At 69.8% G+C, this 112,472-nt stretch carries 107 protein-coding genes and 1 CRISPR repeat array (2 of these 108 only partly in view); of the genes, 48 read left to right on the plus strand and 59 right to left on the minus strand.

Going from position 1 to position 112,472, the window contains the following annotated elements; translation table 11 throughout:
* Positions 1–460 carry the 5' portion of an ABC transporter ATP-binding protein gene (locus tag ACWGKS_RS08800; RefSeq protein ID WP_358506149.1) on the minus strand. Its footprint begins 470 nt before the window's first position, so the window shows 460 of its 930 coding nt (coding positions 1–460); it begins with the start codon at positions 458–460; its stop codon lies beyond the left edge, outside the window.
* 95 nt (positions 461–555) lie between these two features.
* Here ACWGKS_RS08800 and ACWGKS_RS08805 point away from each other — a divergent pair, with 95 nt between their 5' ends.
* Positions 556–1,188, plus strand: a complete 633-nt coding sequence (locus ACWGKS_RS08805) for a trimeric intracellular cation channel family protein (protein ID WP_358506151.1) — start codon at positions 556–558, stop codon at positions 1,186–1,188.
* Positions 1,189–1,193: 5 nt separating this feature from the next.
* Here ACWGKS_RS08805 and ACWGKS_RS08810 read toward each other — a convergent pair whose 3' ends face one another.
* Both ACWGKS_RS08810 and ACWGKS_RS08815 read right to left on the minus strand, forming a co-directional pair.
* Positions 1,194–1,610: a VOC family protein gene (locus ACWGKS_RS08810; protein ID WP_358506154.1), complete on the minus strand. Its 417-nt coding sequence runs from the start codon at positions 1,608–1,610 to the stop codon at positions 1,194–1,196.
* Between the two features lie 63 nt (positions 1,611–1,673).
* On the minus strand, positions 1,674–2,615 hold the full coding sequence (locus ACWGKS_RS08815) for a LysR family transcriptional regulator (RefSeq protein WP_358506157.1): 942 nt from the start codon (positions 2,613–2,615) through the stop codon (positions 1,674–1,676).
* Positions 2,616–2,718: 103 nt separating this feature from the next.
* Here ACWGKS_RS08815 and ACWGKS_RS08820 point away from each other — a divergent pair, with 103 nt between their 5' ends.
* Together ACWGKS_RS08820 and ACWGKS_RS08825 are read left to right on the plus strand one after the other, a co-directional pair.
* A complete protein-coding gene (locus ACWGKS_RS08820; RefSeq protein WP_358506160.1) occupies positions 2,719–3,642 on the plus strand; it encodes a threonine/serine dehydratase in 924 nt (307 codons plus the stop codon).
* 134 nt (positions 3,643–3,776) lie between these two features.
* A complete protein-coding gene (locus tag ACWGKS_RS08825; RefSeq protein WP_358506163.1) occupies positions 3,777–4,448 on the plus strand; it encodes a lysophospholipid acyltransferase family protein in 672 nt (223 codons plus the stop codon).
* Here ACWGKS_RS08825 and ACWGKS_RS08830 read toward each other — a convergent pair.
* On the minus strand, positions 4,445–5,341 hold the full coding sequence (locus ACWGKS_RS08830) for an N-acetylglucosamine kinase (protein WP_452522224.1): 897 nt from the start codon (positions 5,339–5,341) through the stop codon (positions 4,445–4,447). The two genes, ACWGKS_RS08825 and ACWGKS_RS08830, sit on opposite strands and share 4 nt — an antisense overlap.
* Before the next feature lie 38 nt (positions 5,342–5,379).
* Entirely contained in the window at positions 5,380–7,557 is a 2,178-nt protein-coding gene (locus tag ACWGKS_RS08835; protein ID WP_358506169.1) for an alpha-N-acetylglucosaminidase, read from the minus strand.
* 90 nt (positions 7,558–7,647) lie between these two features.
* On the opposite strand from ACWGKS_RS08835, the gene ACWGKS_RS08840 reads away from it, so the two are divergent.
* The 5 genes from ACWGKS_RS08840 to ACWGKS_RS08860 are packed head-to-tail and all read left to right on the plus strand — an operon-like array spanning position 7,648 to position 12,872.
* Positions 7,648–8,886 (plus strand): ROK family transcriptional regulator, encoded by a 1,239-nt coding sequence (locus ACWGKS_RS08840; RefSeq protein ID WP_358506171.1) that lies wholly within the window; start codon positions 7,648–7,650, stop codon positions 8,884–8,886.
* 41 nt (positions 8,887–8,927) lie between these two features.
* Complete coding sequence (locus tag ACWGKS_RS08845; protein ID WP_358506174.1) at positions 8,928–10,286, plus strand: ABC transporter substrate-binding protein; 1,359 nt, start codon at positions 8,928–8,930, stop codon at positions 10,284–10,286.
* Entirely contained in the window at positions 10,279–11,193 is a 915-nt protein-coding gene (locus ACWGKS_RS08850) for a carbohydrate ABC transporter permease (RefSeq protein WP_358506177.1), read from the plus strand. Before ACWGKS_RS08845 ends, ACWGKS_RS08850 begins: the two co-directional genes overlap by 8 nt.
* 11 nt (positions 11,194–11,204) lie before the next feature.
* The gene (locus ACWGKS_RS08855; protein WP_452456727.1) at positions 11,205–12,014 is read left to right on the plus strand and encodes a carbohydrate ABC transporter permease; all 810 of its coding nucleotides are present in this window, start codon (positions 11,205–11,207) and stop codon (positions 12,012–12,014) included.
* 24 nt (positions 12,015–12,038) lie between these two features.
* Positions 12,039–12,872 (plus strand): urea carboxylase-associated family protein, encoded by an 834-nt coding sequence (locus ACWGKS_RS08860; protein ID WP_358506181.1) that lies wholly within the window; start codon positions 12,039–12,041, stop codon positions 12,870–12,872.
* 21 nt (positions 12,873–12,893) lie between these two features.
* Here ACWGKS_RS08860 and aztA read toward each other — a convergent pair whose 3' ends face one another.
* Positions 12,894–13,517, minus strand: a complete 624-nt coding sequence (gene aztA, locus ACWGKS_RS08865; RefSeq protein ID WP_358506184.1) for a zinc ABC transporter ATP-binding protein AztA — start codon at positions 13,515–13,517, stop codon at positions 12,894–12,896.
* A 73-nt stretch (positions 13,518–13,590) separates the two neighbouring features.
* Here aztA and aztB point away from each other — a divergent pair, with 73 nt between their 5' ends.
* From aztB to aztD, 4 genes are all read left to right on the plus strand, one after another.
* Positions 13,591–14,487 carry a zinc ABC transporter permease AztB gene (gene aztB / locus ACWGKS_RS08870; RefSeq protein ID WP_358506186.1) on the plus strand — a complete coding sequence of 299 codons (897 nt, stop codon included), beginning with the start codon at positions 13,591–13,593 and terminating at the stop codon, positions 14,485–14,487.
* Positions 14,484–15,668 carry an ABC transporter gene (locus ACWGKS_RS08875; RefSeq protein WP_358506188.1) on the plus strand — a complete coding sequence of 395 codons (1,185 nt, stop codon included), beginning with the start codon at positions 14,484–14,486 and terminating at the stop codon, positions 15,666–15,668. The genes aztB and ACWGKS_RS08875 overlap by 4 nt, the downstream gene beginning before the upstream one ends.
* A 59-nt stretch (positions 15,669–15,727) precedes the next feature.
* Entirely contained in the window at positions 15,728–16,591 is an 864-nt protein-coding gene (gene aztC / locus ACWGKS_RS08880; RefSeq protein WP_452522309.1) for a zinc ABC transporter substrate-binding protein AztC, read from the plus strand.
* Between the two features lie 75 nt (positions 16,592–16,666).
* On the plus strand, positions 16,667–17,854 hold the full coding sequence (gene aztD / locus ACWGKS_RS08885; RefSeq protein WP_358506191.1) for a zinc metallochaperone AztD: 1,188 nt from the start codon (positions 16,667–16,669) through the stop codon (positions 17,852–17,854).
* A gap of 12 nt (positions 17,855–17,866) precedes the next feature.
* Here the strand turns inward: aztD and ACWGKS_RS08890 are convergent, their stop codons facing one another.
* From ACWGKS_RS08890 to ACWGKS_RS08915, 6 genes are all read right to left on the minus strand, one after another.
* Positions 17,867–18,499, minus strand: coding sequence for a GNAT family N-acetyltransferase (locus ACWGKS_RS08890; RefSeq protein WP_358506194.1), 633 nt, complete (start codon positions 18,497–18,499; stop codon positions 17,867–17,869).
* Positions 18,500–18,571: 72 nt separating this feature from the next.
* Positions 18,572–19,507: an aldo/keto reductase gene (locus ACWGKS_RS08895; RefSeq protein ID WP_358506197.1), complete on the minus strand. Its 936-nt coding sequence runs from the start codon at positions 19,505–19,507 to the stop codon at positions 18,572–18,574.
* A 55-nt stretch (positions 19,508–19,562) separates the two neighbouring features.
* Positions 19,563–20,435, minus strand: a complete 873-nt coding sequence (locus ACWGKS_RS08900) for a carbohydrate ABC transporter permease (RefSeq protein WP_452456722.1) — start codon at positions 20,433–20,435, stop codon at positions 19,563–19,565.
* On the minus strand, positions 20,432–21,391 hold the full coding sequence (locus ACWGKS_RS08905) for a carbohydrate ABC transporter permease (protein ID WP_087103428.1): 960 nt from the start codon (positions 21,389–21,391) through the stop codon (positions 20,432–20,434). Before ACWGKS_RS08905 ends, ACWGKS_RS08900 begins: the two co-directional genes overlap by 4 nt.
* On the minus strand, positions 21,388–22,749 hold the full coding sequence (locus ACWGKS_RS08910) for an ABC transporter substrate-binding protein (protein ID WP_358506201.1): 1,362 nt from the start codon (positions 22,747–22,749) through the stop codon (positions 21,388–21,390). Before ACWGKS_RS08910 ends, ACWGKS_RS08905 begins: the two co-directional genes overlap by 4 nt.
* A gap of 17 nt (positions 22,750–22,766) precedes the next feature.
* Positions 22,767–23,780: a zinc-dependent alcohol dehydrogenase family protein gene (locus ACWGKS_RS08915; protein ID WP_087103424.1), complete on the minus strand. Its 1,014-nt coding sequence runs from the start codon at positions 23,778–23,780 to the stop codon at positions 22,767–22,769.
* Between the two features lie 172 nt (positions 23,781–23,952).
* Between ACWGKS_RS08915 and ACWGKS_RS08920 the strand changes: the two genes are divergently transcribed.
* From ACWGKS_RS08920 to ACWGKS_RS08935, 4 genes are all read left to right on the plus strand, one after another.
* Entirely contained in the window at positions 23,953–24,876 is a 924-nt protein-coding gene (locus tag ACWGKS_RS08920; RefSeq protein ID WP_358506231.1) for a sugar-binding transcriptional regulator, read from the plus strand.
* Between the two features lie 114 nt (positions 24,877–24,990).
* Positions 24,991–26,991: a serine hydrolase gene (locus tag ACWGKS_RS08925; RefSeq protein ID WP_358506233.1), complete on the plus strand. Its 2,001-nt coding sequence runs from the start codon at positions 24,991–24,993 to the stop codon at positions 26,989–26,991.
* Between the two features lie 17 nt (positions 26,992–27,008).
* Entirely contained in the window at positions 27,009–28,307 is a 1,299-nt protein-coding gene (locus ACWGKS_RS08930; protein WP_358506204.1) for a sensor histidine kinase, read from the plus strand.
* The gene (locus ACWGKS_RS08935) at positions 28,304–28,960 is read left to right on the plus strand and encodes a response regulator transcription factor (RefSeq protein ID WP_087103417.1); all 657 of its coding nucleotides are present in this window, start codon (positions 28,304–28,306) and stop codon (positions 28,958–28,960) included. The genes ACWGKS_RS08930 and ACWGKS_RS08935 overlap by 4 nt, the downstream gene beginning before the upstream one ends.
* Positions 28,961–28,973: 13 nt before the next feature.
* Here ACWGKS_RS08935 and ACWGKS_RS08940 read toward each other — a convergent pair whose 3' ends face one another.
* From ACWGKS_RS08940 to ACWGKS_RS08950, 3 genes are all read right to left on the minus strand, one after another.
* Positions 28,974–29,564 carry a CueP family metal-binding protein gene (locus ACWGKS_RS08940; RefSeq protein ID WP_087103415.1) on the minus strand — a complete coding sequence of 197 codons (591 nt, stop codon included), beginning with the start codon at positions 29,562–29,564 and terminating at the stop codon, positions 28,974–28,976.
* Between the two features lie 112 nt (positions 29,565–29,676).
* Entirely contained in the window at positions 29,677–31,065 is a 1,389-nt protein-coding gene (locus ACWGKS_RS08945; protein ID WP_452522232.1) for an LCP family protein, read from the minus strand.
* A 143-nt stretch (positions 31,066–31,208) separates the two neighbouring features.
* Positions 31,209–31,895, minus strand: a complete 687-nt coding sequence (locus tag ACWGKS_RS08950) for a PepSY domain-containing protein (RefSeq protein ID WP_087103411.1) — start codon at positions 31,893–31,895, stop codon at positions 31,209–31,211.
* A gap of 162 nt (positions 31,896–32,057) precedes the next feature.
* Between ACWGKS_RS08950 and ACWGKS_RS08955 the strand changes: the two genes are divergently transcribed.
* The 4 genes from ACWGKS_RS08955 to ACWGKS_RS08970 all read left to right on the plus strand — a co-directional run bounded on the left by ACWGKS_RS08955 (position 32,058) and on the right by ACWGKS_RS08970 (position 35,726).
* Positions 32,058–32,723 carry a response regulator transcription factor gene (locus tag ACWGKS_RS08955; protein WP_358516090.1) on the plus strand — a complete coding sequence of 222 codons (666 nt, stop codon included), beginning with the start codon at positions 32,058–32,060 and terminating at the stop codon, positions 32,721–32,723.
* Entirely contained in the window at positions 32,720–34,093 is a 1,374-nt protein-coding gene (locus ACWGKS_RS08960) for a sensor histidine kinase (protein ID WP_358516086.1), read from the plus strand. Before ACWGKS_RS08955 ends, ACWGKS_RS08960 begins: the two co-directional genes overlap by 4 nt.
* Before the next feature lie 172 nt (positions 34,094–34,265).
* The gene (locus ACWGKS_RS08965) at positions 34,266–35,090 is read left to right on the plus strand and encodes a glycoside hydrolase family 16 protein (RefSeq protein WP_358516083.1); all 825 of its coding nucleotides are present in this window, start codon (positions 34,266–34,268) and stop codon (positions 35,088–35,090) included.
* Positions 35,091–35,189: 99 nt separating this feature from the next.
* The gene (locus ACWGKS_RS08970; RefSeq protein WP_358516081.1) at positions 35,190–35,726 is read left to right on the plus strand and encodes an NUDIX hydrolase; all 537 of its coding nucleotides are present in this window, start codon (positions 35,190–35,192) and stop codon (positions 35,724–35,726) included.
* Positions 35,727–36,022: 296 nt separating this feature from the next.
* On the opposite strand, the gene ACWGKS_RS08975 is transcribed toward ACWGKS_RS08970, so the two are convergent.
* The 6 genes from ACWGKS_RS08975 to ACWGKS_RS09000 all read right to left on the minus strand — a co-directional run bounded on the left by ACWGKS_RS08975 (position 36,023) and on the right by ACWGKS_RS09000 (position 40,503).
* Positions 36,023–36,448 carry a DinB family protein gene (locus ACWGKS_RS08975; protein WP_358516079.1) on the minus strand — a complete coding sequence of 142 codons (426 nt, stop codon included), beginning with the start codon at positions 36,446–36,448 and terminating at the stop codon, positions 36,023–36,025.
* An 86-nt stretch (positions 36,449–36,534) separates the two neighbouring features.
* Positions 36,535–37,254, minus strand: a complete 720-nt coding sequence (locus tag ACWGKS_RS08980; protein WP_358516076.1) for an SAM-dependent methyltransferase — start codon at positions 37,252–37,254, stop codon at positions 36,535–36,537.
* 95 nt (positions 37,255–37,349) lie between these two features.
* Complete coding sequence (locus ACWGKS_RS08985; RefSeq protein WP_358516073.1) at positions 37,350–38,003, minus strand: helix-turn-helix domain-containing protein; 654 nt, start codon at positions 38,001–38,003, stop codon at positions 37,350–37,352.
* A 153-nt stretch (positions 38,004–38,156) separates the two neighbouring features.
* Positions 38,157–38,348 carry a hypothetical protein gene (locus ACWGKS_RS08990; protein ID WP_358516071.1) on the minus strand — a complete coding sequence of 64 codons (192 nt, stop codon included), beginning with the start codon at positions 38,346–38,348 and terminating at the stop codon, positions 38,157–38,159.
* Positions 38,349–38,823: 475 nt separating this feature from the next.
* On the minus strand, positions 38,824–39,255 hold the full coding sequence (locus tag ACWGKS_RS08995) for an HIT family protein (RefSeq protein WP_358516069.1): 432 nt from the start codon (positions 39,253–39,255) through the stop codon (positions 38,824–38,826).
* A gap of 60 nt (positions 39,256–39,315) precedes the next feature.
* The gene (locus ACWGKS_RS09000; RefSeq protein ID WP_452522236.1) at positions 39,316–40,503 is read right to left on the minus strand and encodes a hypothetical protein; all 1,188 of its coding nucleotides are present in this window, start codon (positions 40,501–40,503) and stop codon (positions 39,316–39,318) included.
* Between the two features lie 151 nt (positions 40,504–40,654).
* Here ACWGKS_RS09000 and ACWGKS_RS09005 point away from each other — a divergent pair, with 151 nt between their 5' ends.
* A complete protein-coding gene (locus tag ACWGKS_RS09005; protein WP_358515758.1) occupies positions 40,655–40,960 on the plus strand; it encodes a hypothetical protein in 306 nt (101 codons plus the stop codon).
* Positions 40,961–41,087: 127 nt separating this feature from the next.
* A complete protein-coding gene (locus tag ACWGKS_RS09010; protein WP_358515761.1) occupies positions 41,088–41,753 on the plus strand; it encodes a poly-gamma-glutamate hydrolase family protein in 666 nt (221 codons plus the stop codon).
* A gap of 71 nt (positions 41,754–41,824) precedes the next feature.
* Positions 41,825–43,866: direct repeats of the CRISPR family, unit length 29 nt; unit sequence CGGTCCATCCCCACGTGCGTGGGGCTCAC.
* Between the two features lie 158 nt (positions 43,867–44,024).
* Here ACWGKS_RS09010 and ACWGKS_RS09015 read toward each other — a convergent pair.
* Both ACWGKS_RS09015 and ACWGKS_RS09020 read right to left on the minus strand, forming a co-directional pair.
* The gene (locus ACWGKS_RS09015; protein ID WP_358515764.1) at positions 44,025–44,174 is read right to left on the minus strand and encodes a hypothetical protein; all 150 of its coding nucleotides are present in this window, start codon (positions 44,172–44,174) and stop codon (positions 44,025–44,027) included.
* A 314-nt stretch (positions 44,175–44,488) separates the two neighbouring features.
* The gene (locus ACWGKS_RS09020; protein ID WP_358515784.1) at positions 44,489–44,974 is read right to left on the minus strand and encodes an ATP-binding protein; all 486 of its coding nucleotides are present in this window, start codon (positions 44,972–44,974) and stop codon (positions 44,489–44,491) included.
* Positions 44,975–45,153: 179 nt separating this feature from the next.
* Between ACWGKS_RS09020 and ACWGKS_RS09025 the strand changes: the two genes are divergently transcribed.
* Together ACWGKS_RS09025 and ACWGKS_RS09030 are read left to right on the plus strand one after the other, a co-directional pair.
* Positions 45,154–45,981 carry a helix-turn-helix domain-containing protein gene (locus ACWGKS_RS09025; protein WP_358515767.1) on the plus strand — a complete coding sequence of 276 codons (828 nt, stop codon included), beginning with the start codon at positions 45,154–45,156 and terminating at the stop codon, positions 45,979–45,981.
* Positions 45,974–46,150, plus strand: a complete 177-nt coding sequence (locus ACWGKS_RS09030) for a DUF397 domain-containing protein (protein WP_358515770.1) — start codon at positions 45,974–45,976, stop codon at positions 46,148–46,150. The genes ACWGKS_RS09025 and ACWGKS_RS09030 overlap by 8 nt, the downstream gene beginning before the upstream one ends.
* Before the next feature lie 42 nt (positions 46,151–46,192).
* On the opposite strand, the gene ACWGKS_RS09035 is transcribed toward ACWGKS_RS09030, so the two are convergent.
* The 5 genes from ACWGKS_RS09035 to ACWGKS_RS09055 are packed head-to-tail and all read right to left on the minus strand — an operon-like array spanning position 46,193 to position 54,026.
* Positions 46,193–47,380 carry an MFS transporter gene (locus ACWGKS_RS09035; protein ID WP_358515773.1) on the minus strand — a complete coding sequence of 396 codons (1,188 nt, stop codon included), beginning with the start codon at positions 47,378–47,380 and terminating at the stop codon, positions 46,193–46,195.
* Positions 47,377–48,123 carry a respiratory nitrate reductase subunit gamma gene (gene narI, locus ACWGKS_RS09040; protein WP_087100522.1) on the minus strand — a complete coding sequence of 249 codons (747 nt, stop codon included), beginning with the start codon at positions 48,121–48,123 and terminating at the stop codon, positions 47,377–47,379. The genes ACWGKS_RS09035 and narI overlap by 4 nt, the downstream gene beginning before the upstream one ends.
* Positions 48,120–48,776 (minus strand): nitrate reductase molybdenum cofactor assembly chaperone, encoded by a 657-nt coding sequence (gene narJ, locus ACWGKS_RS09045; protein WP_358515777.1) that lies wholly within the window; start codon positions 48,774–48,776, stop codon positions 48,120–48,122. Before narJ ends, narI begins: the two co-directional genes overlap by 4 nt.
* Entirely contained in the window at positions 48,773–50,335 is a 1,563-nt protein-coding gene (narH, locus tag ACWGKS_RS09050; protein WP_358515780.1) for a nitrate reductase subunit beta, read from the minus strand. The genes narJ and narH overlap by 4 nt, the downstream gene beginning before the upstream one ends.
* Positions 50,336–50,366: 31 nt before the next feature.
* The gene (locus ACWGKS_RS09055) at positions 50,367–54,026 is read right to left on the minus strand and encodes a nitrate reductase subunit alpha (protein WP_452522312.1); all 3,660 of its coding nucleotides are present in this window, start codon (positions 54,024–54,026) and stop codon (positions 50,367–50,369) included.
* Between the two features lie 288 nt (positions 54,027–54,314).
* Here ACWGKS_RS09055 and ACWGKS_RS09060 point away from each other — a divergent pair, with 288 nt between their 5' ends.
* The 3 genes from ACWGKS_RS09060 (at position 54,315) to ACWGKS_RS09070 (ending at position 58,169) form a co-directional block, all read left to right on the plus strand.
* Positions 54,315–55,031, plus strand: coding sequence for a helix-turn-helix transcriptional regulator (locus ACWGKS_RS09060; protein ID WP_358514059.1), 717 nt, complete (start codon positions 54,315–54,317; stop codon positions 55,029–55,031).
* A gap of 154 nt (positions 55,032–55,185) precedes the next feature.
* Positions 55,186–57,729 (plus strand): multicopper oxidase domain-containing protein, encoded by a 2,544-nt coding sequence (locus tag ACWGKS_RS09065; protein ID WP_358514061.1) that lies wholly within the window; start codon positions 55,186–55,188, stop codon positions 57,727–57,729.
* A complete protein-coding gene (locus tag ACWGKS_RS09070) occupies positions 57,729–58,169 on the plus strand; it encodes a hypothetical protein (protein WP_358514063.1) in 441 nt (146 codons plus the stop codon). Before ACWGKS_RS09065 ends, ACWGKS_RS09070 begins: the two co-directional genes overlap by 1 nt.
* Positions 58,170–58,272: 103 nt before the next feature.
* Here the strand turns inward: ACWGKS_RS09070 and ACWGKS_RS09075 are convergent, their stop codons facing one another.
* Together ACWGKS_RS09075 and ACWGKS_RS09080 are read right to left on the minus strand one after the other, a co-directional pair.
* Positions 58,273–58,437 carry a hypothetical protein gene (locus tag ACWGKS_RS09075; protein ID WP_160049361.1) on the minus strand — a complete coding sequence of 55 codons (165 nt, stop codon included), beginning with the start codon at positions 58,435–58,437 and terminating at the stop codon, positions 58,273–58,275.
* Between the two features lie 135 nt (positions 58,438–58,572).
* The gene (locus ACWGKS_RS09080; protein WP_358514065.1) at positions 58,573–59,328 is read right to left on the minus strand and encodes a helix-turn-helix domain-containing protein; all 756 of its coding nucleotides are present in this window, start codon (positions 59,326–59,328) and stop codon (positions 58,573–58,575) included.
* 141 nt (positions 59,329–59,469) lie between these two features.
* Here ACWGKS_RS09080 and ACWGKS_RS09085 point away from each other — a divergent pair, with 141 nt between their 5' ends.
* Genes ACWGKS_RS09085 through ACWGKS_RS09095 form a run of 3 tightly spaced genes read left to right on the plus strand, consistent with a single transcriptional unit; the run spans position 59,470 to position 62,587 of the window.
* On the plus strand, positions 59,470–60,468 hold the full coding sequence (locus ACWGKS_RS09085) for an ABC transporter substrate-binding protein (protein WP_358514067.1): 999 nt from the start codon (positions 59,470–59,472) through the stop codon (positions 60,466–60,468).
* Positions 60,469–60,482: 14 nt separating this feature from the next.
* Positions 60,483–61,559: an iron chelate uptake ABC transporter family permease subunit gene (locus ACWGKS_RS09090; RefSeq protein WP_358514069.1), complete on the plus strand. Its 1,077-nt coding sequence runs from the start codon at positions 60,483–60,485 to the stop codon at positions 61,557–61,559.
* Entirely contained in the window at positions 61,556–62,587 is a 1,032-nt protein-coding gene (locus ACWGKS_RS09095) for a FecCD family ABC transporter permease (RefSeq protein WP_358514071.1), read from the plus strand. Before ACWGKS_RS09090 ends, ACWGKS_RS09095 begins: the two co-directional genes overlap by 4 nt.
* 81 nt (positions 62,588–62,668) lie before the next feature.
* Here the strand turns inward: ACWGKS_RS09095 and ACWGKS_RS09100 are convergent, their stop codons facing one another.
* Positions 62,669–63,493: a DeoR/GlpR family DNA-binding transcription regulator gene (locus tag ACWGKS_RS09100; RefSeq protein WP_087100530.1), complete on the minus strand. Its 825-nt coding sequence runs from the start codon at positions 63,491–63,493 to the stop codon at positions 62,669–62,671.
* 167 nt (positions 63,494–63,660) lie between these two features.
* Between ACWGKS_RS09100 and ACWGKS_RS09105 the strand changes: the two genes are divergently transcribed.
* From ACWGKS_RS09105 to ACWGKS_RS09120, 4 genes are all read left to right on the plus strand, one after another.
* Complete coding sequence (locus tag ACWGKS_RS09105) at positions 63,661–65,046, plus strand: homoserine dehydrogenase (protein WP_358514073.1); 1,386 nt, start codon at positions 63,661–63,663, stop codon at positions 65,044–65,046.
* Position 65,047: 1 nt separating this feature from the next.
* Positions 65,048–66,424 (plus strand): GntP family permease, encoded by a 1,377-nt coding sequence (locus ACWGKS_RS09110; RefSeq protein ID WP_358514075.1) that lies wholly within the window; start codon positions 65,048–65,050, stop codon positions 66,422–66,424.
* A 97-nt stretch (positions 66,425–66,521) separates the two neighbouring features.
* Complete coding sequence (gene otnK, locus ACWGKS_RS09115) at positions 66,522–67,763, plus strand: 3-oxo-tetronate kinase (protein ID WP_452522244.1); 1,242 nt, start codon at positions 66,522–66,524, stop codon at positions 67,761–67,763.
* Complete coding sequence (locus tag ACWGKS_RS09120) at positions 67,760–68,410, plus strand: class II aldolase/adducin family protein (RefSeq protein WP_358514079.1); 651 nt, start codon at positions 67,760–67,762, stop codon at positions 68,408–68,410. Before otnK ends, ACWGKS_RS09120 begins: the two co-directional genes overlap by 4 nt.
* A 97-nt stretch (positions 68,411–68,507) precedes the next feature.
* Here the strand turns inward: ACWGKS_RS09120 and ACWGKS_RS09125 are convergent, their stop codons facing one another.
* Together ACWGKS_RS09125 and ACWGKS_RS09130 are read right to left on the minus strand one after the other, a co-directional pair.
* On the minus strand, positions 68,508–69,254 hold the full coding sequence (locus tag ACWGKS_RS09125; protein WP_358514081.1) for a class I SAM-dependent DNA methyltransferase: 747 nt from the start codon (positions 69,252–69,254) through the stop codon (positions 68,508–68,510).
* A gap of 62 nt (positions 69,255–69,316) precedes the next feature.
* Entirely contained in the window at positions 69,317–71,305 is a 1,989-nt protein-coding gene (locus tag ACWGKS_RS09130; RefSeq protein ID WP_358514083.1) for a S9 family peptidase, read from the minus strand.
* A 96-nt stretch (positions 71,306–71,401) separates the two neighbouring features.
* Here ACWGKS_RS09130 and ACWGKS_RS09135 point away from each other — a divergent pair, with 96 nt between their 5' ends.
* Complete coding sequence (locus ACWGKS_RS09135) at positions 71,402–71,881, plus strand: hypothetical protein (protein WP_358514085.1); 480 nt, start codon at positions 71,402–71,404, stop codon at positions 71,879–71,881.
* A gap of 303 nt (positions 71,882–72,184) precedes the next feature.
* A complete protein-coding gene (locus ACWGKS_RS09140) occupies positions 72,185–72,724 on the plus strand; it encodes a M23 family metallopeptidase (protein WP_358514087.1) in 540 nt (179 codons plus the stop codon).
* A 48-nt stretch (positions 72,725–72,772) separates the two neighbouring features.
* On the opposite strand, the gene ACWGKS_RS09145 is transcribed toward ACWGKS_RS09140, so the two are convergent.
* From ACWGKS_RS09145 to ACWGKS_RS09190, 10 genes are all read right to left on the minus strand, one after another.
* Entirely contained in the window at positions 72,773–73,612 is an 840-nt protein-coding gene (locus tag ACWGKS_RS09145; protein WP_358514089.1) for an HpcH/HpaI aldolase/citrate lyase family protein, read from the minus strand.
* Complete coding sequence (locus ACWGKS_RS09150) at positions 73,609–74,817, minus strand: CaiB/BaiF CoA transferase family protein (RefSeq protein ID WP_358514091.1); 1,209 nt, start codon at positions 74,815–74,817, stop codon at positions 73,609–73,611. The genes ACWGKS_RS09145 and ACWGKS_RS09150 overlap by 4 nt, the downstream gene beginning before the upstream one ends.
* The gene (locus ACWGKS_RS09155) at positions 74,814–76,865 is read right to left on the minus strand and encodes an SUMF1/EgtB/PvdO family nonheme iron enzyme (protein ID WP_358514093.1); all 2,052 of its coding nucleotides are present in this window, start codon (positions 76,863–76,865) and stop codon (positions 74,814–74,816) included. Before ACWGKS_RS09155 ends, ACWGKS_RS09150 begins: the two co-directional genes overlap by 4 nt.
* Positions 76,862–78,223: an ADP-ribosylglycohydrolase family protein gene (locus tag ACWGKS_RS09160; RefSeq protein WP_452522249.1), complete on the minus strand. Its 1,362-nt coding sequence runs from the start codon at positions 78,221–78,223 to the stop codon at positions 76,862–76,864. The genes ACWGKS_RS09155 and ACWGKS_RS09160 overlap by 4 nt, the downstream gene beginning before the upstream one ends.
* A complete protein-coding gene (locus tag ACWGKS_RS09165) occupies positions 78,220–79,392 on the minus strand; it encodes an ADP-ribosylglycohydrolase family protein (protein ID WP_358514098.1) in 1,173 nt (390 codons plus the stop codon). The genes ACWGKS_RS09160 and ACWGKS_RS09165 overlap by 4 nt, the downstream gene beginning before the upstream one ends.
* A gap of 48 nt (positions 79,393–79,440) precedes the next feature.
* Entirely contained in the window at positions 79,441–80,712 is a 1,272-nt protein-coding gene (locus ACWGKS_RS09170) for an ABC transporter substrate-binding protein (protein ID WP_358514100.1), read from the minus strand.
* A 64-nt stretch (positions 80,713–80,776) separates the two neighbouring features.
* A complete protein-coding gene (locus ACWGKS_RS09175) occupies positions 80,777–81,604 on the minus strand; it encodes a carbohydrate ABC transporter permease (protein WP_358514102.1) in 828 nt (275 codons plus the stop codon).
* A 3-nt stretch (positions 81,605–81,607) separates the two neighbouring features.
* Positions 81,608–82,606, minus strand: coding sequence for a carbohydrate ABC transporter permease (locus ACWGKS_RS09180; protein ID WP_358514104.1), 999 nt, complete (start codon positions 82,604–82,606; stop codon positions 81,608–81,610).
* Complete coding sequence (locus ACWGKS_RS09185; RefSeq protein ID WP_358514106.1) at positions 82,603–83,646, minus strand: LacI family DNA-binding transcriptional regulator; 1,044 nt, start codon at positions 83,644–83,646, stop codon at positions 82,603–82,605. The genes ACWGKS_RS09180 and ACWGKS_RS09185 overlap by 4 nt, the downstream gene beginning before the upstream one ends.
* A 216-nt stretch (positions 83,647–83,862) precedes the next feature.
* The gene (locus ACWGKS_RS09190; protein ID WP_358514108.1) at positions 83,863–84,234 is read right to left on the minus strand and encodes a VOC family protein; all 372 of its coding nucleotides are present in this window, start codon (positions 84,232–84,234) and stop codon (positions 83,863–83,865) included.
* A gap of 360 nt (positions 84,235–84,594) precedes the next feature.
* On the opposite strand from ACWGKS_RS09190, the gene ACWGKS_RS09195 reads away from it, so the two are divergent.
* Positions 84,595–86,031 (plus strand): MmgE/PrpD family protein, encoded by a 1,437-nt coding sequence (locus ACWGKS_RS09195; RefSeq protein ID WP_452456953.1) that lies wholly within the window; start codon positions 84,595–84,597, stop codon positions 86,029–86,031.
* Positions 86,024–86,860 carry a phosphosulfolactate synthase gene (locus ACWGKS_RS09200; protein WP_358514114.1) on the plus strand — a complete coding sequence of 279 codons (837 nt, stop codon included), beginning with the start codon at positions 86,024–86,026 and terminating at the stop codon, positions 86,858–86,860. Before ACWGKS_RS09195 ends, ACWGKS_RS09200 begins: the two co-directional genes overlap by 8 nt.
* A 240-nt stretch (positions 86,861–87,100) precedes the next feature.
* Here ACWGKS_RS09200 and ACWGKS_RS09205 read toward each other — a convergent pair whose 3' ends face one another.
* The gene (locus ACWGKS_RS09205; protein ID WP_358514116.1) at positions 87,101–87,976 is read right to left on the minus strand and encodes an MFS transporter; all 876 of its coding nucleotides are present in this window, start codon (positions 87,974–87,976) and stop codon (positions 87,101–87,103) included.
* A gap of 93 nt (positions 87,977–88,069) precedes the next feature.
* Here ACWGKS_RS09205 and ACWGKS_RS09210 point away from each other — a divergent pair, with 93 nt between their 5' ends.
* Complete coding sequence (locus ACWGKS_RS09210; RefSeq protein WP_358514119.1) at positions 88,070–88,414, plus strand: hypothetical protein; 345 nt, start codon at positions 88,070–88,072, stop codon at positions 88,412–88,414.
* Between the two features lie 51 nt (positions 88,415–88,465).
* On the opposite strand, the gene ACWGKS_RS09215 is transcribed toward ACWGKS_RS09210, so the two are convergent.
* Positions 88,466–89,818 carry a carboxylesterase family protein gene (locus tag ACWGKS_RS09215; RefSeq protein ID WP_358514121.1) on the minus strand — a complete coding sequence of 451 codons (1,353 nt, stop codon included), beginning with the start codon at positions 89,816–89,818 and terminating at the stop codon, positions 88,466–88,468.
* Positions 89,819–90,309: 491 nt separating this feature from the next.
* Between ACWGKS_RS09215 and ACWGKS_RS09220 the strand changes: the two genes are divergently transcribed.
* Complete coding sequence (locus ACWGKS_RS09220) at positions 90,310–91,890, plus strand: BCCT family transporter (RefSeq protein ID WP_358514123.1); 1,581 nt, start codon at positions 90,310–90,312, stop codon at positions 91,888–91,890.
* Between the two features lie 37 nt (positions 91,891–91,927).
* On the opposite strand, the gene ACWGKS_RS09225 is transcribed toward ACWGKS_RS09220, so the two are convergent.
* Together ACWGKS_RS09225 and ACWGKS_RS09230 are read right to left on the minus strand one after the other, a co-directional pair.
* Positions 91,928–92,359 carry an SRPBCC domain-containing protein gene (locus ACWGKS_RS09225; RefSeq protein WP_358514125.1) on the minus strand — a complete coding sequence of 144 codons (432 nt, stop codon included), beginning with the start codon at positions 92,357–92,359 and terminating at the stop codon, positions 91,928–91,930.
* Positions 92,356–92,697, minus strand: coding sequence for an ArsR/SmtB family transcription factor (locus tag ACWGKS_RS09230; protein ID WP_358514127.1), 342 nt, complete (start codon positions 92,695–92,697; stop codon positions 92,356–92,358). The genes ACWGKS_RS09225 and ACWGKS_RS09230 overlap by 4 nt, the downstream gene beginning before the upstream one ends.
* Here ACWGKS_RS09230 and ACWGKS_RS09235 point away from each other — a divergent pair.
* Complete coding sequence (locus ACWGKS_RS09235; protein WP_452522255.1) at positions 92,691–92,966, plus strand: helix-turn-helix domain-containing protein; 276 nt, start codon at positions 92,691–92,693, stop codon at positions 92,964–92,966. The genes ACWGKS_RS09230 and ACWGKS_RS09235 overlap by 7 nt on opposite strands.
* Here the strand turns inward: ACWGKS_RS09235 and ACWGKS_RS09240 are convergent.
* Positions 92,947–93,513 (minus strand): TIGR03086 family metal-binding protein, encoded by a 567-nt coding sequence (locus ACWGKS_RS09240; RefSeq protein ID WP_358514129.1) that lies wholly within the window; start codon positions 93,511–93,513, stop codon positions 92,947–92,949. The two genes, ACWGKS_RS09235 and ACWGKS_RS09240, sit on opposite strands and share 20 nt — an antisense overlap.
* 147 nt (positions 93,514–93,660) lie before the next feature.
* Here ACWGKS_RS09240 and ACWGKS_RS09245 point away from each other — a divergent pair, with 147 nt between their 5' ends.
* The gene (locus ACWGKS_RS09245; RefSeq protein WP_358514131.1) at positions 93,661–94,839 is read left to right on the plus strand and encodes a saccharopine dehydrogenase family protein; all 1,179 of its coding nucleotides are present in this window, start codon (positions 93,661–93,663) and stop codon (positions 94,837–94,839) included.
* A 63-nt stretch (positions 94,840–94,902) separates the two neighbouring features.
* Here ACWGKS_RS09245 and ACWGKS_RS09250 read toward each other — a convergent pair whose 3' ends face one another.
* The 4 genes from ACWGKS_RS09250 to ACWGKS_RS09265 all read right to left on the minus strand — a co-directional run bounded on the left by ACWGKS_RS09250 (position 94,903) and on the right by ACWGKS_RS09265 (position 98,808).
* Positions 94,903–95,346, minus strand: coding sequence for a hypothetical protein (locus ACWGKS_RS09250; protein ID WP_358514133.1), 444 nt, complete (start codon positions 95,344–95,346; stop codon positions 94,903–94,905).
* A 355-nt stretch (positions 95,347–95,701) separates the two neighbouring features.
* Positions 95,702–96,934: an RNA-guided endonuclease InsQ/TnpB family protein gene (locus ACWGKS_RS09255; protein ID WP_358514135.1), complete on the minus strand. Its 1,233-nt coding sequence runs from the start codon at positions 96,932–96,934 to the stop codon at positions 95,702–95,704.
* A gap of 3 nt (positions 96,935–96,937) precedes the next feature.
* Positions 96,938–97,195: a hypothetical protein gene (locus tag ACWGKS_RS09260; RefSeq protein WP_358514137.1), complete on the minus strand. Its 258-nt coding sequence runs from the start codon at positions 97,193–97,195 to the stop codon at positions 96,938–96,940.
* Complete coding sequence (locus ACWGKS_RS09265) at positions 97,192–98,808, minus strand: class I adenylate-forming enzyme family protein (RefSeq protein WP_358514139.1); 1,617 nt, start codon at positions 98,806–98,808, stop codon at positions 97,192–97,194. Before ACWGKS_RS09265 ends, ACWGKS_RS09260 begins: the two co-directional genes overlap by 4 nt.
* A 193-nt stretch (positions 98,809–99,001) precedes the next feature.
* Between ACWGKS_RS09265 and ACWGKS_RS09270 the strand changes: the two genes are divergently transcribed.
* The 3 genes from ACWGKS_RS09270 (at position 99,002) to ACWGKS_RS09280 (ending at position 101,961) form a co-directional block, all read left to right on the plus strand.
* Positions 99,002–99,619, plus strand: a complete 618-nt coding sequence (locus ACWGKS_RS09270; RefSeq protein ID WP_358514141.1) for a TetR/AcrR family transcriptional regulator — start codon at positions 99,002–99,004, stop codon at positions 99,617–99,619.
* Between the two features lie 108 nt (positions 99,620–99,727).
* Positions 99,728–100,942: an acyl-CoA dehydrogenase family protein gene (locus ACWGKS_RS09275; RefSeq protein ID WP_358514143.1), complete on the plus strand. Its 1,215-nt coding sequence runs from the start codon at positions 99,728–99,730 to the stop codon at positions 100,940–100,942.
* Positions 100,939–101,961, plus strand: a complete 1,023-nt coding sequence (locus ACWGKS_RS09280) for a phosphotransferase family protein (RefSeq protein WP_358514145.1) — start codon at positions 100,939–100,941, stop codon at positions 101,959–101,961. Before ACWGKS_RS09275 ends, ACWGKS_RS09280 begins: the two co-directional genes overlap by 4 nt.
* Positions 101,962–102,012: 51 nt before the next feature.
* On the opposite strand, the gene ACWGKS_RS09285 is transcribed toward ACWGKS_RS09280, so the two are convergent.
* The gene (locus tag ACWGKS_RS09285) at positions 102,013–103,014 is read right to left on the minus strand and encodes a hypothetical protein (RefSeq protein WP_358514147.1); all 1,002 of its coding nucleotides are present in this window, start codon (positions 103,012–103,014) and stop codon (positions 102,013–102,015) included.
* A 286-nt stretch (positions 103,015–103,300) separates the two neighbouring features.
* Here ACWGKS_RS09285 and ACWGKS_RS09290 point away from each other — a divergent pair, with 286 nt between their 5' ends.
* A complete protein-coding gene (locus ACWGKS_RS09290) occupies positions 103,301–103,747 on the plus strand; it encodes a GNAT family N-acetyltransferase (protein ID WP_358514149.1) in 447 nt (148 codons plus the stop codon).
* A 118-nt stretch (positions 103,748–103,865) separates the two neighbouring features.
* Here ACWGKS_RS09290 and ACWGKS_RS09295 read toward each other — a convergent pair whose 3' ends face one another.
* On the minus strand, positions 103,866–105,359 hold the full coding sequence (locus tag ACWGKS_RS09295; protein WP_358514151.1) for an aminopeptidase P family protein: 1,494 nt from the start codon (positions 105,357–105,359) through the stop codon (positions 103,866–103,868).
* A gap of 160 nt (positions 105,360–105,519) precedes the next feature.
* Entirely contained in the window at positions 105,520–106,056 is a 537-nt protein-coding gene (locus ACWGKS_RS09300; RefSeq protein WP_358514153.1) for a GNAT family N-acetyltransferase, read from the minus strand.
* Positions 106,057–106,223: 167 nt separating this feature from the next.
* Between ACWGKS_RS09300 and ACWGKS_RS09305 the strand changes: the two genes are divergently transcribed.
* On the plus strand, positions 106,224–107,330 hold the full coding sequence (locus tag ACWGKS_RS09305) for a pyridoxal-phosphate-dependent aminotransferase family protein (protein ID WP_358514155.1): 1,107 nt from the start codon (positions 106,224–106,226) through the stop codon (positions 107,328–107,330).
* 138 nt (positions 107,331–107,468) lie between these two features.
* On the opposite strand, the gene ACWGKS_RS09310 is transcribed toward ACWGKS_RS09305, so the two are convergent.
* The 4 genes from ACWGKS_RS09310 to ACWGKS_RS09325 all read right to left on the minus strand — a co-directional run bounded on the left by ACWGKS_RS09310 (position 107,469) and on the right by ACWGKS_RS09325 (position 110,916).
* Complete coding sequence (locus tag ACWGKS_RS09310) at positions 107,469–107,687, minus strand: DUF3099 domain-containing protein (RefSeq protein WP_452522314.1); 219 nt, start codon at positions 107,685–107,687, stop codon at positions 107,469–107,471.
* 44 nt (positions 107,688–107,731) lie between these two features.
* Positions 107,732–108,694 (minus strand): oxygenase MpaB family protein, encoded by a 963-nt coding sequence (locus ACWGKS_RS09315; RefSeq protein ID WP_358514159.1) that lies wholly within the window; start codon positions 108,692–108,694, stop codon positions 107,732–107,734.
* Between the two features lie 198 nt (positions 108,695–108,892).
* On the minus strand, positions 108,893–109,582 hold the full coding sequence (locus ACWGKS_RS09320; RefSeq protein ID WP_358514161.1) for a response regulator transcription factor: 690 nt from the start codon (positions 109,580–109,582) through the stop codon (positions 108,893–108,895).
* Positions 109,549–110,916 (minus strand): sensor histidine kinase, encoded by a 1,368-nt coding sequence (locus tag ACWGKS_RS09325; protein WP_358514163.1) that lies wholly within the window; start codon positions 110,914–110,916, stop codon positions 109,549–109,551. The genes ACWGKS_RS09320 and ACWGKS_RS09325 overlap by 34 nt, the downstream gene beginning before the upstream one ends.
* A 133-nt stretch (positions 110,917–111,049) precedes the next feature.
* On the opposite strand from ACWGKS_RS09325, the gene purB reads away from it, so the two are divergent.
* Positions 111,050–112,472: the 5' portion of an adenylosuccinate lyase gene (gene purB / locus ACWGKS_RS09330; protein ID WP_358514165.1), read on the plus strand. It continues 8 nt past the right edge of the window; only the first 1,423 of its 1,431 coding nucleotides appear in the window; its start codon is at positions 111,050–111,052; its stop codon lies beyond the right edge, outside the window.

Genomic DNA, 112,472 nt, shown 5'->3' on the forward strand with positions numbered 1-112,472 from the left:
GGTGGGCGAGCCCGAGCAGGTCGATCAGGTGTTCGGCCCGGTCGGCCTCTTCGGTATCGGGTGTCCATCGGGGCGGCCACGCGGTGGTGTTGGACAGGCCCGTCAGCACGACCTCGCGCAGCGCCAGCGGCCCGTCGGGGGTGTGCCTCGGATTGACGTGGCCGATGTGGGAGCGCAGTTCGCGCAGGTCCACCCGACCCAGGCGGTGGCCGAGCACCTCCACGGTGCCGCGGGTGGGGTGGGAGAGCGCGCCCAGCAGACCGAGCAGGGTGCTCTTGCCGGCGCCGTTGGCACCCAGCAGCGCCCAGTGCTCCCCGGCCCGGACGGTCAGGGAGATCCCGCGCAGGATCGGGTTCCCGCCGCGTACGAAGTCCACGTCGACGGCGCGTACGACCGGGGGCGCGTGGTCGTCGGCGGTGTCTTCGTGGCGGGTGAGGAGCAAGGATTCGGGCTGCGACATGTGCCGCACCCTAGAGCACGGCGGATTAGGGTGGGGAATCGCGGTCGGCAACTCGGTTCGCGTCCGGAAGGGAACCGCCTCTCAGGCGCACGCTCATGACCTCGTTCGATGTTCTGCTCGTCCTCGACCTCCTCGGGGTCTTCGCGTTCGCCCTCGACGGCGCCCTGACGGCGATCCGTTCCGCCCGGGTCGACATCGTGGGGGTGATGGTCCTGGGGGTGGTGACCGCCATCGGCGGCGGCATCATCCGCGACGTCCTGTTGGGCGACACCCCCGCGACCTTCCAGGACTGGCGTTACCTGGTGGTCGCGTTGACGGGGGCGACGTTGGCGTTCTTCCTCAACCGCCAGCTCACCCACCTGAGCAAGCCCATCCTGTTGTTCGACGCGGCGGGGCTGAGCCTGTTCGCGGTGATCGGATCGACCAAGGCCCTGGAGTACGGGTTCGGGCCGATGCAGGCGGTGATCCTGGGGGTGATCACCGGGGTGGGCGGCGGTACCCTGCGCGACGTGATGCTCAATCGGGTGCCGACGGTGCTCAGCGCCAACTCGCGCCTGTACGCGATCCCGGCGATGCTCGGCGCGGGGATCGTGGTCGTCGGGAACCTGTTCGGCTTCGCGGCCTGGTGGGTGGCCGTGGTGGGCGCCCTGATGTGTTTCGGTATGCGGATGATGTCGCTGCGCTACCGCTGGAACGCGCCCAGGCCGCCCGGATCCCCGCCCTTGTAGCCTCCTCAGCCGGTGGGTTCGACGATGATCTGCCACAGGTGGCCGTCCAGGTCGGCGCAGACCGCCGAGTGACCCCACGGGTGGTGTTGGGGCGGGGTGACGACCTCACCCCCCGCCTCGGTGACCCGGTCCACGACCTGTGCGACGTGGTCCTCGGTGGGGACCGCCATGCTCAGCAGACACTCGCTGGTTCCGGGTCGGGCGATCTCACGGCCGTCCCCGACGACCCAGCCGAACCCTCCGGTGGGGACCAACATCAGCAGCGCCTGGTCGTTGAGTCGGAACTGTAGGGGCTCGGGCACCCCGTCCTCGGCGGGTTCGCCGACGAGCTCGAAACCGAAGGCGTCGCGGTAGAACACCATCGCGCTCATCCGGTCGGCGATGGGAAGGCTGAGGACGAGCAGACCCGCGGGTGTGGTCACGATGGCTCCTGGTCGTTCGGGGATTACATGGTCACCCGTACCGACCCCCGCGCGGCGTGGAACTCATCGCGTGTCGAGGTCGGTTTCGGGTGCGGTTCCTCGGGTGGGCGGTGTGCGGGCCGCGACGCGGCGCAGGGTGGCGAGCATGGCCGGGACCGGTTCGGGCGGGCGGCGGCGGTGCACGGTGTAGATCTCGCGGGCCAGGTCCACGCCGCGCAGGGGTCGGCTCACCCACCCGCCGCCGCGGGCGGCGCCCAGGATGCTCCCGGGGATGAGCGCGATGCCCACACCGGCCTCGATCAGGGCCAGGGCCACCTCGTAGTCGCGGGTCTCGTAGGCCACGGTGAGGTGGACCCCGGCGGCGGCCGCCGCGATGTCCAGACTCACCCGGTTGTGGATGCCCGGGGCGCCGCAGATCCACTCCTCCTCGGCCAACTCGGACAGGCTCATCTCGGTGTCGGCCACGGTGTGTCCGACGGGGGCCACCACCATGAGCGGGTCCACCAGGAGGCGTTCGCGTCGCAGGCCACCGGCGCGGGGCAGCGGCACCCCGGGGTAGCGGTGGGTGATGAGCAGGTCCAGGTCCCCGGAGGCGACCAGGTCGTGGCCGCCGGGTGGTTCGATGTCGGACAGCGACAGTCGCACGTGGGGATGTTCGTGGCCGAACACCGCCAGTGTCTCGGGCAGCAGGACCTTGCCGGCGCTGGCGAAGGCGCCGAGGGAGAGCCGGTCGGGGCGTTGTCCGGCGGCCTCGCGCACTGCCGCCTCGGCGTCGCGCAACTCCCCCAGGACGCGCTCGCCGTGTTCGAGCAGGACCTGTCCGGCCCGGGTGAGGGTGGCGCCGGTGCGGCCCCGTTCGACCAGGCGGCAGCCGAGTTCGCGTTCGAGTTTGGTGAGCTGTTGGGACAGGGCGGGCGGGGTGAAGGAGAGCCGTTGGGCGGCGGCCGTGATCGATCCGGCGTGCGCGATCTCCACCAGGATCCGCACCCGGTTGGCGTCCAGCATCCGGCCCTCCTCGCGCTCAGACAAAAGTTGACACAAAGTTGTGCTTAATGATCTTTAGCAGACCCAACTTTAAGTTAACCGCCGGTAGCGACAGAGTGGGAACATGAGCACCATGACCGCGCCCGCAGTACCCACGGCCACCGACGTCCGTGCAGCCGCCGAACGCATCGCCCCGCACGCCCGGCGCACTCCGGTGATGCGCACCGAACTGGACGGACGTCCCCTCACCCTCAAGTTGGAGCACCTCCAGCGCACCGGGGCCTTCAAGCTCCGCGGGGCGCTCAACGCGCTTCTGGGCGGCGAACCCACCGACCGGGTCATCACCGCCTCTGGCGGCAACCACGGTCTGGGGGTGGCCACCGCCGCGAGCATCCTGGGCGTGCGGGCCACGGTGTACGTGCCCGAGACGATCCCCGAGGCCAAGGCCGCACCGCTGGAGGCCACCGGCGCCGAGATCGTCCGGCTCGGCGAGCACTACGCGGTGGCCGCCGAGGCCGCCCGCGAGCGGGCCGACTCCGAGGGGGCACGCTACCTGCACGCCTTCGACGACGCCCTGGTGGTGGCCGGACAGGGCACCATCGGTCTGGAGGTGGTCGACGACGTGCCCGACTGCGACTCGATCGTGGTGGCCGTGGGCGGAGGCGGATTGGCCGCGGGGGTGCGCCTGGGCGCGGGCGGCCGTCGTGTGGTGGGCGTGGAGCCGCAGGGCTGCCAGAGCATGCACGCGGCGTTGGCCGCCGGGGAGCCGGTGAGCACCCCGGTGGAGTCGGTGGCCTCCTCCGCCCTGGGCGCCTCCACCCTGGGGCGGGTGCCCTTCGAGGTGTTGCGCGCCGAACCCATCACCCCGGCGTTGGTCTCCGACGCCGAGATCATCAGCGCGCAGACCCGCCTGTGGGAGGAATTCCGCATCGCCACCGAACCGGCCGCCGCGGTGCCCTTCGCCGCCTGGCTGGCCGGACGGGTCCCGGGCGAGAACCCGTGCCTGGTGGTGTGCGGGGCCAACGCCGACTGGCGACCGATCGGCTGAACACCACGATGGCCGGTGGGTGACCTGGAGCACTCTTTCGAGCGCGCGCGTTTCATTACCCATCGGTCACCCTTACATTGGGTTCGGCCGTCCCTCGCTCACGGCGTCCGACCCCATGACTAGGGAGAACACACGTGCTCTACGGTGCGTTGCGGCAGACCGCTGCGGTCCTCGCCCGGACCCTGTGCCGCCCGACCATCGAGGGCCGTGACAACGTCCCCGCCACCGGGCCGGTGATCCTGGCCGGCAACCACCTGTCGTTCGTGGACAGCGTCGTCATACCGTTGTCGGTCACCCAGCGTCGGGTCCGGTTCCTGGCCAAGTCGGACTACTTCGAGACCCCCGGGGTCAAGGGTCGTCTCACCAAGACGATGTTCGGCGCGCTGGGCGCCATGCCGGTCCGCCGAGGCAACGCACGCGACGCCATGATGTCGCTGGAGATGATGTTGGGCCGGCTCAACGACGGGGAGGCCTGCGTGGTCTACCCCGAGGGCACCCGCTCGCGGGACGGGCGTCTGTACCGGGGCCGCACCGGAGTGGCGCACCTGGCGTTGGAGTCCAAGGCCGTGGTCGTGCCGGTCGGGCTCAGCGGTACCCAGGAGGTGCAGCCGATCGGTGCGAACATGCCGCGCCCGCGCCGGTTCACCGTGCGGTTCGGCGAGCCGTTGGACTTCTCCACCGGGTTCGATCACCTGGCCCCGGGCAAGGCCCGTCGGGTCATCACCGACCGGATCATGGACTCCATCGGCGACCTCACCGGCCAGGAGCGCGCCGGCACCTACAACGAACACGACGCCGGCGACTAGGCACCCGCCGGCCCATCGAAGACGTACAGGTGGGGCGGGTGCGGGATCGGCGGGGTGAGCGCCAGGGTGAGCGCGCCCTCGACCGACCCTCCCTCGGGGGTCGCGAACTCGGTCTCGGGCATGCGACGCAGCACCTCGGCGCGCATCGGCCCCAACACGGTCTCGCCCACCGAGAAGAGCCCGCCGCCCCAGGATAGGCGCCGAGCCAGCCCGGGTGCGGCGGCCGCCACGGCGGCCCGGCCCAGGTGCGTGCCCGCCTCCTGCCAGATCCTTCGGGCCACGACGTCCCCGCTTCGCGCGGCGGCGGCCACGTCGGGGGCGAAGCCGGCCAGGACGGTGGCGGCGTCCGCCGCCGAGGCCGCGTAGACCCGGTGTTCCAGCGCGCTCACGCTGCCAAAGCGTGCGGTGAGGTGGCTCGACAAAGTCGACGAACCACCGCGTCGGCCGTCGTGGGCACGCAACGCGGCCTGGAGTCCCTCCCGTCCCACCCAGGCTCCCCCACCATGGTCGCCGAGCAGGATCCCCCACCCGTCGGCGCGGCTCCAGGTGCGTTCCAGGTCCGTGCCGAGCGCGACCGCGCCGGTGCCGGCCGCGACCACCACGCCGGGCCGGCCGCCCAGGGCTCCGACATGGGTGGTCACCGAGTCCCCGGCGAGCACCACGGTGCCCACCGGTACTCGCCCCCGCAGGCCTCGGACCAACTCACCGGGGTCGGGGACCAGATCGGGCAGGCCGGTCATGCCGATGGCCACCCGGTCGAACACCGGGGCGGCCCGGGTCAGGAGCGTGGACAGGCGTGCGGCCAACCTGTCCAGGTCCAGCCCCCTCTCCCCTCGGGGCGCCGGAACGTCCTCTCCGGAGCGGACCTTGCGGTCGCCGTCGTGGACGAGCACACGGATCCCTCTGCCGCCCACGTCGATACCGGCGCATCTCACCCGACCCGTCCCCCGATCGAACCGCCGCCGTCGCGGTCGGCGCCGTAGTGGTCCAGGAGTCGACGGGAGAGGGCGAGGGTGCCCTCGGTGGGCGCGGGCCGGGCCGGGGGTCCGTGCCGCAGGAACCGGTCGGCGTGGTCGCTGAGGCGATCGGTCAGGCGGGCGGCGGCCCGCTCGGGTTCGGTCAGGGCCTGGGGCAGGAGCCCTCCCCACAGCTCCCAGCGCACGCGGTAGTGGCCGCCGACCAGGCCCGACCACAGGCGCGCGGCGTAGTCGTCCAGCCGCAGGTTGTCCAGGTTGATCCAGACGGTGAGGACGCGGCGGGCGTTGTCGGCCAGCACACGATGATCCTCGGTACTGGTGGCCCAGGAGGTGGCCTTGGCCTCCCAGGTGGCGAAACGGTACTCGGGCCGGGTGTCCAGCAGAGCGTCCAGGTCGTCGAACACCCGTAGGAACCGGCCGAGCAGATCCTCGGGGACCTCCCGGTACCGGGCCGCGTGTTCGACCAGCTCCAGGTGGTGGCGGTCGGCGGTCCGGGAGAGCACCGCCATGGCCACGTCGACCAGGTCGTGCGCCAAGGGCCCCTCGGCCAGGGCCCGGTCGGTCTCGGCCGCGCCGACCAGGTCCGCCCAGGCCCGCGACAGGCGTGGCCAGGGGTACCAGACCAGGCCTTCGACCTCGGCTCGATGCCGTTCGGGTGCGGCCAGGTCGGCGAAGTCGGGGCGCCGGGTGAGGACCCCGTTGAACTGTTCGGGGAAGATCCGCGCCCCCGAGGCGCCCAGGACGGTCTCCGCCAGCCCCCGCCAGCCGGACAGCAGGGCGGGGTCGTCGGAGCCGTAGCGTTGCCGTACGAAGTCGGGCAGCCAGTCGGTGGCCACGTCCTCGGTCCGCCACCAGATCTGGTCGGCGACCAGTTCGAAGAACGCCGGGTTGTTGCGGGTGCCCTCCATGGACAGGCCGATGCCGGTCGGCGGGTACTCGGCCCGTTTGGCCTCGCCGACGCGGTCCACGGCGCCCTGCAGGTCGGCGATGGGTTCGCTGCGTCCACCGAAGTTGAGCAGGGCGCACCAGGTCCAGGGGGTGCCGCCGAAGGCGTCGAAGCGGCTCCACTGGGGGTCGTGTTCGGCCCACAGGTCGAGCAGGTGCAGGCGTTCGTCCGGGATGGCCTCAAGGAAGGCGGTGACGCGTTCGGAGCTCCAGAACCGGCTCTGGTAGGAGAACGGCCAGGTCTGTAGCGCCCACACGGCGTGGGGGTCGGCGCTGGTGAGCCCGTCCAGGGTGGCGCGGGCCAGCCGCGCCGGGAATCCGGGGTCCGCGTCGACCGGGACCATCTCGATGAACGGGTCGATGGCGTAGAGGTGGTCGGTGCCGAACAGTTCCCGTTGGACGCGCACGATGTCGGCGGCGAGCTCGGGGTAGCGGGGGTCGGCGGGGTCCAGGACGTGGGTGGTCAGGCCGTGCCAGGTGCGGGCGCGGGTCCGGTCGGGGGCCAGTTCGGCCGGCACGTGTCCGGTGAACCCGGGCAGCACCGGGGTCATGCCCAGGGCGCGTTGGCGCCGCAGGATGCGCAGTCCCAGGTCCCGATGGCCGTCGATCCATGAGGCGGGCAGGGGGCCGGCGAAGCCGTCCAGGTTGCCCATGTACTGCCAGGGCAGGTAGCCGGGGCCGCCCAGGAAGGCCCGCACCCGATCCGGTTCCAGGCCACGGCGGGTGTAGGTCTCGAACAGGACGGCCTCGTGGCCCACGACGGTCAGCGGCATGGTGACGCCGTGCAGCGCCATCCAGTCGATCTCGCGTTCCCAGTCGTCCCAGTCCCAGTAGGCACTGGTGTACCCGGTGGTGCAGAAGTTCAGGTAGTAGCCCTGGTCGACCTCGGCGGTGCCGTGTACGGGTCGTACCCGTTCGGGGTGGTCGACCCGCAGCGGCAGCGGGGTGTCCCAGGTGACCGAGCGTCCGCACTCACGGCGCAGGTAGGTGTGCAGGGCCACGGCGGCGGCCACCGCGTCGGTCGCCTCGATCGTGAGCGCTCCCCCCTCGACGTGGTAGGTGAAGGAACGCTTCGCACCGGGGCGCTCACGAAAGTCGATCGGACGGTGTGATCGGCCCAGGACCCGGTGGGCCAGCGCGTCCACGGATTCGCCCCAAATGGGCGGGTCCTTCGGAGTGTCGGCCATCGGATCGCCCCTCTTGCCGGGATGCTCGGGAGTTACGTACGGTACATACCTAATTCACCGACGGGCAAGGGTGGAAAGGGGCGGGGGCACGTGGACGTGCCGGTCGCAGCGGGCACGCGGTACATGCGCGAGGTCAACACGACCGCCGTGCTCACCCTGCTGCGCACGGTCGAGCACACCAGTGCCCCCGAGCTGGCCCGACGGACGGGGCTGTCCCGGCAGGCGGTGTCGCGTTCGTTGTCCGACCTGAGCGAGGCCGGCCTGGTGGAGTTCCTGGCCCCGATGCGCTCGGGGGCCGGTTCGGGCCGGCCCGCCCAGCGGGTGCGGTTCCGCGCCGAGGCCGCACACGTGGTGGGCGCGTCGGTCTCCCCCGAGGGGATCCGGGTGGGTCTGGCCGACCTGTCGGGCGCGATCGTGGCCGCCCACCACACATCACCGCCCGGGTTCGAGGAGGTCGACTCCGAGGTCGTGGCGCGGGCGCTGACCGAGGCCACGCACCGGGTCCTGGCCGAGGCACGGATCGAGGCCGGCGGGGTGTGGCACGCCTCGATCGGTGTGCCCGGCATAGTCGACCCCGCCACCGCACGGGTGCGATTCGCGCCCAGCATGCCCGGTGTCACCGGCGACGCGCTGATCCGGGCGCTGGGTGAGGCGGCCGGTTGCGAGGTCTACCTGGACAACGACGTCAAGCTCGCCACCGTGGGCGAACTCTGGCACGGCGCCGGACACCGCTCCATGGTGTTGATCCACTGGGGCGAGCGGGTGGGCGCGGGCATCGTCGTGGCGGGTGCGCTGCATCGTGGCGCCGCCAACGACGCCGGGGACCTGGGCTACCTCGACCTGTTCACCGACGCGCCCGAGCCCGCCCGGGGAGAAGGCGACACCCTTCTGGGCGCGTTCGAGGCCTGGGCCGGTACCGGCGCGTTCGCCGGCCTGGTCCGCGAGGCCGCTCGTGAGCGCGGCGACCACGCCCTGCTCGCCCGACTGGCGCGACCGCAGGCGCGGACCGCCACCGTCGTCGCCGCGGTGGTCGATGGAGCGCCCGCGGCCCTGACGGCGCTGGAGGAGATCGCCCGTCGCTTCGCCCAGGGCGTCGGCGCGGTCCGCGCCCTGCTCGACCCCGACGTGGTCGTCGTCGGCGGCCCCATGGCGCGGTGCGGTCCCGCGCTGTTGGCGGCCCTGCGCGCCCACCTGCGCCGCCAACGCCTGGGCCCTCCCCCGTTGGAGTTGTCCCGGCTGGGCGAGGACGCCGTGGTCCAGGGCGCCCTGCGCCACTCGCTCGACCAGGTCGAACACACCCGTCTGAGACCCCCTTCGACGACCGGCTGAACCGGTCCGGCCCGGCAGACCCGACAACCACGGAGGACACCATGTCCACCAGGTCCACCGATCCACTGTCCATCCGTTCACGAATCGACCGACCTCTGATCCGGGTCGCGGCCGGTGCCACGGCCGTCCTGCTCCTCACCTCGTGCGCGACCCTGTCCAGCGGGAACGGCGAACGCGACAACGTGCCCGAGGACGTGTCCACCACCATCACCGACGAGCCGGTCGAACTGACCTTGGCCTACACCGACGACCCGCCCTCCACCGAGCTGGTCGAGGGGTTCACCGAGCAGCACCCCAACGTCTCCATCGAGCTGCAGCAGACCCCGTTCACCGACTACGTCAAGACCGTCACGTTGTCGATGTCCTCCGATGAGGCGCCCGACCTCGCCCAGTACAACCCGGGGGCGATGCGCTCGCTCATCCCGAGCGGGCACGTGATGGACCTGGAACCGTACGTGGAGGCCTACGGGTGGGAGGAGTCCTTCCCCGAGGCGAGCCTGGAGCCGTTGCGCGCCGACGAGGACGCCACCCGGTTCGGCACCGGAAGTCTCTACGCCGTCCCGGGGGCGCTGTCCATGCTGGGGGTGTTCTACAACCGTGAACTGTTGGCGGAGGCGGGGGTGGAGGAGCCGCCCGCGACCTTCGACGAGTTCGAGGACGCCCTGGCGGCGGTGGACGAGGAGGGCATCGCCCCGTTCAGCGTGGGCGGGTTGGAGGTGGGCGGCTTCCAGGTCTGGAACACGCTGCTCAACGCCTTCGGCGACCACGAGGCCTACCGCGACTGGGTGCACGGGGCTCCCGACTCCACCATCGAGACCGACGGGGCCATGAAGGCGACCGAGACCCTCACTCGGTGGGTGGACGCCGGATACATACCCGAGAGCGCCAACGCCACCTCCGACGACGACGCAAAGGCCGCCTTCGGCAACGGTGAGAGCGCCTTCCTGATGATCGGCAACTGGGCGGCGTTCGAGATGGAGGAGGCCCTGGGCGAGGACGTGGGTTTCTTCCTCCTGCCGGGTGAGGACCCGGAGCAGGCACCGATGACCTCCGGTTCCAGCGTCTCCTACACGGTCTCCTCGGGCACCGAACACCCGGACGTGGCAGCGGCGTTCTTGGACTACCTGTCCTCGCCGGAGGCCGCGCGGATCCAGTTGGACACCGGGTTCATGCCGGTGGACACCGACGCCTCCACCGGGGAGGGCGGCGTGCTGGAGGAGATCAACGGCGTCTACGGGACGGCCGCCGAGCAGGACGGCATCGTGCCCTTCCCCGATTTCGCCACGCCCGGCATGATCGACCAGCTCACCCCTGGGGTGCAGGGGTTGATCGCCGGGAGAACCGACGAGGAGACGTTCCTGTCCGATCTGCAGACCGAGTGGGACCGCGTCCATGGCTAGTGGCGCGCTGCTGCGCGGGAACGCGACCGCCGGGGCCCGGCGCCCCGGGCGGTCGCGCCTGCGCGCCTGGCTGTACCTGTTGCCCGCGCTGGCCGTCTACGCCGGTTTCGCGATCTACTCCGCGGCCAGCACCGTGTGGTTCTCCTTCCTGGACTGGGACGGGGTGGCACCACCCACCTGGGCGGGCCTGGCCAACTACACCCGGGTACTCACCGAACCACTGCTGGCCCAGGCCATCCTCAACGGCCTGATCCTCATCGTGTTCTTCTCACTCATCCCCATCGCGATCGGGCTACTTCTCACCGGACTACTGCTGGGCCGGGTACGCACCGGGATGACGTTCTTCCGCACCGTGTTCTTCCTGCCCCAGGTCCTGCCACTGGTCGCGGTCGGCATCACCTGGCGCTGGCTCTACAGCGACGAAGGCATGATCAACCGGGCCCTGGAAACCATCGGGCTGGGCGCCATCACCCGCGCCTGGCTGGGCGACTACCACTTCGCGCTCATCGCCCTGGGCCTGATCGGCACCTGGTGCATGAGCGGACTGTGCATGGTCCTGTTCATGAGCGGGGCCCAACGCATCGACCCCTCCCTGAACGAGGCCGCCGCCATCGACGGCGCCGGCCCCTTGCGCCGGTTCGTCTACGTCACCCTGCCCGGGCTGCGCCGCGAGGTCGGCATCGCCGCGGTCATCACCACCATCGCCGCCCTGGCCTCCTTCGACCTGGTGTTCGTCACCACCAACGGCGGACCGGCCGGACAGACCAACGTGCCGGCCCTTTTGGTGTACCGGTTGGCGTTCAACGAGGGCACCATCGGCGGGGCGAGCGCGCTGGCGGTGGTGCTGACGCTGCTGGTCATCGTGCTGGTGAGCGTGATCCGTCTACTCACCCGGGAGGCGAAGTGAACCGTTCGGCGATGACGACCGCGCTGCGGTACGGGCTGCTGAGCACCCTGGCGGTGTTGGTGCTGGCGCCCTTCGTCGGGATCGCGCTGGCCTCGGTGCACCCGGCCGGTGGGCAGGTCGGCGCGTTCTCCCTGCCGAGTGAGTGGTCCTGGTCCAACTTCGCGCTCGCCTGGCAGAGCGGCGACTTCGGCCGACTGATGTGGTCCAGCTTCGTCATCGCCGTCTTCGTGGTGCCCTTGACGGTGTGTTTCGCGACGCTGGCCGGGTACGCGCTGTCCATCCTGGGTGTGTGGGGTGGCAAGGGTATCTCCCTGGCCTTCGTGCTGGGCCTGACCCTGCCGGTGGAACTGCTGGTCATCGCCCTGTACTTCAACATGCGTGAGGTGGGGCTGACCAACTCCTACACCGGGGTGATCCTGGCCGAGATCGCCCTGTTCCTACCCTTCGGCGTGTACTGGATGCAGTCGCACTTCGCCTCGGTGCCCCGGGAGCTGGTGGAGGCCGCCCGGGTGGACGGGGCGCGCGACCACACCGTGCTGGCCCGGGTACTGCTGCCGATCTCGTGGCCGGCCATCACCACCCTGGCGGTGCTGGTGTTCATGTGGTCGTGGAACCAGTTCCTGTTGGTGTTGGTGATGATGCAGGACCCGGACCTGCGCACCGCGCCCACCGGGCTGGGGTTGTTCGTGGGCCAGTACGGCACCGACATTCCCTTGTTGTCCGCGGCGAGCCTGATCGTGATCGCCCCCATCGTCGTGGTCTACCTCCTCTTCCAGCGCAGCTTCGTCAACGGCCTCACCCAAGGAGCGGTCAAGGCCTGAAGGAACACCAACGAACGGAGTCCCATGGGTTCACCGGAAGCCGCCTACCGAGCCGTTGCGGGCGGCGCCCTCGACGTCGACACCGCCTTCTACGACCGATTGGCCACGCACACCGACGGCCGTGTCCCGGTGGAGCGGTTCACGATCCCGATCCGTTCGGGCCGGGCCTGGCGGGTGCCCGCCGGTCACCTGTTCCGGATCCTGACCCCCGAGGGCCCGCAGGTGGGCGACCTGAACGTGTGGAACACGCACAATCCCCGGGAGCGCCTGTGGGCCTCGCGCACCCGGCAATTGCAGAGCGCCCATGTGTCCACCCACGACCGGCTCTGGTCCACGCTGCCCTACCTGCGGCCGCTGGTCACCATCACCGCCGACAGCCTGGCGTGGTACGGCACCGACGCCGACGGCGGGCGCGTGCACGACCTGTTGGGCACCCGCTGCGATCCGTACGTCAACCGGATGCTCACCGGCGAGGACTTCGACCTGCACTGCCACTCGAACCTGACCCGGGCGGTACTGCCGCACGGGTTGACCGAGTTCGACGTGCACGACGTGCTCAACGTCTTCCAGTGCACCGGGCTCAACGACGAGGACCGTTACTTCATGAAGGCCTCGCCCGCCCGTCCCGGTGACTTCCTGGAGTTCTTCGCCGAACAGGACCTGTTGTGCGCGCTGTCGACGTGTCCGGGCGGGGACCTGTCGGTGCCGTTGTGGGGTCCGGACGCGCGGGACCCGATCGACGTGTGCCGCCCCTTGGCCGTGGAGGTGTACCGGCTCGCTCCAGAGTTGTTGGAGGGCTGGAGCGAGCCGGAGCCGGCCGCCTACCGGGGCGCGCACGGGTTGCGCTTCCAGGGCTGAGGGGACCGGGGCCCGGTCCGCCTACGCCACCCGGCCCTCGTCCAGGGTGAGACGGTGGTCGGCGCCCGCGGCCTCGTCCGGGAAGTGGGTGGCGTGCACGATGGTGGTCTCGCCCCGCAGCGAGGCGATCACCCGCGCGATCCGTTCCCTGGCCCCACGGTCCAGGCCGGCGGAGGGCTCGTCCAACAGCAGTAGGTCCGCCTCCTGGGCCAGTCCTTGGGCGATGAGGGCGCGCTGGCGCTGGCCCCCGGAGATCTCTCCCAGTTGGCGACCGGACAGGTCGGCGATACCGACCCGCTCCATCGCCCCTTCCACCACCGCGCGGTCGTGTCGGGTCGGTGGCCGCCACAGGCCTTGATGGGCCCAGCGCCCCATGGCGACGGCGTCGCGCACCGTGAGCGGCAACGTGTCGGACACCGCACTGCGCTGGACCACGAAGGCGGGACGGGCACGCGTGGCCCGGACGATCTCACCGCCGCGCGGCCTGAGGATGCCCGCCAAAACCGCGAGCAAGGTGGACTTGCCCGCGCCGTTGGCCCCCACCAGCGCGGTGACCCGGCCTTGGGGGATGTGCGCGTCGACCCCCTTCAGCACGTCCTCACGCCCGTACCCCGCGTGAACGTTCCGCAACTCGGTGTGGTTCATCCGCTTCCTCCGCCTTCCCCTCATTCGACCCGATGTTAAAACGATAATGGTTATCGTTGTAGAGTGTCCCATCATGGAAGCACTGATCGATCCGTTCGGGGTCACCTTCGTCCAGCGGGCGCTGTGGGGCGGCGCCCTCGTCTCCCTCATCTGCGCGATCGCGGGAACGTGGGTCGTCCTGCGGGGAATGGCCTTCCTCGGGGACGCGATGTCGCACGGCATGCTTCCCGGGGTGGCCCTGGCCGCCCTGCTCGGTCAGAGCCTGTTCCTGGGCGCCGCCCTGGCGGCCGGGGCCATGGCCGCGGGGGTCACCCTGTTGAACCGCTCCCCGCGGCTGTCGCAGGACACGAGCATCGGACTGTTGTTCGTCGGCATGCTCTCCCTCGGCGTCATCCTGGTCTCCCACTCGGCCACGTTCGCCGTCGACCTCACCGGGCTCCTCTTCGGTGACGTACTGGCGGTACGCGAACGCGACCTGTGGCACCTGGGGATCTGTCTGCTGGTGGCGCTGGTGGTGGCGATCGTGGGGCACCGGGCGTTCATGGCCCTGGCGTTCGACCCCCGCAAGGCGCACACCCTGGGGCTGGCCCCGCGCGCGGCCCACGCCGCGATGCTCGCCCTGGTCACCCTGGCCGTGGTCGCCTCCTTCCACGTGGTCGGCACCCTGTTGGTGTTCGGCCTCCTGATCGCGCCGCCCGCGGCGGCCGTGCTGTGGGCCAGGAGCGTGCCGACGATCATGTGCGCCGCCGCCCTGATCGGCGTCGCCTCGACCTTCGTCGGGCTGTTGGCCTCCTGGCATTGGGAGACCGCGGCCGGGGCGAGCATCGCGGCGACCGCCGTGGCGTTCTTCTTCGTCTCGGTGGCGCTCTCGGCCCTGCGTTCTCGACTCACGCGACGAGAGCGCCCCACGACCCCCTCCGCCACGTCCCCTTCCCACCCTCGACTCGAAGAGAGGTCGATGACCCCGTGAGACCCCTGACCACAGCGAAGGCCGCAGCCGTGGGGCTGTGCGCCCTGCTCCTGGCCGGCTGCGCCGGAGAACCGCCCCGGGACGAGGCGCCCGAGGCCGAGGAAACACCCCACGGCTACGTCGAAGGGGCCGAGGAGGCCGCCGAACCGCAGTCCCGGCTGGTCCTGGCCGACGCCGACAGCGGCGAGGTGCGGCTGGTGGACCTGATCACCGAGGAGACCAGCGAACTCGGCACCGTCCCCGGAGCGGACGGCATCGCCGGGGATGGCCGATTCGCCTACCTCAACTCATCCGGTGATGGGATGACAGAGGTGTTCGACAGCGGGGTATGGACGGTCGACCACGGCGATCACAACCACTACTACCGGACCGGCACCGGGCCGGTCGGCGCCCTGGACGGGGTCACCACCTCCTCGGTCGTCACCGACACCGTGCTCACCTCGGTCATCGATGAGGCGGGTACCTCCCTGGTCCTGGAACGGGAGGGGTTGGAGGACGGAACGGTCTCCGCCGTCGACCCGACCTCCGAGGAAACGTCGCTCGCCCTGCCGTTCGGCGGTGGCCTGGTCGCCGTGGACGACGACGGCGCGGTCCGGTCCCTGGACAGGGACGGAGGGTCCGCCCAGACGTTGGACGAGACCTGCGCCGACCCCCGAGGGGCGGCCGTCACCCGCCGCGGCCTGGTCGTGGGCTGCGCCGAGGGCGCCCTGCACCTGACCGAGGAGGACGACGCCCTCGAAGCGTCCCTCCTGTCCTACCCGGGGACCGGGCGCGTCGACTCCTTCCATCACCGCCCCGGATCGGCGGTCCTGGCCGCGCTGTCCACCGATGGCGACCCGTGGGTCCTGGACCTGGCCGCGGCCCAGTGGCGCGCCCTCGACCTCGACGACACGATCGCCGTCACCGCGGTCGGCGAGGGGATGCCCGTTCTGGCCCTGGACGGTGAGGGCGCCCTGCACTCCCTCGACCCCGAGACCGGGGAGGAGATCGCCCGAACATCGCTGGTGGCGACCGTCGACGCCGAACATCCACCCACGCTCCAGGTGGACACCTCCCGCGCCTACGTCAACGACGCCGAGGCCGGTCTGGTCCACGAGATCGACTACAACGACGACCTTCGCACGGCCCGCACCTTCGAGGTGGACATCGCGCCGCACCTCATGGTCGAGACGGGACGGTGATCGACGTGCGTCCCCGCAAGGCTTTGGCCGCGCTCACCGTCACCGGACTCGTCGTCGCGCTGGGCGCCTGCTCCGCCGACGACGGCGGTGAGGGAATCGTGGTGACCACCAACATCCTCGGCGACATCACCCGGGAGATCGTCGGCGACCAGGCCGAGGTGACCGTACTGATGAAACCCAACGCCGACCCGCACTCGTTCGGAATCTCCGCCCAGGAGGCCGCGAGGCTGGAGAACGCCGACCTGGTCGTGCACAACGGTCTCGGTCTGGAGGAGGGGATCGCGCGCAACGTCGCCGCCGCGGAGGAGGCGGGCGTGCCCGCCCTGGAGGTCGGCGCGAACGTCGACCCCCTCCCCTACACCTCCGACGAGAGCGAGGGCGAGCCCGACCCGCACTTTTGGACCGACCCGGCCCGTGTGCTCATGGCGGTGGACCTGATCACCGAACACGTGGTCGAGGAGGTCGACGGGGCCGACGCCGACACCGTGCGCGCCAACGCCGAGGCCTACACCGCCCGGGTCCGGGAACTCGACGCGTGGATGGGCGAGGAGTTCGCCGCCCTGCCGGACGAGGACCGCCGGCTCGTGACCAACCACCACGTCTTCGGCTACCTCGCCGACCGCTACGACTTCGAGGTCATCGGCGCGGTCATCCCCAGCGGCACGACCCTGGCCTCGCCCAGCACCTCCGACCTCAAGGACCTCTCCGACGCCGTCGCCGAAGCAGGTGTCTCGGCCGTCTTCGCCGACTCCTCCCAACCCGACCGGCTGGCCACCGTCATGGCCGAGGAGGCGGGGGTGGAGATCGAGGTCGTCCCGCTCTACTCCGAATCCCTCACCGAGGAGGGCGGGGGCGCCGCCACCTACCTGGAGATGATGCGCGCCAACACCGAAGCCATCGCCGCCGGACTCGGCGGCGACTGACCCGAACTCCGGGTCCCCTCGTCGTGGTCTCCCGCCACGGCCGTTTTCTCCCACACCGAGAACCGAAAGAGAACCATGCGCACACCACACCACCGACGCCGGGTCGCACTACCCGTCCTGCTCTGCGCGGGGCTGTTGCTGACCGCCTGCGGCACCGACGACGACGCCGCCTCCGAGGCCGGAGCGGAGACCTCCGACGAGACCGGCGTCTCGGTGAACGAACCGATCGTCACCACCTACGACGGTGGCCTCTACGTCCTGGACGGCCAAACCCTGGAGGTCATCGAGGACATCGAACTGGAGGGGTTCAACCGCCTCAACCCCGCCGGGGACGAGCAGCACGTGTTCGTCTCCACCTCCGAGGGCTTCCAGGTCCTGGACGCCGTCGGCGCGCGGCTGACCGACACGGTCTTCGCCGCGGACACCCCCGGGCACGTGGTCCGGCACGCGGGCCGCACCGTGCTGTTCGCCGACGGAACCGGTGAGGTGACCGCCTTCGACACCGACGCGCTCGGCGAGGGAACGCCCGCCGACCTCGACACCTACACCACCGAGGAGGCCCACCACGGCGTGGCCGTGGAACTGGGGAACGGGGAGCTGCTCGTCACCCTCGGCGACGAGGAGGAACGTGTCGGCGCCATCGTCCTGGACGAGAACCACGAAGAGGTCGCCCGAAGCGAGGAGTGCCCCGGCGTGCACGGGGAGACCACGGCCGAGGGTGAGGCCGTGGTCATCGGTTGCGAGGACGGTGTCCTGACCTACCAGGACGGCGAGTTCACCAAGGTGGACAGCGAGGACGACTACGGGCGCATCGGCAACCAGGCCGGCTCCGAGGACTCCCCTATCGTCCTGGGCGACTACAAGACCGACCCGGACGCCGAGCTGGAACGCCCCGAGCAGGTCGCCCTCGTCGACACCGCCGACTCCTCCATGGATCTGGTCGACCTGCCCTCCAGCTACACCTTCCGTTCCCTGGGCCGTGGCCCGGACGGTGAGGCCCTGGTCCTGGGCACCGACGGCACGTTGCACGTGATCGACCCCGAATCGGCCGAGATCACCGACGGCATCGACCTGATGGACGCCTGGGAGGAGCCGCTGGAGTGGCAGGAGCCCCGTCCCGCCCTGTTCGTGCGCGGTGGCACCGCCTACGTGACCGACACCGCCACCGACCAGGTGCACGCCGTGGACCTGGCCGATGGTGAGGTCACCGCCTCGGTGACGCTGGAGCAGACCCCCAACGAGCTCAGCGGGGTCGATCACTGATCGACTGATCGGTCAGTGATCGTCGGCCTGGGCCGGGTCGCGCAGCATGGTGTGCAGGGTCGGCCCGTCGGGCATGGGGACCTCGGTCAGGACTCGGAACCCGAAGCGTTCGTAGAACGGCAGGTTCTCCGTGTTGCTCGACTCCAGGAAGACCGGCGCACCGTGCAGGTCGGCCCGTTCCAGCCCATGACGCAGCAGGCCCACACCGGCCCCGACGCCACGAACGTCGGGGTCGGTGCCCAGTTCCGCGAGGTACCAGTGCGGCGTGCGGGGTGTGTGTTCGGAAAGGCTGGTGAGGCCCCGGAGCACGGTGGGCAGCCGATCCGCCCCGAAGAGCGCGGCCAGGTGCGGAAGGGAGCGCAGGGCGCCCGGGCCCGTGGAGACGTCGGGTCTGCCCCACAGGGCAGCGCCTACGACCCGGTCGTCGAGCACGGCTACGTCCATCAGCCCGTACGGCAGGTACTCGAACCCGGCCTCGATCGCGTAGAGCCGGCGTGCCCGCCGCCCGAGGTCCTCGGGGAACATCCACGCCACGAACGGGTCCTTCTCGAAGGCCCGTGCCAGCACCCGGGACACGGCCGTCACGTCCCGACGGCCGGCCGCCCGTATCGAGAGCCCGCCCCCTCTTTCCTCCGCGCTTCCCATGCCTCTCCTTTCATGAACCGTCCAGACGGTACAGTACCGGAGATCGGCCCGACGAGGGACCCCTTCGCGGGGTCAGGGAACGCGGTGACCTGCGGCGCGGGTCAGTTCGTACCACTCGGGGCGGGTCAGGTTCAGCTCCGAACCCTGGGCGGCGCCGGTGACCCGCTCGGGGGTGGTGGTGCCCAGTACGACCTGCATCCGCGCGGGGTGGCGGGTGATCCAGGCGGTGGCCACCGCGATGGGCGGCACGCCGTACTTCTCCGCGAGACGGTCGATGACCGCGTTGAGTTCGGCGTGTTCGTCCGAGCCCAGGAACACCCCGTCGAAGAACCCGGCCTGGAAGGGCGACCAGGCCTGCACGGTGATGTCGTGCAGGCGGGCGTGGTCCAGGACACCGCCGCCGTCGAGGGTGGCCGACTGGGGCTCGCCCAGCATGTTCGACGCCAGGCCCTGGGTGATGATCGGGGCGTGGGTGATGGACAGCTGGAGCTGGTTGGCCACGATCGGCTGCCGCACGTACCTGCGCAGCAGGTCGACCTGGCGGGGTGTGTGGTTGGAGACCCCGAAGGCGCGCACCTTCCCGGCCGCTTCGAGTTCGTCGAAGGCGCGGGCGACCTCCTCGGGTTCGACGAGCGCGTCGGGTCGGTGCAGCAGCAGGATGTCGACGTGGTCGGTGTCCAGGGCCCGCAGGGAACCCTCGACGGAGGCCACGATGTGCTCGTAGGAGTGGTCGAAGTAGGGCCCGTCGGGGACGATACCGGCCTTGGTCTGGATGGTCAGGGACTCGCGCTCGGAGGGGGTCAGGCGCATCGCCTCGGCGAAGCGACGTTCACAGGCGTGGGTGGTGGGCCCGTAGATGTCGGCGTGGTCGATGAAGTCGATCCCCGCCTCGCGTGCGGCGCCGACCAGGGCGCGGATCTCCTCGTCGGTCTTGCGGGCGATGCGCATCAGCCCGAGCACGACATTGGGAACGGTGATGCCCGTTCCGGGCAGGGTGAACGTCTTCAACGGGGGTCCTTTCCGATCGGGCGCCCACATTACGGGCACCCGATCGAAGAATCCACTACTTAACGGCGCCCATGGACAGGCCGCGGACGAGTTGACGCTGGGCGGTCCAGCCGATCACCACGATGGGCAGCGACGCCATGACCACGGCCGCCGACAGCTGCGCCACGAACAGTCCCTCGCTGGTGATGAAGCCGGTGAGGAAGACCGGGACGGTGGCGGCCTGGGCGGCGGTCAGGTTGACCGCGAAGAAGAACTCGTTCCACGCGAAGATCATGCAGATCAGGGCGGTGGCCGCGATGCCCGGTGCCATGATCGGCAGCATCACCGACCACAGCACCCGGCCCAGACCCGCCCCCTCCACCCGGGCGGCCTCCACGATCGCCTTGGGCACCTCCAGGAAGAACGAGCGCAGCATCCACACCGCGATGGGCAGGTTCATCGCCGTGTACAGCACCACCAGGGTCCAGATGTTGTCGAGCATGGACAGGTGCGCGGCCGCGACGTAGATCGGCACGACCACCGCCACCACCGGCAGCATCTTCGTGGAGATGAAGAAGAACAGCACGTCGTTGGTGCGCTTGACCGGGGCGATGGACAGCGCGTACGCCGCGGGTATGCCCAGGGCCAGCACCAGGAGCGTGGAGGCCAGGGTGGCGATCACGGAGTTGCCCAGGTAGGGCATGAAGTCCGCGCCCAGCACCGCGGCGAACCGGTCCAGGGTGGGTTGGAAGAAGAGCGTGGGCGGGTCGGTGGCGGCCTGGTTCTCCTGCTTGAACGCGGTCAGCACCAGCCACAGGACGGGGGCGACGAACACCAGGCCCACGAGCCAGGTGAACACGCTCAGGGCGATCGCGCCGATCGGCCGGCGCGGCCGGTGCGGGACGCGGGTGTCGGCGGAGGCCGAGGGTGCGGTGGCCTGGGCGGTCACGATGTGGCCTCCTGTGCGTTCATGAACGTGCGGAAGATCAGTCGCAGCGCCAGCATCGCCACGAGGATGGTGCCGACCACCACCACGACGCCCATCGCCGCCGACTGACCGATGTCGAAGCCGAGGAAGGTGCGCTGGTAGATGTAGAAGGGCAGGTTGGAGCTGGCCGTGCCCGGGCCGCCCTGGGTCATCATGTAGATCGTGTCGAAGGTGTTGACCACGTAGATCGACCCCAGCAGGACGCCCAGTTCGATGTAGCGGCGCAGGTGCGGCAGGGTGATCCACACGAAGCTCTGCCACCTGGAGGCGCCGTCGACCTGTCCGGCCTCCAGGGCGTCGGTGTCCTGGCTCTGGAGACCGGCAAGGACCAGCAACGTCATGAACGGGGTCCACTGCCACACCAGGGCGATGACCACGGACACGATCGGTGTCTGGGAGACCCAGTCGTAGGTTTCCACGCCCAGTGGGGAGAGCACGAAGTTGATCAGGCCGAACACCGGCTCGAACATGATGTGCTTCCACAGCAGCGCGGTGGCCACCGGCAGGATGAGGAACGGGGTGATGATGAGGGTGCGCACCACGCCCCTCCCCCAGAATTTCCGGTCCAACAGCAGGGCCAGGCCGACGCCCAACAGCATCGCCACCACCACGCAGGCGGCGGTGATGAGCACCGTGTTGGCCGTCGCGGCGAGGAACTGCCGGTCGGTGAAGACCGCCAGGTAGTTGGTGAGCCCCACCCACGCCTGGGAGTCGGGGCGCACCAGGTTCCAGGACCTGAGCGAGTAGACGATGGTGGCCAGGAACGGCAGCTGGGTGACGACCAGCATGAACACCAGCGCGGGCAGCAGGGGTGCCCGGCGCACCCACCCGGCGGCGCGTGGGCCGCGACCGGTGCGGGCCGCGGGTGCGGTCGGTTTCCCGGACGTCTTCTCGGCGGGTGCCGTCGCCGTGCTCATCGCCCGTCCTCCTTGTAGGTGTCGCCGACCGTCTCGGCGTACTCCTGGCTCTGCGCGAGCGCCTCTTCGACGGTGATCCGTCCGGCGATGGTGGCGCTGAGCTGTTGACTGACCCGGGTGCCCAGGTCCTGGAACTCGGGGATGGCCAGGAATCCGATGCCGTCGTAGGGGACGGGTCGGGTGCCCGGGTCCTGCGGGTCGGCCTCCTCGATGCCCTGGAGCATGGGTTCGGCGTAGGCCCCCGCGACCTCCTGGTACGCGGGCTCCTCGAAGGTGGACAGTCGGTTGCCGGGCGGGACCCGCTGCCAGCCGTACTCCTCGGCGACCGTGCGCACGTAGTCCCGGTCGGTCATCCATTCCAGGAAGGTCCAGGCCTCCTCCTTGTGCTCGGAGGTGGAGGGGATGCCCAGGGCCCAGGCGTAGAGCCAGCCGCCGTAGTCGCTCTCGGCCACCGGGGCGGGCGCGTAGCCGTTGAGTCCGGCCACGGTCGCGGTGTTCTCGTCCTCGATGGTGCTGACCATGGAGGTGGAGTCGTAGAACATGGCCGCGCGGCCCTGGGAGTAGTGGTTCAGGCAGTCACCGAAGCCGCTGTTGGCGGCGCCGGGCTGTCCGTGTTCGCGGACCAGGTCCACGTAGAATTCGGCGGCCTCCTGGAACTGCGGGGAGTCGAGTTCGGCGTTCCACTCCTCGTCGTACCAGCGGCCGCCGAAGGTGTTGAGGACGCTGTTGAACGGGCTGAGGACCTCACCCCACCCGGCCAGGCCGCGCATGCAGATCCCGGCCACGCCCGGCTCCACCCCGTCGAGTTCGGCCGCGAGATCGGCGACCTCGTCCCAGGTGGGGTTCTCGGGCATCTCCAGGCCGGCCTGTTCGAACAGGTCGGTGCGGTAGGTCAGGAAGGACGACTCCCCGTAGAAGGGCACCGAGTACATGTCGCCGTCCACGGACAGGTCCTCGCGCAGGGAGGGGATGAAGTCCTCGTGGTCGTAGCCCTCGGATTCGTCGATGAGGGGTTGCAGGTTCTCCAGCCAGCCGTACTCGGCCCACTGACGGGTCTCGTAGTTGCTGATCATGACGGCGTCGAACTCGCCCCCGCCGGTGGCCACGGACGTGGTGATCTTGGCGCGGGCCTCGTTCTCGGGCAGGGACACGAAGTCGACCTCGATGCCGGGGTTCTCCTCGCGGAACTCGTCCTGCAGGGAGATCGCGTCCTGCATCTGTGGGTTGGACACGATCGCGACGGTCAGTCGGACGGCCCCCTCCCCCGCGGAGGTGGCCCCCGCCCCGGCGCAGCCGGTGAGCAGGAGCGCCGAGGCCGCCACGGCGGTGGCGCCGGTGGTGAAGGTGGTGGTGCGCACGGTGATGCCTTTCCGGCTCAGGCGGAGGTCTCGGGGACGACCTGGATCTTGACCCCGCTACCGGCCCGCATCATGGCCAGTGCCTCCGGGAACTTCTCCAGGGGCAGGGTGTCGGTGAGCAGCGGCGCGGTCTGGATCGCCCCGGAGGCCATGAGGTCCACGGCGGCTCCGTAACTGTTCAGCACGGCCATGGAGCCCACGATGGTGATCTCGTCGTTGTAGATCCGGAAGGGCGAGAGCGAGATCTGGGCCTCTCCGTCGGCGACCCCGAAGACGAGCAGGCGTCCCCCTCTGCGCAGGGACATGAAGGCCGCTTCGATGGCGGGGGGCGCCCCGGTGACGTCCACCGCGGCGTCGAAGCCGTCGGCCGGTCCGACACCGTCCAGTTCGGTGACGTCGGTGGCGGTGTGTTCGGCGCCCAGGTCGGCGGAGATGGCCAGGCGGCGGGTGTTGCGGTCGACCATCGTCACCCGGGCACCGGAGCTTTGGAGCAGCTGTTGCAGGAGCAGGCCCATGGTGCCGGCGCCGATCAGCAGGAAGCGTTCGCCGTTCTCCACGCCGATGCGTCGCACGCCGTGCACGGCGCAGGACAAAGGTTCGACGAGGGCGCCCTCGCGCATGCTCATCGAGTCGGGCATGCGGTAGCAGTTGGCGGCGGGGACGGCCACGTACTCGGCGAAGGCGCCGTCGACGGTGTCGCCGATCGCGCCCCAGTTGGCACAGAGGTTGCCGCGTCCGGCGCGACAGTACTCGCAGTGTCCGCAGAACAGCGAGGGGTCGACGGCCACCCGGTCGCCGGGGCGCAGGCCCCCGGGGGCGCGCTCGCCGACGGCGGTCACGGTACCGGCGAACTCGTGGCCGGGCACCAGCGGGTAGGGGCTGGGCGGAAACTCCCCGTCGGCGATGTGCAGGTCGGTCCCGCAGATGCCACAGGCTCCGACCCGGACGACGACTCCGTCGGGGGCGGGAGTGGGTTCCGGGCGGTCTCCCACGGCGAGGGATCCCGGTTCGGTGATGATGGCGGCGCGCACGGCTGAACCCTCCCGAAAGCGTGATCGCTCGTTTGAGCGATCTGTGTCACAGATGTTCGTACATTCAAAGCCCACCGGAATCAGCGTGTCAATGGGTGGAGCAACAATCGAGTACACTCATGCACATATGAGCGATCGGCGCAGTGACCCTACCCCCGACGGCCCCGCGGAGATGGTGCGGCTCGCCGCGATAGCCCGCAGGTTCTACCTGGAGGGACGCTCCAAGGTGGAGATCGCCGAGGAGTTCGGACTGAGCCGGTTCAAGATCGCTCGCGACCTGGAGACCGCTCGAACGAGCGGGATCGTGCGCATCGACATCCGGTTGCCCGCGCGGCTGGCCGGGGAACAGTCCGAACGGCTCAGAGAGGCCTACGGGCTGCGGCGGGCCATCGTCGTGGACGCCTTGGAGGACCCACTGGAGACCCGCCGGGCCCTGGGTTCGGTGGCGGCTCGACTGCTGGCCGAGATCGTGCGCCCCGACGACGTGCTGGGACTGGCCTGGAGTCGCGGCCTCCAGGCCATGGGCGCGGAGATGGTCGAACTGCCCCGATGCACGGTGGTGCAACTCAACGGGGTGCTCTCGGAGCACACCGAGGCCGGCGGGTCGGTGGAGACGGTACGCAGGGTGGCGCGGCTGTCCGGTGGCGCGGCGTACCCGATCTACGCGCCGCTCATCCTGCCGGACGCGGCGACCGCGCGGACCCTGCGCGCCGACCCGGGCATCGCCGCCGCGTTCGGGCACTTCGATCGACTCTCCACCGCCGTGGTGGCCATCGGCGGCTGGGACGAGCACAACTCGACCGTCTATCCCGCGCTGACCCCGCGGGCGCGCGAGCGGTACACGGCGCTGGGCGTGAGCGCGGAGATGTCCGCCCGGCTCTTCGACTCCGAGGGGCGGCGCATCCACACCGACCTGGACGAGCGGGTCATCAGCATCGACACCGACCGACTGCGCGAGGTTCCCGAGGTGGTGGCGGTCGCCGGAGCCGGCGACGAGGCCAAGGCCCGGGCGATCGGCGCGGTACTCAAGAGCGGGTTGGTCTCGACCCTGGTGACCGACGGCGACGTGGCGAAGGTACTGCTCGAAGGGTTCTGAGGGTGGCCGCCTCCACCAAAGGTCGTAGACGCGGTCTCGACCCGCGCCCGATGCGGCGAGGGGGCGCCCTCCACAAGGCTGGGATCACACACGAGAAGGAGATCCGTGATCCCCATGAAGACCGACCCACCCACCCGCCGGCATCGGACCCCGGTGACCCTGGCCGCCGCCCTCGGCGCCCTGGCCGTGCTCGCCACCGGGTGCGCCTCCGGCTCGGCCGACCCGGTCGCGGCCACCCCCGCCCCCGTGCCCCCCGTAACCGCCGAACTCACCGAGGAGAACGTCAACGCCTGGTTGGACGGATTGGTCCCCACGGAGTTGGCGAGGACCGAGATCCCCGGCGCCTCGATCTCCGTGGTCCACGACGGTGAACTGCTCACCGCCCGCGGCTACGGCTACGCCGACACCGGCGTCGACGGGGAGGAACCGGTACCCGTCGATCCGGAGGAAACCCTCTTCAGGGTCGGTTCCGTCTCCAAGGTGTTCACCGCCACCGCCGCCATGCAACTGGTGGAGCGCGGGGAGATCGACCTGGACACCGACATCGACGAATACCTCGACTTCCCCCAGCCCAAGAACTTCGACGAGCCCATCACGATGCGGCACCTGCTGACCCACACACCCGGGTTCGAGGAAAGCATCGAAGGGGCCATCCTCGCCGAGGGCGCCGAGACCGATCTGGCCCAACGTCTGAGCACCGACCCACCGGAGCAGATCTACCCGCCCGGTGAGGTCCCGTCCTACTCCAACCACGGCAACTCGCTCGCCGGACTCATCGTCGAACAGGTCAGCGGCGTCCCCTTCGACGAGTACGTCCGGTCCGAGGTCCTGGAACCACTCGGCATGGACTCCTCCTCCTTCGCCCAGCCGCTACCCGACGACCTGCGGGAACGTCTGTCCGGCGCCTACGAGGTCACCGGCGGCCCCGCCCAACCGTTCGAGACGGTGGCCGAGGCCCCCGCCGGCGCGTTCACCGCCTCGGCCACCGACATGGCGCGGTTCATGCTCGCCCACATGCCGCAGGAGGGAGAGGGGGAGATCCTCGAACCCGCCACCCTGGAGCAGATGCACGCCCCGGCCCTGGACGAGGACGTCCTGGGCCCCATGGCGGGTGGACCGCGGATGACGCTGGGGCTCTTCGAGGAGGACCGTAACGGTCACCGCATCCTCGGGCACGGCGGGGACACCCAGCACTTCCACACCGAGATGCAGTTCCTGCCCGAGGCGCGCAGCGGCATCTTCGTGACCCTCAACGGCAGCGGCAACGCGGACATGGCCAGCCACCTCCTGCGCATGGACGTCGTGGACGGATTCTTCGACCGGTACTTCCCCGCCGAGGAGGGAAGCGTCGAGGACGCCTCGGTCGAGGACACGGCCGCCGAACACGCCGCCCTCGCCGAGGGCTACTACATCAGCTCACGGCAGATGGAGAGCAACTTCCTCGCCACCCTGAACCTCCTGGGGCAGACCCGGGTACAGGACCTCGGCGACGGGACGATCCTGGTCTCCCCCGGACCGGAAACGTTCGTTCCAACGGTCTACGAGGAGATCGAACCGTGGGTGTGGCGCCAGGTCGACGGACACAGCGTGATCACCATGCGCCCGGACGAGGACGGGCAGAGCGTCGAGGCCATCGGCTTCGCGTCGGCGTTCACCCTGCTTCCTGTCGACGGTGAGCGTCAGCAATCGGTGGCGTTGCCGATCATGGCGGCGGCGGTGCTCATCCTGGTGGTGACCGTGCTGTCGTGGCCGATCGGGGCCCTTCTGCGGCGCTGGGCCGGCAAACCCGGGCGCGGCCGCGAAGGTCGGCTCGCCCGCGTCCTCACCAGGGTCGGTGTGGGATCCACCGTGGTGGCGCTCTCGTCCTGGGTGTCGGTCGTCATGGTCATCATGGAGTTCCAGACCGTCCCCACCCTGGTGCTGCGCTCGATCCAGGCGCTGCAACTGCTCGGGATCCTGGCGATCCTGCCCGCGGCCTGGAGCCTGTTCCAGGACCTCCGACGGCGCGCGGGATGGAAGTATGTGGTGGGCGGTGCCCTGGTCCTGATCGCCCTGTTGATCGTGCAGTGGTTCGCGGTCACCTTCGGGCTGCTCTTCCCCAGCGTGTCCTACTAAGGCGAGAGGTCATCATCATGGATCGGTCGGCGACGCACCGTTTCGATCATCTGCTGGACGGTCTGGGACTGCGGGGGGACACCCGCCGCGACATCGCCCTGGGTCTGCTGGTGGCAGCGGTGTCCGTCGCCGTCCTGTGGGTGTCCCTGCCCGCCTTGGAGGCGTTGGAGGGCCTCGTGCTCGCCCGGGGAACGATCGTCTCCGCCGGCCTGGTGTTGCTGACGCAGGCCCTTCCTCTGGGGCTGCGTCGGCGGAACCCGGTCCTGTCCCTGGTGGGGGTCGCGGCGCTCCAGGTGTTGCTCGCGGCCCTGACCCCGGCCGGGTTCAACTTCCATGGGCCGGCCCTGTTCATCGCCGCCTACACCTGCGGCACCATGCTGTCACTGTCGCGGTTGTCGGTCGTGCTGGTGGCGTGCGCCCTGGTGTACGGGACGGCGGAGGGCCTGCTCACGGGTGCTCTGGCGCCGGCCGCAGGAGTTTCCCTGGTACTGCCGGGCGAACCGCCTCCCTGGGTGACGGCGCCGATCCTGACCGTGCCGGCGCTCCTCATCCCGGGCCTGATCGGCATCTACGTGGGGACCCACCGCCGTTACGCGGAACTGGTGAGGCTGCGCGACGCCGAAGAGATACAGGCGCACAAGGAGCGCGCACAGACCGCGATCCGGGCCGAACGCACCCGCATGGCGCGGGAGCTGCACGACATCGCCGCCCACCACCTGTCCGGCATGGTCGTCCAGGCGGGGGCCGCCGAACGGCTGATCGGTCGCGACGACGAGGCCGCCCGCCACGCGATGGACTGGGTGCGTACCCAGGGCAAGGAGACCCTCACCGGCCTGCGGGCCGTGGTGGGGGCACTACGCGACCCGGACGAGGAGGAGGCGCGGCCCGGCCACGAGACGGAGGTCCGGGACGCGCCGGTTCCGGGACTGGCCGCCGTGGAACGACTCGTGTCGACGGAACGGGAACTGGGCACCGACCTTCGCCTCGTTCGTGAGGGCAGCCCCTACGAACTGCCACCGATCGCCGACGTGACCGCCTACCGGACGGTGCAGGAGGCACTGACCAACACCCGTGACCACGCCGCCGGCGCGAAGGTGTCCGTACGGTTGTGGTACCGACCCGCGCGGTTCGCGTTGGAGGTCGAGAACGAGAGGGGCGGCACCCCGGACACCGACCGGCGCCACCGAGGGCTCGGGGTGTTGGGGATGCGTGAGCGCGCGGACGTGGTCGGCGCGAGATTGGACGTGGGGCCCACGGACGGCGGGGGCTGGCGGGTTCGGTGGGAGATTCCGGTGGAGCGGGAGGAGACGCGTTGATCAGGGTGCTGCTGGTGGACGACCAGGCCATCGTTCGGACCGGGTTCCGGGTCATCCTGGAGTCGGCCGAGGACATCGAGGTGGTGGGCGAGGCCGGTGACGGGCCGAGCTCCGTGGAACTGGCCCGTCGGCTGGAGCCCGACGTGGTGCTCATGGACGTGCGCATGCCCGGTGGCGACGGCTTGTCCGCGACCCGGGAGATCCTGGACCATGCCGGCGGGCAGCCGCCCGAGGTGCTGGTCATCACCACGTTCGACCTCGACGAGTACGTGTTCGGGGCGCTGGAGGCCGGCGCGTCCGGGTTCGTCCTCAAGGACACCGACCCGGACGATCTGGTGGAGGCGGTACGGCGGTTGGCGCGAGGGCAGGGGTTGATGGACCGGTCGGTGACCCGGCGGGTGATGGCCGAGTTCGCCCGGCGGCGACCGCCCAAGGAGCGCGCCCCCGAGGTGGTGGACCTGCTGACCTCGCGCGAGGCGGAGATCGTTCGGATGCTGTCCAAGGGGATGTCCAACGCGGAGATCGCCGAGGTGTTGTTCATCGAGACCAGCACCGTGAAGTCGCACCTGGGGCGGGCGATGACCAAGATCGGTACCCGGGACCGGCTTCAGACGGTGGTGTGGGCCTACCGGACGGGTGTGGCCCGGCCTTGAGGCGTCGAGTACCTCAAACCAGTTCGAGGGTGGTCAGGCAGGTCGGGTCGTCCGCACCGGTGGAGATCGGCGTACTACCGGAGCGGCCCTCGTACTCGACGGTGACGGTCGCGTCGATGTCGCCGGGCAGCCAGTAGCCGACGAACCCGTTGTCGAAGGTGGGGGCGGTCTCCTCCACCAGCACGGTGTCGTCGGCGTCGTCGGTGATGGTCACGGTGACCTCCTCACCGCGCAGCTCGCCCATGCAGGAGGTGAGGCTGTGGTGGAAACAGTCGTGGGTCCGGTCCACGTAAGGGGCCATGGACAGGTAGAAGAGGTCCTCGGGCAGGTCGAGTTCGACCTCTTCGCCCCCGGCGGTGTCGGACAGGAGCAGTGAGCCGGGCCGCACCGAGGCCATGAGGTCGGTGGGTCGATCCTCCACGGCCATGAGGTCGAGGCGGTCGACGAGCTCCCGGGGGTCGAGCCCTTCGAGGTCGTCGAGCCCATGCGCGGCCAGGAGTTCCGTGACCTGGTCCGCGGGGGCGCCCTCTTGGGTCTGTGGAGCGGCGCACGCCGTGAGTGCGAGCGCCGCGGCGGCGACCGTGGCCATGGCCGTGTACCTCATGTCCGATTCCCGTTCCGATCCCGTGATCCCGTGGTCGACGTCGAGCGGGATCATCCTATACCCGCCCGGGGTACCCGGCTCGGCGGATCGGTGGAACGTGCGGGGTCCTACCTCAGCAAGCGCTCTCCTCTGTCTCTTCGGCGGTGACGCCGCCCAGGTCGTCGGTGATGGACAGGTCGGTCTCGGCCGAGGAGTCGCCCGAGAGACCGTTCCAATCGGTACCCGCGACGAGTTCGAGGGTCTGCTCCAGCCCTTCGGTTTCCTCGGTCACGGCGTTGTCCAGGGAACCGGCGAGCAGCTCGGCCGCCGCCTCCTCGCCCGGACCGTGGTAGACGGTGGTCGCGGCGGGGGCGCGCAGTTCGGGGTTTCCGGTACCGGTGACCACGAATCCTTCGTCGACCAGGAGGGTCTGGATCTCCAGGGCGAGCCCGTCGATGCCGGTGTTGTTGACGATCTCGACCGAGATCTCGGGTGGATCGGGTGGATCGGCCGCGTCGTCCCCGTCCCCTTCCTCTCCCCCGGAAACATCCGCTCCCGCGTTGATCGCCTCGAACAGCTCCGTGGCCTGGGGCCGGCTCATCATGATGCGGTTCTCGTCGTCGGGGTGCGCCCCGTTGGGGACGGTGACGAACTGGACCCGGTCCAGGTCGACCTCGCGCATGGAGATGGCCAGGTCGGTCATGATGTCGACGGTGAGGTCGTCGTCGGTACTGATGGAATCGGTGACGGCGCCGAGGAAGTTGGTGATGGTGACCGGGTTGGTCATGACCTCGCTGCTGAGGACCTCGCGGAGCATGGCGCCCATGAACTCCTGTTGGCGGTCGATCCGCGACAGGTCGCTGCCGTCCCCTTGGGCGTAGCGGGAACGCACGAAGCCCAGGGAGTCCTCGCCATCGAGCGTCTGGAGTCCGGCGTCCAGCCGTAGGTGGGCCTTGGGGTCGTCGACGGCCTCGGGGATGCACATCCGCACCCCGCCCAGGGCGTCCACCATGTCCTTGAACCCGGTGAAGTCCATCATGAGGAAGTGGTCCAGGTGCACACCGGTCACCTGTTCCACGGCCTTCCACTGGCAGCCCACCCCACCCAGGGTCATGACGGAGTTGATCATGCCCTGCTGGGGGTCCATGCCCTCGTAACCCTCCACGGCCTCACAGCCGGGCAGGTCGACCATGAGGTCGCGGGGCAGGTTGACCAGGGTGGCGGCGCCGTTGTCCACGTTGACGCTGGCGATGAGCATGGTGTCGGGGCGCTCGCCCTCGGCCTCGCCGTAGTCGGCGTTCTCACCCGAGCGCACGTCGGACCCGATGATGAGGAGGTTCATGACCCCCTCGACGCTGGTGGGCCGGTCCCATTCGTCGGTGTCCACCTGCGTGGTGGTGATGTTGCCGATCAACCCCTGGTACCAGCCGTAGCCGCCCAGACTTGCGACGATGGTCAACGCCGTGACGACACAGGCGACCCGCTGTCCAGTGGACAACCGAGGGGATGGTGGACGTGACAACCCCTCCTCCTCTCCCGTTTCCGACCGAACCCGCCCAGCGTGTCAGTGGTTGCTGAGTTCTTCCTGAAACGAACCTGAAGGTCGCCTTCAGGTGGGGAGCGAAGAAGGGGCACGAAACCGCCGGAACCCCCGGTCACCGACCGTCAGTGGTCCGCGCGGACATCCACGACCGCGCCCGAGAGGTCGAGGATCACGTGGTACTCCTGATCGTCGGAGCCCCGCACCCGGACCTCCCACCCGCGCCGGCCGGCCTCGTCGACGCGCTCGGTTTCGGTGGCCCGAGCCCCCTCTCCGACCGCTTCCTCCGCGGCGAGGGCCACCTCACCACGGCCGGCCTCTCCCGAGGCCCCGGAGTCCTCCCACGGGGCGGGCCCGCCGTCGGTGTCGCGCAGGGGCGACCCATTGATGGTGAACACACCGGCGTCGTCCCTGTCGGAGTCATAGCGCACACCGAGTGTGACCTCGGCGCCCTCCAGGGCACGCAGTTCCGCCAGGACCGGGTCCGCCACGCCGTCGCCATCGAAGTCCCCTACGATCGCATCGGTGAGCAACCACGCGCGAGGGCCGACGTCGACCCCGACACCCGCGACGTACCAGTCCTCGACGGCCGCACCGGAACGCAGGCCACCGACCAACTGCTCAAGGCCGTCGACCGGCCGGGAGGGGCCCTCCCCCACCGGGGAGCGGAGGGTGGGAGCACCGGTGAAGCCTTCGAGACGGATCGTGTCGACCGTCCTTTCCGGGTCCCCGAGCAGGACGTACCCGCCCATGGCCAGGGCCGACAAGGCGGCCGCGCAGGTGAGGAGGAACCTCGGCAGGCGTCGCATCATCGGCTCCTTCCTCGATGGGGTGTCGAGCGAACCTCATTGTCCACCAGCGCGATGATGGGAACCTGAAACCAACCTGAAGCCCGTTTTCAGGTTCCCCTCATGCTGGGCTCAGCATCGACCGGCATGCTGGAGCGGTCCAAGGAAGCAGGAGGGTGCGGCGCGGTGACGATTCTGGTGGTGGAGGATGAGGAGGGCATCGTCTCCTTCGTCCGGCGCGGCCTGGAGGACGCCGGACACCGGGTGGTGACCGCCTCCGACGGTGTCGACGGGTTGGTCATGGCCCTGTCCACCGATGTCGACCTGATCGTCCTGGACCTGGGGTTGCCGCACCTGTCGGGTGAGGAGGTCCTGCGTCGGCTCCGCCTGCGCCGCCCCTCGGTACCGGTCATCGTGCTCACCGCCAAGGACGCGGTCGGTGACCGGATCGCCAACCTCGACGCCGGCGCCGATGACTACATGGTCAAACCGTTCAGCGTGAACGAACTCCTGGCCAGGATCCGCGCCCGGCTGCGTACCGGCGGTCAGGACCGTACCGACACCCTGACCGCCGGGGACATCACTTTGGACCTGGGACGGCACACCGCCTTCGTGGACGGTGCCGCCATCGCCCTGTCCGCCCGGGAGTTCGACCTGTTGGCGGTCTTCCTGCACCACCCCGGTCAGGTGTTCTCCCAAACCCGGTTGCTGGACCTGGTCTGGGGTTACGACTTCGACGGGGCCTCCAACGTCGTCGAGGTCTACATCAGCCAACTGCGCCGCAAACTCGGAGCGGATCACATCCAGACCGTGCGCGGTGTCGGCTATCGCTTGAGCGACGGCGCCAGGTGAGCCTCACCGAACGCGTGGTCCTACGGTCCCTGCTGGTGATGGTGTTGGTGGTGGGCGGTATCACCGCCCTGACCTATGAGCTGGTCCTGGTCTCCGGCCGAAACGACGTCGACGGCCTGCTGAGTCAGGAGTCCGAACTCCTGAGCGACACGTTGGGGGAACAGATGCCCACCGCCGCCGGGCTGGACGGTGTGGTGTCGGGTCCCGAGGCCGAACGCGCCGCACGCCGGGCACTGTCGATCCGCCCCAGTGGGGCCCGACATGTCTCACTGATACACGTCGACGGGGTCCGTCTGCAGAGCACCGGCGGCCCTTCCAAGGTCGCGGGGCTCATGCGCGGCGACGACGCGCCCGCTTCGGTCCCCGGGGTCGCCCGAACGATGGACACCGACGTCGGCCGGATCCGTGTGCTGGACACTCCCGTCACCGACGCGACCGACGAGGAGATCGCCGTGATCACCGTCGTCGCGCCCTTGGACATGGTCCACGACACGGCCGCCACGGTCCTGTTGGTCACCGCCCTGGCCGGAGGGATCGGTGTCGGCGGCGGCGGGATCGCGCTGTGGCTGGTGGTGCGTCGCACCTTGGCCCCGGTGCGGGAGGTGTCTGCGGCCGCGCAGGGGATCTCCCCCGCCGACCTCACCACACGTGTGCCCGTCCCGAAAACCCACGACGAGGTCACGGAGCTGGCCACCGAGATCAACCGGATGCTCACCCGTATCGAACAGGCGGACACGGGTCGGCGCCGCTACCTGGCGGCGATCTCCCACGAAGTACGCACCCCGCTCGCGGTCGCCGAGGGGCACCTGGAGTTGCTGGGAGGGCCGGAGGCGGAGATCGTGCACGCCGAACTCGAACGGTTGCGTCGGGTCCTGGAGGACCTCATGGCGGTGGCACGCGGCGGCGACGAGATCGACGCCGACCGCGGTCCGGTGTTCCTGCCCGACCTCTTCGATGCCGTGCGGGCCAGGATCGAGTCGCTCCCCTTCGCGCGATCAGTGGTCTTCCAAGAGGCCTCGCCTCAGGTCGTGCTCGGAGACCAGGCCAGGTTGGAGCAGTGCCTGATGAACCTGATCTCCAACGCGATCGACCACAACCCACAGGACGTGGTCGTCGACGTGGCCACCGACGTCGACGAGGGCACCGTGGCCCTGACCGTCACGGACGACGGAACCGGGGTCGATCCAGAACTGCTCCCGCACGTGTTCGAACCGTTCGTGACGACGCGCTCCGACCAGTCGGGAAGACTCGTCGGTCTGGGGTTGCCGATCGTACGATCCCTGGTGAAGGCGCAGGGCGGCCGTGTGGCCTTAGAGAGTGGTCCCCAGGGGAGTTCGGTCCGTATCCTCCTGCCCATCGCCACGGCCTGAAGGACGACCCGGCGGGGAAGAAGGTCCTGTGCCCCCCTTGCCGGACAGCCAGACTAAACGTAAGGTAACTTTCCAATACCAGGGGTCACCGAACCCGTACCCACGGCCGACGTGACCCACAGGGATCGACTCCGCCCGCCACGCCCCTTGGGCCTCTCCCCCGGAGCACGCCATGCGTACCCTGACCTCCTCGACCGCCGCCCTCCTCACCGCGGTCGCCCTCCTGCACACCCCCGCCGCCGCCTCCGCCGAGACCGAGGAACCGGTGCCCACCGCGGCGACCCTGGTCTGGTCGGACGAGTTCGACGGCCCCGCCGGCTCCGCCCCCGACCCCGCCAACTGGAACCACGAGACCGGCGACCACGGCTGGGGCAACAACGAACTGCAGAACTACACCGACAGCCGGGCCAACTCCGCACTGGACGGCAACGGCCACCTCGTCATCACCGCCCGCCAGGAAGCCGACGGTTCCTACACCTCCGCGCGCATGACCACACAGAACAAGGTCCAGCCCCAGTACGGCAGGATCGAGGCACGCATCCAGATCCCGCGAGGACAGGGCATCTGGCCGGCCTTCTGGATGCTGGGCGCGAACTTCCCCCAAACACCTTGGCCGGACTCCGGCGAGATCGACATCATGGAGAACATCGGCCGCGAACCCCACCTGGTGCACGGCAGCCTGCACGGACCCGGATACCACGGCGGCAACCCCCTGACCGGTTCGTACATGCATCCGCAGGGGTGGTCCTTCGCCGACACCTTCCACGACTTCGCCGTGGACTGGCGACCCGGATCGGTGACCTGGTCGGTCAACGGCAACGCCTACCAGACCTACACCTGGGAGGACACCCGAGGAAACCCGTGGGTGTACGACCAGCCGTTCTTCATGATCCTCAACGTCGCCGTGGGCGGCGACTGGCCGGGCTACCCGGACGGCAGCACACAGTTCCCGCAGGAGATGCGTGTGGACCACGTGCGCGTGTACTCCCTGGACTGACCGAGTGAGCGGCGGGGGTGTCGGGTCCGGGGCCGTCCGGACCGGGCATCCCCGCTTTCCCCTGGTGAAGCGGCTTCCGGCAGGACGAAGGACACCGTGATGATCACCGACGCACAGATCCGAGCCACGCTGACCGACTACCTGCGACGTCACCCCGAAGAAGCGGCCACGCTCGCCGAACCGGCCCGAATGCTGAGCCAGGGCCGCGACCTCGCCTCACGTCGGACCTTCCCCCTGCACGTCACCGTCGGTGCCCTGCTCGTTCGCCACCGGGCCGAGATCCTGCTGGTCGAGCACCGCGCCTACGGCCTCACCCTGCAACCCGGCGGCCACCTGGAGCCGACCGACTCCACGCTGATCGCCGGCGCCGCACGCGAGTTGGTGGAAGAGACCGGCGTCGACGTGGGCACGGTCGCCCCTGGTCCGCCGGTTCCCGTCTATGTCGAGTTCGGCGAGGTCCCCGCCCGACCGGACAAGGACGAGCCCGCGCACTTCCACCTCGACTTCGGATACGCCTTCGCCACGAGTTGTGGGGAGATCGGGCGTGTCCAGGAGTCCGAGGTCGAGAGCGCCGAGTGGTACCCGTTGGAAGTGGCCGAGCGCCTTGTCGGTCCCCGTGTGGGGCGCCTCGGGTAGATAGCCCTGCCGGTGATCTGGCGGGGTGGGTGTGGGGGTGGGCGTGTGGGGCGCCTGAGCTAGGAGCTCTTCTGGTTGTTGGGCGTTGCTCGGATGGCTGGTGGGGCGCCTCGGGTTTCTGGCTCTTGGGGTGGTTGGGCGTTGCGGGGGTGGGTTCTCCCTCCTTCCCCGCCCAACAACCTCAAGGGCCCCTACCCGAGGCGCCCCACCAACCCACCCGAACAACGCCCAACAACCCCAGCGCTCTCTAACCTCACCCCGCCTCACCGCGCTACCTCCCAAGGCAAGATTCAGGTTCATCGTCCGGTGCTGCCGTCGATCAGTTCCCGAAGGATGTCGAGGTGACCGGCATGACGACCGGTCTCCTCGATCATGTGCACCAATGCCCACCGCATCGACGGCGCGGATTCGCCCGAGTGAGCCGGACCTTCAATGTCCGCGCAGTCCGCAATCACCTGGTTTGCCGCGGAGACGGCTTCGCGATATCCCTGGAGGACGCTTTCCGTACTCTTGCGCGGATCTGCTTGGAAGGTGTCCGCCCAGTCATGGGGCTGTTCCCCGAGGAAGACCCGGCGTTCGACATGGGTCAGGTGCTCGATGAGACCGAGCAGGTTCGTGCCGGAGGCGACCCCCGGAGCACGCACACGTTCCTCGGGCGCGTCGACGACCTTGGCCAGGGCACTTTCGCGCAGGTAGTCCAGGAAGCCGGTGAGGACCTCCATCTCACTCGGGCCGGTCCTGGGCGGTGGCCGGTCCCGTCGTCGGTTCGAGTCGGGCATCGGATTGCTTCCCTTCACTGTCGATCGATTCATGTCGTCGAGCGACGGCGCGCCACCAACACATTGTCGATCACCCATGCGGTCCGGTCCTCGTCTCCCTCCGGCCCTTGGACGTTCTCGGCACCCCCTGCACCCACGGCGCCCTCGGGACTCTGGGCGAGCCGGGAGCGTCGTTCGCATACGAGGGCGGACCAGTCGGCCCCCAGGTCGAGCGAGTTCCACAGATCCTCCGGTGTCGGATGATCCTCGCGTTGCTCCCACGACCAAGGAGCACTGGAACCGTGGTCGATGACGATCAACAGCCCGCCCTCGACCACCGAGTCCGAGACACGACGCAGGATGGCGTCACGGTCGATGTCCGTCGGGGTGTGGAAGTGGTTGGCGTAGACCAGATCCCACGCCTCGGGTTCGGGCACCGAGAGGGCCAGGTCGTGGTGCCGTGTGCTCAAGCGATCCGCCAGGCCCGCTCTGCGAGCACGTTCATTCAGTACGGCCAGCACGCGTTCCGAGATGTCCACGGCGGTGACGTGCCAGCCCCTGGCGGCCGTCCACAGTGCGTCTCCTCCGCGACCGCAGGCGAGTTCGAGTGCCCTACGGGTGCCCATGGATGGTGGTGCGAGGGCCGGATCCTCTATCAGCGAGGTGAAGGCCGGGCTCGGTCCGGGGTCCGGTGAGGAGGAATCCTCGTCGTGGTATCGGCCTTCCCAGAACTCTCGGTTGGACGGGAGCGGTGCGGTTTCTGATTCCATGCCGCCATGGTGGGCGTTCCCGGGGCCCGGAGGCACATTCCTGTGCAGATATGCAAAGAAGCAAATCTACAAAGAACCCATCCGCACCGAACCGTTCAGCTCTCGTGCAGGTGGACGCGTTCGCCTTGGGTTCCGAAGACCACGATGACCTCGGCGGGCTCCCGTTCAGCGGGGTTGCCGATCCAGTGCGGCGTACGGGTGTCGAACTCGATGGCCTCACCGGCCTTCAGTAGGAGGTCCTCTTCAGTGCCCAGGACCAGTCGAACGCTTCCCGAGAGTACGTAGAACCACTCGTGTCCTTCGTGAGTACGCATGCCGGGCGTCGGAAGGGATCGGGCGGGTGGATAGACGACCTTGTAGGCCTGGACCCCACCGGCACGTCGAATGAGCGGGACGAACGTCAAACCGAAACGGCGCACCGGGTGCAGGTGCACGCGCGGATCACCCACCCGGGGCGCGTTCACGAGTTCGTCGATCGGGAGCCGATGGACCCGTGAGAGCGGCAGCAACTGTCCCAGGTTGGGCTGAACCCGGCCGGTCTCCAGCCGCGAGAGGGTGCTCGGAGTGATCCCGGTCCGCTGCGCCAGTTCGGTCAGGGTCAGGCCCGCCTGCTTACGGAGGATCCGCAACCGAACACCCACGTCGTCGAGCACAACTTGATCGCCGTTCCGATCATGGCCTTCCCGGTCTTTGGGAACTTCGGGGGCTTCCGGGTCCTCGCGTTCGTTCATCGGTTCATCTTCACTCATCGACTCAGAGGAATTCGACCCGACCGAACATAGGGCGACCTCCCGGCCCGTTGAGGACCGATACCCGACCCGACTACCTTGACCAGCGCAGATGATGCCCCTTGAACCCATTCCACCAACGCCGCCACCGGAGGCACCGGGGTCGACGCACATCTACTGCCCGTACAGGCCCGGCCCTCGACGCGATGTCAGCAATGGAGCACAACGGCTACCGGTGCGCCGTCTGCGTCGAAGCCCGAGCACACGCCGCACTCCGCATTCGGGGATACCGGCCTGCGTGGGCGTGACCAGTTCGCGCCGGGCACGCAGGAACACGCCCAGAGGATTCGACGATGTCTCGCTCATGAGTCCAGTTCAGGAAGTCGCGGGGTGAACAGAGGCGGTCCTGGCACACCCCAGGCTCCACGGGGCTCTTCGGGCGCGGCGGTGATCGTGTCGGCGACGACGGTCCATCCCCACGTGCGTGGGGCTCACGGGATGCGGGGGCAGCGTGGGGGCGGGTTCCCCGGTCCATCCCCACGTGCGTGGGGCTCACGGGATGCGGGGGCAGCGTGGGGGCGGGTTCCCCGGTCCATCCCCACGTGCGTGGGGCTCACGGGTGGGGAAGATGCCCATGATGCGGGGAGTCGGTCCATCCCCACGTGCGTGGGGCTCACAGTTAACGACCTGCGACAACGCGGCATGTTATCTCCGCGTTATGTTCGGATCAGGCCGAGTTCCGAGCCGGGGTCACCTCTTCGACGCCGTCATGATCCCATATACCGGTCCCTGACCAACGACACACAGAACCAGGTCACCGAGGGACTCAGGACAGCTCGGGTCAGGTCCGGGGTGGGACGGCGTGGGGGAAGTCCAATTCTTGGAGGGCGGTGCGCAACCGCTCGGCCGCCGCTTCCAGAACGTTCCGGTCCTCTTCCACCTCCACCGTGGTGAAGTCGAAATCGGACAGGTCCCAGACCGGGGCCACGTGGACGTGCATGTGCGGGACCTCGAAGCCCGCGATCACCATCCCGGCACGAGGGGCGTCCCAGGCCGCGCGTACACCCTGACCGATGGCCTGGGCCACCTCCATGCACTTGGTCAGGAGCGCGGGCTCGATAGCGGTCCAATGATCGACCTCGGCACGGGGGACGACCAGGGTGTGGCCCGGGCGGAGCGGGGCGATGGACAGGAAGGCCACGACCTCCGGATCCTTCCAGACGAAGTGCCCGGGTAGGTCACCGGCGATGATCTTCGAAAAGAGGGTCGGCATGGGAAGGCCCTTCTTGTCCGCGAGTGGCGTCCTCAAGGTTCTATCAGGGACCTCGGTCGATCAATCGAGTCCGATCCCGTGTTCGTCGACCAACGGTTGCAGCCACGCTTGGAACTCTCGGTCCGGGCGCACTTCCCACATACTCGGAACGGTGACGTCGAACTCCGACTCGACCCAGGCACGGAACAGAGCGTGGGCCTCCTTCGCCTCCTGTCCCTCGGTGTCGTCCTCATCATCGAACGCGTCCGGTTCGGCGCCGAAGGCATGGTCGACGAATTCCCGGTACCCGATCGCGACCAGCTTCAGGAAGTCGACGGGGTCGTCCGCGAGGCGGATCCCTTCGCCGCCTTCCGAGGAAAGCGCCACGAAGCGAGGCGCACCTGAGTCGTCGAACCAGAGCAGGGCGAGGCCGCCAGAGCCGTCGGTCTCCGCGAGCGGGATGAGGCGCTCGGCGCCGGGCGCCTCGGGGTCGAGCCACCCACGAACCGACAAACCCGCCGAGAACACCGAACCGAGTTGGAACTCTCCCGGATAGGGCGTGAGGAACGGGTCTCCCCCGGTGTCCTCTCCTCCCCATCCCTGCGATTCCATGAACGACCACGCGCGACCGAGTTGCCCGGGAAGGGTGATCCCGGACGGAAGTCTCGCGACCAGGCCCTCCTCCACGGCCGAGGCCTGTGGCGCTTCACCCGTCATGTCGAAGACGGCGTCCTCCACGGCGGCGCGGGAAAGGACCAGGAAGGTCACCATGAACCGCAGTTCCTTGTCGCCTTGACCACTGATCAGGGCGACGTAGCGGTCTTCCCGTCGCCAGACCAGGACGGTCGTGTGGTTGAGCGTGGTGAGGACGACGTCCAGGACCGTGCAAGCGTGGGGGTCGTCCGAGACCTGGATGACGGTGGGTTCGCCCCAGGCCTCACGTGCCGCTCGCTCCATCGTGTTCGCCACCGGCTCGGCCTGTTCCAGCACTGCGGTGTGAAGCTCACCGGTGGAGTCATCGAAGAAGTCCGGGCTGCGGAGCAACTCGATCTCGTGCAGGTCGACGTCATCGCTGGACGTGATGCTGATGTCGCCGATGCGGTGTTCGAAGGGGGTGTCGGCGTCGGTGTGCCAAGGTTCCACCAGCATCAGCTCGACCGCCTCGATCGCCTGTTCGGGGGAGGCGTCAGCGAACTCCTCGAACAGGGACTCCTCCGCGCCCTCGGCGGTGCTCTCTTCAGGGACGTCCCTGGGTTCGTATTCGCGCATAGTGAACCTTAGCTTCGCCACAGCAGACTTTCGTAGAATGGTGAGCACACGTCGAAACACGGTTCGAGGAGGTGGCGGTGATGGGTCTGTACGCCTAGCCACCCGCCCGGAGGTTCCGGGATCACGGGTGGCGGGTTCCGAAAGGAACGAGATGTCCCGTACGGACAAGACCAAACCACTGTGGGTACGCCGACGTGAACACGCTCCGACGGCGATGCACGACCACCGATGGGGTGACTGCGACCTACCGCCCGCCCCGACCCGTGAGGAACCGACGACCCGCTGCCGGTGGGAACACCCCGATTCCATGCTCTTTCGTCGCGGATGCTGCGCCGGGTGCCATAAGCGCGGCTGCACCGCCGAATGGCAGGCTTTCAACAAGGACGGCAACCGTAAGCGCCGCCACCGGGACCGGCTCCTGACCCTCCGTTCGGTGCGCGAGGCCAACACCCGTTAGACGTTCCGTGACGCCCTCACGGCGCTTCGCCGTGAGGGCGTCACGTTTTCCCTCGAAAGCCGTGGCCCGTCGAACCGCCGCCCCGTAGCATGTGCCTCGCGATCGCCCCCCGCTCGGAAGGACGCACATGCCCCTCAGGACCGCCACCGTGGCCGCCGTGGCCCTTCTCGCCATCCCGCTTGCGCCAGCCGGACCCGCGGCCGCCGATGACACCTATTCCAGTTACGCCGAACTCGCCGCCAACGAGACCGAGGGCACCGACTACCGGCGTTCCACCCGCGAGGGCAGCACCGACGTCGCTCACATCGCCATCCATGGCGGCGGCATCGAACGTCCCACCACCGAACTCGCCGACCACGCCGCGCAATCCGGTGACCACGCCTTCGCCACGTTCGAGGGCATCAAGTCGACCGGCAACAGCATCCTGCACATCACTTCCACCCGCTTCGACGAGCCCATGACCGTCGATATCGTGGCCGACTCCGACTACACGGTCTCCTGGCACGGAGCCGCCGGGGATGAGCCCCTCACCTACGTGGGCGGCCTGGACACCGATCTGCGTGACACGGTACGCGAGGAACTGCGCGAGGCCGGGTTCGAGGCTCCCGGCACCATCCCCGATCACCTCAAGGGCGAGAGCCCCGACAACATCGCCAACCGCAACACGAGTGGTGAAGGAGTCCAGCTCGAACTCACCCGTGGCCAGCGCGACGAGCTCATGGTCGATCGCGCCCCCACCGAGGCCTTCGACGATTACGTCGCCGCCGTCGAACGGGCCGTTGCCCAGCGCTGACCCGATTCATCCACCGTGCGATCGGGGGGTGTGCGAGGTGCCTCGAAGCTTCTAAACACGCCCCACGCCGCCGCCCCATCCCCACGTGCGTGGGGCTCACGTCATGTAGGCCGACGGATCGTGTCGGGCCTCCGGTCCATCCCCACGTGCGTGGGGCTCACAGGGAGTTGTACGCGTTCTCGGCGTCGCCCAACGGTCCATCCCCACGTGCGTGGGGCTCACTGGATGGCCCATCCTGCGGGCCTCTGAGGGGCCGGTCCATCCCCACGTGCGTGGGGCTCACTGGATACCGACGATTCGGTTCTCACGATTAAGCGGTCCATCCCCACGTGCGTGGGGCTCACACCGTGGGGCTCACCGAGGGAGAAGTCCTCGGCGGTCCATCCCCACGTGCGTGGGGCTCACTGTCGCCGGGACGCAGCTGCACCGTCCCGACCGGTCCATCCCCACGTGCGTGGGGCTCACTGCGGGGCGCCCGTATCCGGCGGCGGCGAGGGTCGGTCCATCCCCACGTGCGTGGGGCTCACGTTGACCTCGGAGCAGATGACCAGCCGCATGCCGGTCCATCCCCACGTGCGTGGGGCTCACCGAGGGTGACGATCGAAGCGGGCCCGCCGGCCGGTCCATCCCCACGTGCGTGGGGCTCACCGTCGTCCACCAGGGCATCCGTAAGGCGCTCACGGTCCATCCCCACGTGCGTGGGGCTCACGAACGTCTGATCCTGGCCGAGACCGTGTCGACCGGTCCATCCCCACGTGCGTGGGGCTCACGTGTACGCGCAAAATCAGCACGAGTCGCTGCACGGTCCATCCCCACGTGCGTGGGGCTCACGTGAGGGACTTACGGCCATGGGTTTCGACGATCGGTCCATCCCCACGTGCGTGGGGCTCACGCCAGGTCCACGGACACGCGCGACCGGGTGGCCGGTCCATCCCCACGTGCGTGGGGCTCACCCATTCCTCAGAAATCATAAGGGAAGGGAATCCGGTCCATCCCCACGTGCGTGGGGCTCACACGGACGACGAAGCCATTGCGGACGCATTGGGCGGTCCATCCCCACGTGCGTGGGGCTCACGCCGCGTTCAAGCACATCCGGCACGTCGCCGACGGTCCATCCCCACGTGCGTGGGGCTCACCGGGGCACGTCACCAGATGACGGGCCCCGTTCCGGTCCATCCCCACGTGCGTGGGGCTCACCGGGTGATGCCGCGCCCGCTGTAGCTGGTGACCGGTCCATCCCCACGTGCGTGGGGCTCACACCGGCGGGGGCCTGGCGGGCCTCGTCGGTGGCGGTCCATCCCCACGTGCGTGGGGCTCACACCACGGGGGTTTGGACCCGTCCGAGGATGAGCGGTCCATCCCCACGTGCGTGGGGCTCACATCCACGCCAGAGGCGACCGGTCCAACGCCAGCGGTCCATCCCCACGTGCGTGGGGCTCACATCCACGCCAGAGGCGACCGGTCCAACGCCAGCGGTCCATCCCCACGTGCGTGGGGCTCACGCCCAGCCCACGGGTGAGACCACCAACCAGGCCGGTCCATCCCCACGTGCGTGGGGCTCACGACAGGTCGGTGTCCAGCTGGATGAGCTGGGCCGGTCCATCCCCACGTGCGTGGGGCTCACAGACGCCGGCATCCCACCAGTGCTCACGTTCGGGGTCCATCCCCACGTGCGTGGGGCTCACCGTGCTGTCGGCCACGGCGATCGGCATCAACGCGGTCCATCCCCACGTGCGTGGGGCTCACCCAGTTCCTGGTCATCGCGGCGCTGCCGCCCATCGGTCCATCCCCACGTGCGTGGGGCTCACCTCATCGAACAAGACTTTGGTGGGGTTGAGGCCGGTCCATCCCCACGTGCGTGGGGCTCACATCGCGATGGGCGGGACCCACGCGGGGTCCACCGGTCCATCCCCACGTGCGTGGGGCTCACGAGCATGTTTCCCGCGTTGGACGTTACGTGATCGGTCCATCCCCACGTGCGTGGGGCTCACTCCGAGCGAGCGCGCCTCTGTGCGGTGGCTCGCGGTCCATCCCCACGTGCGTGGGGCTCACGATGGTGATGTACGGCCAGGACGCCGCACCCCCGGTCCATCCCCACGTGCGTGGGGCTCACAGTTAATGACCTGCAACAACGCAGGACGTTATCTCCGCGTTACGTTCGGATCGGGTCGATATTCGAGCCGGGACCGTGTCTTCAGGCTTCGTCATGATCCCACATCGCGCTCTCCGAGAGGCGAGGCTCGTAGCAGCAGCCCTAGAACGATGAGGGACTCAGGTGGTGAGCTCCAACCAGGTACGCACCAGGCCCGCCAGTTCGTCGAATTCCCCTGGCTCCTCATCGACCACCTGGTGGGATGCGAGAGCTTGTTCCGGACCGACGAACAGGCAGGGGCGAACCACGGGCATACTGCCGTCGTCCACGAGCCAACCCTGCTCTGAAGGATGCGGGCGCCTGGGTCGAGGAATCGGCACCGGAACGACTGGAGCCACCCTTCGATTTCGGGGCGGTCGGTCGACAGCGGTCGATGGTGTGCGGCGAACCTGGAGCGGGCTGCACAGTACGGCGGCCAGGACCATACCGAACAACCACCGTGCTCGTTTTCGCCAACCACGTAGGGGTTTGCGGTGCCTGCCAGTAGACTTCTACACGATCTCCTCCTGCGTATTCAGGTGGGGGTTGAGTCCCGGCGAGGTGTTCGAGCACCGCGCCGGGACATTTTCGTTTCGTCCGGATTTCAGGTGACCACGCGAATGCGCCCAGAACGGTCGAAAGCTGCGCGAACCGTCATTGATCCGTTCGGTTCGCGAGTGAAGTCCCAATACAGCGCCATCGCGTCGACCAGAGCCAATCCGTAACCGCCTTCCCGCAAAGGGCACTCCCCCGGGATCGGAAGGGCTTGAGGGAGGGTGACGACGGCCCCGGGGCGGGGACCATCGTCGGTCACTCGAAGCAGGAGCAGGCGTCGGCGCCGCTCGATCTCGACCCGCACCCGACCACCCGGCAACCCTGAAGTGGAGTGCCTGAGGGCGTTGGTGTGCAGCTCGGATAGGGACAGCAGCAGGGGTTGGACGGCAGACGGAGCAGAACGGACCGTGTACGCGGCCCAGCTCCGCGACACCTTCAGATGCCAGGGCTGGTGCCCACATTCCAGGGAACTCTTGTCCGGGTCCGCGCAGCGGATCCGTCGAGGCAGTTCGAGGGGCGGACGAGTGGCGGTCATGGAGGTCACCGAAGCCTTTCCTGGTCACGTCATCGAGTGTGGATGGCCCGCAAAAGAAAGGATGTGACCTGGACCTTTGTCGCGTGAAGGCCACTCGAAGAGTCGACGAATCTTCCAGGAGGCTCTGGAATTACGTGGAACGCCCCACACACGATTACCCTTTGTGCTCCCCTGGTCTTATGTACGCAGACGAACGTGTTCTGAGGTCATTCGGGCGGGAACTCCGCCGGTTACGAATCGAAGCTGATCTGACTCAGGAGGCCGTGGCGCACCGGGTCAGCCAGCTCGGCACGAGTGTCAGCAATTCCCATGTTTCCGACATCGAGAACGGGCGTGCCATGGCCCGACCCTGGTTGCGCAAGTTCCTGGACGAGGTGCTGGAGAGCGATGGGAGGTTGGAGAAGCTGTGGGAGGAATTGACCGGCTCCGGGCGCCAGGTGTGGCTGCACGAGGTCACCAAGCGCACCCACGCCGCCGATGCCCTGTTCGAGTACCAGCCCTTGGTCTTCCCCTCCTATGTGCAGACCGAGCGGTACGCACACGCGCTCATTCGTTACGGTTCGCCCTGGTTGTCGAGCAAGGAAGTGGACACGATCGCTAAGGGAAGGTGTGAGCGCGCCGACCGTATGGTCGAAGCCGAGCTTCCTTCCATCTGGTTGATCATCGACCAGGGCGTACTCGCTCGTCGCTATGGTTCACCGAAGATCCAGAAGGAGCAGCTCACTCGGGTCGCCGACCTCATGCAAAGGGAGAGGTTGACCCTTCAGATGGTTCCTATGGACTCGCCACGTCACGCGGGCAACTCCGGCCCTCGCCGCATAATCACCACATCGGACGAACCCGAAGTGGTCTATATGGAATCTGCCGAAGAGGGCCGAATCATCACCGATTCCGCTGGTATCTTTCGAAGCCGTATGTTGTTCGCCGCACTCCAAGGTGGAGCTTGTGGCCCGGAGGAAACCCTGCGAGCGATACGCGACGAGATGAGGAAGATCGACGATGAGTGACTGGCACAAGAGCACCTACAGCGGCGGATCAAACGAATGTGTCGAGGCGCGCGAGTACAGCTCCGGTGCAGACGTTCGCGACACCCGGAACCGGGACCTGGGGCACCTCACCTTCGACCGGCCCGAATGGACCTTCTTCCTCGAAACCGTTCGGCTCACCGGCCGGTGAGCGGTGGGGTGGCGGGCGCCCCTTCACCCACCACCCCCTGATTCACTTCACCGCCGTTTTCTCGACCGTCGACCGGTCCCGGAAGGCCATCCCCGTGTACACGGCCGTCCCCAACGCCACCGCGGCCAGCAGCACGAACCCGAAGGCGTACGCCCCCGTCGCCTGGAACACCACGCCCATGACCAGTGGCGGGAAGTACCCACCGAGCCCACCGGCCGCGCCCACGAGCCCGGTGACGGTACCCACCCGGGCCGGTTCCACCAGCTGTGCGACCAGGGCGAACACTCCTCCGGTGCCCAGCCCGAGGAAGGCCGCCATCAGCACGAACACCGTCCCGGCCGCCAGCTCCGCCGGGGGTTGGAAGACCAGCGCGCCCGCCATGAGAGTGGTCCCGACGAAGGACACCATGCACACCCGCACAGGGCCGACCTTGTCGGAGAGGATGCCGCCCGCCGGCCTGGCCACGACGGCCACCAAGGCGAATCCGGCGGCGCGCAGGCCCGCCTCGGTCTGGGCGAACCCGTAGGCGTTGTGCAGCAGGGTCGGCAGGTAGGTGGAGAAGGCCACGAATCCGCCGAAGGCCACCGCGTACAGCAGGATGTTCTGCCAGGTCGCCCGCAATCCGAGGGCCTCGCGCAGGCGCGGCATCAGCGGGTCGGTGGAGGGCTCCCACCCGGGCGGGTTGCGGCACACCACCAGTACGAGCACACCCATGAGCACGAGCGCCACGGCCATGAACACGTGTGTGCCCAACAACCCGATCGTTCCGGCCAAGTAGGGGGTGAGGAACGCCGACAGCGCCGTTCCGCCCATGCCCGCACCGAACACACCGGTGGCGAATCCTCTTTTCTCGGCGGAGTGCCAGCGGCTGACGAACGGCACACCGACGGCGAAGGAGGTTCCCGCGATCCCCAGGAAGAACCCCAGCACCAGCAGCATCGGGTAGGAGTCCCCGACGAAGCCGAGCAGCAGCACCGGCACCACCGAGACGAAGGCGACCGCCGCCATCATCACCCGGCCACCGTAGCGATCGGTCAAAGCCCCGACGGGGATCCTGCCCACGGCCCCGATCAGCACCGGAAAGGCGATGAGCACGGAGGTCTCGGTGGGGCTCAGGTCCAGGCGCGCGGCGTAGTCGGGTGCCAGGGGCGCGATCAGGTTCCACGCCCAGAACATGAGCGCGAACGCCGCCGTGGCCAGGACGAGGTTGGTTCTGGCTCCGCTGTTCATGGCATCCGGCTCCCGTCCTCGACGTTCTCCCACCCGCGACGCCCGCGGCGTTCACCCATCCGGGTGTCCCGTGATCGGTACAACACGTAGGGCCGCCACAGGTAGCCGAGCGGCGCGCTGAACACGTGCACCAGCCGGGTGAACGGCCACAGCGCGAACAGCGCGAGGGCGGAGAGCGTGTGCGCCTGGAAGGTGAGCGGCGCGGCGGCCATCAGGGCCGGGTCCGGGTCCAGGACGAACAGCCCGCGGAACCAGATCGACACCCCTTCCCGGTAGTCGTAGTGGCCGATGACGTTGCCGACGATGGTGTTGGCCATGCCGGTGACGATCACCAGCCCGAGCCCCACGTACATGAGCTTGTCCATCCGGCTGGTGGCCCGGAAGACCGGTCCGACCAGGCGTCGGCGCAGGATGAGCAGGGTGAGTCCCACGACCACCGCGATCCCGGCGACCAGGCCGAGGCCGACGGCCATGACGTGGTAGAGCTCGTCGGTGACGCCCACGGCCGCGGTCCACGACTTGGGGATGAGCAGGCCCACGACGTGGCCGCCGATGACGGCGAGCATGCCGAAGTGGAACAGGGGGCTGCCCCAGCGCAGCAGCCGGCTCTCGTACAGCTGGGTGGACAGGGTGGTCCAGCCGAACTTGTCGTAGCGGTAGCGCCAGTAGTGGCCGACGAGGAAGACCGCCATGCAGGCGTAGGGGACGATGACCCACAACACCGTTTCGAGTGCGGTGTTCACGAGTGCACGCTCCTGGTTTCCGGAGGTGGGAAGGGGGCGAGACCGACTTCTTCGACGGGTGGCCCCTGGGCCACGAGTCGGGCGACCTTGTCGTCGATTCGGTCGGTCTTGGGCGGCAGAGTGGCGTTGATCGCCGTGACCGCGCCGGTGTAGAGGGAGTCGGCGTCGCGCAGGGCCAGGTGCAGCAGTTCCAGCCCGGCCCGGTACCGGTTCAGTAAGCGCGTGCCGCCGACGGGGTCGACCGTGGCGGCGAATTCCAGGACCACGCACAGGTGGTCGGGGAGTTCGTCCTCGTCGAGGAGGAAACCGGCCCTGCGGTAGGCGTTGGAGAACGACAGCAGGGCGGCGCCGCGGTTTCGGGTGTCCCCGTGCGCGTAGTAGGTCAGGTGCAGGCACGAACGCCGGTGCAGGTCGAAGGTGCCGACGTAGGTTTCGGCGAGTTCGGGCGGTGGGGTCGAGGCGAGCCGGTCGATCACCCCGATCAGGTCCGCGCGCGGTGGGTCGGGTAGTTCCTCGGCCGCCTGGCGCAGCATCGGCAGGTCGGCCAGGAGCCGCTCATCGGGGTGGGCCAGCACCAGGGCGGCGATCCTGTGGGTCAGGGCGCGTTGTCGATCGGTGATGGGGTGGCGTTTGAGCGCCTTGAACAGGCTCATGTGTGTTCCCCCGACCGACGGATCGAGGGCATGGGCAGCGACACCTTGCCTCCGGTGAGCGGGCCGCCCTTGTCCGGTCCGCCGGCGCCGGGGCCGCCCATGCCGGGTCCGCCCTCGGTGTCCAGGCTGCATCCGGTGGCGAAGGCCTCCAGGGAGTGCGCCTGTTCGGTGTGCGCGGGCGGGATGACGTAGCGGTCCTCGTACTTGGCGAGTGCGAGCAGCCGGTACATGTCGTACACGCTCTCGCCGTCCATGCCCACGGCGTGGGGGATGCGTTCGTCGGTCTCCCGTCCGAGGTTGATGTCGCGCATGTAGGAACGCATCGCGGCCAGGCGGCGCAGTGAGTCGGTGACGGGTCCGGTGTCTCCGGCGGTGAAGAGTTCGGCCAGGTACTCGATGGGGATGCGCAGGCTCTCGATGGCCGCGAAGAGGTTGTCGCGGTCCTCGGCGTCCTGGCCGGTCTCGGACACGGCGTCCACGACCGGGGACAGCGGCGGGATGTACCAGACCATGGGCATGGTGCGGTATTCGGGGTGCAGGGGCAGCGCCACCTTGTACTCGTTGATGAGCGAGTGGATGGGCGAGCGTTGGGCCGCCTCGATCCAGTCGCGGGGGATGCCCTCCTTCTCGGCGGCGCGGACGACCTCGGGGTCATTGGGGTCCAGGATCAGTTCGCGCTGTGCGTCGAGGAGGTCATGGTCGTCCTCCACCGAGGCGGCGGGCAGGACGGCGTCCATGTCGTAGAACACCAGGCCCAGGTAGCGCAGCCGTCCCACGCACGTCTCGGCGCACACCGTGGGCATGCCGACCTCGATGCGGGGGTAGCAGAACGTACATTTCTCGGCCTTGCCGGTGCGGTGGTTGAAGTAGATCTTCTTGTAGGGGCAGGCGGTCACGCACTTGCGCCAGCCCCGGCAGGTGTCCTGGTCCACGAGCACGATGCCGTCCTCGCTGCGCTTGTAGATGGCCCCGGCGGGGCACGCGGCGGCGCAGGAGGGGTTGAGGCAGTGTTCGCAGATGCGGGGCAGGTAGAACATGAAGGACTGCTCGAATTCGAGCTTGACCTTGTCGGAGACCTTGCGCAGGACGGGGTCGTCCTGGGCGAGCTCGGGACCGCCGGCGAGGTTGTCGTCCCAGTTGGCGCTCCACCGGATCGCCATGTCGCGGCCGCTGATGAGCGACTTGGGTCGGGCGACCGGCGTGTGCTCCTGGAGCGGGGCGTTGGTGAGCGTCTGGTAGTCGTAGGTCCAGGGCTCGTAGTAGTCGTCGATGCCGGGCATCGTGGGGTTGGCGAAGATCGTGGTGAGGTTCTTGAGCCGACCGCCCGAACGCAGGGCCAGGCGTCCGTTGGGTTTGCGGACCCAGCCGCCCTTCCACTTCTCCTGGTCCTCGTAGGTGCGAGGGTAGCCCTGCCCGGGCCGGGTCTCGACGTTGTTGAACCACACGTACTCCATGCCGGCACGGTTGGTCCAGGTCTGTTTGCAGGTGACCGAACAGGTGTGGCACCCGATGCATTTGTCGAGGTTCATCACCATGGCCATCTGAGCCATCAACTTCATTCGTACTCCTCCCCCGTTCCGATCGACCGCATCAGTACTCCACCTCTTGGGAACGCCGACGGATGACGGTCACCTCGTCGCGCTGGTTACCGGTGGGGCCGATGTAGTTGAAGGCGTAGCTGAACTGGGCGTAGCCACCGATGAGGTGGGTGGGCTTGACCAGCAGCCGGGTGATCGAGTTGTGGATGCCGCCGCGTTTGCCGGAGGTCTCGGCGCGGGGAACGTCGATGAGCCGGTCCTGGGCGTGGTGCATGTACACGGTCCCCTCCGGCATGCGGTGGGAGACGATGGCGCGGGCCACGACCACGCCGTTGCGGTTGACCGCCTCGATCCACTCGTTGTCGCGCACGCCGATCTTGTCGGCGTCGGCGCCGCTCATCCAGATGGCCGGGCCGCCCCGGGACAGGCTGAGCATCAGCAGGTTGTCCTGGTACTCGGAGTGGATGGACCACTTGTTGTGCGGGGTCAGGTAACGCACGGTCACGCCGAGTTCGCCGTTGTCCCCGACCTCGGGTTCCTCGAAGAGCCGGTGCATGTTCAGCGGCGGCCGGTACACGGGCAGGTTCTCTCCGGCCTCGGTGATCCAGTCGTGGTCGAGGAAGAAGTGCTGGCGTCCGGTGAGGGTGTGCCAGGGCTTCTTGCGTTCGACGTTGATGGTGAACGGCGAGTATCGGCGTCCACCGCTCTCGCTGCCCGACCACTCGGGTGAGGTGAGTACCGACACCGGTGCGACCTGCACGTCGGCGAAGGTGATCTGTTTGCCCTCGCTCTCGGCGGACAGGTCGGCCAGTTCGGTGCCCACCCGCTTCTCCAGGGTGTGGAACCCCTGGGTGGCCAGGCGTCCGTTGGTGGTGCCCGAGAACGCCAGGATCGCTTCGCACATCTGGGAGTCGCGTTCGAGCGCGGGGCGTCCGTCGGCCGGCCCGCCGCGCACGGTGCCGTTGACCCGGCCCAGGTAGTCGATCTCCTTGTCGACGTTGTAGGTGATGCCCTTGGTGGTCACGCCGAGCTTGTCCGCGAGCGGGCCCAGCGCGCCGAGTTTGGCGGCGATCGCGGTGTAGTCGCGTTCGACCTCCACGAGCTTGGGCATGGTCACGCCGGGGATGGGCTCGCACTCACCGAACTTCCAGTCCAGGACGGTGCCGTTGGGGGTGGCCATCGCGTCGGGGGTGTCGTGGGTCAGCGGCACGGCGACCACGTCCCGTCGCGTGCCCAGGTGCTCGACGGCCAGTTCGCTGAAGGTACGGGCCAGTCCGTGGAAGGCGTCGAAGTCGGTGCGGGCCTGCCAGGGCGGGGAGATGGCCGGGTTGAACGGGTGCACGAACGGGTGCATGTCCGTGGAGTTCAGGTCGTGTTTCTCGTACCAGGTGGCGGCCGGGAGTACCACGTCGGAGAAGACGGTGGTGCTGGTCATCCGGAAGTCCAGGGACAGCAGCAGGTCGAGTTTGCCCTCGGGTGCTTCCTCCCGCCAGCGCACGTCCCGGGGGCGTTGGCCCTCCGGCGCCTCCTCGGTTCGTAGGGAGGAGTCGGTGCCGAGTAGGTGCTTGAGGAAGTACTCGTTGCCCTTGGCGGAGCTGCCCAGCAGGTTGGCCCGCCACACGGTCAGGACCCGGGGCGCGTTCTTGGGCGCGTCGGGGTCCTCGCAGGCGAAGCGCATCCTCCCTTCCTTGAGTTCGCGCGGTACGTACTCGGTGATCGGGAGTCCGGCCTGGCGTGCGTCGTCGGCCAGGTCCAGGGGGTTGCGGTCGAAGGTCGGGTAGGAGGGCATCCATCCCATGCGCGCGGACTGGGCGATGACGTCGGCGGTGCTCATGCCCTCGAACAGGCCCTTGCCCAGCCCGGAGGAGACCTGGTCGGCGCTGAACCGGTCGTAGCGGTACTGGTCGCTGTGCAGGTACCAGAACGCGGTCTGCACCATGTGTCGGGGCGGACGCGACCAGTCCCCGGCCGAGGCCATCTGGTTGTAGCCGGTGAGGGGGCGGGTCTTCTCCTGGCCGACGTAGTGCGCCCAGCCGCCGCCGTTGACGCCCTGGCAACCGGTGAGCGTGGTCAGGGTGAGGAAGGCGCGGTAGATGGTGTCGGAGTGGAACCAGTGGTTGGTTCCGGCGCCCATGATGATCATGGAGCGGCCCTTGGACTCCTCGGCGTTAGCGGCGAACTCGCGGCCGATCCGCTCGGCGCGGGCGGCCGGGACGCCGGTGAAGGTCTCCTGCCAGGCCGGGGTGCCCGGCTCGTCGGGGTCGTCGTAGCCGGTCGGCCAGGTGCCGGGCAGGCCCTCGCGGCCCACGCCGTACTGGGCGAGCAGCAGGTCGTAGACGGTGGTGACCAGGTGGCCGCCCACTCGGCGCACGGGTACGCCGCGGCGTGAGGGCGGGGCGTCCTCGGTGTCGAAGCGGGCCAGGTGGACCTCGACCGCCTCGCCGTCCGAGCCTTCGTACAAGGTGAGTCGGGGCTTGGTGTCACCGAGTTCGAGGTTCCACTTGCCCTCGCCCTCCTCGCCGTAGCGGAATCCCAGCGAACCGTTGGGGACCACCGGTTCTCCGGTCGTCTCGTCCAGGACGACCGTCTTGAACGCGGTGTTCTCGCCTTCTCGGCCCAGGTCCTGGGCGGTGAGGAACTTGCCGGCGCGGTGGCCGTCGTCGGTCTCCTCCAGACGCACCAGGAACGGCAGGTCGGTGTAGCGACGCACGTAGTCGTCGAAATAGGGGGTGGTGCGCTCCACGAAGAACTCGCGCAGCACCACGTGTCCCATGGCCATGGCCAGGGCGCCGTCGCTGCCGGGCCGTGCGGCCAGCCACTCGTCGGCGAACTTGGTGTTGTCGGCGTAGTCAGGGGAGACCACGACGACCTTCTGACCCCGGTAGCGGGCCTCGGCCATCCAGTGGGCGTCCGGGGTGCGGGTGACGGGGACGTTGGAGCCCCACATGATGAGGTAGCCGGCGTTCCACCAGTCACCGGACTCGGGCACGTCGGTCTGGTCGCCGAACACCTGCGGGGAGGCGACGGGAAGGTCGGCGTAGAAGTCGTAGAACGAGAGCATCGAGCCGCCGATGAGCCCGTAGAAGCGGGAGCCGATCGCCTGGGAGACCATCGACATCGCGGGGATCGGGGAGAAACCGGCGACCCGGTCGGGGCCGTGTTCGGCGACGGTGTGCACGTGGGCGGCGGCCGCGATCTCCAGGGCCTCCTCCCAGCTCGCGCGCACGAGTCCGCCCTTGCCGCGGGCGCGCTTGTAGCGGGCGGCGCGTTCGGGGTCGTCGACGATGTCGGCCCAGGCCAGGACCGGGTCGCCGAGGCGTTCGCGGGCCTCGCGGTACATCTCCAGCAGCACACCGCGCACGTACGGGTAGCGCACGCGGGTGGGCGAGTAGGTGTACCAGGAGAAGGCGGCGCCGCGAGGGCAGCCTCGGGGTTCGTACTCGGGGCTGTCCGGGCCCACCGACGGGTAGTCGGTCTGTTGTCCCTCCCAGGTGATGATCCCGTCCTTGACGTAGACCTTCCAGGAACAGGATCCGGTGCAGTTCACCCCGTGGGTGGAGCGCACCACCTTGTCGTGGCTCCAGCGGTCTCGGTAGAAGACGTCGGCGTCTCGGCCGCCGACGCGGTGGACGGTACGAAGGTCCTCGGACACCTCTTGTGGGCGAAGGAATCTGCGGGTGCGCAGAAGTGCGTCGGAGACCGGACCGTCCATACCGGGCGCGGGCCCGGTTTCGGAGTTTTCGCGCGGATCGTAGCGGGTCACTACTGAGGTCCTCTCTCCTTCGACGACCGCCTGCGGCCGTCTCGGTGACCTGTTGCCCTTCCCACCCCACCAGTGGACGTGGCAGTCGGACCAAAGTCGTGAGTCCGGGATCGTCCCGCGAAGGTCTGTACTGGTGGTGGGCCTTAAGTCCCCCCGGGTCGCACGTGCATCCGCACGTCCACACGCTTTTTCACCACCTGCGTTGTATTTACAATCGGGACCGTGTAAACACAAGGTGTGAACGACCACGGGAACCAAGGGCGAACGTCCGCCACCACGGGGATCGACCCCGGCGAGCATCGGGTCCTGGCCGACCCCAGCCGGGTCGCCGTCCTGCAGACACTGCGCCGGTCCGACCATCCGATGGACGTCCGCGAGATCGCCGAGGTGGTCGGGCTGCACACCAACACCGTGCGCTCACATCTGTCGTTACTGACCGACCGGAGTCTGGTCCGAGCCGCCCCCGAGGAGCGTGATCGGCCCGGGCGCCCGCGCACCCTGTACACCCCGGCCGACGACGATGAACAGCGCGACTACCGGATGCTCGCCGAGGCCTTGGTGGCCCACCTGTCCGCCATCGAGGGCGATCAGAGCGAGGCCGCCGTACGGGCCGGGCAGGGCCAGGGGGAACGGCTGGTCGACTCCAGGGGGCCGCGCCCACCCGTGGACGCCGACACCGCCCGTGCCGCGGTGACCGACCTCCTGCGCGAGACCGGGTTCCGCCCTCGCCCCTCCCCCGATGGCACCCACATCGACCTGCGTCATTGCCCCTTCCGTGAGCTGGCCGAGGCCGCCCCGGACGTGGTCTGCGGCGTCCACCTGGGCATGATCCGCGGCGCCCTGGAACGCATGCGCGCGCCCGTGGAGGCCGTACGGTTGCGCCCCTTCGCCACCCCGGGACACTGCGTGGCCGAACTACGCGAAACGGAGGTGGAGGACCCTCCCGGGAGCTGAACCGCGCTCCCCGACGTCTCTCGCGCTCCAACAAACGGCCCCTTTTCCGTGCCACCGGGAGCTCATCGCCCACCGTGCCCCGGAGCACACGCCCCTTGGGCCGGAACCGGCCGGCCGCGCACGCGGTCGTCCCCTGTTCGGAAACGGAGCCGTCATGCCCGCCACGTTCGTGCGTATCGAACGCCCCGACCGACCACCGCCGCTGCCACGGCAGGTGTCCTGGCACGCCCGCGCCAACGTGATCGCCCTGGTCTGGGCGTTGCTCGCGGTGTGCGCCGCCGCGGCCGTCGGCCCGCTCGGTCTGCCCTCCTGGTTACCGGTGCACCTGCTCCTGCTCGGAACGGTCACCAACGCGATCGTCACCTGGACCGAGCACTTCACGGTCGCGTTGCTGCGCCTGCCCGCGACCTCGGACCGCTATCAGGCCGCCCGGCTGACCGTGCTCAACACCGGCGTCGTGGTCCTGGTGGTCGGAGCGACCTCCGTCCCGATCCCCTTCGCGGTGGTCGGAGCGGTGGCCGTGCTGGGCGTGGTCGTGGTGCACACCCTGGCCCTGGCACGCGCCTGCCGAAGTGCGTTGGGCGGAAGGTTCGCCCACATCGGCGCCTGGTACACGGCGGCCGGCGTCTCGTTCGTGCTGGGGGCCGTGCTCGGCACGATGATGCTGTTCGACGCCGCCGGTCCCGAGGTCCGGCAACGGTCGTTGGCGGCGCACGTCCACCTCAACCTGTGGGGCTGGGTCGGTCTGGCGGTGATCGGCAGCCTGTTCACGCTGTGGCCGACCATCCTGCGCACCCGCGTCGTGGAGGGCGCGGGCACCGTGGCCCGCCGCGCCCTGGTCCCCGTCCTGGTGGGGTTGGTGGCGAGTGCCGTCGGGCTCGCCGCCGGCATGCGCTGGGGGGCCCTGACCGGGATCGTGGTGTACGCGGCCGGGGTCCTGGTCTGCCTGGTCCCCTTGGTGCGCACCGCGCTGCGCAAACGGCCGACGGGGGCCGCGGCCTGGTCGGTCGCCGCCTCCCTGGTCTGGTTGCTCGCCGCGCTGGCGGTGGACGTCCACACCCTGGCCGTGCACGCCCCGCACGAGGTGCACACCGTCCTACAGCCGCTCCTTCCGCTGTTCCTCGTGGGCTTCGCCGGCCAGGTCCTATTGGGGTCCCTGACCTACCTGCTTCCCGTGGTCTTGGGCGGCGGTCCCCGCGCGGTCAAGGCCAACACCGCACTGCTGGGTCGGGGGTGGCCGGTCCGCCTGGCCGCGCTCAACCTCGGCCTGCCGCCGACCCTGTTCCCGGGGCCGTGGGGCACCGCGGCGTGGGCACTGGTGCTCGCGTCCGCGGCGACCTTCGTGCTGCTCGCCGGGGTGGCCGTCCTGCGCGCCTGGGAGGTGACCGCCTCCCCCGGGCTGGTGGGAACCGGGTTGGGCGCCGCGCTGACCGCGCTGGCGCTGGTGTTCGCCCTCGGTGTGCCCACCGACGAGGAATCCGCCGTCACCCCCACCGGTCGGACGAGCACCGTGGACGTGGCGCTCGGGGACATGGTGGTCGAACCGGGCACCATCACCGTCGACCCGGGCGACGTACTGGTGTTGGAGGTGACCAACGAGGACGCCCAACCGCACGATTTGCGCATGGAGAACGGAACGCGCACCCCCGTGCTCGCGCCCGGGGAGAGCGCCACCCTGGAGGTGGGGGTGGTGGACGGTCCGTTGCGAGGGTGGTGCTCGGTGATGGGACACCGCGCCTCGGGCATGGAGATGACGGTGACCACCACCGGCGACGACCTTCCCGTCGCCGAACACGGTGAGCACTCCATGGGGGCCACCGGTGCGCCGCTCGACCTGTCCGGAGAGTTCAGCCAGGGTTGGGAACCCATCGACGCCGAGCTGGACCCGTCCCCCGACACCGACGAGCACGAGGTCGAGATCCGGGTGGGCGAGAGCGAACAGGAGGTCGCGCCCGGTGTTCGGCGCCCGGTGTGGACCTTCGGCGACACCGCGCCCGGGCCCGTCCTGCGCGGGAAGGTCGGTGACGTCTTCGTCGTCACCCTGGTCAACGACGGCACGATGGGACACAGCATCGACTTCCACGCCGGTTCGTTGGCCCCGGACGAACCCATGCGCACCATCGCCCCGGGCGAGGAGCTCACCTACCGGTTCACCGCCGACAAGGCGGGGGCGTGGCTGTACCACTGCTCGACCGCGCCGATGAGCCACCACCTGGCCAACGGCATGTACGGGGCGGTGATCATCGACCCGCCCGACCTGGCCGAGGTCGACCGCGAGTACGTGCTGGTCCAGGGCGAGCTGTACCCGGGCGAGCCCGGCGACGCCGAGCAGACCGAGCGCATCCGTACCGGACAACCCCAGGGGTGGATGTTCAACGGTGCCGCCATGGGCTACGACCACGCGCCGTTGGTGGCGCGGGTCGACGAACGTGTGCGTGTGTGGGTGGTGACCGCCGGCCCGTTGGACGGCACCTCCTTCCACGTGGTCGGGGCGCGCTTCGACACCGTCTACAAGGAAGGCGCTTACCTGCTGCGCCCCGACGACGACGGTGGCTCCCAGACACTCGATCTGGGCACGGCCCAGGGTGGCTTCGTCGAGACGACCTTCCCCGAGGCGGGGCACTACCCCTTCGTCGACCACGATCTGCGCCACGCCGAGGGCGGCGCGCACGGACACTTCGAGGTGGAGGAACCCTGATGGAGGAAGCGGTCTGGGCAGGGGTGCGTTTCCTGCACGTGCTCTCGGCGATGTTGTGGGTGGGCGGACAGCTCACCGTTTCCCTGGTGGTCATGCCGCTGACCCGACGGACCCTGGAAGGCGAACGTCGCACCACGGTGCTCACCGCCATCGGAAAGCGCTTCGGGACCCTCACTGCGGGGTTCTTCCTACCGGTCCAGCTGGGCACGGGGATCACCCTGGCCTGGGGAGCCGGGGTGACCTGGGCCTCCCTGCTCGAACCCGGATACGGCCGGGTGCTGGCGGCGAAGTTGGCGTTGTTCTGCGTGGTGATGGTCGCGGCGACGCTGCACGGCGCGACCACCCGCACCAGGCCGCGCCTGGCCCGGACCATGGCGATGACGAGCCTGGTGACCTCGGTCGGCGTGGTCCTGCTGGCCACCCTGCTACCGAGGATCTGACCGGGTAGAGCCCCGGCCCGGTCCGGGTCGGGGCCTCCGAGCGTGCGGCGGGCGGTGCGGACCGGACGTTGAGGATCACGGCCGGTCCCCGCGCGTGGAGGTCCTACTCGTCGTCGGTGGAGGCCACCGCGTGGACGACCACGTAGCCACCGGATTGCGGCTCCGGCACCTTCTCGTCCAGTCGGACGGCCTCATCGGACCGCAGGGTCTCCAACAGACGCTCGACGTCGTCCTCCTGGCCGCGTAGCCGGAGTTTGACCCTGGACATGGTCCCCTCGATTCCCGAAGTGATGCGTGGACGGTGGGTGTGGCGGGCGCGGATCCGCGCCCGTCACACCAGTGTAGAAAACAACCTACCCAAGAGATAGGAAAATCGCCCGCTCCGGCGTGTGTTCGGAAGGGGTCAGGCCGCGACCGGTGTCGCGTCGAGTGCGGCCAGGGGGTCTTCGGACAGCAGCGACTCGGGCAGGCCGCTCTCCCTGCTCAGGGCACGGAGCAGGCCGCTTCTGGTCGAATAACCCGAGACCCGGGCCGCCTCGGGCAGACCGTGGCCGGCCCTGAGCCGTTCGATCGCCGTGTTCAACCGCGCCCGGGTGCGCCATCGGGTGTAGACGAGCCCGGTCTGCTCGACGAAGAGGCGTTGGACGTGACGGACGCTGGTGTGGTGGCGTCGGGCGAGCTCCTCCAGGGTGGCCTCGGAGCGGGCGGTCTCGCGCGCGAGGGCCCTGGCCACCGGATGTTCGGGCAGCGTGACGGGAAAGCGCGGCCGCGACAGCCCGCCCAGGACGGCATCGAGGGCGTCCCGGAAGGGGCGTACCTGGTCTGCGGTGGCCGGCGCCGCCCCCAGCACGGTCATGATGACCCGGGTGAGTTCGGGGACCACCCCGAGTCGATGCACCCGCTGTGGGGGCGAGGTGCCCGGGGAGAGCAGCGGCCCCAGGGCCATCCCGCCCTCTTCCAACCGCATCGAGTGGGGCACGTGCGGGGCCAGCCAGAGGTTGTGCCGGGCCCGCAGGGTGATCGATTCTCCGGCCACGACCAGTTCGGCCGCTCCGGCGACCACGTGGATCAGGTGCGGCACCTCGTGTTCGTGGGTGTCGTGTCCCAGGAACCGGATCGTGTTCTCGGGCACGACCCGGCAGAGCTGTTTCGGCGTCATCACGGCTCCAGAACATGTCATCTCGGGCGAGCACCGATGTCACCTGGGGCGCGCCCACCGGCACCAGGGATATTAGCCTAGGCTTACCTTATCTTTCCTGTCGGCCCCCCGTCTCCCCTACCCTGTCCAGAACGAGGCCCCATGCGATCCCTCCGAGTCCCCCTTGTGCCCCTCATGTCCCTGCTCACGGTCGGATCCTTGGCCCTGAGCGCCTGCGGGGCCGGCGAAAGCACCACCGAGGCCGAGGAGGCCACCGGATCCGAAACCCGGGTCGTGGAGACCGGGCAGGGCGAGGTGAGTGTTCCAGGCGCCCCCGAGCGGGTGGTGGTCCTCAACCACGCCCTGGCCGGTTACCTCTACCACCTCGACGTTCCGGTGGTCGGGGTCATCCCCGAGACCGCCGACACCGAAGGAGCGTTCTCCGAGCACTGGGCCCAAGCCGCCGAGGAGGACGGCACCGAGATCCTGCCGTGGAGCGCGGACGGGTTCGACCTCGAAGCGATCCTGGGCCTGGAACCCGACCTCATCATCGCGGGCGGTCTCGGCTTCCCGCACTTCCAGGCGGTGGAGGCCTACGACCGGCTCGGTGAGATCGCGCCGACCGTCATCGTCGACGACACCCGCACCACCTGGCAGGACCAGTTCTCCTTCCTGGCCGAGGAGGTCTTCGAAAGCCCCGAGCGCTACGAGGAACTCGCCGCGACCTACGACGAACGGGTGGAGGAGGTCGCGGCGGCCATCACCGTCCCACCGAACCCGGCGACCTTCCTGACGGTGACCGCCGACCAGACCCCCTACGTGCTCATCGAGGACATGGGGCTGCCCGAGACGTTCGCGCGCCTGGGCTTCGAGACCGACACCCTGTTCACCGAGAACGACTTCGAGCCCTACACCGCCGGCGGTGACATGTTCGAGATCTCCAGCGAACAGGTCGGTCGGATCGTCGACGCCCCCACCGTCTTCATCATCGGTTTCCACGGTGACACCGCCGACGTGGAGAGCCTGTCGGAGTCGTCGGTCTACGCGGCGCTGCCCGCGTTCGAGGAGGGCAACGCCTACGACCTGCCCCACTGGGGCCTGCGCGGCGACTACGACGAGGAACTCGCGCTGTTGGACATCGTCGAGGAACAGTTCTCCTAGGAAGCCCCCATCACGTGCGTTCCCTCTTGAAGAACCGCGGGGAGGAACGGAACCCGCACGGGTCCACCGCCACACCGGACGAGTCCCACCGCCGAGGAATCGGCGCCCGTCCGGTGTGGCTGCTCCTGTGCCTGATCCTTCTCGCCCTGTCCTGCGCGGCCGGTCTCATGGTGGGGTCGGCCCGCCTACCGGTGTCCACCGTGTGGGCGGCCCTGACCGCCCCCGACCAGAGCATCGACCATCTGACCGTGCTCGCCCTACGCGTGCCGCGCACCCTGCTGGGCCTGCTCGTGGGCATGGCGCTGGGCGTGGCCGGGGCGCTCGCCCAGGCCCTGACCCGCAACCCCCTGGCCGACCCGGGGATCCTCGGGGTCAACTCGGGCGCCGCGTTCGCCATCGCCGTGAGCGTGAGCGTGCTCGGGGTGACCCGGATCGACCAGTACCTGTGGTCGGGGTTCGCGGGCGCGCTCATCGCCGCCACGATGGTCTACCTCGTCTCCGCTCGTGGACCGGGTGGGGCGACGCCGTTGCGGCTGGTCCTGGTGGGGGTCGCGTTGGGCGCGGTCTTCAGCGGAGCCGCCTCGGCGCTGACCCTGGTCGACCCCGAGAGCTTCGACCGGATGCGCTATTGGGAGGCCGGAACCCTGGCCGATCGCCCCGAGGGCACCGTGGCGGCCATCGCCCCGTTCGTCCTGGTGGGCCTCGTACTGGCTCTGGCACTGACCCGTTCGCTCAACGCGCTGGCCCTGGGCGAGGAGCTCGCCCACGCCATGGGGGCGCGGGTGGCCCTGACCCGCGCGTTCGGGATCGTGGCGATCACGGTGCTGTGCGGTGCGGCCACCGCGGCGGCCGGTCCCATCTCCTTCGTCGGGTTGATGGTGCCGCACGCGGTGCGCATGATCACCGGCCCGGACCAGCGGTGGATCCTGTCGTTCACGTTGGTGGCGGCGCCCGCGCTGGTCCTGCTCTCCGACGTCATCGGGCGTCTGGTGGTCTGGCCGGGCGAACTCCAGGTCGGTGTCGTCACCGCGTTCCTGGGCGCGCCCGTGCTCATCATGTTGATTCGACGGACGAAGGCGAACGCGCTGTGAGGGACACGATCGTGCTGAGGGCCGGGAGGGTGAGCGTGCGCTCCTCCCGGCGGGCCCTCATCGTCTACGGGATCATGCTCCTGGCACTACCGGCCTGTGTCCTGATAGCGCTTTCCATGGGTTCGCGCGTCATTCCGATCCCGGAGGTGATCGGTGCGCTGGCTCCGGGCTCGGAGGGACCGAACCGGCTCGTGGTGGTGGAGTGGCGGGCGCCCCGGGCCGTCGCCGCCGCCCTGTTCGGTGCCTGTCTGGGGTTGAGCGGCGCCCTGTTCCAGTCGCTCACCCGCAACCCGTTGGGCAGCCCCGACATCATCGGGCTCAACTCCGGCGCCTACACGGGTGTGGTGTGCGTGATCATGCTGGGCGGCAGCGGCTATCCGACGTTGGCCGGCGGCGCGGTGCTGGGCGGCCTGGGTACTGCGCTGGCGGTGTACCTGTTGGCGTTGCGACAGGGGATGCGGGGGTTCCGGCTCATCATCGTCGGCATCGCGGTCGGCGCGATGCTGTCCTCGGTCAACACCTGGTTCTCGGTCAAGGCGGACCTGGACGTGGCCCTGCGGGCCGCGATCTGGGGCGCCGGCACCCTGAACGGGGTGGGTTGGCCGCCGGTGGGGGTGTCCGCCGCCATGGCCGTCCTGCTCTTCCTGGCCCTGCCGGCGCTCGGCCGCCGGATGCGTCAACTGGAGCTGGGCGAGGACACCGCGGCGATGTCGGGGGTTCCGGTGGAGGCCACCAAGGCCCTGATGGTGGTGGTCGGTGTCGGTTTCACCGCGGTCGTGACGGCGGTGACCGGACCGATCGCGTTCGTCGCCCTCGTCGCCCCTCAGATCGCCCGCAGGCTGACCCGGCACGGCGGCATCGCGGACCTGACCGGGTCGGCCCTGGCGGGCGCGTTGTTGCTGTCGATGGCCGACCTCATCGCCCGGTACGCGATCCCGGGCATCGCGCTGCCGGTGGGCGCGGTGACCGTGTGCCTGGGCGGCGGCTACCTGGTGTGGTTGCTGTTCCGCGAGAGCGGCCGTTCCTGACCCGCGCCCGCGTGCCCCGCCGAACGAAGTGCGTCCGGCGGGGCACGCGGAACGAGGTGGGTCCGAGCGGGAGGGCCTTCCTCAGGCCGAGGCGGTGGAGGCCTCCTCCGAGTCGGTCTCGTCACCGCCGGTTTCGCGCCGGGGTGTGACGATCTCCAGGGGGACGCCGAGTTCGCGGACCGCCCGCGCCGAGGCGTCCGGAAGACGGTCGTCGGTGATCACCGAGGTGAACCCGGTGAGCGGTGCGACCTTGAACGTGCCGAAGGCGCCGTACTTGTCGGCGCCCGCCACCAGGACGGAGGACGAGGCCGCGGCCATGGCCGCGCGTTTGACCGCCACCTTCGAGCGGGAGGGGGTGGTCGAGCCGCGATGGAGGTCCCATGAGCTCGTCGACACGAAGGCGACGTCGATGTTGAACTCGGCGACCATGTCGGCGGCGATGTCACCGATCGAGGACCGGTTCTCGCGGTCGATCTGACCCCCGACCAGGTACAGGGTCACGTCGGGGTGATCGGTGAGGGAGGCGGCGGTGGTGAGGTCGTTGGTGATGACGGTCAGTCCGGTGACGTGCCACAACAGCGGCACGAGCTGGCCCAGGGTGGTGCCCGCGTCCAGGTAGACGGTCTGGCCCTGCCCCACGAGTTCCGCCGCCGCGTGCGCCATGGCCCGCTTCTCCGCCAGGTCCACCCGGGACTTGTCCCGGTAGGAGGGTTCGGAGCGCACCTGTGAGGCCAGTTCGACCCCGCCGGGGACCGAGCGGACCTTGCCCTCCTCCTCCAACGTCATGATGTCGCGGCGCACCGTCATGTGTGAGACGTCGAGGATCTCGCACAGCTCTCTGACGCTCAGCACGCCCGTGCCGCGCAGCTCACGTAGGAGCAGGTCACGCCGTTGCGCCGGGATCATCGTCCTCCTTCAGGTCTGTTCACACTCATCATGGTACCGATAGTTCCCAGATGATCCCAACTGTGAGTATTGTTGACTCATATGTTCCGTTAGTGTTAAAACTCTGCTCATTGCCTTCGCGACCCCGGCACACCACGTGCCACTCGTGAGGTGAGAGAAGGAGAACCATGGAAGGCACCGACGCCACCTCCCCGCCGCCCTCCCCCGTGCGGTACGCGCTCACCGGAGCACGGGGCGGCTTCGCGCGCACGCTGCTGGCACAGACCACGCGCATCGAACGGCTGCACCCCGCGGTCCTGTGCGACCTCGACACCACCGGGACCATCGACCTGTGCGTGGAGCTGGGCTATGACCGCTCCGACCTTCAGGTGTGCGCCACCCCCGAAGAGGTGGCCGCCCTGGCCCCGGACCGGATCGCGGTCGTCGCCGACGTCGCCCTGCTCACCCGGGCCGATCACGACGTGCTCGTCGAGGCCACCGGGAACCCGCGAGTGGGCACCGAGGCCGCACGCGGGGCCATCGAGACCGGACGCCACGTGGTCATGGTCTCCAAGGAGGTCGACTCCGTCGCGGGCATCGCCCTGGCCGACCTCGCCCGCGAACACGACGTGGTGTACACCCCCGGCATCGGCGACCAGCCGGCCAACCTCATCGAGTGGTACGAGCGCGCCCTACGGCTCGGGCTCGACGTCGTGGCGATCGGCAAGTCCGGCGAGTACGACCTGGTGTTCGACCCCGCCACCGGGCGGGTGCGCCAACTCGACCAGGAGATCGAGGCCCCCGAACTGGCCGACCTGGCGACCCTGGGCGAGGACGTTCCGGCGACCCTGGCCGCGCGCGCCCGCGCCGTGGCCGGTCTCAAGCGTTCGGCCGCCGCCGACTACTGCGAGATGGCGGTCGTGGCCGGCCACACCGGCCTGGTCCCGGACGTGGAGTCACTCCACTACCCCGTCGCCCGTGTCGCCGAACTGGCCGACGTCTACGCCCGCGAAGAGGACGGGGGCATCCTCACCGCCGACGGCGTGGTGGACGTCTTCAGCGTGCTGCGCCTGCCCGAGGAGGCGTCCTTCGCCGGTGGGGTCTTCGTCGTCGTGCGCACCGGGGACCCCGTCACCTGGGAACTGCTCGCCCAGAAGGGGCACGTCGTCTCCCGTTCCGGGCGTTACGCCTGCATGTACCTGCCCTACCACTTCATGGGGGTCGAGACGCCGCTGAGCCTGCTGGACGCGGTCGACCACCACCGCGGGGCCGGTCGTCGCCATCCCGCCCCGCACGCGGTCCTGGCCGGGCGCGCCCGGGAGGCCCTGCGTGCGGGCACCCGACTCGACATGGGCGGGCACCACCACGAGGTCGAGGGTGTGGCCGCGGTCCTGCTGGACACCGCGCACGCCCCCCAGGACGTGGCCCCGCTGTACCTGGCGGCGCACGCCACCCTGGCCCGCGACGTCCCCGCCGGCGCCCTGATCGGGATCGACGACCTCGCCGCCCCCGACACCACCCTCCTGCACGCGTGGCGCCACGCCCGCACCCGCATCAGCGATCGGAACCGATGACATGTCCGACCTCTCCACCCTCCTGGCGTTCCTGGCCGCCATCTTCGTCCTGATCCTGCTCATCGCACGGTTCAAGGTCCATCCCGTGGCCACGCTGTTCATCGTGGTCGTAGCGCTGGGGCTGGTCCTGGGCATGGGCGGTGCGGCCACCGTCGAACTGGTCAAGGAGGGCTTCGGCAGTACCCTGGCCAGCGTCGGTCTGCTGGTCATCTTCGGCTGTGTGCTCGGCAAGATGCTCGAACTGAGCGGCGCCGCCATGAAGATCACCGATACGGCGCTGCGCATGTTCGCCGAGAAACGCGTCCCCTGGGCCATCGCCCTGGCCTCGACCGTCCTGGGCATCCCGCTCATCGCCGACACCGCGGTGGTCATGCTGATCCCGATCGTGTCCGCGCTGGCCTACCGCACGGGCATCTCGATGATGAGGCTGGGGCCGATCCTCTACCTCGGCGCCTACGTCATGACCTCGGTGGTGCCTCCCGGCCCCGGTCCCCTCGCGTCCGCCTCCCTGCTGGAGGTGCCCATGGGCGAGGCCATCCTCTACGGGCTCATGGTGGGCGTTCCCGGTGTGCTGGCCGCGACCCTCTACCTTTCCCGAATCAAGACCTACGTGCCGCCCAAGCCCGAGTTCGTCGAACACCTGGTGAACGCCGGCGGTTCCGCCGGCGGCGGTGGCTCGGAGTCCGCCGTGAGCGAGGGGACCGACACTCCCCGAGTGGGGTTGTTCGGCTCCCTGGTGCCGATCCTGGCCCCCATCGTCCTCATCGTCTTCGCCTCGTTGACCGCCCCGGTCCTGCCCGAGGGCTCCTGGTTCACCGGCCTGGTGCTGTTCCTCGGTGAGCCGACCCTGGCCCTGTTCCTGGCCTGCCTGCTGGCCCTGCCGCTGTTCCGCGGTCGCTGGCGCGACAAGGAGACCCTGAACGACCTGTTCGAGTCCGGGCTGCGCATCGCCGCGATGCCCCTGGCCCTGACCGGTGTGGGCGGTGCGCTGGCCACCATCATCCGGGAGACCGGTGTGGCCGAGAGCGTGGCCGGGACCATCGAGAGCACCGGCCTGTCACCGGTCATCATCCCGTTCCTGGTGGCCGCCGCCGTGTGCTCGATCACCGGTTCCAACATCCTCGGTGTGATGACCTCCGCGGCCATCATGCAGCCGCTGATCCCCTCGCTGGACCTGTCGCCCCTCGTGGTCTACCTGGCCTGCGCGACCGGTGCGCAGATCATGAAGCACGCGAACTCCTCGGGCTTTTGGGTCACCACCACCCTGTCCAACATGACGGTGGGCCAGGGCATCCGTTCCATCGGGGTCGCCTCGGTGATCTCGGGTGTGACCGGGTTCGCGGTGCTCTACGCCATGATCGCGCTCGGCGTGGTCTGATCCGCCCTCCCCCTCGACCGCTCCCCGCCCGGGCTCCCGTGCCGCGCGGCACGGGAGCGGTCGTCACCGCTGTAAGAACCGACCACAGGAGGACCCCATGGCTACCCTCGGCGTGATCGCCGACGATCTCACCGGAGCGACCGACATCGCGATCACTCTCACGACGGCCGGTTTCCGGACCACCGTCGTCCTGGGCGACGAGGGCACCGTCGGGACGATCCCCGTCCCCGACGGGACCGACGCCGTGGTGGTGGCGCTGAAGTCGCGCACCGTGCCCGTGGACGAGGCCGTCAAGGTCTCCCTGGACGCGTTGGCCGCGCTGCGGCGTGCCGGTTGCGAACGGTTCTACGTCAAGTACTGCTCCACCTTCGACTCGACCCCGCGCGGCAACATCGGCCCCGTCTGCGAGGCGGTGCTCGACGCGCTCGACGAACCGATGACGGTGATCGCCCCGGCGTTCCCCGCCAACGGGCGCACCGTCTACCGCGGTCACCTCTTCGTGGGGGACGAGCCCCTCGACGAGTCACCGATGCGCCACCACCCGTTGACCCCCATGACCGACTCCAGCCTGCTGCGGCTCCTGGCCCCACAGGTGAGCGGGGGAGGCGACGAGGTCGCGCTCGTGCCCTGGCCCGTGGTGGACCGGGGGGTCGACGCGGTGCGCACCGCCCTGGAACGGGCCCGGGCGGCGGGAGCCCGGTTCGTGATCGTCGACGCCTTGAACGAGGCCGACCTGGACACGCTGGCCCGAGCGAGCGAACACCTGGGCGTGCTCACCGGAGGAAGCGCCCTGGCCGCGGGGCTGCGCGGCCCCCGAACCTCGGGTCCACGCGCCATCAGCCTGCCCGACGGACCGCGCGTGGTGCTCTCCGGCAGCGCCTCCCGGGCCACTCAGGGGCAGGTGCGCCACGCGCTCGCCCACGGTGACGGTCACCGGCTCCTCCCCTCCGAGCTGCGCGCCGACTTCGACGGGGAGGTCTCTCGGATCGTGGACCGGGCCCTGGAGGGTGGTTCGGCCCCGTTCGTGGTCTACGCGACCGCCGCGCCCGAGCACGTCGTGGACACCGCGGACGCCCCGTTGATGGAGGAGGCCCTGGCCCTGGTCGCGAAGCGGCTGGTCGAGGCGGGGGTGCGTTCCCTTCTCGTCGCGGGTGGTGAGACCAGCGGCGCCGTGGTGCGAAGCCTGGGTGTGGGCCCACTGGCGTTGGGTCCCGAGGTGGACCCCGGTGTGGCGTGGATGCTCGCCGAACGGGGCGACGACGCCCTGCACCTGATGCTCAAGTCCGGCAACTTCGGTGCCGAGGACCTCTTCGTACGCGCGTGGAAGGCGGGACGGTGAAGCTTCGTTTGGAGGAGGCCGCCGAGGAACTGTGCGCGGTGGGCCGACGCGCCGTCGAATCCGGGCTGAGCCCGGGGTCGTCGGGGAACGTGTCGGTGCGCGTCGGCGACCGGATCCTGATGAGCCCCACCGGGGTCTCCCTCGGTGACCTGGGGCCGAGGGGGCTGTCCGTGCTGGACGAGCGCGGGCGGCATTTGGAGGGGCCATCGCCCTCCAAGGAGTTCCCCCTGCACCTGGCGATGTACGACAGGGTCCAGGGATCGGGGGCGGTGCTGCACCTGCACTCACCGCACACCACGGCGGCCTCCTGTCTGCCCGCCTGGTCGACGGCCTCGGCCCTGCCGCCGATCACCCCCTACCTGGTGATGCGGGTCGGTCAGGCGCCCCTGGTCCCCTACGCCGCGCCGGGCAGTGACCGGTTGGCCGAGAACGTGGCCGGGTTGCCCGGTCGGTTCCGCGCCGCGTTGTTGGCCAACCACGGTTCGTTGGTGGCGGCCGACGACGCGGCCGGCGCCCTGGAGGGGGCCGTGGAGCTGGAGGAGGCCTCGCGCATCGTGGTGGCGCTTCAGGGCCGGGAGTTCTCGGTCCTGTCCGCCGAGGACGTGCGGGAACTGACCCTGCGCTACGGGACGACCTGGGACCTGTGAGCGTTGACCGTCCTCGAACCCGGTCCGGGTTCGAGGACGGGACCGGACGCGGTCCCCGGGACACCGAGCGGAATCCCCACGTGCGCGATCATGGTGTTCACCGTGCGGTGGGCAAGCGATAGACGGACACGTGGGAGGGGGACTCGGCGATGAACGCGCCGCCACGCCAGTCCGCGTGACGGGATTCGAGGGCGAAACCGGCGATGTGCGCCATGAGGTCGAGTTCGGCCGGCCACACGTACCGGTGCCGGGAGCGGAACAGTCGGGCCCGGCGGCTCTCGTCGAAGGAGAAGTGGTGCGAGGTCAGATGCTGACGCACGACGTCGTAGGTGTCCAGCCCCACGTATCCGTCCTCGGAGGCGAAGACCGCGGCCTCCTGTCCGGGCGGGAGGCGCCGCAGGTCGGGCACGCCCAGTTCCACCACGAACCGCCCCCCGGGTGAGAGGTGACGGGCCGCGTTGCGGAAGCACTCGACCTGTTCGGCCTGGGTGAGCAGGTTGGAGATCGTGTTGAACACCAGGTAGACGAGGGCGAACTCGCCCGGCACGACGGTGGTGGCCATGTCCCCGAGGGTCACCGGCAGCGCGTCTTCGTCGACCTTGGCACGCAAGCGTTCGACCATGTGCTCGGACAGTTCGATGCCCTGGACCGGCACGCCCCGTTCGAGGAGCGGTACGGCCACCCGGCCGGTGCCCACCGCGAACTCCAGGGCGGCGCCCCCGCCGGCGAGTTCGGCCAGTCGGTCCACGGCCGGGCCGAGTACCTCGGGGGCGAACATGCCCTCACCGGGGGTGTCGTATTCGGCCGCGGCCTCGGCGTCCCACACGTTCTCGCTTTCGCCCATGCCGGCACGGTAACTCCGGGCTCTGGCCCGGAGCCACCGGTTTTCTCAGAGCAGGGGGCCGGTCACCAGGGCAGGACGTCGGGAACGGGGTCGGCCCCGAGCACGTGCTGATCGCAGAACGCGAGCACCGCCTCGTTCCACACGCGGATGTTGGACGGGGTGAGCACCCAGTGGTTCTCGCCGGTCATCTGCAGGAACCGGTGCGGCAGCGTCTCCGGCGGGCCGTCCCAACCCGAGACCAGATCCCACCACATCCGCAAAGCCTCACCGATCGGCACCCGGTAGTCCCGGTCCCCATGCGAGATCAACACCGGGGTGGTCACACGCGCCGCGCCGTTGTGCGGGGAGTTGGCCCGGTACCACTCGGGGTCGTCCTCCTCGTGGCCGTGCACGCGCGTCTTCTCAGCCGCCGCGTCGGTGGTGCGGTGCTGCTGCTCCAGCGCCCACGGCCCGGCGTGGGTGACGATCGCCGAGAAGCGATCGGTGTGTCCGGCGATCCAGTTGGCCATGAAGCCGCCGAAGGACGCACCGAGGAGCGCGGTGCGGGAGGCGTCCAGTTCCGGGCGCTCCAGCACCTGGTCGAGCAGTGTCTCGCATTCGCGGTAGACCACGTCCGGCCGCCTGGGCCAACCTCGGTTCAGGCCGGCGTTCCCGTAGCCGGTGGACATGGCGGGGTCGGGCATGAGCACGGCGTAGCCACGGGCGACGGACAACCACGGGCACCACCGCCAACTCCACGCATTGAAGGAGGTGTGCGGTCCGCCGTGGATCCACAACATCGTCGGAGCCCGTGTGGCCGAGGAAGCGCCTTCCGGCAGGCACAGCCACGCACCGACGCGTACACCATCGACCTCGGTCCACACCCGTTCCAGGTCGCCCGGCAACGCCGCCACCGAACCGGGCGCCGGGAGTTCGCGCGATTGACCCTCCGGCGTCGATCGCACCGGTCGCGCAGGCGTGGTGATGTCGGAACGCAGCGCGTACACGGAACCGTCCGGTGCCGGGGCCAGGGAGGAGAACACCGCTCCGTCCACCAGGGTCCGCACCCGTGCGGTGCGCGGGTCCACGGTGAGCACCGCGCCGGAGGAGTGCAGGTCACCGGCGACCAGGAGGGTTCCGTCGGGGCGCCACGCGTATTCGCGGATCGTGAGGTCACCGACGTCGACGTTCACCGGTGCGCCGTCCGACAGCGGGTGGATCCACAGGGAGCCGTAACCGGTGTCGGTGGGGGTGGAGATCGTCCGCCGTGTCACCGCGCAGTGGGCGCCGTCGGGAGAGAGCAGCGGGGATCCGTACTCCTGGTCGTCGTCGGCCGCCAGCAAGGTGGTCCGCTTGTGGGTCACGGTGTCGATCAGGACGATGTCGGTGCGGGTCTGCCCACCTCGGATCCGTTCGGTCCAGGTCGTCACGACGGTGCGACCGTCCGCGGACAGGTCGGCCGACGCTCCGTTCAGCGCCACGGTGTCGGCGTCTTCGGTCAGGTCGGTGATCTCACCGTCCGGGGAGACGAGCACCAGGCGTGGGCTGAGGTCGCCGAGCGCGTGATCCCAGTGGCGGACCGGCATGCCGGTGTGCCAGATGGTGGACCGTCCGGCGTCCTTGCGCGCGCTTCGCAGCCGAGCGTCATCGCCCAGGTCGGCCCCGACCGTCACACTCGTCGTCGCCAGGATCGAACCGTCGTCGGCGACGCCGGCGACTTGGAGGCCTCCGGCGGTTCGGGCGAGCGGGCTCGCCTCCCCGTGCTCGGGCAGGCGCCAGATCGCCGTGGTGTCCTCTCCCTGCCCGCCCTCGGGGTCCGGGCGCCCGGAGGTGAACAGCAACGAACCGTCGGGGGCGAACCGCGGCGCGCTCTCTCCGCGTTCGGAGAAGGTGAGTCGGCGAGCCGGGGCCAGGCCCTCCGGGTCGAGTTCCCACAGGGCCGACGCGAACCTCGAACCGGACTCGTCGGGCTGGGAGACGGCGGCGACCACCCGACCTCGGGGTCCGACCGCCACGGCGGAGATTCGGGGGATCCGGACGAAGGCTTCGATGTCGCTGAAGTCGGAGAACACCGCCTCACGCTATCGGAGGCACCCGTCTCGGAGATCGTCAGGGCATTGAGTACGCGCACTCACGCGGACCGGACCCGATTCGACCACTATGGGGGCATGAACGAGACCTCGACTCACACCCCTCACCGCCCCCGGTCGGTCCCGGTTCTACAGACGGTCGCGCTGCTGGTGGGGTCGGCGATCTCCACTTGGTGGCTGACCTACACCCGTCCCGAGGAGGTCGCCGCCGCCGAGGGCTTCCCCTTGTCCGAGGCCGATTACGCCATCGATCCGCTCATCCTCCCCGCCTGGGCCGAGACCCTCCTGGGGGTGGGCGCTCTGCTGCTCACCGTGGCGATGGCGATCCTGCTGGTGCGCGCGGTGGCCGGCGGTCGGCTCGCGCCTCGTTGGGGCCTGGTGATCCTGTTGCTGACCCCGATCCCGATGATGGGCGGCGTGTGGTGGATGATCGCCACCGCTCCGGGCATCGGGGCCAACATCGGTCTGGGGTTGGCCGCCATGACGTTCGGTCCGGCGATCCTGATCCTGCTCGTCGCCGCGGCCGTCACCGCGATCCTGGCCCCGCGCGCCCGTTGACCGTCCCGTTGGCCGGCTCCGGGTTCGCGTGCCACCCCGCGGTACTGGTCGACCTCGGCGGACGTATCGGCTGCCCCGCAAGGATGTCGTGGTCTCGCACCGGGTCTTGCCAGAGCACCGAAGCACCCATGGTGCGCTTCCGGTGCCCGCTCTCGCGATCGGCGGGTGGGGGCGTGGACAAAGAAATTCTTCGGCGATGACCTGCTCCAACGAAACAAACCGACATGGGGATGGGTTCGTGGCCGGTGAACGGGTAGCCGCCTCGTGGGGTCTCGCAACCCCGCTCTGCGAGAAAGGACCCGAATGAAGCTCCCTCGAACCCTCAAGCGGATCGCGACCGCGGCCGCCGCCACCCTGTTCCTGAGCGTGCTCGCCCCCGCGGGCGCCTCCGCCGACGACCTGTCCGTCGCCGACCTGAACCTGCGCACGCCCTTCGAGTGCGGTCAGGTCTGGAACGCCAACACCCGCACCAACCACAACCCGCTGCTGTCCGTCGACTTCCAGCGCTCCGACGCACAAGGGCAGAGCGTGCTCTCCAGCGCTTCGGGCACCGTGACCACGGTCGCCGACCTCGGCAACGAGAGCTACGGCCGTTACATCGTCATCGACCACGGCGACGGTGTCTCGACCCTGTACGCCCACCTGCAGACCCAGTCGGTGGCGGTCGGTGACAGCGTCTCCACCGGCACGGCGATCGGCACCGTCGGCAGCACCGGTGGCTCCACCGGACCGCACCTGCACTACGAACAGCGCGTCGGCGGCACGGTCGTGGAGGTCGTGCTCAACGGGGTGGAGGTCTACTACTACGGCAACACCACGATCACCAGCAGCACCGGCTGCTGACACCTGCGGGCCGCCCCGTTCCCGATCCGGGAACGGGGCGGTTCGTGTTCAGCCGGTCGCGGCCAGGGCCAGGACCGCACGGGCCTGGTCGAGCATCGCCCGGTCCAGGAACGTGCCGTCGGCCAGGGCGACGGCCCCCACACCCGCGAGTTCGGCGTCGGTGACCCGGCGAACGACCTCGCGGGCCCGATCGATCTCCCCCGCACTCGGCAGGAACGCCTCGCCGATGACGGGCAGTTGCGCCGGATGGATCGCGGTGCGACCACAAAAGCCCAGGTCGCGTCCGGCCGCGCAAGAGGACGCCAGTCCTTGGAGGTCGCGCACGTGCGGGTACGCCGACATGACCGGCGGTGGCAGCGCGGCGGCGCGGGCGGCGACCACCACACGAGCGCGGGCCCAGGTCAGGCCGGTGTCGGTGGACACACGCAGGTCCGAGCGCAGGTCAGCCTCACCGAGCGCGATCGAGGCCACGGTGGGTGCGGCCACGGCCAGGTCGAAGGCGCGTTCCACCCCCAGCGCGGACTCGATCAGCAGGTGCAGGTCCCGTCCGGGCGACATCGCGGCCAGGGCACGCACCTGGTCGGGGCTCTCCACCTTGGGCACTCGTACGCCCACGTGAGCGGGGAGGTCGGCCAGGGCGGCCACGTCACCGGTGTGCCAGGGGGTTTCGGGGTGGTTGAGGCGCACCTGCACCGGCCGTTCCACCCGCGCCAGCAGCCGGACCGCCTCGGCCCGCGCCCGTACCTTGTGGGCCGGGGCCACGGCGTCCTCCAGGTCGACCAGAACGACGTCGGCGTCCCCGGCCAGGGCCTTGGCCACCCGGTCCGGCCGGTCGGCGGGTGTGTACAGCAGGGTGAGCGGCGGGCGGTCGGGATGGGTGGGGCTCATACCTGGCCCTCCTCTCGCAGTTCGGCGACGCGTTGGTCGGAGAAGCCGAGTTCGGCCAGGACCTCGTCGGTGTCGGCGCCGTGCGGGCGTCCGGTGAACCCGATGACGCCGTCGTGCTCGGAGAGCCGGAAGAGCGGACCCTGCATCAGGGTCGGCCCCAGGTCGGGGTCCTCGATCCGGTGGACGGTGCCGAGCGCCTGGAACTGGGGGTCGTCGACGATGTCCGCCCCGTCGTAGACCGGGGCGACGGCCGCCTCGGCCCGTTCGAAGGCGGCGACGACCTCCTCACGGGTGTGCTTCGCGATCCAGGAGCCCACGGCCTCGTCGAGCTCGTCGGCGTGGCGTGCGCGTTCGGCCCCGGTGGCGAACCACGGTTCCTCGATCAGGTCGGGGCGGCCCACCAGGCGCACCACCCGTTCGGCGATCGACTGGGCGGAGGTGGAGACGGCCACCCAGCGCCCGTCACGGGTGCGGTAGGTGTTGCGCGGGGCGTTGTTGACCGAGCGGTTTCCGGTGCGCGGCTGAACTGTGCCGAGCCGGTCCCAACGGGTGATCTGCGGACCCAGCATGGCCAGGATGGGCTCGATGATGGCGGTGTCCACGACCTGGCCGCGGCCGGTGCGCTCGCGAGCCGACAGGGCCACCATGACGGCGTAGGCGGTGGCCAGGGAGGCGATGCCGTCGGCCAATCCGAAGGGCGGCAGGGTGGGCGGTCCCTCGGGTTCGCCCGTCATGGCGGCGAACCCGCTCATGGCCTCGGCGAGGGTGCCGAAGCCGGGGCGGGAGCAGTAGGGGCCGATCTGCCCGAAGCCGCTCACCCGGGCCAGTACCAGTCGGGGGTTGCGCGCGGACAGGACCGCGTAGTCCAGGTCCCAGCGTTCGAGGGTGCCGGGGCGGAAGTTCTCGATCACCACGTCGGCCCGCTCGGCCAGGGCGAGGAACACCTCGCGCCCGCCGGGGCCCGACAGGTCGGCGGTGACGGTCCGCTTGTTGCGGCCCAGGGTCTTCCACCACAGGTTGACGCCGTCGGCGGCGGCCCCGTGGGTACGCGCCGGGTCGGGTCTGGTGGGGTGTTCGACCTTGGTGACGTGTGCTCCCATGTCGCCCAGGTGTTGGGCGGTCATGGGGCCGGCGAAGAGCGTCGAGGCGTCGACGACGCGCAGCCCGGTCAGGGCCCCACGGTCGGGGTCACGGGAGACGGTCACGCGGGTTCTCCCTCCTTCCCCGGCAGGTCCCAGGCGCAGCGGAAGCCGACCGTGGCCGAGCGTGCCTGTCCCAGACCGGGCAGCAGGAGTTTGACGCTGTGGTCGGGCGCCCGGCGACCGCCTTCGACGTACCAGTCGGATCCGTGGGCGTGGTGGTCGCTGCCGCCCTTGAGCATGACGAAGCGGGTGCGCCCGTCGCTGTGTTCGCTCTCGGTCCAGTTCCACACCGCGGGTTCGCCTCGGCGCAGTCCGCCCTGTTCGCCGGCGAGCTGCCACTCGTCCTCGGTGGGCAGGCGTCCGCCCCGCCAGGCGCAGTAGGCGCGGGCGTCGTCGAGGTCGACGAAGGTCACCGGCTCGTCGTGCGCGGACGGATCGGGTCGGCCATCGATCCAGTGGTCGAGGAGGCGGTGCGCGGTGTCCGGGGTGTGGCCGGTGGCGTCGAGGAACTCGGCGAACTCGGCGTTGGTGACCTCGGTGGCGGCCACCGCGACGGGGTGGGCGAGCTCTCCGTCGCGTTGGAGGGTGCGGGCGTCGTGCAGACGGGGAGAAAGCGGTTTCCACTCGTCGACGTAGGGCGCGCCCTGGTACATGCCGGTCTCGCGTCCCCGGTGGCGCACGGTCAGCACGTAGGGGCCGGCCGGGACGACGACCGCGTCCGTCTCCGGGCCCGGACCGGCGTGCGAGAACCTCGGCGCCCGGGGGGTGACCCGGTGGGCCAGACGGTGTGGAAAGCGTGCGTCCGGGGTGTGCGGTCGTTGGGAAAGCTCTTTCACCAGGTCTGGGAGCCAGTCGGGCACGGCCGTCCCCGGTGCCACGTGCAACAGCGCGGCCACGCCGTGGGCGGGCACGAGGGTGTGCCCGTCTGCGGCGAGCCGACCACCACCGGTGAGGTCGAAGTGGACCCCTTCCCGCACGCCGGGGTCGGTGAGCACCGGCCCGTCGTGGTCGGTTCCGCGGGTGTTGGCCAGGGTCCACAGGGTGAGGCCGCCGTGCTCCCACCTGGAGGCGTACACACCGGCCTCGTCCGCGTCGGGATGCAGTTCGGCGAGCGGGGTCCACTCCCCCTCCAGCAGCAGGTCGCCCGCGGCGCGCTGGACGGCGACCATGCGGGCCAGGGTGGCGGCGTCGCGCGCCGACCAGCCCACCCACACACCGAATACCACTTCCCAGACCATGAGGCCGACACCGTTGAGCCAGGCCGACCGTAGTTCCTCGGTGTGGTCGCGGTGCCAGCGCCGTACGTGGTGCTGCATGTGGCGGCGCTCGTACCAGTGCGCGCGCAGCACACCGGGCACGGGAGAGTCGGCGAAGAACTGGGCCCAGGAAGCGGAGTGGTCCTGGATCCGCTCCACCGGGAGTTTCGACTCCCCCTCCAGCACCACCCCGGGCCTGGCCTCCTCCAGCCGGTCCACCAGTTCGGGTTCGGCCTTCTTGAGGGTGTCGAGGAAGACCCCGTCGGCCTCCAGGTCGGCCACGAGCGCGGCGAGTTCGGTGACGTCGTCGGCGCCGCGTCTGGTGCCCACGTCCCAGGGGTTGTAGTCGACGAACACGCGCACCCCGGCGGCGTGCAGGGTGTCGATCAGCCCGCCGGGGCCGGACAGTCCCGGAACCTGACGGTAGTGGTCCCACTGGTTGCGATCGTCCAGGCCGATCACCGGGTAGGCGTGCCAGAGCACGAGGGCGTCCAGTCCGCCGAAGCGTGTCCGGGCGTCGGCGAGGAAGCGTTCGGGGGTGAAGCGATGTTCGGCGAAGGAGTAGAGCAGTTCGTCCCACAGCCACACCTGGGCGACCGTGTGGCAGCCGGCCGCCCAGGTCGCCTCGGGGCGTGTGTAGGCGGAGTCGTCGTAGTGGTGCCGCGCGCGGGCGTCCTCGCGCCAGGCGTGCAGGCGCGCCCGCCAGGCGGGACGGTCCGCGGACCGTTCGGGGGCGGCGAAGATCTTGGCGTCGTCGAGTTCGGCGAGGTGTTGGGAGGTGGGGGCCTGCTCCAGCGGTACCTCGGTGGGCCGGTCGATCGGGCGTGGGACCAGGGGGTCGAAGGTGTAGGTCATGGGGTCCTCGGGGAGTTCGGGTCGGGCTCGACGAGGGCGAGGGCGAGGGTGCGGGTGACGAGGTCGTCGATGCGGCGTTCGCCGCCGGGCAGTGAGGTGGCGATGCGCCCGTCCAGCGGGTCGGTCCACCGGGCGCCGATGTGATCGAAGCCCCGCAGGGCACCCACGACGCCGCCGACCGTGGCCGCGGCCGAGTCGGTGTCCCAACCGGCGGTGACCGCGATCGACACACTCGGGGTGAACCCGCCCTCGCCCCGGGTCAGGGCGTAGGCGATGGTGGCGGCGTTGTTGAGCACGTGCACCCAGTGCAGGTGGCCGTAGGCGGCGTGCAGCCGGTCCAGGCCGGAGCGGACGTCGCCGCGCGCGGCCGCTTCCCGGCCCAGGTCGACCGCCTGGGCCGTACGGCTTTGCGGGGGCAGGACCGTGTGCGCGGCGTCCAGGACGTCCTCGACCGTGTCGTGGGTCAGGGCGCAGGCGGCCAGGGCCGCCGCCCACATGGCGCCGTACACGCCGTCGCGGGTGTGGCTGAGTCGGGCGTCGGTCCAGGCCAGGCGGGCCGCGGCGCGCACGTCGCCGGGGTTGGTCCACCCGTACAGGTCCGTGCGGATGAGCGCGCCGATCCACTCCCGGAAGGGGTTGTGGCGGGTCGCGGTCTCCGGGACGGGACGGGCGTCCAAGAGGTTGCGGTAGGCCGCGCGTTCGGCGGTGAACACACGACCGGCGGGCATGAGGTCGAGCCAGAGGGCGGCCACGTCGTCGGTGGTGAAGTCGTGCCCGTGCCGTTCCATCAGGGTGAGGGCGAGCATGGGGTGGTTGAGGTCGTCGTCCTCGGGCATGCCGTCGATGTTCTCCTCCAGCGACGTGCCCGCGCTGCGCCGGTTCCAGGGTCGGCGCGCGGCGACGTCGTCGGGCAGGCCGACGGCGGTGAAGTAGCGGTCCAGGGGCCAGCGGTCGGTGGCGCGCAGGATCTCCTCGATGCCCTCTCGGGGGATCTTCTCCACCGGTTTGCCGAGCAGGCACCCGGCGGCGCGGCCGGCCCAGGCGCCGTGCACGCGTTCGCGCAGGTCGTGCGGGAGCGCCGGTCGGGTCGGGGCGGTGGGCAGCGCGGTCTCGATCCGCGACCAGTGGTCGGGTTGCTCGGGTCGGGGCAGGGCGTCGAGTTCGTCGAGGAGGTCGCGGGCCAGTGCCCGGAGCCGGGGGTCGGCCGCCGTGGCACCGGCCCCGCCCACGGCCGGGACGGGGTCGCCCCCGGCGTCCGTCCATGTCCGGCGGATACCGGTGACGTCGTGGCCCTCGGCCTCGGACTGGACGAGTTCGTGGGCGAGCAGGTCCTCCGGTTGTGCCCAGGTGAGCCTCACGCGGACGCACCCCCTGTTCCGAGGGTGTCCAGCATCCGCAGTCGGGCGAGGGCTCGCTCACGGTCGGCCCGCAGGATGTCGGCGGCGGCCTCGCCCATGAGGTGTCCGGTCGCTCGGATGTCCATTCGGCTGGCCTCCTCCACCGGGTCGAGCCATTCGTCGGGGACGACGGACGTCCCGCCCAGCCCGGCGCAGATCGCCCCCGCCATGACCGCGATGGAGTCGGCGTCGCGCCCGTAGTTGACCGCGGCCAGCACCGATCCGCGGTAGTCGCCCCGGTGGCCCAGGAGCAGGCCCAGCGCGGCGGGCAGTTCCTCGATGGCCTTGGTCCGCGAGGGTCGACGCGCGTCCATGGACATGTTCCGGTACTCGGGGCCCACCGAGTCGAAGGGCGCGACCGTCTCCCGGACCATCCGGGCCAGGGCCCGTTCGCCCTCGTCGTCGGTGGGCGGGTCGCCGAATCCGTCCAGGGCCTTGACCATCGCCTCCAGCGCGGCCCCGGTCCCGTCGTGGGAGACCTCCAACGCCGTGGCGACGACGTCGTCCAGGGTCGCTCCGGGCGCGACGGCCGAGGCGACCATGGCGGCGAAGACCCCGGCCGCCTCACGGCCGTAGCTGGACTGGTGGGCGCCGGTGAGGTCGATCGCCTCGGCGTAGGCCGCGCGGGGATCGCCCGCGTTGGCCAACCCGACCGGGGGCACGTACATGGCCGCCCCGCAGTTGACGACGTTGCCGACCCCCGCCTCCCGGGGGTCGACGTGCCCGTAGTGCAGCCGGGCCACGATCCACTTCTCGGCGAGGAAGACCCGTTGCAGCAGCAGGGCCGTCGACTCCAGTTCGGGGATCCAGCGCGGTTCGCCGATCATCAGCGGCACCAGGTCCCGCGCCATGGCGTAGGCGTCCAGGTGCTCACGACGCCCGGCGTACACCTCGACCAGTGCCCGGGTCATGAGGGTGTCGTCGGTGATGTGTCCGTCACCCTTGTGGTAGGGCGCGATCGGGCGGGCGTCGCGCCAGTTCTCATACCAGGGTCCGACGAGCCCGGTGACCCTGCCACCGTGCCGTTCCTCGATCTGTTCGGGTGTCCATCCTTCTGTGGCGCCGCCCAGGGCGTCGCCCACGGCGGCGCCGGTGATGACGGCCACCGCCCGGTCCTGCAACCAGTCCACGGGTCACTTCCCTTCGTCGGTGGACGCCGTGCGCGTCCGGGGGAACCGCTAACGAGTGATCTCGTCCCAGCCGGCCCGAAGCTCCGCCTCAAGTTCGTCGGCGTCGATCTCCTGGGCGAGGAAACGCTGGTAGGCGGGGGTGGCGACGGTGTCCTTCCACTGCGGGTAGGCGTCCACGAACAGGAACGGCGAGGACTCCAGGTGTTCGCCGGATTCGAGGATGGCCTCCCAACCGGGTTCCTCGGCCAGGGAGGTGCCCATGATCTCCCTGGCGGACTCGGTCGCCGGGATGAGGGCGTCGGCCTCGTTGAGGTCGGCGAGGTTCTCGGTGGAGGTGAGGTACTCCAGGAACTCGGCGGACTCCTCGACGTGCTCGGAGTCGACGTTGACCGAGAGGGTCTGCGGGTTGGCCGTCTGCCAGGGACCGGCCGGTCCCTCCAGCGGGGGCAGCACGACCCAGTCGAGGTCGTCGGGCGCGTCGGCCTGGATGTTGGCGGCCTGGAACGAGCCCTGGACCGTCATCGCGACGTCCTCGGCGTAGAAGGAGGCGAGCACGTCGGAACCGGACTGGGTGAGGCTGACGGGCTGGATGGACTCGTCGTCGTGGGCCATCTCCCCGACCAGTTCGGGCAGGGCCATCTCGCCCTCCTCCATGACCAGGCCCGCCTCGGAACCGGTGCCGTCGAAGAAGGTGCCACCGAAGGCCGGCGCCATGGACATGAACGCGGCCGTGGGACTGGACAGGCCCCAGCCCAGTCCGTACCGGTCGCCCGAGGTGGTGGCCTCGGAGATCTCGCGCAGTTCGTCCCACGTCATGGTCTCGCCGTCGGGGACCCCCACCCCGGCGTCCTCCAACAGGCCGCGATTGGCGAAGACCACGTAGGACTGCAGTTCGGTCGGGTAGGCCACGACCTTTCCGTCGACGGTCACCGAGTCCATGACGCCGGTGGGGATGTCCACGCGTGTGGCGTCCGACATCAGGTCCGACAGGTCGGCGAGGTAGCCGTCGACCGCGAAGGGGGCGATACCGGCGGCCTCGTAGTGGATGATGTCCGGCGCGGCGCCGCCGTTGAACTGGGTGATGAGCTTGTCGTAGATGCCGTCCCAGCCGGCGGGGACGATCTCGACCTGGATGTCGGGGTGTTCCTCGTTCCAGGACTCGACGATCCGTTCGGTGGCCTCGATGGCGGCGGGCTGGTCGGAGAGCGACTGGAACTCCAGCGTCACCACGCCACCGTCCTCGCCATCACCTCCTCCGCAGGCGGTGAGGAGCAGCAACGTGGCCGGGATGGCCGCCACGGAGGCGACTCGGGTGTTCATGGAAGGGGGGTCCTTTCCTCAAGGTGAGCGGGGTGGTGGGGGTCGGACGGGTGCGGCGGGTGGCTCAGCCCTTGACCGCGCCGGCCATCAGGCCCCCGGTGAGCTTCTTCTGCAGGAGGGCGAAGAAGACGATGCTCGGGACGGCGGCCAGCACCGATCCCGCGGCGAGCGGGCCCAGGGCGACCTTGCCCTCACCACCGATGAACATCTTCAGCGTGATGGGCAGGGTGTAGTTCTCCGGTGACTGGAGCAGCACCAGGGCGAAGAAGAACTCGTTCCAGGAGGAGACGAAGGCGAACATGGCGGTGGCCGCCACACCGGGCAGCAACAGGGGCAGCACGATCCGGCGCAGGACGTCCAGTCGTCCCCCTCCGTCCATGGCCCCGGCCTCCTCCAGGTCGATGGGGATACCGGTGACGTAGCCCTGGAGCATCCACAGCGCGAACGGCAGCGTGTAGGTGGTGTGCACCAGTACCAGGCCGACGAGGCTGTCGGTCAGGCCGATGGTCCGCAGCACCAGGAACAGGGGCAGGATGATGAGGATGACGGGGAAGACCTGGCTGACCAGGATCCAGCCGACCCCGGCGGCCCGGACCATCCCCTTGAGCCGCGCCAGGACGTAGGCGGCGGGCAGGGCGATGAGGATGACCAACGCCGTCGAGGACAGGGCGACGAGCAGGCTGTTCCACGCCGAGCCCACCAACCCCTGGCGGGCGAGTGCCCGGACGTAGTTGTCGAAGTGCCATTCGGCGGGCCACAGGTTCACCGCGAGCGAGTTGAGTTCGGCGGAGGTCTTGAACGAGGCCGAGATCAGCCACAGCAGTGGGAAGCCCAGGAAGAGGATGTAGCAGGCCAGGGCCGCGTACTGGGCGGGTCGAACGAGAGTGCGCATCGGTCAGCCCACCTTGCCCTTGTCGTCCTGGCGGAACTGCGACCACAGGTAGAGGGCCAAGAGCAGGACCACCACGGTCACGAGCACCACGCCCATCGCGGCGGCGTAGCCGATGTTGCGGTTCTTGAACGCCTCCAGGTACGTGAAGAGCATCGGCAGCATGGTGCGACCGCCGGGCCCTCCCTCGGTCAGGACGTAGACCAGCGAAAACGAGTTGAAGTTCCAGATGAAGTTGAGGGAGGTGATGGAGGCGATGATGGGGCGCAGGCTCGGCAGGGTCACGTCGACGAAGCGACGCCAGGCGCCCGCCCCGTCCATGGCGGCGGCCTCGTGCAGTTCGTCGGGGATCTGCTGGAGTCCGGCCAGCAGCGTCACGGTGGTCTGGGGCATGCCCACCCAGACCCCGACGACGATGACGGCGGGCAGGGCCGTGGAGAAGTCACCGAGCCAGTTGATGTCGCCGGGAAGACCCACACCGTCCATGACCGCGTTGAGCGGACCGGCGTTGGGCGAGTAGATCATCCGCCACATGATGGCCACGACCACCGGGGGCATCGCCCACGGGATCAGGGCCAGCACCCGGGTGAGCCCTTGGAGCCGCAGCCCCGAGTTCAGCAGCAGGGCCAGGCCCAAGGCGGCGACCAATTGGAGCAGGGTGACCGAGACCGCCCACACCATGCCGATGCGGAACGACTCCCAGAAGAAGGAGTTGTCGAACAGCCGGCCGAAGTTGTCGAGGCCGACCACCTCGTAGTCGGGCCGGCGCACCAGGCGGGCGTCGGTGAAGGCCAACGCCACGCCCATGATCAGGGGGGCGACGCTCAGCACCAGGATCGGCAGCAGCGAGGGCATGACCAGCGCGGCGGCCTCACGGCGGCGGTTCCGGGCCAGGCCGCCGGGGCGCGGTCCCCGGTGCGCGGGGGTACGGCGGCCGGTGGGCGGGCCGCCGGGCGAGGAGGTTCTCCTGCCCGTGGTGGGGTCCTTGAAGGACAGGGTTCTCAAGGTGAGTCCAGGGAGAGGGGTTCGATGTCGTCGGGCAGGGCGGTGGGGTCGGTGGACTCTCGAACGACGAGCTCGGGTCCGACCTCGATCTGTCGGGTCCCCTCGTGGCTTCCCTCGGCCAGGCTCAGCATGATCTCGGCGGCGGCCCGCCCTCGCTCGGCCGAACCGAGGGAGACGCTGGTCAGGCTCGGCTGGAACACCCGGCCGAACTCGGTGTCGTCCATGCCGGTGACGGCGAGGTCCCCGGGGACGGTGAGTCCGCGTTCGCGCGCGGCGCGGATGGCGGCGATGGCCAACAGGTCGTTGGCGGCCACCACGGCGTCGAGCGGACGGCCCTCGGCCTCACCGGCCGCGAGCAGACGTCGGGCGGCGACCACACCGGCCGCCACGGTGAAGTTCTCGGCCTCCTCGACCGGCCCTTGGGCGCCCACGGCCTCGAAACCGCGCCGGCGCGCCTGGCCGGGGGTGGTGTCGAGGGGGCCGTTGAGGAACCCGATCCGTGATCGACCGAGTTCGCGCAGGTGGTTCACGGCCCGGGCGATCCCGTCGGCCGAATCGGTGGAGACCGAGTCGATCCCGTGTTCCTTGAGGGGACGGCCCATGACCACGACGGGGACCTCCTGTTCCCGCAACGCCTCGATGAGGGCGTCGTCGGTGCGCAGCGGGACCAGGATCATCCCGTCGACGAAACCGCCGCTGAGGCTGCGGACCAGCTCGGTGGTGGAGGTCGTGGTGTCCCCCGTGGACATCACGACCACGCGGTACCCGCGCGGGGCCAGCACCTCGTGGATGGCGGTCATCATCTCGACGTAGACGGGGTTTCCGATGTCGGCGACGGCGAAGGCCACCTGGAACGTCCTCTTCATCCGCAGCGAGCGCCCGATCGCGTCCGGGCTGTAGCCGAGTTCGGCGGCGGCCGCGCGGACGCGTTCGACCATGGCCGCGCTGGCTCCGCCTCCGTGCAGGGCGCGGGAGGTGGAGGACAGGGAGACCCCTGCCCGTTCCGCGACCTGGATCAGGGTCGCTCGTGAGGACGTCATCGTGGCTCCAGCCAAGCCGAGGGGGATGCGGAAACGTTTCCAGCCGCGCCGAGAGGCGGCGCGAGAAGAGATCTGGAAACGTTTCCGGAAACCTAGTGCCCTGATCCGGAGACCGTCAAGTCAGGCATTAGGGATTATTTCGGACGTCCGCAAGGCTTCCGGAGTCGACCTCAACGGCCCCGGATACCCACCCCACGCTCATCCCCCGCCGTGGGCTCAGTCCGAACGGACGAGACAGAAGGGGTGGCCGGCCGGGTCCACGAAGACCCGGAAGTTGTCCGGGGCGGGCTGGAAGTCGGTCTTGCGAGCACCGATCCCCAACACCCGCCGCTCTCCCTCGTCCAGGTCGGGGACGTCGAAATCGAGGTGGAGCTGCTGCGGGTGGGCGTCACCGGGCCATTCCGGCGGCACGTGGCCGGGGGCCTTCTGGAAGGCGATCGTGGCTCCGACCTCACTCGCGAGTTCGATCCAGCCGTCGTCCTCCCACGGCTCGATCCGCCATCCGGTGATCGCCGCGTAGAACTCGGCCAGGGCGAGGGGGTCACGGCTGTCGATGGCGGCCAGGCTGAACTTCGCGATAGGACTCATGGGCACCGACGATTACACGGCGCCGACCCCCGGTCAATGGTTTTCTCGGCCCGGCGAACCTCATCGTTCTCGCGCCCGTAGCACTCGGCCTGACACGGGGGCTCGACCACCCGGCTCCGCCATGGCGATGAGCAGCGGCGCCATCCCGCATAGCGACGTCGGCCCCGGACGCGATCACTCCTCGTAACCCTCCCCCTCGTCCGGACGGATCCCGAGTGGACCACCACACCGGCTCGGCCTTCGTTCCCGATCGGGCCCGGTGTGACGATACGCCCCCCATTTATCTTGACAACGAGATAACTATAAGTGATAATAAGGCTAGCCTTACCTAAGGATCAGATTCATTCCCAGGGGGTGCTCATGACCGAGGTACAGGGCATGGCCCGCTTCGTGGCGGGCTCCACGTTCGACGACTTGAGCGAAGAAGCGATCACCCAGTTGAAGATCCGGGTGCTCGACACGCTCGGCGTCGCCATCGGCGCACTGGACGCCGAACCCATGGTCGCGATCCGCGGCCTCATCGAGGATCTGGGCGGAAAGCCGACCGCCACGCTGATCGGCGGAGGCCGGACCTCCCCGGACCGGGCCGCCTTCCACAACAGCGCGCTGAGCCGCTATCTGGACTTCATGGACTCCTACCTCGCCCCGGGCGAGACGAACCACCCGTCGGACAACCTCGGCGCGGTCCTGGCCGCCGCCGAATCGGTGAACGCCTCGGGCCGGGAACTGCTGACCGCCTTCGCCGTGGCCTACCAGGTCCACTCACGGCTGTCGGACGTGGCTCCGGTCCGCGCCAAGGGCTTCGACCACACCACCCAGGGCGCCTACGCCGCGGCCGCCTCCGCCGCGAAGGCGTTCCGACTGCCCGTCGATCAGATCGCGAACGCGATCGCGATCTCCGGCACCGCCAACAACGCCCTGCGGGTGACCCGCACCGGCGACCTCTCGCACTGGAAGGGCCTGGCCTACCCGCAGGTGTCCAAGGAGGGCACGTTCGCGGCGCTGCTGGCCTCGCGGGGGATCACCGGTCCGGCGGAGGTGTTCGAGGGCAACAAGGGGTTCAAGGAATCCATCGCCGGGAACTTCACCATCGACTGGTCCAAGGAGGACCTGGAGCGGGTGCGGCGCTCGATCATCAAGAAGCACAACGCCGAGATCCACTCCCAGTCGGCCCTGGACGCCGCCCAGGCCATCCGGGCCCAGGCCGGTTTCGACGCCGACGCGATCACCGCCGTACGGCTGCGCACCTTCGACGTGGCGTACTCGATCATCGGCGGCGGGGAGGAGGGCGACAAACGCACCGTCCGCACCAAGGAGGAGGCCGACCACTCACTGCCGTGGATGGTCGCCGTGGTCCTGTTGGACGGTGTGCTCGATCCCGCCCAGTACGCGCCGAAGCGGATCGTGGCCCGGGACGTGCAGCGACTGATGCGCAAGGTCGAGATCGTCCCCGATACGGGGTTCTCGGCCCGTTTCCCCGAGGAGATGCCCGCCGACCTGGAGGTCACCCTGCGGGACGGGACCGTGCTGCGCGCCGAACGTTCGGCCTACAAGGGCTTCCACACCGACCCGCTCGACTGGGCCGGCGCCCGCGCCAAGTTCGACGCGCTGACCCGGCCCTTCGCCGACGCCGAACTGCGCGAGGAGATCGCGGAGATCGTGCGCGGCCTCGACTACGCCGACACCACCGACCTCACCGCGGCCCTGGCCAGGGTCCGGACCATCCGGTCCCGACCTCGCCCGCACGCTCCGAAAAGGGAAGAGGGCCCACGAGAAAGGGGACACCATCATGGGTAACGCCGTCCCACACGACGTGTCATTCAACTTCGTTCCCCGCGCCTACCGGCCGGCCAAGCCCCGCACCTTCGGGATGACCGAGATCCGGGCGCCCTACTACAGCACCTTCGGCACCCGCCACCTGCGGGACGTCTTCGATGTCGCCGGCCAGTGGGTCGACGGCATCAAGTGGGCCGGTGGCTCGTTCTCGCTGGTGCCGACCGAGCAGGTGCGCGCCTTCAGCGACATCGCCCACGAGCACGGAGCCTACGTGTCTTCGGGCGGATGGATCGAGACCGTGCTGCGCTACGGCGACGACGCGGTCGACCGGTACCTGAGGGAGGCCAAGGAGGTCGGCTTCGACGTCATCGAGATCTCCACGGGCTTCATCATGCTCAACACCTCCGGGTTGTTGCGCCTGGTGGAAAAGGTCGTCGACGCCGGGCTGAAGGCCAAGCCCGAGCTCGGGATCCAGATCGGTTCCGGCGGCGACTCCGGCCAGGCCGAGCTGGCGAGCGAGGGCGAGAAGGACATCGGTGACCTCATCGACCGCGCCGAGAAGACCCTCGAAGCCGGTGCGTCGATCGTGATGATCGAGTCCGAGGGCATCACCGAGAACGTGAACGAGTGGAACACCGGCGCCGCCGCGTCCATCATCAACGGGCTGGGCCTGGAGAACGTGATGTTCGAGGCCGCGGACGGTCCCGTGTTCGAGTGGTACGTCAAGAACTACGGCAACGAGGTCAACCTCTTCGTCGACCATTCCCAGATCCTTCAGCTGGAGGGTCTGCGGCAGAACGTCTGGGGCAACAAGTCCACCTGGGGTCGTGTCATCAACCCGGCGCCCTGATCCGGACCCCGGCCGGGTATTCGTCGAATACCCGGAACGGACACGCGTCGAAGGCGAGAACCAGGGCCGGCGCGGAGCCGGTCCGGAAAGCGTGAAGGGATACCCGGATGAGCGAGACGGGCGTGAGGGTCACACCGGCCACCGATCACACCCGTCGACGGCCGCACCCGCGTGGTCCGAGCCTCCGCACGGCGGGCCCCCGGGGTGGTGTCACCCCGGGGGCACGTCGCGGGTCACGGCTCAGGCCGAAGCGCCGGCCTGTTCCGATCCGCTCCGCTCTCGGGCGGGCTCGATCGATTCGGCGTCGGGGTCCCGACGCAGCCGGCGCACCAGTGGTGCGCAGACAACGGCCACCAGGGCCAGGCAGCCGCCGACGAGGAACGCGTCCTGGGTGCCCTGGACCTGGGCGGCGACCGCGTCGGCCGTGCCCGCTCCAGCGGCACCGATCGACATGGCCGTCACCAGAACGGCCACACCGGCGGCGCCCGCGAGCTGCTGCAGCGTGTTCATGATCGCGCTGCCGTGAGAGTAGAGCCTGCGCGGCAGCGAACCGAGGGCGAGCGTCATCAGTGGGGTCATGAGCATCGCCATACCGACGCAGAACACCACGTGCATGGCCACGACCACCGTGATGGAGGTCTGGGCTGTCAGGGTGCTCAGCCACCACTGACCGGCGGCGAGCAGGACGGCACCGGGGACGACCAGGGGCAGTGGTCCGACCCGGTCGTAGACCCGGCCGATGATGGGCGAGAGCACGCCCTGGATCAGGCCCCCCGGGAGCAGGAGCAGGCCGGTGGTGAGCACGCTCAGACCCAGGCCGACCTGGAGGTGGATCGGCAGCACCATGACGGTGCCGAGCATGGTCGCCATGCATACGACCACGATGATCAACGAGACACGGAAGTTGCGCACGGCGAAGGGACGCAGGTCCAGCAGCTCGCCGCCGGTGCGCGTCAGGGCGCGCTGGCGCAGGACGAACAGCACCAGGGCGACCGCACCGACCACCAGGGCCACGAGCGGGACGACGCTTCCATCGGTGAGTCCCTCGGCGGAGGCCAGACCGTAGACCAGACCGCCGAACGCTCGGGGGTCTCCTCCCGCACCTTCTTCCGGCACTTCACCACCAAGGAACAGGCCGGTCTCCCGGGACAATCGCGCCTGCTCCGGGCGATCGAGACCCTGGAGGTCACCGGCACCGACCCCGACACCGTGCTGCGCGACGTCGAGGCGGCGTTGGAGAAGGTGATGGGTCGCGAACACGACCCAGAGCGGGAGGAACACCGCAGGGTCGCGCGACTGCTGTCCGGAGACTCCGAACTCAGGGCGCTGGCCGCCGCCCAGGAACGCGGACTCGCCACGCGTCTGCGCGAGCGTCTCAACGACCGCTTGGAAGGGCTGGACCCCACCACGGTGCTGCTGGTGGTGGAGGTGGCCGTGGCGGTGTGGAGCGCCTGTTGGGAGCGTTGGGGAGAACTGGCCGCGCAGGGGCGCGAGGAGGACCCGGTGGAGTTGTACCGCCGGTGCCGGTCGGAGCTGCGCCGGATCGTCGGCTGAGCCCCGACCTCGGCGGGTTCACGGGGACGGGGCTCGTCGGGGTCGGGTTCGTCAGGACCGGTGGACGGTGAGGCTGTCGGCGGCCGCCGAAGCGGACTCGGCGCTCACCGACCCGGTGCGCGCGAACTCGCCCCACACCTGCCGCACCGCACGACCACGCCGGTCGAGTTCCTCCCAGGAGGTGCGGCCGACCAGGCTCGCCCGTTCCCAGGCCTTGCGCGTGCCCAGCAGCAACGGGATGTCGGTGATGTGCGCGGCCCCGAACGGGCTCCCCTCCGGCCGCCAGGTGAAGGTGTAGCGCACCGCCCGACCACCGGCCCGGCGATGGCGACGGACGAAGCCCCGCACGGGCCCGGTGTAGATGACCCAGGTGGTGAGGCGCACCAGGGCCCGGCGCAGGGTGGAGCCGATCACCGGCAGCTCGGACATCCTCTTGATCGGGGGCAGGAACTCGGCGAACAGCCCGGTCTCCTCGCTGGTGGCCCCGACGAGCACGTCGATCCGGGGCGCCGCCTCGCGCCAGGCGCGGGTTCGGAGGGACTCGGGGGGCAACGGATCGTGCCCGTAACGCGTGCCGAACGGCATGGCGCTGGGCAGCCCGAAGCCCCTGCCGGCCTCGACCGCCCTCTCCTGACGGGCGAGCATGTCGCGGGTGTCGGTCTCGGGGGTGAGGGTGCCCACCACCCCGGCCATCGCCTCGTACATGCGGTCGCGTCGGCTGAGGAGTCCCAGCGGGGCGCTCTGCACGATCGCGCGCCGGAACAGCCCTTCGGCGCCGCGACTGATCATCAGGTGGGCGACGGCGTCACCACCGGCGGACTGCCCGAAGAGGGTGACCTTGTCGGGGTCGCCCCCGAACGAGGCGATGTTGGCGGCCACCCAGCGCAACGCCGCCACCTGGTCCAGCAGGCCCAGGTTGGCGGGGGCGACACCGGGCAGACGCAGGTAGCCCAGGACCCCGAGCCGGAAGGTGACCGACACGACGACGACCCGTTGTTCGCGTACCAGCCGGGCCGGGTCGAAGATCGCCAGGTCGCCCGCGCCGGTGACGTAGGAGCCGCCGTGGAACCACACCAGGACGGGCGGGCGCTCGTCCTCGGCCAGGTCGACGGGCACGGTCACCGACAGGTGGTGGCAGTTCTCGTCCTGGCGACCGGTCGGGATGCCCTCGACCGCCTCGGAGACCACCCGGGAGATCGATTGTGGGGCGGCGGGCGCGGCCTCGGTGGCCTCGAAGGGTTCGGTGAAGGGTTCGAGCGGCGAGGGCGCCCGGAACCTTTCGGCCCGCGCGTAGGGGATGCCGAGGAACCGCAGGACCCCGCCGCGCACCTTCCCCACGATCGGGCCCGCGGGGGTGTCCAGGCGGTGGTGTTCACCCTTGGAGACGGAGGTGGATTCGGTCATGGCGGCTCCTACGTTCGCCCAGGGTCCATGATCGGACCTTCGGTCACCCGAACGACGGTACCCGCAAGGATCGGTCGCCCCCGGAACCGGAACGTCGGTCCACCGGCCTCGTGTTCGGTGACACCGTCGCGCGCGGCGTCGGCACACCCTGGAACTCCACCGGGGACCCCACCTGGTCTCCCGGGCGTGACCGGGACCGTCGTAGAGCGCCTCACCGAACGGCTCGACGCATACGACGAGGTGGTCCGGCTCCTCGCCGAGGAGCCGGACGATAGCGCTTAGGACCACACCCCCGCGTGTTCGGCGCCACTCTCCTCGATCGCGTCCCCACTGGTGAACGCACGTAGACTCCTTCGGGCCGCCCCGTCGTCGGGGCCCGTTGCCGTCCCCCGCTTCGGCGTCGCAGTGACGGATTCGACGGCTTTCTCTTTCCCGGACCGCCCGTTGGCGCGCCCGGTTCCGTTCTCCGACAGAGGAGACTCCACTTCTTCATGTCCTCCACCTTGCGCACCCGTGTGCGTGAAACCGGGCGCCGACCCGACCCCTGGGTCATCGGTGTCTCCGGTGGCCTGCTGGTCCTGTTCGTCCTGCTCGCCCTGACCCGGCCCGCCATGATGAACACCATGGTCGACGCGGCCTTCGCCTGGTCGACCCACTGGTTCGGCGCGTACTGGCAGGTCCTGCTCCTGGCCACCCTGGTGGTCGCCACCGTCCTGGCGTTCTCCCGGTACGGCCGGGTGCGGATGGGCGGTCCCGTCGCCCCCGAGTTCGGCTGGTTCCGGTGGGTGGCGATGGTCCTGACCACGCTGCTGGCCGCGGGCGGGGTGTTCTGGGCGGCCGCCGAACCGCTGGCCCACTACGTCGACCCGCCGCCGCAGTACGACGACGTCTCCGGTGGCATGGACGGCGCCGCGATCGCGTTGGCGCAGACCTTCACCCACTGGGGTTTCGTCGGTTGGGCGATCGGTGGTTCGTTGGCCACGTTGGTGATGATGCGCGGGGTGGAGAAGGGCCTGCCGCTGCGTCCGCGCACCCTGCTCTGGCCGCTGTTGGGCGAGCGTGTGCGCACCCACTGGTTGGGCACGGTCGCCGACATCAGCTGTGTGCTGGCGGTGGTCGCCGGGACGGTCGGCCCGATCGGGTTCCTGGGCCTGCAGATGTCCTACATCGGCGCCGAGATGTTCGGGTTCGACTCCGGATACGGCACCCAGGTGGTGCTCATCGGGGGATTGACGCTGATCGCCACGATCTCGGTACTGAGCGGGGTGGACAAGGGCATCCAGTTGCTGAGCCGGATCAACGTCTGGGCCGCGCTGGTGCTCATCGTCTCGATCGTCGGACTGGCCTCACTGCCCTACGTCATCGACCTGTTCCTCCAGGCGAGCGCCGTGCACGTACGCGAGTTCGTACCCATGTCGTTGTACCGCGGCGACGACGCCTGGCTGGGGTACTGGACGCTGTTCTTCTTCGGTTGGTTCATCGGCTTCGGACCGCTGATGGCGATCTTCATCGCGCGGGTCTCCAAGGGCCGCACGATCCGGGAGATCTACGTGGGCGCCACCGTGCTGCCGTCGGTGGTGACCATGGTGTGGTTCACCGCCCTGGGCGGCACCGGCCTGTGGCTGGAACAGAGCGACCCGGGCGTGATCTCCGACCCCTACGCCGAACACGGTCTGGCAGCGGCGGCCCTGTCCATCGTCCAGGCGTTGCCGTTCAGTTCGGTCCTGGCGGTGATCATGATCGTGGTGACGCTGATCTTCTTCGCCGCCACCCTGGACGCGATGTCCTACGCGGTCTCGGCGTCCAGCATGCGCGAGGGCGAACCGCACGCCCTGGTACGGGCGTTCTGGTGTGTGGGCATGGGCGTCACCGCGGTGGTGCTGTTGACCGTCGGTGACAACGGGGTGCAGGCGTTGCAGTCCGTCATCGTGGTCACGGCGGTGCCGGCGGGCCTGGCGCTGCTGCCACCGTTGTGGGGCGCCCCGCGCCTGGCCCGGGAGATGGCCGTCGAACAGGGGATCATCGCCTCGACCGAGCCGCGACGGATCAAGGAACCGGAGCCGGTGGGTTAGTCGGGCGGGGTCCGTCGAGCACGGACCCCGCTCACGTTCATTCGCCCTCGGCCAGGGCACGTTCGAGTTCGTCGAGACACATCAACCAACCGGTCTCGGTCCGTTCCGCCCAGTCGCCACCGATGAAGGTGTGGGTCAGTGTGAGCCGGCAACCGCCCTCGCCGTCGGCCTCCAGACCGAGTCGCAGGTGGTGCTCACCCGTCTCGACGTCGAACTCACGGAAGGCGAAGACCCGTCCGGGTTCGACCTCGGTGACCTCGGCCGGCAGTTCGGTCCCCTCCTCGTCTCGGAAGGTGATGGCACCGCCGACCCTCAGGTCCAGGTGTTCGGCCGCCATCGGGTACCACCGCGCCAGGTGACGGGGTTCGGTGATCGCCCGCCAGACCTTCTCGGGCGGGTGGTCGAGCGCCCGCACCAGTGTGAGTGTCCACCGGTCGTCGCCCAGAGATCGCAGTCCCGGCTCGCTCATGCCCCATCCCCCTCTGCTCCGTCCTCGTCCGGCATCGTGTCCAGGTGAGCCGCCAAGTCGTCGAGGCGTTCCTCCCACAGTCGTCGGTAGGGCCCCAGCCAGTCCTCCACTTCGAGGAACGGGTCGAGACCGAGGCGGTACCAACGACGCTGGGCCTCTTGGCGCACCCTCACGAACCCGGCTTCACGCAGGATGCGCAGGTGTTTGGAGACCGTGGGCTGGGACAGGTCGAGCTGTTCCACCAGGTCCCCCACCACGCTCTCGCCACGCTCTCGCAGATGGTCCAGGATCTGACGACGACGCGGTTCGGCGATCACCTCGAACACTGTATATGCCACATGAGGAATATACTCCGCCTGGCATATATGAACAAGCCCCCACTCGCCCGACGGGTCTTGCGCCCGCCAACGTCGCCGTGCTCAAGAACGGCCGGGCCAAGGCGGTGCGGTTCACCACGCTCGACGCGATCGGCCATACGCTCGGCCGTCAGCCCGGCGACGTGCTGCGATGGGTCCCCGACCAGGCGACCGGGACCGAATCGGGCCGAGCCCGAGGAAGGGGGCGCCGCGGCGGACGCCCCCCAATCCTCAGACCCGACGTCCGGTGAGGGCGAGCAGGCGGGTCCGTGGATCGGCGTCCTCCCCCACTCGAACCGGTTCGGCGAACAGTCCGCTCGCCGCCAATTCCCCCTCCTGTCCCTTCGTCCACGTGAGCAGCTCGGCGACCAGGTCCGGGTCGAGGCGCTCGTCCGCCCCGATGGCCCGGGCCAGGTCCCAGGCGTGCACGGCCAGGTCGAAGGTCATCTGCCACAGGTACAGCTCGGCCGGGGACTCCCCGAAGGACAGGTGGACCCGCTGTTCCAGCGCGGACGGGGCCAGCCACGCCGTGCGGGCCTCACGCGCCGCCACGGTCCAGGTCGCGAGCGGTTCCTCCCCGAGGTTGTCGCCATCGAACCGGTCGCCCACGTCCTCGACCCGGGCACCGCCCAACAGATGGGGCACCCACAACTGCTCGGTGGTCAGGTGGTCGACCAGGTCGTGCACGTCCCAGTCCGAACACGGGGTGGGCAGGGCCCAGTCGGTGAGCCGTACCGCCTTCACCCTGCGGTCGAACTCCTCCATCGCGGTGCCGTGCAGATCGATCAGGGATGTCACAGGTCCTCTTCCCAGGGTCATCGGTGTTCTCGCCGGGGCGGCCTACCCGATCATCGGCGGGTCCACACCGCCGGCTCCACCCCCGTGACGCCCACCTGTCAGACTTTGACACCACGAGCGACGCGAAGGCCTACCGACAAGGAAGACATGCAACGCGGTTACGACATCGTCCTGTTCGGCGCGACCGGGTACACCGGAGCACTGACCGCCGAGTACCTGGCGGAGAACGCCCCCCGCGAGCTGCGGTGGGCGTTGGCCGGGCGCAACATCGACAAGTTGGAGGCCGTGCGGGCCGAGTTGGCCGAGATCGACCCGGACCGGCCCACCCCGGACCTGCTGTTGGCCGATGTCGACGACACCGCCTCCATCCGGACCCTGGCCGCGTCCGCCCGGGTGGTCATCACCACGGTCGGCCCCTACGCGGAGTACGGCGAGCCCTTGGTGGCGGCGTGCGCGGCGGAGGGCACCGACTACGTGGACCTGTGCGGTGAGCCGGCCTTCGTGGACCGCATGTACGTACGCCATCACGCCACCGCCCAGAGCACGGGCGCGCGGATCGTGCACGCCTGCGGCTTCGATTCCCTCCCCCACGACCTGGGTGTGCTCTTCACCGTCGGGCGACTGCCCGAAGGCGTGCCCCTACACGTGGAGGGGTTCGTGCGCGCGCAGGGCACGGCCTCGGGTGGCACGCTGCGCTCGGCGGTGGGCGCCTTCTCCGACGCCGTGGGTCTGGTGTCCGCCGCACGGGACCGCCGGGCGATGGAGACAGGGCCGCGGGGCCGCAGGGTGCGCGTCGACCGGAGCGGAATCCCGCGCACCCGGTTGGCCCGGGGTTGGACACTGCCGCTCCCCAGCCTGGACCCGCGGGTGGTGGCGCGTTCGGCGGCGGCGTTGGAGCGTTACGGCCCCGACTTCAGCTACGGGCACTACGGGGCGTTTCGTCATCTGACCAGCGCGGTGGGCGCGGCCGGTGGCGCCGCCGGAATGATGGCGGCCGCCCAGGTTCCGGCGTTGCGGGAGCGATTGCTGTCGCTGCGCTCCCCCGGCGAGGGCCCCAGCGAGGAACAGTTGGCCGGTGGTTGGTTCACCGTGCACTTCGTGGGTTCGGGTGGTGGTCGTCGGGTGCACACCCTGGTGTCGGGCGGCGATCCGGGATACGCGGCGACCTCGGGCATGCTCGCCGAGTCCGCGTTGTGCCTGTGGCGGGACGAGTTGCCCGAAACCTCCGGGCAGGTGACCTCGGCGGTGGCGATGGGCGAGGCGCTGATCGAGCGACTGCCCCGGGCCGGGGTGGAGTTCAAGGTACTGCGGACCTTCGAGGGTTGAGGGCCTTCTCCGAGGAGGGCGCGCACGGTGGCCGCCGTGCGCGCCCTCCTCGAAGGCTCAAGGTCACGCCCCCCGAGGAGTTCCGGAGACCGCGCACCACGCCAGGGCGAGCGCCACGGCGTCCTCTATGACCGCGCCCTCCCAGGCCGGACGGGACCCACTCCACCAGGAACGCCACCACACCCCCACCACCGCGCCCATCGGGGCCGCCAACGCGGCGACGGCGACGGCCGGTGGCACGGGGCCGCCCAGGTTCCGGGCGAGCAGGGCCCCGCCCCAGGCTCCGGCGAGCGAGCGCGACAGCAGGACCGGCCCCGACGTGCGGGGCGGGATGCCCGGCGTCTTGTCCGCCACGAGTTCACCGGTGATGGTCAGCGCCACCAGTCCGCGTCGGAGCGTTCGTCCTTCGTCTCGGGCCAACAGTGGCGCGCAGGGTCCCAGGGTTCCACGTGCCCCCGATGCCAACCCCAGGGCCAGGGAACGTGCCAGGGTCCGTGAAGTGTTCATGGTCGTCTCCTCGACGTGGGTGCGGCGAGTATCGCACCGACCGACCGTTCCGGAGCCGAACGACGTGCCGGGGCCCGTGGTCGCACGCCCGAGGCGGGCCCTGGGCGCGCGGATCACCGGGAGGACGCCCACGCGGTAACGCCTCAAAATCAGGAAGGGCGTACACATCGGATCCGCGTGCCGAGTAGGTGCGCCCCCGCGACGGTGGGCGGCCGGGGCGATGCCCCGTTGAGGCCACCAGGTCCCCCGGATCGCCCGGCCCCACCGACGCCATCAGTTCTCCGTGAGCTCGGTCCCCTTGGTCTCCTTGTTGACTTCCTCCCCACGCCTGAAGGCGGGGGATTTCGGCAACCACCTATCGGTGGTTCGAGGCTTCCGCCCCGTCACGGGCCGCCCCGTGGCCTTCCTGTTTCAACGCCGACCGCCTCGTCCGGGAGGACTCCCGTTGAGGTCTCACACCGGCTCCGCAGGCAGATACCGCCGGCCCGGCGGCCTTGAGATTGATCGCCGCGTTCACATCGCGGTCATGGGTGGTGCCGCACCGCTCGCACGTCCAGGTGCGCACGTTCAACGGCAACCGGGCACGTACATGCCCACACCCAGGCGTCGAGCACAGCCTGGTCGAGGGGAAGAACCGGTCCACCACGACCAACTCCCGCCCATACCAGTGGGTTTTGTACTCCAACATCGACCGCAACTGTGTCCAGGCCGCGTCCGAGATGGCGCGGGCCAGGGTGCGGTTCTTGACCAGGTTGCACACGGTCAGGTCCTCGATCACGACCACTTGGTTTTCGCGGACGAGACGAGTGGTGAGCTGGTGCAGGAAGTCCTTCCTGCGATCGGTGATACGGGCGTGCACCCGCGCGACCTTGACCCGGGCCTTGGCCCGGTTCACGCTGCCCCTGGCCTTACGGGACAGGGACCGTTGCGCCTTGACCAACTTGGCCCGGTCACGCCTTTCATGGCGGGGGTTGGTGATCTTCTCCCCCGTGGACAACGTCACCAGGGAAGTCAGACCCGCGTCCACCCCGACCACGCCCTCAGAGGTCGGGGCGGCTGTGATGGTGTCCTGGCACAACAGCGACACGAACCAGCGCCCCGCCGCGTCCCGCGAGACGGTCACCGTGGACGGCGAAGCACCCTCCGGTAGAGGGCGCGACCACACGATGTCCAACGGCTGGTCCATCTTGGCCAGGGTGAGCTTCCCGTCCCGGTAGCGGAACGCGCTCGGGGTGTACTCCGCCGAGGCCCGCGACCTCTTCTTCGATTTGAATCGCGGATAGCGGGCGCGACCCGCGAAGAAGTTCGAGAACGCCCCTTGCAGATGCCGCAGCCCCTGTTGGAGCGGGACACTGGACACCTCGGTGAGAAAGGCCAGATCGTTGGTCTTCTTCCAACCGGTGAGCAGGGCCGAGGTCGCGGAGTAGCCCACCCGCTCCCGGTGCTGATCCCAGGCCTGGGAACGGGCGGCGAGGGCTTTGTTGTAGACCAGGCGCACACACCCGAACGTGCGCGACAGCTGCGCCGCCTGCACCTGGGTGGGGTAGAAGCGGTACTTGAACGCCCGCTTCACGGTCTTCCTGGCCATGGATCATGTTTTAGCAGCCTGAAAGCCGGTACACACCCCGAACGCGGAAAGAAGAAGGTGTTTCCTCCCCACCCTGAAGGACGGGGTATCCACACCCAACAAACCGATGACGGCGGCGATGAAGGGGGTGAAGACCGCGTAGGCGCTCCACTCGTACCACTCCAGGACGTTGCCGACCGTGCTGGCCAGCAGGGACTTGCGCTTGGATCGGAGTGTGCGGGCGGGTGGTTCGTCGACCCTACCGGGGGTGGTCGCGCTCACGAGGGGTCTCCTTGTGCTTCGGTGGCGGCGGCCTCACGCAGGGCGCGCCGCCGGATCTTGCCGGTGAGTGTCTTGGGCAGGGATGGGACGATGTGGACCTCGCGCGGGCGTTTGTAGGCGGCGAGGTGCTCTCGGGCGAACGCGATGAGTTCCTCCTCGGTGGCCTGGGCGCCCGCGGCGAGGGAGACGTGGGCGACCACGGATTCGCCCTGGTAGGAGTCGGGGCGGCCGACCACCGCGACCTCGTGAACGGCGGGGTGCCGGTAGAGCGCGTCCTCGACCTCGCGCGGCCACACCTTGTAACCGGAGACGTTGATCTGGTCCTTGAGCCGGTCGACCAGGTACACCCATCCGTCCTCGTCGATGACGGCCCCGTCCCCGGTGCGGAGTCGCCCCGAGGGGAAGGTGTGGGCGGTGGCCTCGGGATTGCGCCAGTAACCGGGCACCACCTGGGGCCCGGACAGTTCGAGTTCGCCCTGTGTTCCGGCGGGGACGGGAGCGCCGTCCGGGCCGACGACGCGTGCGCTCAGGTGCGGCAGGGCCCGGCCGATGGACAGCGAGCCACTCGTGGGATCGACCGGTGCGTGTTCGCCCGGAGGCACCGCGATGACGCCGGAGGTCGTCTCGGTCATCCCGTAGGCGTTGTGGATGTACACGCCGAAGCGATCCTGGAACCTGTCGACGGTGGCCGGCGGGATGGGGGCGCCTCCGGAGTAGAGCAGGCGCGCCGAGGCGAAGTGTTCGGCGGTGGCGTCCGGATGCTCGTACAGGGCGTTGAAGACGGTGATGGATCCGATGGTGAAGGTGACGCGGTGTTCGGTGAAGGCGTCGAGCACCACTCCCGGGTGGAAGCGGTGGGCGAACACCAGCAGCGTGTCGCCCAACAGCGCCAGCGCGGCGTTGATCACCGCTCCGGTGATGTGGAAGAGCGGGGCCACCGCCAGGACGACGTCGCCTTCTCGCAGCCCCACGTGGGCGGCGAAGGTGGAGGTGACGGCCAGAACGTTGGCGTGCGTGTTCATCGCGCCCTTGGGCGGCCCGGTGGTCCCGGAGGTGTAGGCCAACAGGGCCACGGAGTCCCCGTCGAGGTCGACCGGGGCCGGTCGGCGACCGGCGTGTGCGCGGATCGACTCCACGAGATCGCCGTCCGGGGAGGGGTCCGGTCGCGGCCCGGGAGAGAACACCCGGGTGTCGTCGCGGGACTGCAGGTCCAGGTCGGAGGTGCCGAGCAACCACCGGACGGAGCTTCCCTCCAGCGCGGTGCGGGTCTCGGCCAGGGTGTCGTCGGAGCTGATGAGGCCGACCGGTTCGGCGTCCTCGATCAGGCGGCGCAGTTCCTCACCGCGGTACATCGGGTTGAGGACCAGGAGCGCGGCGCCGAGTTTCCACAGGGCGAGCATGCTCAGTGCGTACTGCGGGATGTTCTGGAGCCGGACCCCGACGCGGTCCCCGGGTCCCACGCCCCTCTCCGCCAGGGCGACGGCGAGGGCGTCCGAGGCCTCGTCGACCTCCCGTGCGGTCATGACGCGGTCGAAGTAGGCGATGGCGGGGGCGTCCGGGTTCCGGTCGACGCGGTGGCGCCAGGCCTGGACGATGGTGGTGGGCTGTGGCAAGTCGAGTCCCTCTTCTCCTCGTGGAAACGTCGACGCTCACGACACCGACCGAACGATCGCTCGGTCAGTGGTCCGTAGTGTTGTGGATCACAAGACCACCTGTCAATACGTCCTCGGGTCGCGAGCGGCGACGACGGGACCCGGTTCCTACCGGTACCTTTCAGCTCGAAGCCTTACGGAAGCGAGGAGTGCGGTGTCGGGATCGTGGCGTTCGTTCGGGGAGCAGCGGCTCTCACCCCCCCTCGCGGCGGCCCTGGAGTGCTTCGTCGAGCAGGGCTACCACGGCACGAGCATCCGAAGGGTCGCCGAACACGCGGGGTTGTCCGTGCCCGGCCTGTACCACCACTACCGGTCCAAGCAGGCCCTGTTGGAGGGCCTGGTCATGGCGGCGATGCACGAGTTGTTGGACCACACCGGTCGGGCCGTGGAGGAGGCCGGGCAGGACCCCGACCTCCGGTTCGACAATCTGATCGAGTGCCTGCTGCGCTTCCACATGCACCGCAGGCCACAGGCCTTCGTGGCCTCGACCGAGATCCGGAGCATGACCCCCGACCTGCGCACCTCCTACGTCGCCCTGCGCGACGAACAACAGCGCATGGTCGACGACGTCATCGCGCGTGGTCGGGAGGCGGGGGTGTTCACCACCCCATACCCGCGTGACGCCGGCCGGGCCGTGACCACCATGTGCGTGGCCGTGGCCTCCTGGTTCCGGCCCGACGGCGAACTCTCCCCCGACCGGCTCGTCGACCGCTACCTCACGCTGGCCCGCGCCACCGTGGGCGCCGCCCCCACCCGGCCCCGCACCCCCTGAAACCCCGCCCCCGCGCCGGGAGAGCGTTGACAGCCACCCGAGGGCCGTGACAATCTGCCGTCCACGTGACCGAGCGATCGCTCGGTCGGTTACCGGGTGGAGGATTGCGTGATCGATCTGGGGCACACCGCGAGGGCGACCGACCTCGCCCGGGCGACACGGGACTTCGTGCGCACGACCGTGCTCCCCGTGGAGGAGGAACACGACGGCGACATCGCCGGGGCCGGCGGCGACACCCTGCGCCTGCGCCTGCAACGGCGGGCCCGCGAGGCCGGGGTCTTCGCGCCGCACTGCCCAGTGGAGTTCGGCGGTCAGGGGCTGGACCTGCGCGACCGCGCACCCGTGTTCGAGGCGGCGGGCCTGTCGGTGTTCGGCCCGACCGCGCTCAACATCGCCGCACCCGACGAGGGCAACGTCCACATGTTGGAACGCGTCGCCGACCCCGTTCAGCGCGAACGCTACCTGGGCCCGCTGTGCCGAGGCGAGGTACGTTCCGCCTTCGCCATGACCGAGCCCTCCCCCGGCGCGGGCGCCGACCCCTCCGCCCTGTCGACCACCGCCACGCGAACGGCGGGCGGATGGCGGATCGACGGCCACAAGACCTTCATCACCGGCGCCGACGGGGCCGGATTCCTCATCGTGATGGCCCGGACCTCGGGCCGGCCCGGTGACCGTGGTGGCGCGACCATGTTCCTCACCGACGCCGACGCGCCCGGCCTCACCGTGGGCCGCCACGTCCGGACCATGGACTCCTCCATGCTCGGCGGTCACTGCGAGGTGATCTTCGACGGCCTGTTCGTGCCCGACGAGAACGTCCTCGGCGAGGTCGACGAGGGCTTCTCCTACGCGCAGGTGCGCCTCGGCCCGGCACGCATGACCCACGTGATGCGCTGGTTGGGCAGTGCGCGGCGCGCCCAGGACATCGCGGTGGACCGGGCCTGCCGGCGGGAGCTGTTCGGTTCCCGGTTGGGCGACCTGGGTCTGGCCCAACAGATGATCGCCGACAACGAGATCGACATCGCGGCCACCCGCTCCCTACTGCTCCAGGCCTGTTGGGAGTTGGACACCGGGGTGGACGCCCGGACCTCCACCTCCATCGCCAAGACGTTCGCCGCCGAGGCGATCCACCGGGTCGTGGACCGTTCGATCCAGCTGTGCGGCGGACTCGGGGTCAGTGACGACCTGCCCCTGGCCCGGTTGCTGCGCGAGGTACGCCCCTTCCGCGTCTACGACGGACCCTCCGAGGTCCACCGTTGGTCGATCGCCAAGCGGGTGGTCTCGCGGGCCCGCCGCGCCCACGAGGCCGGGGAGGGACCGCGATGACACACGCTCCCCCGCTCGACACGACCGCACTGGCCGCCTACCTGGAGCGTTCCGGCGTCGAGGTCGAGGGAACCTTGCGCGCCGAACCCATCAGCGGTGGCAAGTCCAACCTGACCTACCGGATCGACGACGCCACGGGGCCGCGGTGGGTGTTGCGCAGGCCCCCGACCGCGGGGTTGACCCCCTCTGCCCACGACATGGGGCGGGAGTTCCGTGTGGTGGACGCCCTGGGCGGCTCCGAGGTCCCCGTCGCCGACGCCGTGGCCCTGTGCGAGGACCCCTCCGTCATCGGGGCGCCCTTCTCCGTGTTCTCCCACGTCGACGCCCGGGTGGTGCGCACCCGCGACCAGCTGGCCGACCTGGACGACGAACAGGTCGCCGTCTGTGTCCGGAGCCTGGTGCGGGTGCTGGCCCGCCTGCACGCGGTCGACCACGAGGCCGTCGGGCTGGCCTCGCACGGCCGACCGCACGGGTTCCTGGAACGCCAGGTGCGCTTGTGGGGTCGCCAGTGGGAGCGGGTGCGCGACGGGGATCTGCCCGACCTGGACCGACTGTGCCGGGTGCTGGCGGACGCCGTACCCGAATCCTCGGCGCACGCGATCGTGCACGGCGACTACCGCATCGACAACGTGATGCTGGACCACCATGACGCGGGGCGGATCCACGCGGTGGTCGATTGGGAGCTGTCCACCCTCGGAGACCCGCTGGCCGACATCGCCATGATGTGCGTGTACCGGCGTCCCGGACTGGACCTGGTGTTGGGCGAACCGGCCGCGTGGAACAGCGACCGGCTGCCCACCGCCGACGAGATCGCGCACATGTACTCGCGGGTGTCCGGACGCGCTCTGCGCGACTGGGGTTTCCACCTGGGTCTGGCCCACCTGAAGTCGGCGGTCATCGCCCAGGGCATCGCCTACCGCGGCAGGCAGGGGGCCGAGGGCGGCGGGCGGGACCGGGCCGGTGAGGCCGTCGGGGAGTACGCGGCCGCCGGACTGCGGGCGCTCCGAGAGGCCCCGTGATGCCCGAGGCCCCGGGCACCAGGTTCGGCGGGACGGCCGGGGCCGTCCTGTTCAAGGCCGCATGTGCAGGGCGTGGACGCCCTCGGTGGTGGCCAGGACGATGACCCCGTCCGGGGCGGCCACCAGGTCCTCCAGCTCGCCCGGCCAGGTCCCGGGGACCTCCGTCACGGGTTGTCCGGGCCGATCCAGCCGACGCACCCGCAGCTCGTCCAGGTACCAGCCGCCCAGGCCGTCGGGGCGGGCCTCCTCCTCCTGGTAGACGGCGACCGCCTCGCCGTCCCATTCCACCAGTGAGGTCAGGGTGCGCGGACCACCCAGTTCGGCGACCAGTTCCAGGTCGGGCAGGGAGTGCACGCGTCCGGCGACCGCGAGCAGGGAGCGCCCGCCCACCCGGGCGGCCACCGTCTCGGAGTCGGCGTGGCTCTCCACCTCGCCCAGGTACTCGCCGTCCTCCATCAGGTAGACCCGCTCGCGCGGGTGTTCGTAGTCGGCGAGGATCACCGGGTCGAAGCCCGGGTCCTGGCCGGGCGCCACCAGATAGTCGCCGGCGAAGGACATGCGTTCGCCGCGGGCCTCGTGGCCTGGTCTGGAGTCGGTCAGGTCCGGCACGGTCGCCCCGGTGTAGGGGTCCACCGCCCACCATCGGGTGCCGCCGTCACCGTCCTCACCGAAGAGGAAGACCACCGCCTGCTTGTCCACCACCCTCAGGGCGACGTCGTCGGGCCAGCGCTCCCCGGGTTCGGCCAGGTCGGTCTCCAACAGCGGGATGCCGGTGCGGGGGTCGCGTACGCTCACCGACCGGCGTGAGGCCTGCACCAGGACGGTACCGGGCCAGTCCTCCCCCTCGGGGGACACGGCCAGGTTCACCGGCCCCTGCGCCTCGAACGCGGTCCCCAGGGGACGCAGCGAACGGGTGTCGAAGGCCCGCGCCTCGTAGCGCGACTTGCGCGGGTCGGTACTGAGGTCCACGTCGCCGTGCACGAGGACCGTCCGGTCCGCCAGGAACAGGCGCGGAAACCGCAACCCCCTGCGCCACAGCCGTTCCGCGCGCACGAGTCGCCCTCCCCGTCGTTCCTGGGTACTTCCACGCCACCACGACGTTATCTGTTGCGGCGAGGGGCCGTCCTCCCCTTGGGGAAGACGGCCCCGATGACCGGTCCACATCGCTTGTCCGGTAACGGTACCGGAAATCGGATCGGTCCCTTCCGTGCAGGAGCCGGATCGTCGTGTGCGTCCACCCGCCCGGTCGATCCACCCGATGCCGGCCACGCTCTGGAACACGGCGGGCGAACCTGACAGACTTCCGGGCCATCGTCGGTGAGCGAAGGAGACACGGGACGTGGTTCGAGTGAGTGTGTGCGCGGCCGAGGACTTGGAACGCGCCGAGGTACTGGATCTGTACGGGGCGGTCGGTTGGACCGCCTACACCGAGGCTCCAGAGGTGCTGATGCGGGCGTTGGGCGGCTCGCACCGATTGGTGGTCGCCCGCAGGGAGGACCGCCTCGTGGGGTTGGTCCGGTCGATCTCGGACGGCGCCACGGTGGTCCACGTCCAGGACATCCTGGTACACCCGGACGAACAACGCACCGGCCTGGGTCGGCGGTTGATGGACGAGCTGTTCTCCGGGTACGAGGGGGTTCGCCAACGGGTACTGCTCACCGACGACGAGGACGGCCAGCGCGCCTTCTACGAGGCGTTGGGGTTGGTCGAGGCGCATGAGCACCGGCCCTCGCTGCGGTCCTTCGTCCGGTTCGACCAAGCTCCCAGAGCCCCCCGAAACCCCTGAGAACGACGGTGGGCCCGCCTCCCCACGGGAGACGGGCCCACCGGACGGTTCCGGGGTCGGGTTCTGCTTCGGCGCCCGAACGGGCCGAAGCCGAGCGCGGGCCCCGGGAGAACACCGCTCAGCGCGGAAGACGCTCGGCCAGCCAGGCCTCGACGTCGGCCGAGGAACGCGGCAGACCGGCCGACATCACGGTGCGGCCGTCCTCGGTGACCAGGACGTCGTCCTCGATGCGCACGCCGATACCGCGCAGCTCCTCGGGGACGGTCAGGTCGTCGGGCTGGAAGTACAGGCCCGGCTCGACGGTGAGCACCATGCCCGGCTTCAGGTCGCCGTACAGGTGCGCCTCCTGGCGGGAGACCGCGCAGTCGTGCACGTCCAAGCCGAGCATGTGACCGGTGCCGTGCAGGGTGTAGCGACGCTGCAGACCCAGTTCCAGGACGCGCTCGACCGGGCCCTCCAGCAGGCCCCACTCGACCAGACCCTCGGCGAGCACGCGCTGGGAGGCCCCGTGGAAGGCGGTGAAGGGCTTGCCCGGGGCGACGGCGGCGATACCGGCCTCCTGGGCCGCGTACACCAGGTCGTAGACCTTGCGCTGCAGGTCGGTGAAGGTGCCCGAGACCGGCATGGTGCGGGTGACGTCGGCGGTGTAGAGGGTGGTGGTCTCCACGCCGGCGTCGAGCAGCAGCAGGTCGCCCTCGCGCACGGGCCCGTCGTTGCGGGTCCAGTGCAGGGTGGTGGCGTTGGCGCCGGAGGCGGCGATGGTGCCGTAGCCGACGTCGTTGCCCTCCACGCGGGCGCGCAGGAAGAAGGTGCCCTCGACGTAACGCTCGGAGGTGTCCTTGGCCTGCGGCAGCGCCTTGGCCACGTCACCGAAGCCGCGCGTGGTGGCGTCCACGGCCAGCTGCAGCTGGGCGATCTCCCACTCGTCCTTGACCAGACGGTGGTCGGCCAAGGCGACGCCCAGGTCCTCGTCGAGCTTGACGGACTTGGCGCGCGACTCCTCGTCGGTGTCGGCGCGCAGCTCGTCCACGACGGCGTCGATCTCGGCGTCGTGGCCGCGCACGACGCGCGTGGTGACGGTGGCGTCGGCGCGCAGGGCGGCGGGCAGGGTGCGCACGTCGGCGGTGGCCACGCCCAGCAGGGCGGCGGCCTCCTCCAGGCTGTTGCGGCGACCGGTCCACAGCTCGCCGTAGCCACCGAGCCAGAACTCGCCGTTGTCGCGGTTGGAGCGCGGCTTGAGGTAGAGCACCACGTCGTGGCCGCCGTCGGCCTTCGGGGTGAGCACCAGGCAGTTGCCGTCGGTGGTGTCACCGGTCAGGTAGGCGTAGTTCGTGGCGGCGCGGAAGGGGTATTCGGTGTCGTTGGAGCGGGTCAGGTACTGGCCGGAGGGGATGACCAGACGGTCGCCGGGGAAGGCGGCGCCGATCGTCGCGCGACGGCGGGCGGTGTGCTCGGCCTGCTCGATCGGCTCCAGGTCGCGCATCTCGGTGTCGGCCCAACCGGTGCGCATCCACCCGGCGAGCTCGTCGGAGACCGACTGCGCCTGGCCGTTCTTACGTGGACTGAACACGGGGGCGTCCGTCTCGGCCTGGGGGCGCTGCTGCTCGCTCACGTCGTGCACTCTCCTCGTCGAGTTCGCCGGAAGGGCGTAAAAAGCTCTGTGACCTGCCGTTGGTGACGGCCTTGTCGTCCATCGTAGGGGGCCGGGCGGAACCGCGCCCGACCCCGGGACATAGCGCTGCCCATAACGTGCCGGTCGAAAACGCCCGCGGTCAGGGACGAAGGTCGTGGGCGAAGGGGACGGCCTTGGGGTAGGGCAGGTCCTCGATGGTGGTCGGGTCCACCCACCTGTAGCCGATCCGTTCGTAGAGGGCCACGGCCTCGGGCTGGGAGGGCCCGGTGAAGAGGATCACGGAGTGGTAGCCGAGGTCGCGGGCGGCGTCCTCCAGCGCGGTCATGATGAGCCGACCCAGGCCCTTGCGGCGGTGCGCCGCCGAGGTCCAGATCCGTTTGAACTCGACCGTGCTCGGCGCACCGTCGCGTTCCGGACGGTAGGGACGCAGCGCGCCACCGGCGACGATCTCACCGTCCAGTTCGGCCAGGACCATACGACCCAGGGGCGCGACGAACTCGGTGACGGGGTATCGGCCCAGTTCGGCGGCGGCCCCCTCTGCTCCGTAGCGTTCGGTGTACTCGCCCAGCAGGCCGTCGAGCAGCCCCTGGACGCGGGGATCGTCGTGTTCCACCCTCAGCATCCGCACCCGCCCGGGTTCGAGCCGGGTGCTCTCGGCCCGTGCCGTCTCGGTCATGCCGCTCCCCTCTCCCACGTTCACGCCCACCCGCCTCCGGAGTCGGTGTGGACGTCTTTTCGTCCGCCGGAATACTACGGCCCGACACCTACGACACGAATGTCGCATGAGACACAGATGAGCCCCCGCTTGCCCCGTTCTCATACGGCTCTGGTTAGTGTGTGCCCATGTCAGTCACCGAACGCATCCTGCTGGGACCGGGGCCGAGCAACCCCTACCCCGAGGCGACCCTGGGCCTGGCCGCCCCGCTCCTCGGTCACCTCGACCCGGAGTTCCTCGCCATGTTGGAACGCGCCTCTGGACGGCTGCGTTCCCTGTGGGGCACCGAGAATCCGCTCACACTGCCGCTCTCGGGCACCGGTTCCCTGGGAATGGAGGCGGCCTTCGCCAACACCGTGCGCCCCGGCGACCAGGTGGTCGTCGCCGTCAACGGGCTGTTCGGTGAACGCATGTGCGAGGTCGCCTCGCGCTACGGCGCGCACGTGATCCGGGTGGACCACGAGTGGGGACGACCCGTCGACACCCAGCGGGTACTGGACGCCCACCCCGCGCCCGCCCTGGTCGCGGCGGTGCACGCCGAGACCTCCACCGGTGTGGTCAGCGACATCGGCGCCCTGGGCCGGGCCCTGCGCGAGCGCTCCGACGACACCCTGCTGCTGGCCGACTGCGTCACCTCCCTGGGCGGCATGCCCATGGACCTGGACGAGTGGAAGGTCGACATCGCCTACTCCGGCACCCAGAAGTGTCTGGGCGTGGCGCCGGGGCTGGCTCCCTTCACCTTCTCCGAACGCGCCTGGGAGCAGCGGGTCCCCTCCCCGCCGGTCTGGTACCTGGACCTGGGACTGCTCGGCGCGTACGTGCGCGGTGGCCCGAGCGGTCGCGCCTACCACCACACCGCCCCCACCGCGATGGTGGCCTCCCTGGACGCGGCGCTGACCCGCATCGAGGAGGAGGGCATGGAGGCGGTGGCCGCCCGTCACGCGGCGGCCGGGGCGCACCTGCGCGAGGGCCTGCAGGAGATGGGTCTGGAGCTGTTCGCCGCCGAGGGGCACCGACTGGCACAGTTGACGTCGGTACGGGTGCCCGAGGGTGTGGATTCGGGCAAGGTCCGTGAGCGGCTGCTGCGCGAGTACGACCTGGAGATCGGCGCGGGTGTGGGTCCCTACGCGTCGACGGTGTGGCGGATCGGGCTGATGGGCCACAACGCCCGCCTGAACCGGGCCGAGCTGGTGCTGGCGGCGCTGCGCCGCGTCCTGGGCCGTCAGGGCGTGTAGGCCAAGGTCCACCCGTCGTGACGTTCGGCACGGCACCTCGCCGCGTTGGCGAAGAGCCCGCATGGGAACAGGGAGGTCCCGGGGCCCTTGGTCGATCGTGGACCTCGACGTCCTTCCCCGGCGTGGGCGGCCCCGGCCTCATTCGGCGTTGGGCCCATAGCGGTTGTCGTGGTCGCGCGGGTCGTCCGGGTCGGCGATGTTGCCCACCGTCATGGCGATCGGTGGCAACACCGAGGCCACCACGCACATGGCCACCGCCCACCCGGTCCCGAAGAAGTGGTAGACGGGCGCGGACGCGGCGAACAGCACCAGGCACGTGCCCATGAGGAGCACGTACCACAGCTTCCTGCGTTTGATTCCCCTCACCCCCGAGCGTCGTCGATCGGGTCCTGACCTGTAGGTTATCCGCTCAGGTCGGCGGCCTCCGGGGCCTCGGCGCCCACGCGACGCGCGGTGGCCAGGGCCGGCCGCGGCGGGCTGAACCGGGTCAGCGAACGCAACGCACCGGAACCGTTCTCCATCCGGTATCCGGCGTCCAGTAGCCGCTGTTCGGCCTCCTCGGCGCTGAGCACGGTGGCCTCGTCGAAGACCTTGTTGTAGAGGTTCTCCGGCACCCGGTTGAGACCGGAGCGCATCAGGCGCAGCGCCGCGGTGGCGGTGGTGTCGGCACCCGGGACCTGGGGGATCATCCCGTAGGCGTGGCGGGCCCAGGCGGGCAGGGTCGTGTAGGACAGGGCGCCCACCGGCAGCCACAGTGGTTTGAGCGGGGCCAGCCAGGCCAGTCGTTCGGGGACCTTGGGCCACAGCAGGAAACGGACCGCCTGGCGGGCCTCTTCGGTGACCTTGAGTTCGGGGCGCACGGCCGCCAGGTAGCGGCGCATGTCGGCGACGTTGCGCGGCACGTCGTCGCGGGACAGTCCCACGTAGCCGGCGGTGAGCGACTGTTCGTCCAGGTAGCGGTCCATGTCGGCGGGGCTCAGTTCGAGCCCGGCGCGCACGGTGGTCTCCAGGTAGGACGTGACCTCGGCGCAGTGCACCCACACCAGCAGGTCGTGCTGGTCGACCCGGTGCAGGCGCCCGGTGGCGGGGTCGGTGAAGCTCAGGGCGCGGTGCACCCGACGAATGTGTTCGCCCAGGGTCTCGGCCTCGGTGTGGCTGCCGTAGGTGGTGACCGCGATGAAGTGGGCGGTGCGCAGCAGGCGGCCGGTGGGGTCGCTCCGGAAGTCGGAGCGCTGCCACACCCCCTGCATGGCGATCGGGTGCAGCGCCTGGAGCATCAGGGCTCGTACTCCGGCCACCCACATCGAGCGGTCCAGGTGTACGCGCCAGGTGACGCTCTCGGGGGCGGCGACCGTCGGTTGCATCCGGCTCTCCTCGGGATGTGCGCAAGGGGAAGGGGTTCGCGCCGGGGTCGGGCTGTGCCGCGAGGCCGTCGTCTCGAAACGTCGACCCGTCCGACCCACCCTTCCAGGGACTTTCCCCCCGTTTCATCACCTACACCCGAACCAGGTGGGAACCGGGCACCGGAGGCGGTGGTCCTCCGGCCTGCCCGGTCCGCGGCCTCAGCCGACCTGGGCGCGCAGGAACGCCAGAACCGCTTGGACCCGACGGTGCACACCGTCGTCGGGCGGCAGGTCCAGCTTGGCCAGGATGTTGCCCACGTGCTTGCCCACGGCGGCGTCGCTGACCACGAGCTTGCGCGCGATCGCCCCGTTGGAGTGCCCCTCGGCCATGTGTTCGAGCACCTCGCGTTCGCGGGCGGTGAGGCGCTGCAACGGGTCGGCGCTACGGCGCAGCAGTTGGCGCACCACCTCGGGGTCGACGAAGGTGGCCCCCTCGACCACGTTGCGCAGCACCGACGCGAACTCGCGAACGTCGCCCACCCGCTGCTTGAGCAGGTAGCCGACGCCTTCCCCGTCCCCGGAGTCCAGCAGTTCGGTGGCGTAGCTCAGCTCCACGTACTGGCTGAGCGCCACCACGGCCAGGCCGGGGTGGGTGCGACGCAGTCGCACGGCGGCGCGCAGGCCCTCGTCGGTGAAGTCCGGCGGCATGCGGATGTCGGTGACGACCAGCCCGGGGCGGTGTTCGTCCACGGCCGCGATCAGTTCCTCACCGTCACCGACGGCGGCCACCACGGGGAAGCCGAAGCGTTCGAGCACCCCGACCAGGCCCTCGCGCAACAGCACACCGTCCTCGGCGAGCACTGTCGGTACCCGGGTCACCTCTGGGTCTGCGGCTGGTCGGTCGTGCAAGGCAGCTCCACTCGAATCCTGGTCGGCCCTCCCACGGGGCTGGACAGGTCCATTGTGCCGCCCATTACGGCGACCCGGTCCGCCATACCGGTCAGGCCGCTGCCGCGCGAGGGGTCGGCGCCGCCGGGGCCGTAGTCGGTGATCTCCACCGTGAGCACGTCGCCGCGGGGCCCTTCTCGCAGATCGGCGTGGACGGTGACGGCGTTGGCCTCGGTGTGCTTGTAGGCGTTGGTGAGGGCCTCGGCCACCACGAAGTAGGCGGTGCCCTCCACGTGCGGGGGTTGGCGTCGTGGCAGATCGGCGTTGACGGTGACCGGAACCGGACAGTGGTCGGCGAGTTCGGCCAGGGCGGAGGGCAGGCCGCGGTCGGTGAGCACGCGCGGGTGGATGCCGCGCACGAGTTCGCGGATCTCGTCGATGAGTTCGTCGGCCTTGACCTGGGCTGCCACCACCCGCCGATCGGCGGGTGAGTCCTCGTCGAGGTCGACCCGGGCCATGCCCAGGTCCATGCTGAGCGCCACGAGTCGCTGTTGGGCGCCGTCGTGCAGGTCGCGTTCGATGCGGCGGCGTTCGTACTCGAAGGCGTTGACCAGGCGGGCCCGGGACTCGGTGACCTGGCCGAGTTCGGCGTAGAGCTCCTCCTTGGGCGGACCGACCAGCAGGGACCGGGCGACGACCCCGTGCCCGTAGGACAGCAGGCCGCAGCCGTACAACAACGCGACCGCCAGCAGGGGTGAGGCCAGGGCGAAGGGCAGGGCCTCCTGGCTGGTGTAGAGCTGGAACGGGCCCATGCTCAGCGGCGCTTCCTCCGGGGCGGTGAGGATGAGTGGACTCGCCGCGAGGCCGAGCATGATGGCCAGCAGGAACCCGACCAGTGACAGGGTGACGACGAACAGGACGAGCATCACCACCGCGTAGGCCACCTCGCGCCAGGTCGCGGCCTCGGAGTAGCGGGTGCGGACCCATCCCCACAGTCCGGCGGGCGGATCGCGGTGTCCGCTGCCCGCCGGGCCCGGCAGGACGAGCCGGAGCCGGCGCCGTTCCAGCGCTCCGAGCGGGATGGCGATGAGCGGGCCGAAGCACAGCACCATCAACAAAGCGATGAGCAGGAGCGCGACCGAGGCGAAGGTCTCCCCCTCGCTGATCACGGCCAGGCCCACGATCACCGGCGTGTACAGCGGGAGCGAGACCATCGCGAGTGCCCCGCCGACCAGGAGGGTGGTCAGGGTGTAGGCCACGACACGCCAGATCCAGCCGCTGATCAGGTAGCGCGGGCCGGCCAGGGCCCGTGGCAGGGTGGCGGTTCGGGCGTCGGGGACGCTTCGGGAGCTCATGGTGTCAACGCTAGGGCGCGGTGTGGGCGCGGGAACATCCGCCGAACCCATCGGTTCGCGGTAGGGCCGGCCCTACCGTCGAGGTCCGGCCCGGCCGACGGCATCGCAGTTCAGGCCGGTAGGGTGGGCCGACGTGAGCGCGAAACCCGTCATCCCCGATGTCCTGGCCGCCCGTTACGCTTCGGCGGAACTGACCCGGCTGTGGTCCCCCGAGTACAAGGTGGTCGCCGAACGGCGACTGTGGCTGGCCGTACTGCGTGCCCAGGCGCGTTTGGGCGTGGACGTGCCCGTCGGTGTGGTCGAGGACTACGAGAAGGTCCTGGAACAGGTCGACCTGGCCTCCATCGCCGAGCGCGAGCGTGTCACCCGGCACGACGTCAAGGCCCGGATCGAGGAGTTCAACGCCCTCGCCGGCCACGAGCACGTGCACAAGGGCATGACCTCGCGCGACCTGACCGAGAACGTCGAGCAGTTGCAGGTACGCGACAGCCTGCTACTGGCGCGCGACCGCGTCGTGGCACTGCTGGCCCGGCTGGGCCGCCTGTCCGCGGAGTACGGCGAGACCGTCATGGCCGGCCGTTCGCACAACGTGGCCGCGCAGGCGACCACGCTCGGCAAGCGATTCGCCTCGATCACCGACGAGGTGTTGGTGGCGTACGGGCGGTTGGAGGAGCTCATCGCCCGCTACCCGCTGCGCGGGATCAAGGGCCCGGTCGGGACCGCCCAGGACATGTTGGACCTGCTCGGCGGCGACCGCGAGGCGCTGACCTCCCTGGAGAACGAGGTGGCCGCCCACCTGGGGTTCGAGCGGCGGTTCACCAGCGTGGGCCAGGTGTACCCGCGCTCCTTGGACTTCGAGGTGCTGACCGCGCTGGTGCAGTTGGCCGCCGGACCCTCCTCGCTGGCCAAGACCATCCGTTTGATGGCCGGACACGAGCTGGTCACCGAGGGCTTCGCCGAGGGCCAGGTCGGCTCGTCGGCGATGCCGCACAAGATGAACACGCGTTCGTGCGAGCGGGTCAACGGGCTGACCGTGATCCTGCGCGGGTACGCGTCCATGACCGGTGAGCTGGCCGGCGACCAGTGGAACGAGGGCGACGTGTCGTGCTCGGTGGTGCGCCGGGTGGCGCTGCCGGACGCGTTCTTCGCCTTCGACGGGCTGGTGGAGACCATGCTGACGGTGCTGGACGAGTTCGGCGCCTTCCCCGCGGTGATCTCCGCGGAGCTGGACCGCTACCTGCCGTTCCTGGCCACCACCAAGATGCTGATGGCGGCGGTGCGCGCCGGTGTGGGGCGCGAGAGCGCCCACGAGCTCATCAAGGAGCACGCGGTGGGTTCCGCGTTGGCGATGCGTCAGGAGGGTGTGGGCAACCGGCTGCTGGACCGGCTGGCCGAGGACGAACGCTTCCCGTTGGACCGGGCCGCCCTGGACACCCTGCTGGCCGACCGGATCACGTTCACCGGCGCCGCCGCCGACCAGGTCGCCGACGTGGTGGCGCGAGTGGACGCCGTATTGGCCGAGCACCCCGAGGCCACCGCGTACGCGCCGGGGTCGA

The sequence above is a fragment of the Nocardiopsis sp. NPDC055879 genome (assembly GCF_053615935.1).

Excerpts from the sequence above, each read along its gene's own strand:
- ACWGKS_RS09010 (WP_358515761.1), top strand. The coding sequence starts at position 41,088 with ATGCCCCTCAGGACCGCCACCGTGGCCGCCGTGGCCCTTCTCGCCATC.
- ACWGKS_RS08820 (WP_358506160.1), top strand. The coding sequence starts at position 2,719 with ATGAGCACCATGACCGCGCCCGCAGTACCCACGGCCACCGACGTCCGT.
- ACWGKS_RS09250 (WP_358514133.1), bottom strand. The coding sequence starts at position 95,346 with ATGAACACTTCACGGACCCTGGCACGTTCCCTGGCCCTGGGGTTGGCA.
- ACWGKS_RS08965 (WP_358516083.1), top strand. The coding sequence starts at position 34,266 with ATGCGTACCCTGACCTCCTCGACCGCCGCCCTCCTCACCGCGGTCGCC.
- ACWGKS_RS09195 (WP_452456953.1), top strand. The coding sequence starts at position 84,595 with ATGACCGAGGTACAGGGCATGGCCCGCTTCGTGGCGGGCTCCACGTTC.
- aztD (WP_358506191.1), top strand. The coding sequence starts at position 16,667 with ATGCGCACACCACACCACCGACGCCGGGTCGCACTACCCGTCCTGCTC.
- ACWGKS_RS08905 (WP_087103428.1), bottom strand. The coding sequence starts at position 21,391 with ATGAGCACGGCGACGGCACCCGCCGAGAAGACGTCCGGGAAACCGACC.
- ACWGKS_RS09055 (WP_452522312.1), bottom strand. The coding sequence starts at position 54,026 with ATGGACGGTCCGGTCTCCGACGCACTTCTGCGCACCCGCAGATTCCTT.
- ACWGKS_RS09185 (WP_358514106.1), bottom strand. The coding sequence starts at position 83,646 with ATGACGTCCTCACGAGCGACCCTGATCCAGGTCGCGGAACGGGCAGGG.
- ACWGKS_RS09000 (WP_452522236.1), bottom strand. The coding sequence starts at position 40,503 with ATGCGCGAATACGAACCCAGGGACGTCCCTGAAGAGAGCACCGCCGAG.
- ACWGKS_RS08855 (WP_452456727.1), top strand. The coding sequence starts at position 11,205 with ATGACGACCGCGCTGCGGTACGGGCTGCTGAGCACCCTGGCGGTGTTG.
- ACWGKS_RS09315 (WP_358514159.1), bottom strand. The coding sequence starts at position 108,694 with ATGCAACCGACGGTCGCCGCCCCCGAGAGCGTCACCTGGCGCGTACAC.
- ACWGKS_RS09170 (WP_358514100.1), bottom strand. The coding sequence starts at position 80,712 with ATGAACACCCGAGTCGCCTCCGTGGCGGCCATCCCGGCCACGTTGCTG.
- aztB (WP_358506186.1), top strand. The coding sequence starts at position 13,591 with ATGGAAGCACTGATCGATCCGTTCGGGGTCACCTTCGTCCAGCGGGCG.
- ACWGKS_RS09280 (WP_358514145.1), top strand. The coding sequence starts at position 100,939 with ATGACACACGCTCCCCCGCTCGACACGACCGCACTGGCCGCCTACCTG.
- ACWGKS_RS08815 (WP_358506157.1), bottom strand. The coding sequence starts at position 2,615 with ATGCTGGACGCCAACCGGGTGCGGATCCTGGTGGAGATCGCGCACGCC.
- otnK (WP_452522244.1), top strand. The coding sequence starts at position 66,522 with ATGGCTACCCTCGGCGTGATCGCCGACGATCTCACCGGAGCGACCGAC.
- aztA (WP_358506184.1), bottom strand. The coding sequence starts at position 13,517 with ATGAACCACACCGAGTTGCGGAACGTTCACGCGGGGTACGGGCGTGAG.
- ACWGKS_RS09075 (WP_160049361.1), bottom strand. The coding sequence starts at position 58,437 with ATGTCCAGGGTCAAACTCCGGCTACGCGGCCAGGAGGACGACGTCGAG.
- ACWGKS_RS08845 (WP_358506174.1), top strand. The coding sequence starts at position 8,928 with ATGTCCACCAGGTCCACCGATCCACTGTCCATCCGTTCACGAATCGAC.
- ACWGKS_RS09325 (WP_358514163.1), bottom strand. The coding sequence starts at position 110,916 with ATGAGCTCCCGAAGCGTCCCCGACGCCCGAACCGCCACCCTGCCACGG.
- ACWGKS_RS09100 (WP_087100530.1), bottom strand. The coding sequence starts at position 63,493 with ATGATCCCGGCGCAACGGCGTGACCTGCTCCTACGTGAGCTGCGCGGC.
- ACWGKS_RS08985 (WP_358516073.1), bottom strand. The coding sequence starts at position 38,003 with ATGAGTGAAGATGAACCGATGAACGAACGCGAGGACCCGGAAGCCCCC.
- ACWGKS_RS08920 (WP_358506231.1), top strand. The coding sequence starts at position 23,953 with ATGGTGCGGCTCGCCGCGATAGCCCGCAGGTTCTACCTGGAGGGACGC.
- ACWGKS_RS09025 (WP_358515767.1), top strand. The coding sequence starts at position 45,154 with ATGTACGCAGACGAACGTGTTCTGAGGTCATTCGGGCGGGAACTCCGC.
- ACWGKS_RS09225 (WP_358514125.1), bottom strand. The coding sequence starts at position 92,359 with ATGAGCGAGCCGGGACTGCGATCTCTGGGCGACGACCGGTGGACACTC.
- ACWGKS_RS09300 (WP_358514153.1), bottom strand. The coding sequence starts at position 106,056 with ATGACCGAGACGGCACGGGCCGAGAGCACCCGGCTCGAACCCGGGCGG.
- ACWGKS_RS09105 (WP_358514073.1), top strand. The coding sequence starts at position 63,661 with ATGGAAGGCACCGACGCCACCTCCCCGCCGCCCTCCCCCGTGCGGTAC.
- ACWGKS_RS09255 (WP_358514135.1), bottom strand. The coding sequence starts at position 96,934 with ATGGCCAGGAAGACCGTGAAGCGGGCGTTCAAGTACCGCTTCTACCCC.
- ACWGKS_RS09305 (WP_358514155.1), top strand. The coding sequence starts at position 106,224 with ATGTCAGTCACCGAACGCATCCTGCTGGGACCGGGGCCGAGCAACCCC.
- ACWGKS_RS09070 (WP_358514063.1), top strand. The coding sequence starts at position 57,729 with ATGGAGGAAGCGGTCTGGGCAGGGGTGCGTTTCCTGCACGTGCTCTCG.
- ACWGKS_RS08930 (WP_358506204.1), top strand. The coding sequence starts at position 27,009 with ATGGATCGGTCGGCGACGCACCGTTTCGATCATCTGCTGGACGGTCTG.
- ACWGKS_RS09200 (WP_358514114.1), top strand. The coding sequence starts at position 86,024 with ATGGGTAACGCCGTCCCACACGACGTGTCATTCAACTTCGTTCCCCGC.
- ACWGKS_RS08940 (WP_087103415.1), bottom strand. The coding sequence starts at position 29,564 with ATGAGGTACACGGCCATGGCCACGGTCGCCGCCGCGGCGCTCGCACTC.
- ACWGKS_RS09065 (WP_358514061.1), top strand. The coding sequence starts at position 55,186 with ATGCCCGCCACGTTCGTGCGTATCGAACGCCCCGACCGACCACCGCCG.
- ACWGKS_RS08970 (WP_358516081.1), top strand. The coding sequence starts at position 35,190 with ATGATCACCGACGCACAGATCCGAGCCACGCTGACCGACTACCTGCGA.
- ACWGKS_RS09080 (WP_358514065.1), bottom strand. The coding sequence starts at position 59,328 with ATGACGCCGAAACAGCTCTGCCGGGTCGTGCCCGAGAACACGATCCGG.
- ACWGKS_RS09035 (WP_358515773.1), bottom strand. The coding sequence starts at position 47,380 with ATGAACAGCGGAGCCAGAACCAACCTCGTCCTGGCCACGGCGGCGTTC.
- ACWGKS_RS08975 (WP_358516079.1), bottom strand. The coding sequence starts at position 36,448 with ATGGAGGTCCTCACCGGCTTCCTGGACTACCTGCGCGAAAGTGCCCTG.
- ACWGKS_RS09085 (WP_358514067.1), top strand. The coding sequence starts at position 59,470 with ATGCGATCCCTCCGAGTCCCCCTTGTGCCCCTCATGTCCCTGCTCACG.
- ACWGKS_RS09005 (WP_358515758.1), top strand. The coding sequence starts at position 40,655 with ATGTCCCGTACGGACAAGACCAAACCACTGTGGGTACGCCGACGTGAA.
- ACWGKS_RS08995 (WP_358516069.1), bottom strand. The coding sequence starts at position 39,255 with ATGCCGACCCTCTTTTCGAAGATCATCGCCGGTGACCTACCCGGGCAC.
- narJ (WP_358515777.1), bottom strand. The coding sequence starts at position 48,776 with ATGAGCCTGTTCAAGGCGCTCAAACGCCACCCCATCACCGATCGACAA.
- ACWGKS_RS08835 (WP_358506169.1), bottom strand. The coding sequence starts at position 7,557 with ATGGCCGACACTCCGAAGGACCCGCCCATTTGGGGCGAATCCGTGGAC.
- ACWGKS_RS09190 (WP_358514108.1), bottom strand. The coding sequence starts at position 84,234 with ATGAGTCCTATCGCGAAGTTCAGCCTGGCCGCCATCGACAGCCGTGAC.
- ACWGKS_RS09020 (WP_358515784.1), bottom strand. The coding sequence starts at position 44,974 with ATGACCGCCACTCGTCCGCCCCTCGAACTGCCTCGACGGATCCGCTGC.
- ACWGKS_RS08860 (WP_358506181.1), top strand. The coding sequence starts at position 12,039 with ATGGGTTCACCGGAAGCCGCCTACCGAGCCGTTGCGGGCGGCGCCCTC.
- ACWGKS_RS09125 (WP_358514081.1), bottom strand. The coding sequence starts at position 69,254 with ATGGGCGAAAGCGAGAACGTGTGGGACGCCGAGGCCGCGGCCGAATAC.
- ACWGKS_RS09135 (WP_358514085.1), top strand. The coding sequence starts at position 71,402 with ATGAACGAGACCTCGACTCACACCCCTCACCGCCCCCGGTCGGTCCCG.
- ACWGKS_RS08925 (WP_358506233.1), top strand. The coding sequence starts at position 24,991 with ATGAAGACCGACCCACCCACCCGCCGGCATCGGACCCCGGTGACCCTG.
- ACWGKS_RS09140 (WP_358514087.1), top strand. The coding sequence starts at position 72,185 with ATGAAGCTCCCTCGAACCCTCAAGCGGATCGCGACCGCGGCCGCCGCC.
- ACWGKS_RS09175 (WP_358514102.1), bottom strand. The coding sequence starts at position 81,604 with ATGCGCACTCTCGTTCGACCCGCCCAGTACGCGGCCCTGGCCTGCTAC.
- ACWGKS_RS08850 (WP_358506177.1), top strand. The coding sequence starts at position 10,279 with ATGGCTAGTGGCGCGCTGCTGCGCGGGAACGCGACCGCCGGGGCCCGG.
- ACWGKS_RS08980 (WP_358516076.1), bottom strand. The coding sequence starts at position 37,254 with ATGGAATCAGAAACCGCACCGCTCCCGTCCAACCGAGAGTTCTGGGAA.
- ACWGKS_RS09215 (WP_358514121.1), bottom strand. The coding sequence starts at position 89,818 with ATGACCGAATCCACCTCCGTCTCCAAGGGTGAACACCACCGCCTGGAC.
- ACWGKS_RS09145 (WP_358514089.1), bottom strand. The coding sequence starts at position 73,612 with ATGAGCCCCACCCATCCCGACCGCCCGCCGCTCACCCTGCTGTACACA.
- ACWGKS_RS09155 (WP_358514093.1), bottom strand. The coding sequence starts at position 76,865 with ATGACCTACACCTTCGACCCCCTGGTCCCACGCCCGATCGACCGGCCC.
- ACWGKS_RS08890 (WP_358506194.1), bottom strand. The coding sequence starts at position 18,499 with ATGGGAAGCGCGGAGGAAAGAGGGGGCGGGCTCTCGATACGGGCGGCC.
- narH (WP_358515780.1), bottom strand. The coding sequence starts at position 50,335 with ATGAAGTTGATGGCTCAGATGGCCATGGTGATGAACCTCGACAAATGC.
- ACWGKS_RS08805 (WP_358506151.1), top strand. The coding sequence starts at position 556 with ATGACCTCGTTCGATGTTCTGCTCGTCCTCGACCTCCTCGGGGTCTTC.
- ACWGKS_RS09220 (WP_358514123.1), top strand. The coding sequence starts at position 90,310 with ATGTCCTCCACCTTGCGCACCCGTGTGCGTGAAACCGGGCGCCGACCC.
- ACWGKS_RS09030 (WP_358515770.1), top strand. The coding sequence starts at position 45,974 with ATGAGTGACTGGCACAAGAGCACCTACAGCGGCGGATCAAACGAATGT.
- ACWGKS_RS09245 (WP_358514131.1), top strand. The coding sequence starts at position 93,661 with ATGCAACGCGGTTACGACATCGTCCTGTTCGGCGCGACCGGGTACACC.
- ACWGKS_RS09235 (WP_452522255.1), top strand. The coding sequence starts at position 92,691 with ATGCCACATGAGGAATATACTCCGCCTGGCATATATGAACAAGCCCCC.
- ACWGKS_RS08950 (WP_087103411.1), bottom strand. The coding sequence starts at position 31,895 with ATGATGCGACGCCTGCCGAGGTTCCTCCTCACCTGCGCGGCCGCCTTG.
- ACWGKS_RS09110 (WP_358514075.1), top strand. The coding sequence starts at position 65,048 with ATGTCCGACCTCTCCACCCTCCTGGCGTTCCTGGCCGCCATCTTCGTC.
- ACWGKS_RS08990 (WP_358516071.1), bottom strand. The coding sequence starts at position 38,348 with ATGAGCGAGACATCGTCGAATCCTCTGGGCGTGTTCCTGCGTGCCCGG.